The following is a 115,343-nucleotide window of genomic DNA, read 5'->3' as shown; positions in this document are numbered from 1 at the left end:
TTGTCCTCTTGTATCCAATACAATCACTTTGAATTGCTTTGCCAGATCAGGAATCTGGTTATAAAAATCTGATATGCTGCCATTATTCCCATGAAGCAGGACAAGCGGCTCTCCGCTTCCGTATTCTTCATAATATATTTTAGCATTCTTGAGATCAATATATTTCCCGGATTTATTTTTTCCATAAACCGTTTTCTTAGCCTTCTCTTTATTTGTATAATAATCCATCAGCATCTTATCCTCAGGGCTGTTTTCTGTTGGGCTTACAGTATTAGAAACGATTTCCTTTTTATCCTTCATATAATTAATGTCAATATTGGAGATAAAACTCCCTCCGCTGGCTTCCCATTTCCCCTGACTTTGATAACGGAACAACAAGTCATTAGACAATGTTTTTTTTGCAGAGATTCCAAACACAAAATCTACATTATCCTGGGGCACATTTTCAACAAGCTGTAAGGTAATCGCCAGCTGGTCCAGATCATTATAAATGAGTTTATTTTTTTCAAGATCAATGGTTTGCCAGCCGGTAGTATTGGTTTTAAATATTATATTTTCCTGAAGGAGAGATTCATCCGGTAAATTATTCTTTACAGAGTATATATTGAGCTTTAAAGTAATTTCCTTGAATTTAGAGCTCGGAATAATGTAAAAATTATAGCTGTTAAGTTTAGTCCACTTATAAATATTGAATATCTGTCCCTGTTCAATGGTGGGAACATTTTGGTCAAACATTTTAGAAAAAGTGAGCATTGGCCTGCTTTTAGCCCCCAGAACGTCTTTCCTTGTTTTTTTTCCGGTTATATTAATTTCCTGAATAGCATTGTTTTTTTTGCTTAATCTGATATTGGCATCTGTGGTTATTCCTTGTATAGTAACCTTTTTATCTTCATAACCATTGGATTCAAAAATGATAAAATCATTTTTTTTTGCATTTTCAGGGATGTATATTGAATAATTACCATTGATATCAGTAATAGTACTTGTATTTACATTCTCCAAGCTTACTGAGCAGTAAGAAACAACCTCATTATTTTCATTAACAACCTTCCCGGATATTTTTTGTGAATAAATACTTATACTAAGTAAGAGAACACTTAGTACCGATACAATTTTCATGCTTTAGCTTTTTGTAAATATATTATTTTATTTCATATTAATCACCTGATAAGGAAAAAAATGAAATAAAATATTTATTATATTGATTGTTTTTATTTATATTTTATGGTTATTTGTGGTTTATGTCGAAAAATATATATAAAATTTATATTTAATTTAAAGTTTGATAGAACGTTTGTTTTTGGTGTTTTTCACTATATTGTGTTTTAATAACTCTAATTTTTTTAAAAAAATACTATTAAATTTATTTTTTTTGACAAAATACAGTTTTAGCTATGATTTTTTGCATTTTCCAGCCCAAGTTCTCTCATGGAAACCTCCCGCATCTCTACTTTTCTTATCTTTCCGGAAATAGTCATTGGGAATTCATCTACAAATTTCCAGTATTTAGGAACTTTATAATGAGCAATTTTCCCTTTGCAGTATTCCTGCAGTTCTTCTGCGGTGATCGTAAACCCTTTTCTCACTTTTACCCATGCCATCACTTCTTCCCCGAATTTTTCACTCGGAACTCCAATAATCTGGACATCCAGAATGTTCGTATAAGTATATAAAAAATCTTCAATTTCTTTAGGAGAAATGTTTTCTCCACCACGGATGATGAGATCTTTTATCCTTCCTGAAATGGTAATATAGCCGTCTTTGTCCATTACCGCCATATCGCCGGTGTGCATCCAGCGGGCATCATCCAGCACTTTCTTAGTGTTTTCGGGATCATTCCAGTACTTCAGCATGACGGAATAGCCTCTGGTGCAAAGTTCGCCATGTTCTCCTCGTGGTAAGGTTCTTCCATTTTCATCAATGATCTTTATCTCAAGATGGTCCTGAACGGTTCCTACAGTGCTTACCTGTTTTTCCAATGGTGTTCCTATTAAAGTTTGAGTAGATACAGGTGATGTTTCCGTCATTCCGTAGCAGATGCTCATTTCTTTAATATTCATAAGACTTTCCACTTTCTTCATTATTTCCGGAGGACAAACGGAACCTGCCATAACACCGGTTCTTAAGCTTGAAAAATCATGGGTGTCAAAATCTTTCACGGCCAGCTCCGCAATAAACATAGTCGGGACACCATACAAAGAAGTACATTTTTCGTCCGAAACAGCTTTTAACGTAATTTCCGGATCAAAACTGTCATTAGGGATTACCATACAGGCTCCATGAGCGATACAGCATATATTTCCGATTACCATCCCAAAACAATGGTAAAAAGGTACCGGAATGCAGACACGGTCTTTCGCGGTATATTTTAATCTGATACCGATAAAATAACCGTTATTGAGGATATTATGATGGGAAAGTGTAACGCCTTTCGGAAAACCTGTAGTACCGGAAGTATATTGAATATTTACGGGATCATCAAACTGTACATGTTCTTCAAAACTATGAAGCATTTCGTCTGAAATTTCCTGTCCGTTGTTGACAAATTCTTCCCAGTTTTCATCAAAGAATATTTCATGCTCTAATGGGGGGCATACCTCTTTTGCATACTCCACCATTTCTTTATAATTGCTGGTTTTAAAACTTAAAGCAGAAAAAATAAAACGTACTTCAGACTGATTAAGTACATACGTCAGCTCATGAGTCCTGTAAGCCGGATTGATATTCACTAAAATAGTTCCTATTCTCGCCGTGGCATACTGTAAAAGCACCCATTCATAACGGTTTGAAGACCAGACTCCGATTCTGTCACCTGCTTTTGCTCCTAAAAACAATAAAGCTTTCGCAACAGCCGTTGTCTGGTTATAAAATTCCTGGTAAGTAGCTCTGTAATTCTGATGAACGCAGACTAATGCTTCCTGATGGGGGTATTTTTCGACAGTACTTTTAAGATTGGCTCCGATGGTCTGTCCTAATAATGAAACCTCAGAAGTTCCATACACATAAGATAAGGGCATAGTTTAAGATTTGGTGGAATAAAATTAATAATTATATCCCGAACTATGCTTATGTATATTAATTTTCCTGAGCATCTATTTCTTTAAGCTGCTTAAGATTTTTGTCAAGTTTCTTAATAATAGTACCATATACCAGCCTGTAATAAAGCCAGATCATAGAGATTGCAAGCAATGTGCTTACAACGATCCCAACAATAATAATGGTAAGATTGGAGCCGCTGGGCTGTATATTTTGAGAATCTAAAATATAAAATATAAAAGCAATCAGTACAAAAGTGAATATCAGCAGCAATACAATGCTGATCAGGATAAAAGCATTAACTGTTGTTTTGAATTTAATAATCCGGGTGATCAGTCCTTTCAGGTTTTCCTCAATCTTTATTTTTCGGTAGTTCTGATAGAATTTCAGTACAAAATAAGCTGTGATCAGTAAGCTTAAAACTTTTATTGCCAGATAAGCGTAACCGAAGTTGTTTTCTGCTTCAGGAGCTTCCTGGGCACCTAATCTCTCCAGCATTTTACGGAAACTGTCTGATTCCTCTTCCGGGAAAAAATAAAACAATCCAAAGACTGAAAAGAACAGTAATTCTACGACACTGATCCAGAAAATATACTTGATGTAGTTTCGTGACTTTCTATTCAACATCTGGAGGATCTCCTTGTTGTCATATTTAGGCTGAACAGCTTGTTCCTGCCAGGTTTTCTTAAAGCTATCTAAATCAAATTCAGGCATATTTTTCCATCTGTTCTTTAAGGGTTTTCTTTAATCTGTTCATTTTCACGCGTGCATTGACTTCAGTGATTCCGAGGTTTTCTGCAATATCCTTGTAAGGCAGATCGTCAAGGTACATCGTGACAATAGCTCTTTCCACATTAGGAAGAGTCTTGATTACAGTATACAAAAGTGATACCTGCTGCTGTTTTTCATCATCATCTTCTACAAAATCTTTGTGATTGATGTCCAGTTCGTTGGTAGGAAGACTTTTGCTTTTTTTTCTAAAGAGAGTAATGGCTGTATTGAGCGCTACACGGTACATCCATGTGGAAATTTTGGAATTTCCTTTAAAAGAATCATAACTTCTCCAGAGCTGTAACACGATTTCCTGGAAAAGGTCCTCTTCATCCTCCAGAGAATTGGTATAAAGACGCGATACTTTAATAATCAGTCCCTGATTATCCTTGATAAGCTGCGCAAATTCTTTTTCTCTGGAATCCATAGATATATAATGGCACGAAGATAATAATAAAGTAGTAATATGTTGAAAATTATAATACAAAATCGTGAAAAAACTAAGGCTAAGTAGTTCCTGTTTTTCATTAAAAAGCAAAGGAAAGATATTTATCCATCTCTATTATTTGCATAAGGTTAAAAGTATTTAGCCATTTCCTCGTTTGCCTTTTTACCACGAAATTTACGTATCTTTGCCTCCGCGAGAAAATCGGCTTGTTGATTTCCCGTTCTGCGGGAGGTAGGAAAGTCCGGACACCATAGAGCAGCAAAGCGGATAACATCCGTCACCCGTGAGGGTAGGACAAGTGCAACAGAAAGCAGGTACAGTTCGGCTGTAGTGAAACCAGGTAAACTCTTTGCGGTGCAATGGTAAGTATATCGGTTCTTTTCAGCAATGGAAATAGGGGCGGCTCGTCCTGAAAACCGAGGGGTAATCAGCTCAAGTGCTGCAGCAATGTAACACGTAGATAAATAACAGGCGCTTCTTCGGAAGTACAGAATCCGGCTTATAGATTTTCTCGTGATTTTTTTAAAGAAATGGAAATTAGAGGTTTGAAGAGTGAAGTTTTTTAAACGTAATGATGTTAAACCTCCACTCTTCAAGCTTCCATCTTCCAACCCGATTTATTCGCTTTCCAATTGTTTTTTAGACTCCTGTAGCCCCTGTCTGTCTTTAGCAGAAAGAGTAGGGTATTTAAGATTCATTTTTTCAAGAGTATCAATAATGATCTGGATAGCAGCTACTCTTGCAAACCATTTGCTGTCGGCAGGAAGCACATACCATGGAGCATAATCTTTTGCTGTTTCGTTGATGGCTGTTTCGTATGCTTCCATATACTGATCAAATAATGCTCTTTCCGGAAGATCCCCCGCGGAGAACTTCCAGTTTTTTTCCTGCTCATCAATTCTGTCCAAGAGTCTTTTCTTCTGTTCATCTTTAGAAACATTCAAAAAGATTTTTACAATTGTAGTTCCGTTCTGGGCAAGGTGTTTTTCAAAATTCCGGATACTTTCATATCTGTTTTCCCAGAACTTGCTGTCAAAATCTTTTACAGATGACCATGTTTTTTCACTTAAATTATATTCAGGATGCACTTTACAAACCAGAACACTTTCATAATGTGAACGGTTGAAAATCCCGATCATTCCTTTTTGCGGCAGGGCAAGATAATGTCTCCATAAAAAATCATGAGAATACTCCTTAGAACTTGGCGTTTTAAAACTGGTTACATTACATCCCTGAGGATTCACTCCTCCGAAAACATGTTCTATCATACTGTCTTTTCCCGCTGCGTCCATAGCCTGTAACACAACCAGCAGAGATTGGGTTCCGTCAGCATATAATTTTTCCTGCAGTTCACGAAGTTTTTCTTTCTCCTGAATCAGCATCTGCTCTCCTTCTTCTTTGGTGAGCTTTCCTTTATAGGAAGTTGACGCTTTTTTTATTGAAAATTTTCCGTTTACCTTAAAGTCATCTGAGAAATTGGTGTCCATATATTTTTAAGATTAAAAGATTAAAAGATTAAAAGATTAAAAGATGTTGTCCTTTAAAAATTCAATAGGGGTGGGCTTTAGCCCAGCCAGCCATTAAAAGAAAATAAACCAAAGGCTTCAGCCCAACCTAAATACATATGATAAATTTCAACGTATTTCCTGCCGCCTATCACCTATCATCTGCAACCTATTCTAATATAAATGTAATAAAAAAACCGCCTCTTTGGAGACGGTTTCTTTATTTTTTTGAGTAGAGCTTACTTCGCAGCAGCCTTTTTAGCAAGTTTTGCCGCTTTTTTCTCAGCTTTAGCAGCTTCTTTCTGCTCAGCAGGAGTCAATACTTTTGGCTCAGGAGCGTTAGCGTCTACGTTACCTTTGATGTAGATTACGCTTCTGTTGTTTGCAGGGTCATTAGAGAAAACCTCAATCATTTTGTTGAAAGGGCCAGGAATAGCGGTGTTGTATCCTACTTTGATCTTAGCGGATTTACCCGGCATAATAGGATCCTGGCTGAATTCAGGAGTTGTACATCCGCAAGAAGGCTTTACATTTGAAAGGATCAATGGCTTATCACCAGAATTCGTTACAGTAAAGAATCTTGTACCATCAGAGCTAGGTTTAATAGTTCCGTAATCGAAAGTTGTTTTATCAAATGTAATTGTTTGTGCAGATGCCAGAGCAAATGTCCCGAATAATGCAATTCCTGCAATTAATTTTTTCATATTCTTGAATGTTAATACGTTTGTTAGATAAATTTTGTGAAACAAAGTTAAAAATTATTTTAATTCATGCTTAAAAATTTTTTTCTTTAGACTATTTTTGCAAATTGCAAGCCAAAGAAATAGAATTTATGCAGATTTCAGAAAAGTACAATCCACAGGAAACAGAACAGAAATGGTACAATTACTGGCTGGAAAACAAATATTTCCATTCAGAACCTAATGACAAACCACCATATACCATCGTTATTCCTCCGCCAAACGTTACGGGGATATTACACATGGGACATATGTTGAACAATACCATTCAAGATGTTCTGGTCCGTCGTGCAAGAATGCGCGGGTTTAATGCTTGTTGGATTCCGGGAACAGATCACGCTTCCATTGCTACTGAAGCTAAAGTTGTTGCTAAACTGAAGTCTGAAGGGGTCAGTAAGTCAGATATTACCCGTGAAGAGTTTTTAACCCATGCATGGGACTGGACCAATAAATATGGAGGTACCATCCTTGAGCAGCTGAAAAAGCTGGGATGTTCATGCGACTGGGACAGAACCCGCTTCACTATGGAAGATAAACTTTCACAGCAGGTTATCAAAAGCTTCGTAGATCTTTATAATAAAGGGTTGATTTACAGAGGCTACAGAATGGTAAACTGGGATCCTGAAGCGAAAACCAATATTTCTGATGAAGAAGTAATATTTAAAGAACAAAACGGAAAATTATATTTCCTGAAATATAAGATTGAAGGTTCAGAAGAGTTTCTTTCAGTGGCTACTACGCGTCCTGAAACTATTTTTGGAGACACTGCCGTATGTATCAATCCGAATGACGAAAGATATGCTCATCTGAAAGGTAAAAATGTAATCGTACCGATCGTTGACAGAGTGATTCCGATCATTGAAGATGAATATGTGGACATTGAATTCGGGACGGGAGCTTTGAAAATTACTCCTGCTCACGATATCAATGACTACGAAATCGGACAGAAACATCAATTAAAAATGATTGATGCTTTGGATGATGACGGAAATCTGAATGAGCATGGTTTACATTACGCAGGGAAAAACAGATTTGACGTAAGAAAGCAGATCGCAAAAGAACTTGAAGAGAAAGATCTTTTGTTGAAAGCAGAAGATTACGTAAATAAAGTAGGAACTTCCGAGAGAACAGGTGCTGTTATTGAACCTAAAGTTTCAGTACAATGGTTCCTTAAAATGTCTGAAATTGCTAAGCCAGCTTTGGATGTAGTAATGGATGATGAGGTTAAGTTTTATCCTGAAAAATTTAAAAATACCTATAAGCACTGGATGGAAAACATCCGTGACTGGAATATCTCCCGTCAGCTTTGGTGGGGACAGCAGATTCCTGCTTATTATTACGGAGATGGAGAAAATGATTTCGTAGTTGCAGAAACTAAAGAAGAAGCTTTAGAGCTTGCAAAACAAAAAACAGGGAACTCAGGTCTGGCTATGGAAAACCTTAGACAGGACGATGATGCACTGGATACGTGGTTTTCATCATGGTTATGGCCAATGTCTGTATTTGACGGATTGCTAGATCCTGAAAATAAAGATATCAACTATTACTATCCGACATCTGACCTGGTAACAGGTCCGGATATCATTTTCTTCTGGGTTGCCAGAATGATCATGGCCGGATTGGAGTATAGAAAAGAAGTTCCGTTCAAGAATGTTTATTTTACAGGAATTGTAAGAGATAAGCAGAGAAGAAAGATGTCAAAATCTCTTGGAAACTCTCCTGATCCTCTTGAATTAATGGATAAATATGGAGCAGATGGCGTACGTGTAGGTATTCTATTGAGTTCTGCAGCTGGAAATGACCTTCTTTTTGATGAAGATTTAATGCTTCAGGGAAGGAATTTCATGACTAAGATCTGGAACGCATTCCGTCTGATCAATATGTGGAATCATGAGGATAAACCAGCGGGTGCTACAGATAACCAGGCTATTGAATGGTTTGAAAACAAATTGAACAAAACGATTGCTGAAATTAATGATCAGTTTGAGAAGTTCAGAATTTCTGATGCGCTGCATTTGATCTATAAATTAATTTGGGATGATTTTTGCGGGTGGTATCTTGAAGCGATCAAACCTAATTACGGAGAAGGAATTTCTAAAGAAGTGTATAACAAAACCATCTACTTCTTTGAAGAATTGATGAAGCTTCTTCATCCATTCATGCCATTCCAGTCTGAAGAAATCTGGCAGCTGATTTCAGAGAGAAGTATTGATGAAGCTCTTGTAGTTGCTCAGCAGAAGAATGCGGATCACTTTAATGAAGATGTAATTAAAAATTTTGAAATTACGGCAGAATTGATCTCAGGAGTTAGAAATTACCGTCAGACAAAAGGAATTTCGCCAAGAGAAGCCGCTGAGATATATACCAATGCTACTGAATTTGCGAATGAAGCTGTTGTAAGAAAACTGGCCAACGTTTCCGAAATTCATTTCGGACAGAAAACAGATAAGCCAAGCTTTACATTCCTGGTAGGAGCAACCGAAGTATCTATTCCTTTAAGTGAAAACTTAGATTTGGGAGAGGAAAAAGCTAAGACTGAAGAAGAAGTAAAATATTTAAAAGGATTCCTTATCTCAGTGGAAAAGAAGCTTTCCAATGAAAAGTTTGTGGCGAATGCTAAACCAGAAGTTGTAGAGGTGGAGCGTCAAAAACAGAAAGATGCTCAGGATAAGATTGCGATCCTTGAAGAAAAACTGAAAAGTTTATAAAATATTTAATACTCCTTAAAATATGGATGACAATAGGGATATTTTAACATTAGATAGTAGAACGGTTGCTTCAAATCCCGGAGGGGTTAGAGTAATGCCATTTGTATTTATAAAATACATCTATAAACCTATTTATTTGCTAATTGCTTTATTGTTTTCATTAGCTTTTGCATGGGATGTTTCATGGCTATGGGGAGGATTTGCTTTTATTATTCTTTTACTGGTAAATATTTTTTATTGGAGAAGACAAAAAGAATATTTTAAATATGGAGATTCTAACGGAGCAATAGTCATTTCTGAAAAGCCTAAAATGATTGCTGTTACTACCAATCTATCCAAAGGTTTTGGAGGTAAGTTTCCTGTCATAAAGGTTTTGCCTTATAAAGGAAAAGGCAAACTCAATGATAGGATAGGAACAGTTGCTCTTTATGAAAATTCTGAAGAAAAGCCCCACTGGAATGACTTTTTTCCAGTTCCTGTAGAATATGTTAATAATAGTAAAGAGGAATTGAATGCTGTTTTGGAATCATATTCAGAAGAAAGCTGGGAAGTTTTGGAAAGCAGAATAAAGCAGCTAAAGCAACCATATAGAGAAGGATTATTTAAAATATTTGATGAAACAAGCAGTTGGTAAAAAGTATAGATATTTTTATCCTTGAGGAGAAACTGAAAAGTTTGTAAAAATTACCCTACAAATAGGTTAGTTTATCGGGATGTCAGGCTGAGCACAGATGAAAATCTGCGAACGAGTGTTCACGAAGCCTTTTTGAAGATGAAACAATATTTTGTATATATTTTAAAATGTTCCGATAATTCCTATTATACAGGAGTTACCAATGATATTGATTTGAGATTGTCTCAACACCAGTCAGGAAAATTTCCTGAAAGCTATACTTATAAAAGAAGACCGGTTGAGCTGGTCTTCTTTTATCTGTTTAATGATATTATTCAGGCAATTGCGTTTGAAAAACAAGTGAAAGGTTGGAGTCGTAAGAAGAAAGAGCTATTATAAATGATAATTGGGATAAATTGAAAGAATTATCTATTTGCCGGAATGATAGCCATTCTGACAATTGTAAAGATTAAAAATCCCAAAGGCTTCACTCCGCTCAGCCTGATACAGAAAACAAAGAATAAATACAATGACACACATAGAAAATATAAAAAAGCTATTCTCAAAAGACTTTGTGGAAAGCCCGTTGCTGGAAAGTTTTGAAGTAGGGAAAATCTATCTTTCCAGTGGAAAGCTGGTGGCCTGTGACCCTTTGATCACCAATGATATGCTTCCCTTCACTACAGAATTTCCTAAAGGAGATTTTTCTGTAATATTACATAAAGAAAGAGAAAGCAACTGTGTAGCGTATGCTGAAATTATTTTCAGCCATTCTGAGATTAAAGAATGGAAAATGGCCACTACAGCAGGACAGGATATAAAAGATCTTGCGGAAGAAGAAATTTTTGGATATCCTGTAGAAAGTGGGATGGGATGTTTTATGGATGTAGATACCCAAAACAGTCTCAATGAGCTGGAACAGAGATTATATCAGAATAAAGGTGCTGATTTTATGGGAATTTACGAAGGATTTTTCCATGATTACTTCTTTGATGAAAATGGGGCTATAGATCAATATGCCTTTCTGAAGCCGGCAAAAGAACATCCCGGAACTATATTTGCTTTTGAAACAGGATATGGGGAAGGATTTTACGCCAGCTATACAGCATACGATAAAGATCAAGTACCAGTGAAAATAATTACTGAATTTATAGAAATAAGTTAATTTTAAATTAGTTATTTTTGAGACACAATTTTGTCAGTTATAAATTTTAAAGCTAATACAAAACACAATGAATTTCTCATCAGAACAACCCCGTATTATTGTTGTGGGCAGCTCATCAATAGATTTGGTTCTTGAAACCGAAAAACTTCCTATGCCTAATGAAACGGTTCTGGCCGTCAAGTCAGACAGTTATTTTGGTGGTAAAGGGGCAAATCAGGCGGTAGGCACTGCAAGATTGGGAGCAAGCGTTTACTTTATCGGCTGCGTGGGAATGGATCCTCTCGGACAGCAGATTATGAGAAATCTGGTAGGTGAAAATGTGAATGTAGGATTTGTTCATGAAACAGACAGAGAAGCTACAGGAACCGCTTATGTAACAACTTCTCATGGAAATGCCGCTATTGTGGTAGTGCCTGCAGCCAATAAATACCTTAGCAAGTCGCATATAGACGAAGCAGACAAATATTTTCATACTACAGATCTTGTATTGGTACAACTTGAGGTATCTATGGAGGTAGTGGAACATACCGTTAAAAAAGCGAAACAGTATGGGAAAAAGGTAGGGTTATATGCTTCCCCGGCTATGAGAGTCAGCGAAGAAATTTTAGAGATGGTAGACTTTATTGTGGCTAAGAGTAACGAACTGTACGTTATTTTCGGAGAAGAAAAAAGAGAAGAAGTCCTTAAGAAATATTTTAATAAAGTTTTTGTAAGAGATGATACCAACTCTACGATTTATTTTGATGGTACAGAGATGAAATATTACAGAAACGATAAAGATGAAAAAGTGTATAAAATGGGGATGGGTGATGCATTCACTTCAGGATTTGCTATTGCACTCTGCCATGGTAATTCCATTGAAGAATGTGTGAAATTCGGAAATGAAGTTTCATCGAGAGTTTCAGGAGGTAAAGGTTCACAAACCGGCCTGCCGAGAATTTCAGATTTCTTTTCTTAAAGCTATTTACGACATATCAAAAGTCTGAAACTTAACATAAAAATATAAGTAAAATGTCCACTTTTATAGTGGATTTTTTCTTTTATACTATGGAAAAACTAATACTTACCACAGAAGATGCTAGTACCCTGACTGCCCATCTGTTTAAGCCGGAACAAGATAATGGCAAACTACTGCTGATCAATTCGGCAACAGGAGTAAAGCAGCAAGTGTATTTTTCCTTTGCCAGCTATTTTTCTGAACTGGGATTTACAGTAATTACTTATGATTACAGGGGAATCGGACTTTCCAAGCCGAAAAATATGAGAGGTTTTCACGGTTCTATGAGACTTTGGGGATCAAAAGATTATAAAGCTGTAACTCAGTATATCAAAGAAAATTTTAAAGAATATAAAAAATACTGCTTAGGTCATTCCGTAGGCGCATTGATTCTGGGAATGAATAAGGATTCTGAGATATTTGAAGAATTTATGTTCGTAGGAACCCAGAATGCCTTTGTAGGAAATCTTAAAGGAATGACAAAAGTTGAAGCGTATTTAGGCTTTGGAATTGCCCAGCCATTAACTACTTCATTGTTAGGATATTTTCCTGCACATTGGTTTGGGCTTGGAGAAAGTCTTCCAAAAAATTGTGCATATGACTGGAGAACCTTAATTTTAAACAGGAAATCAACCAACAGGCTGTTGGAGAAAATTGAGAACTTCTCTGAAAAATTAACGCAGAAAGTATTTGTAATCCGGGCTGAAGATGACATTTGGCTGACAGAAAAAGGAGTATTAAGCTTATTAAATGATACTTATCCCAATCTGAAACCCACTTACAGGCTGATTGCCGTTTCAGAATCTGATCAAAAAGAAATCGGCCATATCAATTTTTTTAGAAGTTACAACAGCAAACTCTGGGATATTATTTTAAATGAACTGACAGATAAATGAAAAGTACGATTGACAACACAGTAGCATTTGTAAAAGAAAAATTAGAAGGAGCAGAGGCTGGGCACGACTGGTTTCATATTGAAAGAGTATGGAAGCTGGCCGCTCAGATAGCAGAAACAGAAGATTGTGATAAAGAGGTGGTAGAGCTGTCTGCGCTTCTTCATGATATTGCCGATCCTAAATTCCATAACGGTGATGAAACTATTGCCCCTAAAATATCAAGAACATTTCTTGAAGAACAGAAAGTTTCTGAAGAAACCATTCAGAAGGTTTTATTTGTAATCGAAAATATTTCGTTCAAAAACAGAGACCAGGCGCCGGTAAATCCACCCATTGAACTGCAAATTGTGCAGGATGCCGACCGTATTGATGCCATTGGAGCTATCGGAATTGCCAGAACATTCAACTTTGGAGGTTTTAAAAATAACCTGATGTATCACCCGGATATAAAACCCAAACTGGGAATGTCTAAAGAAGAGTATAAAAAATCTGATGGAACCACCATTAATCATTTCTATGAAAAATTATTGCTTCTGAAAGATATGATGAATACCCCAAAAGGAAAAAAAATGGCCGAAGAAAGACACAATTACATGCTGAATTTCCTCGACCAGTTTTATAAAGAATGGAATGTAGATTAGAAAATAAAAATAATTAATTATAATCTGTTTCTATTTTTCCAAAGAATAATTATCCCTGCTTATATTGATAAATATTATCTGTTCGGATAGTTTTTTATTTACAGATGAATTTAATAGATCCAAGGGAGATAAGGATTTGACCTTTTTCATTGTTGGCTAAAATTAAAAAAATAACCTCAGATATAGATAAAATAGAGAGAAAAAGTATCTTTGTAGAATATGACACTCATTATTTTTATAATATTTCTGGCTTCTGTTGTTTCCTTGGTCCTTTTTAAGGTTAAATCAGGAAATATGGCGAAGTGGGCAAAGCTGTTTCGTATTGTAACAGTAGTTTTTTCAATTTCTGTTTTTACATATTGGTTTATCAAAAAAAGTACTGTGGCATTTGTAGATAATTCTGTAGGGCTTCAGGTTGTCAACAAACTTCCCCAGGCATTGGATTTTTATCTTATCAATGTAAATAAAGCTGATAAAAATACATCTCTGGAGCCCAAGCATATCGGGATAATACGTCCGGAATATTACAGAATAGAATACCTTAAAATGGATAAGTCTGACGAGTATTGGATTGTAGGTTATCTTGGCAAGAAAAATCTGGTGTATTTCTCCCAACATTCTGTACCGAATAAAAATATTGACCAGATTGTAGAAGTGCAGAATTATATTAACCAAAGTATGAAGCTTTCTGATGCCGCCAAAAAGCAGGTAGATGCTTATAACTATGAGAATACAAAACAAGGCATCTGGATTGCACTGGATTTCCTGCTTCTGTTTCTCAATCTCGTATTGCTTCTTAGAAAAAATAAATAAAAAAAGGTAATGAGCCGCTAGTGCCCATTACCTTTTTTTAAGGATAATCCAGAATCTGCATAATTCGCTCCTTAAATTCTTCAGGACAGGATTTGATAAGTTTGTCTTTATTTTGTTTACTGATGTCTTTAGGATCAAGCCATTCGCTTTTATTGGAATTCAAACTGTGATTGTCATATACTCTTTTTATGGTATGATTTTCATAAAAAATATAGTCATCACCAAGCCAGCTAGTGGCAATACTGATTGTACAAATTTCCTTTTCCATGACTTATGTTTTAAAGTATAATGATTAACGAAATACATTATATTCTAATTAACGAAATTTTTCATTAGGAAAAAGGAAGCTGCTGCTGTTTAAGAAATAAATTGAAATCAATCCTATTTAATCCCCTGAGCCAGGCAATTCTACTATTTGTTTAAAATAATGTTCCTGTACTTTCTGTTGCCATTTGGGGAATATGGATATCAGTTTTCCATTCCTCATTTACTTTTTTGATGAAATAAGCAGATAATAAAGGAGAGGCTTTCTCAATATTCTGGTGAACAAAAAAGTAAAGATTCTGAAGGCCTTCTTTCTTCCATTTTGTAAGGTGTTTCATCCAGTCATCCAGCCTTTCGTAATCACTTTCTGCATTGGCTCCTACATAACGGATAAACGCATTCGGAGTGGTGAGACGCATATGAAGCATATCTCTTCTTCCTGCAGTATCCACGATAATGTTGGTGATATGATAGGCTTCGAAAAGTTCGCAGGTTGTATTCAGAATTTCCTCATCGGTAAACCATTCTGTATTTCGGAGCTCTATAGCCAAAGGAACCTCTTTAGGCCATTCTTTTACGAATTTCTCCAGTCTGTCATAGTCCTTAGGTTTAAAATTATCATGAAGCTGAAGAAAAGCCATTCCCAGCTTTTCATCAAAATTGATAACGGCAGAAGCAAAATGAGTCACCGGATCTGTCACATCAATCAGTCTTCTGAAATGGGAAACGGTATTGGTGATCTTAGGAAAGAATTTAAAGTCGGCCGGAGTCTTTTCTTTCCATGTTTTTACCTGATCAGGAGTAGGCATTCCGTAGAAAGTAGCATTCAGCTCGATAGAATTAAACTGAGTGGCATAATAGGTCAGCTCATCCTTAGTCCCTTTAGGGTAAAATCCTTTAAGATCTGTTTTATTCCATTTGGCACAACCGATAGAAATGTTTTCCAGTCCTTTTTTATTAAGCGCCAGTATTTCTTTGGTTCTAGGATGGTCTTTAGGTAATGTGAAATCTATTTTTGAAGGGTCTTCTACTTGTCCGAATTTCATATCTGTAGTTTTGGTATTAAACAATAAACACAAATATAAACCAAAAATCTCAGAGCATTCTATGATTTCTCCGGAAAGTAATTAACAGAAGAATCAGCATTCAAACGACAAAAGCACACCTTCCGGTATGCTTTTGTAAATATAGCGTGTTTATTACTTGGTCTTAAGCCTCACAGCTTGAGCATGATACAAAGTTGACCATCATTTCTTTTGAAACCGATGAACTTCTCTGGTAGTAAAGTGTTTTTACTCCTTTTTTCCAAGCTTCAATATAAAGGTAATTAACATCTTTTACAGGCATTGTAGAAGGAATCTGAAGATTCAGAGATTGTGCCTGGTCAATGTATTGCTGTCTCTGTGCAGCCTGAGAAATGATCTCCATTGGGGAAATTTCTTTAAACGTTTTGAATACTGCCTTTTCTTCAGGAGTAAGCTCGTTCAGGTGCTGTACAGATCCATGGTTCAACATGATAGTTCTCCATGTTTCTTCGTTATCCAATCCTTTTTCCTTCAATAATTTTGCCAGGTATTTGTTCTTACGCATAAAGTTTCCTTTCGCAAGACCTGCTTTATAATAGTTAGAAGAGAAAGGCTCAATTCCAGGAGAAGTCTGTCCTAAGATTGCAGAACTTGAAGTGGTAGGAGCAATAGCCATTGTTGTGGTATTTCTTAATCCGTATCCTTTCAATACTTCGGGTTCTCCATAGATGTTGGCAAGCTCTCTTGAAGCCTGCTCAGCCTGGTCTTTGATATGTCTGAATGCTCTGGCATTGAACTGAGTAGCCTCAAAGCTTTCAAACGGAATCATATTTTTCTGTAAATAAGAGTGGTATCCTAAAACTCCTAATCCAAGGGCTCTGTGGCGCATGGCGAAGTTTCTTGCTCCCTGCAGGTAATAGTTGCCTTCAGTTTTGTCAATAAACTCTGATAATACGGCATCAAGGAAATATACTGCTAATTTTACAGCATCGGTATCTTTCCACTCATCGTATAGCTCAAGGTTCATAGAAGACAGACAGCAGATGAAAGATTCCTCCATCGTAGATGGAAGCATGATTTCAGAGCAAAGATTACTTGCATTGACCGTCATTCCCAAGTCTTTGTAAACCTGAGGCTTGTTTCTGTTCACGTTGTCTGTAAAGAAAATATACGGAAGTCCTTTTTGCTGGCGGCTTTCCAGTACTCTTGCCCAAACTTTACGTTTTTCCATATCACCGTCTATCATATCCTGCATCCAGTAATCCGGCACACATACTCCGGTAAACAGGTTCTGAATCGGGCTGCCGATATCTTTAATGGATAAAAATTCTTCAATATCCCCGTGGTCAATATCTAAATACGCTGCAAAAGCTCCTCTTCTTACACCTCCCTGAGAAACAACATCCATAGCCGTATCAAAAAGCTTCATGAATGAAACGGCTCCTGAAGACTTTCCGTTGTCCGTTACAGCGGTTCCTCTGTTTCTCAATTCTCCAAAATATCCCGAAGTTCCTCCTCCGATTTTAGTCTGCATGATGACTTCCCCCATTTTGTGAGTGATCCCTTCGATGCTGTCCGGAATATGAACATTGAAACATGAAATAGGAAGACCTCTTTCTGTTCCCATATTAGCCCATACAGGAGAAGAGAAACTGATCCATCCTTTTGTGATCATTTCTTTAAATGCAGGTTGAAGTTCAGGTTTGTATAACCTTTTTGCAGCGGCAGTGGTAATTCTGTCGATAGCTCCGTCTACCGTTTCACCTTTCAACAGATATCCTCTGTTCAGCATCTGCTCAGACTCTTCATTGAGCCACCATATATTTGAATTTTGCTCTTCCATAGATGTTATATTTTCGAATTCCGAAATGAGAGAATCACTCCGGAATTTTGTTTTTTATAGTATTGATTGTAAAATTTCTACTTTGTGGGAACCGTTCAGCCCGCTTTCATCTCTTAATCTTTGAAATTCTTTAAAAGACGGAACATTCAAAACCTCATGCTGAACTTCTTCATTGATGTAGTTTGAATAATGTACAAAAGTAACACCATCTTCCTTTACAAAAACTTTGTATTCAAAGATGGAAGCATCTAAATTCTTAAAATCTTCCAGAAACTTTTGGATATTAGCTTTATTGTTTGGAACAAATTCGGGATTAACCGTATAGCTTACTATTACATTGATCATTTCTCTGATATTTGTGCTTTATTAATAAACAGCAATTCCATTATTGAGCAGAAAGGTGATCCTGATCCTGATCCTGATCCTGACTGCCTCGACGCTCGCTTCGCTCGCGCCTTTATATTAAAACAAATCGTTTGCTGTAATACTCTTATCGTGCTTCGTGTAGTCTACAGGTCTTTTAGCAAAGAAATCATCCAGTGAATTCGCGAAAACTTCCTCTTCAAACCATACCATTGGCCTGTATTGTTCCGGAGTGATGTTGTATCTTGTTTTCATATTGATTTTCTTCAAGCTGTCATCCACACGGTATTTCATGAAGTTTAACAGGTCTTCTTTAGAAACGTTGTCGATTTCTCCCAATTCGAAGATCCAGCTAAGAATGTCTCCTTCTCTTGCAATAGACTCATCTACCAAAGTATAAATGTCTTCGATATCGCTGTCTGTTAATAAGTCAGGCTGTTCCTCACGGATTTTGTTGATCAGGTAGATTCCTGCGTTGGCGTGAATCTGCTCATCTACCGAAGTCCATGCAATGATATTGGAAACATTTTTCATGAATCCTTTGAATCTTGTGAAAGAAAGGATGATGGCAAACTGCGAGAAAAGAGAAACGTTTTCCACTAAAATACTGAATAATAGTAAAGCAGAAACATACTCTTTCGGAGTTGCAGAATTAGCATGTTTCAGCGCATTTCCAAGGAATTCAATTCTTCCTTTTACCGCAGGAATTTCGATAACGTTAAGGAACTCGTCATTATATCCTAATACCTCTAATAAACGGGAATATGCTTCAGAATGGCGAAATTCGCATTCTGCAAAAGTAGATCCTAATCCATTGAATTCCGGCTTTGGTAGGTGGTTGTATAAATTCCCCCAGAATGTCTTTACAGACACCTCGATCTGTGCAATGGCTAACAGCGCATTTTTCACAGCATGCTTTTCGTGTGGTTCCAACTGCGAATGAAAATCCTGAACATCTGCAGTAAAGTCCACTTCCGAATGCACCCAGAACGACTTGTTGATCGCCTCTACAAATTGAAGAACCTCCGGGTATTCAAATGGCTTATAACTTACTCTTTTATCAAAAATTCCCATATTAAAATATCTTTATAATTAAATAATTTAGATCTCTGTGGATAATGTTCAGGAAATACTTAACTTTTTGTTTATCTGCATATTGTGAATTAAAGTTATCCACTTTTGCAAATCCATATTTCTTGTAAAGAACTAACAGCAAAGTTCGAAAAAAAGAACTGATTTTGAAAGAGGTAAATACTAATAGGCTGACTTTTAGCTGGAAAAGTTTTCCACATTTACATGAAACAGGCTCGAATAATAGGCTGGAAGGCCATCTTGAGGATAAATGCGTATAAATCTATACTTGCAGTTAAACAGCAATATATAAACCGCTATTAATAAAGGATTAATATATTAAACAAAAAAATAATTGAATAAATTTTTATTCTTGTAACAATTTGAAAATATCATCTACTTATTGGGTATAAAACATACATCACTTAATGTTAGTAATTCAGGATTTAAATAAGTCATACGATACAGGGAAAAGCAAGCTTCATGTGCTCAAAGGAATTAATCTGAATATTTCTGAGGGGGAGTTTGTTTCTATTATGGGAAGTTCCGGTTCCGGAAAATCTACGCTGCTTAATATTATTGGAATTCTGGATGAAAAAGATTCAGGAACCTATGAACTGGATGGCGTTCCTATCGAACATTTATCTGAAATAAAAGCTGCAGAATACAGAAGCAGGTTTTTAGGATTTATTTTTCAGTCTTTTAATCTTATTAATTATAAAACAGCTTTGGAAAATGTAGCACTTCCTCTGTACTATCAGAATGTACCGAGAAAAGAGCGAAATCAGAAAGCGATGGGATACCTGGAGAAAGTAGGACTGGCGCAATGGGCAAATCACCTTCCGAGTGAGCTTTCCGGAGGACAGAAACAGAGAGTAGCTATTGCAAGAGCTTTGATTACCGATCCAAAAGTGGTTCTGGCAGATGAGCCTACCGGAGCCTTGGACTCTAAAACCACCCACGATATTATGAAGCTGCTTCAGGATATCAATAATGAAGGGAAAACAATCATCGTCGTAACCCACGAGCCGGATGTCGCTGCACAAACCAAAAGAAATGTAATACTGAAGGACGGGATTATTGAAAGTGATGAATTTATTAAGCAGATAGTATTATAAGTGAATACTGAATGGTCAATTTTGCTTCGCAAGTGAATTTTACAATGAGGAAGGCAAATGGTTTATAAAAACACAAATGAATATGAAAAAAAATAAAAATTTTTTAAATCTGAACCATTATAAACTTGACGTTTATCAATCAGCCAGAGAATTAAGGATAGAATGTTATAAGATTTTATCTAAAATTCCTGATCATGAAAAGTTTAATATAATCGACCAGATACGAAGAGCTTCTACTTCAGTGGTGTTAAATATTACCGAAGGATGTTCAAGAAAATCTCAACTGGAAAGGAAAAGATATTTTGAAATTGCCAGAGGTTCGGTTATTGAGTTAGATTCTTGTTTTGATATCGTTATGGAATGTAATTATATTAAAATAGAGGAATTAACAAAAATTGGAAATTTAATAAAAACAGCATTTATCTTGTTAAGTAAAATGTTGAAAAAAGATTAGAAATGTGAAAATGAATTAGGTTCATAATTAAAGTCTTATGAAGAATAAATTGACAACACAGTTAATTGACTTCAAAGAAAATTGAGAGCGCAGCTAATTGACTTTTTTACAAAGTAAAAAAATAAAAACTATGTTTGACCTAGATCGTTGGCAGGAAATATTCAGTTCTATCCGGAGTAATGTACTTCGGACAGTGCTTTCAGGGTTTACGGTAGCCCTGGGACTGTTTATTTTCATTGTACTTTTTGGAATTGGAAAAGGGCTTCAGAATGCTTTTTCCGAAGGATTTGCCGGAGATGCTAAGAACCTTATTATTATTTCAACAGGAAAAGCCACGTTAGCTTATAAAGGCCTGCAGTCTGATAGAGATGTTTCAATGAATAATGCAGACTATGATTTTTTGATTAATGCAGATAAGAAAAAAGCGGGTCCTTCAAGTCCTAGGTATAGTGCCAATTTAATGGTGAAATATGGGAAGGAGAGCGGCCTTTATCAGATCAATGGTGCTGAGCCGGGGGAGCAGGTGATTGAAAACAGAAAAATTATTGATGGTCGTTATCTGACATCTATGGATTTGACAAGAAAATTAAATGTTGCCGTAATTGGAAGAATGGTTCAGCGGGATTTGATCAAAAATGGAAATCCTATTGGAAAAGAGCTTGATATTAATGGAACGATGTACAAGGTGATTGGTGTCTTTTCAGATGATGGAGGAGACAGGGATGAAAGACATATTACCGTTCCTATTACCACTTTACAGCAGATGAAAAAGGGTTCTGATACGGTGAATATAGCATATATCACATATAATGATAAGCTGACTCCTGATCAGGCCATAAAATACGGTGATGAACTGCAAGATAAATTAAAAGCCAGAAAAAATGTATCTCCTGATGATGAAAACGGAGTGCGTGTCTGGAACAATGCCAAAAATATGAATGATACCTTCACTTTTATGGCGGTACTTACAGCTATTGTAGGATTCATTGGATTAGGAACACTATTGGCCGGAATTATCGGGATCAGTAATATCATGGTGTATATCGTGAAAGAAAGAACCAAAGAAATCGGAGTACGAAAAGCCATTGGAGCAAAACCAAGCGGAATTGTAGGTCTTATCGTTCAGGAAAGCGTTGTGATTACAGTGGTATCCGGACTTATCGGAGTAGGAATAGGGGTTTTGACATTAAGCCTTATTGGTAATAGTCTTGAAGAATTTTTCATTAAAAGCCCAAGCGTTGGTTGGGGAGCTATTATTATGGCTTTCATTGCGCTGATTTTCTCAGGATTGATTGCAGGATTTATACCGGCATACCGGGCTTCAAGAATCAAACCGATCGAAGCATTAAGAACAGAGTAACCTGCTGAGGCAAGGCAAAAAAAAAGCTCAGCAATGCAGCGTATAAAGCAGATTGGCAGCATTCATAACTTATAATATATAACTTATAATTCAGAAAGGTGAATATCATATTTAAAAAAGATACTTGGCAGGAGATCTATTATTCATTGAGGAATAATAAACTCCGGACATTTCTTACCATGATTGGCGTAGGATGGGGAATGTTTTTGTATGTAAGCCTTCTGGGAGCTGCAAAAGGAATGGAAAATGGTTTTGATAAATTATTTTCAGGTTTTGCAACCAATTCAATCTTCCTGTGGGCGCAGAAAACTTCTATCCCATATGAAGGATTTCCTAAAGGAAGAGAGGTTCATCTGAGCCTGACCGATATGGAAATGCTGAAAAGGAAAATTACCGCCATAGATTATATATCGCCGCAAAACGCCAGAGGAAGCTTTACCGGAACACCCGGAGAAGCCATGTCCAGAAACGGAAAGAATGGTACGTATTCGCTTACCGGCGACTACTCTGTAGGAAATAAAATTTCGGAAAAGAAACTGATCTTCGGGCGCTATATTAATGATGCCGATGTTTCTGGAAATAAAAGTGTAGTGGTTATCGGGGAAGAAATTTACAAAAACTTCTTTGACGCTAAGAAAAAAGAAAATCCAATAGGAAAATCGATTAATATTAAAGGGCTGTTTTTTAATGTAATCGGAGTTTTCCGTGTGAAAAAAGGAGGAGGATTTGAAAATGACCGGACAGCATTTATTCCACTTTCCACGTATACGAAAATGTACAATGCCGGAGACCAGATAGACATGTTTGCCATTGTAAGCAAGCCTAATGCTAACGTTAACTCAGTGGAGGAAGATGTAAAACAGGTGTTGAAAACAAAAAATAAAGTTTCCCCTGAAGATACCAATGCTTTCGGAAGTTTCAACCTCGGAAAAGAATTTAAAAAACTGACAGGTTTCCTTACGGGAATGCAGCTGTTAACAATCATTGTAGGTACCCTTACCATTCTTGCAGGAGTAATTGCCATTTCAAATATCCTTTTAATTACTGTAAAAGAAAGAACCAAAGAAATCGGGATCAGAAGAGCATTGGGAGCGAAGCCTGCTGAAGTAAGAAATCAGATTTTGCTGGAAAGTGTTGTCATTACACTCTCCTCGGGATTATTAGGCTTTATGTTTGGAATTTTTGTACTGATGATTCTCAATGCTGTTACCCAGGGACAGGATTCATTTCCATTCTATAATCCGACGGTTAACTATGGAAACGTATTTGCCGCAATGGGGGTAATGGTGGTTCTTGGATTGATTATAGGGATGATCCCTGCACAGAGAGCGGTGAAGATTAGGCCTATTGAAGCATTAAGAACAGAGTAATTAATTTGAAAATAAAAATAATTTGAAAATTTTGTGATCAAGTCGTCAGTATGGCTGATTCGTTTTTAAAATTTTTAAAATCATTCAATCTTTTAATAAAAAATAAACTATACATATGAAAAAGAAATTCACTTGGAAAAAAGCCATTTATATAGTATTGGGGCTTTTATTTGCAGTGGCATTATTCTCAGGGATCAGCTATCTTATAAAATCGAATTCCAAGGAAGGAGAAGCTTTCCTTACCCGTAAGCCTACCGTTCAGAATATGGATGATAAAGTAATGGCAACAGGGAAAATTGTTCCGAAGGAAGAAATTGAAATCAAACCCAATATTGCGGGAATTATAGATAAAATCTTAGTAAAAGAAGGAGATAGGGTAGAAGTAGGACAGCTTATTGCTACCGTAAAAATCGTTCCAAGCATCTCTGAAGTAAACGCTGCTCAGCAGGAAGTTCAGAATGCACAGATCCAGATCAGCAATGCCCAGATGAACGTGGGAAATATGCAGAAGCAGTTTGAAATGCAGGAAAAGCTTTACAAGCAGGGAGTAGCTTCCAAACAGGAGTTTCTTAATTCCCAGCAGCAGTTATTCTCTCAGCAGCAGACTTTGAGAAATGCCCAACAGCAATTGAATACTGCTCAAAAAAGATTACAGATCGCTAAAACAGGAGCAACTCCGGAACTTAAAGGCCAAGGTTTAGCTACTACCGAAATCCGTTCCAAAGCTTCAGGTACCGTACTTGAAGTTCCAGTGAAAGCCGGAAGCCAGGTGATTGAAGCCAATAACTTCAATGCGGGAACTACCATCTGTTCAGTGGCAGACCTCAATGTCCTGATCTTTAAAGGTGAAATTGATGAGGCACAAGCTGGCAAGCTAAGTGAAGGAATGGATATGAACATCGTAATCGGTGCGCTGCAAAATAAAACTTTCCCCGGAAAACTGACCATGATTGCTCCTAAAGGAAAAGATAATGCAGGAACTATTAAATTTCCGGTAGAAGGAAACGTATCTAATCCTAATAATGAGTATATTAGAGCAGGTTTTTCTGCAAATGGTGAAATTGTTTTGAGTTCTCAGAAAAATGCACTATTATTGGATGAATCTTTAGTTCAGTATGAAAAGAAACAAGGAAAAGATGTTCCTTTTGTAGAGGCAAAACAAAAAGATGGCAAATTCAAAAAAGTATATGTGAAACTGGGAGCAAGTGATGGTATCAATGTTCAGATTCTTCCGGGATCAAATATTACAAAAGATACTGAAATAAAAGTTTGGAACCCGTCTGATAAAGACAAAGAAGAGCTGAAAGAAAAAGCGAATAAAAAATAATAAACTACACTATACACTTTTAAACTGTAATCCTGGAGGAATTCTTTTTCTCCGGGATTTTTTTATTATATCGTATATAAAAAGTTAAATATGTAACAATCAGAGCGCTTAAAATGTCTTAATTTTAAATTCCAAACCATACCTCCATGAAAAAAGACTATTGGGTTCTGTTACTTTTTATCATTGCAAAGTTGGCACTTCAATACTCACTGATAAGCCCTGAGTATGAACTTCACCGGGATGAATATCTACATCTTGATCAGGCTAATCATCTGGCATGGGGATACCTTTCTGTTCCTCCGGTTACTTCCTGGCTGGCCTGGATAATCAAAATGTTGGGAAATTCTATATTTTGGGTTAAATTTTTTCCGGCCCTGTTCGGAGCTTTAACCATAGCATTGACCTGGAAAACTGTTGAAGAGCTTAACGGAAGCCTGTTTGCTAAAATACTCGCTTCTACAGGTGTTTTATTTTCGGTACTTCTTAGGGTAAACATGCTGTTTCAGCCAACATCTTTAGAAATTTTGCTATGGCTGTTCCTTTATTATAGTCTGATTAAATATTTTAATTCTCAACAAGTAAAATGGTTATACATAGGAGCAGTCATTTTCGGAATAGGAATATTGAATAAATATAATATTGCTTTTGCAGTACTTGGGCTTATTCCTGCATTGCTGTTGACAGAGCAGAGGAAAATATTTATGCAGTCTCATGTATATTGGGCTGCGCTTTTAACTTTAATCATTATTTTCCCCAATCTTCTCTGGCAGTATCAGAATCATTTTCCAGTCATTCACCACATGAAGGAGCTTTCTGAAAAGCAGCTTGTACATGTAGACCGGATGGATTTTATGAAATCCCAGATTCTCTTTTTCATAGGTGTCGTTTTTGTTATTATTGCAGGTTGGGGAGCATTACTATTCTATAGACCTTTTGAGAAATTCAGATTTTTCTTCTGGAGTTATATCATAACGATTACCCTGTTTCTGTTTTTCAAAGCAAAAGATTACTATGCAATAGGTCTATATCCGGTGTATATTGCTTTTGGGTCCGCGTTCCTTGGTTATTTATTTGAAAAAGGCTGGATGAGATTTTTGAAACCTGTCAGCATACTTATCCCTATACTTTTATTTCTTCCTTTGTATAATGTAGCCTTTCCGAATAAGAGCCCTGCATATATTGAATCCCATCAGGATCAATACAAAAAATTTGGGCTGCTTCGGTGGGAAGATGGAAAAGACCATTCCTTACCACAGGATTTTGCCGATATGCAGGGCTGGAAAGAATTGGCTCAAAAAGTGGATAAAGAATATTCCAGGCTGTCAAAAACCGGAAAGACTATGGTTTTGTGTGATAATTACGGGCAGACCGGAGCTATTAATTATTATTCAAAAGCTGGCGTACATGCTATGTCATTTCATGCGGATTATATCAATTGGATCGATGTAAGCAAAAAATATAAAAATGTTATCAGGGTCAAAGATGCTCCAGAAGCAAGGAAAGAACTTAAAGAATCCGGTTCTTTTTTTGAAGCTGCAAAATTATATGATTCTATTACCAATCCATACGCAAGAGAAAGAGGAACAGCAATTTTCAGTTTACAGGGAGCAAAAATAGATGTTAATAAAAGAATTCAGGACGAAATTGTTGAGGTCAAAAATAAGTGGAAATAGTTTTCTGATAAAGAGGAAAAAGATGATTCGTTTACAGAATTAAGGTAATAGATAGAAAATATTATTGCAACTTTATTGCATTAATTAATTTTGCTTTACCTTTGCACTATCAACTATCAACTATCAACTATCAACTATCAACTATCAACTATCAACTATCAACTATCAATTATCAATTATCAACTGAACTATGGAAAACAAAAACTTTGATGTCATCATAATAGGAGGCAGCTATTCCGGATTATCTGCAGGAATGTCTTTGGGAAGATCTTTAAGAAATGTTCTGATTATCGATAACGGAAAACCCTGTAACAGACAAACTCCTCATTCACACAATTTTGTTACCCATGACGGAAAAACACCTGCAGAAATTGCAAAGCTGGCCAAAGAAGATGTAGAAAAATATGATACCGTCCGGTTTTATAATGGAACAGTCGTAAAAACTAAAAAAACAACCGGAGGCTTTGAGATTGAAACTTCATCAGGTGAAAAATTTTACGCTAAAAAACTGATTCTGGCTTCCGGAGTGAAAGATATAATGCCGGATATTCCCGGATTTGAAGAATGCTGGGGAATTTCTGTTATACATTGCCCATATTGCCATGGCTATGAAGTAAAAAATGAAGTAACAGGTATTCTTTATAACGGAGATATGGCTTACGAATTTTCAAAACTGATTTTTAATCTGACCAAAACTCTTACCTTATTTACCAACGGAAAGGCGTCTCTTTCAAAAGAACAGGTTGAAAAACTGGATCAAAATAAAATCATTCTTAACGAAGATGAGATTGAAAAAATTGAACATGAGAAAGGTTCCATTCAAAAAATTATTTTCAAAAACGGAAAAGAAATTCCTTTGCAGGCTTTATATGCCAAAATCCCTTTTGAACAAAATTTCAATGTACCCGGTGATCTGGGATGTGAACTTACGGAACATGGATTTATTAAGGTGGATACGATGCAGAAAACAACCGTTCCCGGAGTTTTTGCCTGTGGAGATAATGTAACGATGATGCGTTCTGTAGCCAATGCTGTTGCACAGGGGAGTTTTGCCGGCGCGGTGGTGAATAAAGAACTTGCAGATGAAGAATTTTAATAGCTTTTCTGTAATAAAGTTGTTTAAACTTTATAAACCCCAAAAGTCACAAAAGTTTTTATTTTAAAGTAAGTTTAGAATGATTCCGCAGAAAAGCTCACATAAGAGGAAAACCAAAGATTTTTATAAAACTCAGGTGTATTTATAATGCATAAATTTTGGCCCTAAAAAACTTAAGTATTTAAACTTTTGTACCTTTTATGATTAAAATAATCAGTGTAAAAGTTTGTACGGTTTCAATATAAAAGGAAGTGTTTTTCCATTTTTTAGTATTTAAAAATCATTTTTTCAATAGGGAAATCTCGATGAAAATTCCGTACATTTGGGGTGGAAATTTCAAAACTAAAAGTAAAATGGATATTATTTTCGACCTGATTGAAAAAGAAAGACAAAGACAAACCCATGGATTAGAGCTTATTGCATCAGAAAACTTTGTTTCTGAAAACGTGATGAAAGCAATGGGAAGTGTACTGACAAATAAATATGCTGAAGGATATCCCGGAAAAAGATATTACGGAGGATGTGAAGTAGTAGATGAGGTTGAAACATTGGCGATCAACAGAGCTAAAGAACTTTTCGGAGTAGATTATGTGAACGTTCAGCCACATTCCGGTTCTCAGGCGAATGCTGCCATTTATCTTGCAGTTTTGAAACCAGGTGATAAAATTATGGGGATGGATCTTTCAATGGGAGGACACCTTACTCACGGCTCTGCAGTGAACTTTTCAGGGATTCAGTATAATGTAGTTTCTTACGGAGTGCAGCAGGAAACAGGTCTTATTGATTATGACCAGATGAGAGAAGTTGCATTGAGAGAAAAACCAAAAATGCTTATTGCAGGTTTCTCTGCTTATTCAAGAGATTTAGATTATGCTAAATTCAGAGAGGTGGCGGACGAAATTGGAGCTACACTTTGGGCAGACATCGCCCACCCGGCTGGTTTAGTCGCAAAAGGATTATTAAACTCACCATTCGAACACTGTCATGTAGTAACTACCACTACCCACAAAACCCTGAGAGGGCCAAGAGGTGGAATGATCATGATGGGTAAAGATTTTGAAAATACATACGGTCACAAAACTCCAAAAGGAGAAATCAAAATGATGAGCCAGGTATTAGATGGCGCAGTATTTCCAGGAATTCAGGGCGGACCGCTTGAGCATGTGATTGCCGGTAAAGCAGTAGCTTTTGGGGAAGCTTTGGATATTCAGTTCGAAACTTACGCAAAACAGGTTAAAGCAAATGCCCAGGCATTATCAAAAGCGATGATCGACAGAGGGTTTGATATCGTAAGTGGAGGTACAGACAATCACCTGATGCTGGTTGACCTTAGAAACAAAGGCGTAAACGGTAAGGAAACAGAAAAAGCATTAGTGCTTGCTGATATTACATGTAACAAAAACATGGTTCCTTTTGATGATAAGTCACCATTTACAACATCGGGGATCAGATTGGGAACTGCTGCAATTACAACAAGAGGATTGAAAGAAAATGACATGGATACTATTGCAGGATTAATTTCCGAAGTGGTAGATAATATCAAAAATGAAGAAGTTCTTGGATCTGTAAGAAAGAAAGTTAACGAATTAATGGAAGGAAAGGCTTTGTTCAATTACTAACAGGCATTTCAATATTATATTAAGAATGGGCAGGATGCTCATTCTTTTTTTTTCAAATGGAAAAGAAATCTTATACTTTCGAAGAAATCAAACAGAAGCTGGTCAATTACTGTGTTTACCAGGATCGCTGTCATGCCGAAGTGGAACAGAAGATGAGAGAGTTTCTCCTTATTGATGAAGCCAAGGAAGACATATTCCTGTATCTCCTGAAAGAAAATTATCTGAACGAAGAAAGGTTTACACGGAGCTACATCAGAGGTAAATTTTACATCAAGCATTGGGGGAAGACCAAAATTAAAATGAATCTGAAACAAAAACAGATTTCTGAGAGACTGATCAATTCATGCTTTGATGAGATTGATGATGATGACTATGAGAAAACTATCAAAAAGATTTTTGAGGATTATTATTCCAAACAAACTGGCTTCAAGGAATATCAAAAAAAAACCAAAACTATAAGATATTTGATGAGCAGAGGTTTTGAATATGAGAAAATAATTGATATTTTTGACTAAATTTTAATAATTTAAAAATAACTTGACATATGACTTTTAGGAAAAAAAACAATCAGTTTATTGAAAAAGATTGATATATAAAGATTTAATAATTCTTTTAAAGAAAAAACAGCTGAAATAAAGAATTTCTACAGATAAATATCATCTTCATAAAGAGTTTTTATGGTATGGTTTTTGTCTCTGAATTTAGCTGTGTCGTAATGAAACTAACAGTTTCGTAAATATAATATCAAATTTATTTTTGATTACAGCATATTGAAATAAAATATTTTATTTTTGCATGATTGTATCAGAATTATCTTTGATCAGATGATTAGATTATACCTTAATTAAATATGAACACCAAAATAGACAATGTACAATTCTCTTAGAAAAACAATATTTGGAGGGGATAATGTTGTCAATCTCTCAGACGTAAGATATCTTCCTAGATGGATAATTCTTGTAATAGACATTATTATTCTGGTTATATCTTTATTTCTTTCCACTTACATTATCGCAAAAATTACCAAGCAGGAATTTATATATCATGATGATAAAAGTATAATTTTTGCTTTTATTATTCTGGTGAATACTACTTTTATGTATGTATTCAAGACGTATGCCGGGATTATTCGCCATTCAACATTTATAGATTTATTTAAGCTTCTGATATCCTGCTTTTGCACAATGCTGGCTATCGGAACGATAAATATTATTTATTTCTGGACCACAGGAAGTAAGTTTATTCTTACTCCTTATCTGATGCTTTATTTTGTAATTTCTTTTATGGGATTATTTCTTTTCAGATTATATGTGAAAGAGTTTTTCCATATTGTAAGAGAATACAGGAGAAGTGCGTTGAAAAAAAGAATTCTGGTATTGGGAATTGATGAGCAGTCAATTGCTATTGCACGTGCCATTCTGGATAACCCGAGTCTGCCTTATCAGGTCGTAGGCTTTTTGACGCAAAGAACAGATTCTAAACGGGCATCTTTATTAGGAAAGCCTATTTACGAAAAACAAAAAATAGAGGAACATTCAAAAGATGAACTTATTATTGACGGGGTTCTCATTGTTAAAGAAATGATGGCCAGGGATGAGATGAATGCTTGGGTGAATTTATTTTTAGAGAAAGATCTCAATGTCTTCAAGGCACCATCAGTACAAAAACTGAGGGACAGTGATTTAGGCGGATCTATCAGAAGTCTTCAGATTGAAGACCTTTTAAATAGAAAACCTATCAAAATTCAGAATGAAAAAGTTAAAAGCAGACATTTTGAAAAAACGGTATTAGTAACCGGGGGAGCAGGATCCATAGGAAGTGAAATTGTAAGGCAGGTTGCCAACTTCAATCCTTCTTTAATTGTAGTGCTGGATCAGGCAGAAACACCACTTTATGAAATTGAACTCGAAATGATAGAGAAATTCCCTCATATCGCTTTCAAATTTGTTTTAGGGGATGTTTCTAATCACCACAGAATGGAATCTCTGTTCCAGACATATAACTTCTCAATGGTGTATCACGCTGCTGCCTATAAGCATGTACCTTTGGTAGAGGAAAATCCCCATGAAGCAATTTTTGTTAATATATTAGGATCAAAGATTGTTGCGACATTATCCAGCAAGTATAAAGTAAACAGGTTTGTAATGATTTCTACAGATAAAGCTGTAAATCCCACCAATGTAATGGGAGCTTCAAAACGAGCTGCGGAACTTTTTGTACAATCGCTTCAGAATGTAGAAGGTAATGTAACTAAGTTTATTACTACAAGATTCGGGAATGTATTAGGATCCAACGGTTCTGTAATTCCTCATTTTAAAAAGCAAATCGAAGCCGGAGGTCCGGTAACCATTACCCATCCGGAAATTGTAAGATATTTTATGACTATTCCGGAAGCCTGTGAACTTGTACTTCAGGCCGGGACAATGGGAGAAGGAGGTGAGATTTTTGTTTTTGATATGGGGGAGCCCGTTAAAATTATTGATCTTGCGAAAAGGATGATAAAATTATCAGGATTTGAACCCAATATTGATATTAAGATCATTTATACAGGATTAAGACCTGGGGAAAAGCTGTATGAAGAACTTTTGAGTGACGATGCAAAAACACTTCCTACTCATAATGATAAAATTATGATTTCTAAAGACCCTTCTATAGGATTTGAAGAAATAGATGCACTTACTAAACAAATTACCAAAGCTTCCCTTAGAAGAGATAAAGTGGAAGTGGTAAGGATTCTTAAAACAATCGTGCCGGAATTCCGAAGCAATAATTCAATCTATGAGGCCCTGGATAAATAGAAAAAATATAAATGTATATTTGCACAATTTAACAATAGAATGAAAGGAAAAATATTAGCAGCAGTTTTGGCGTCCTCATTAGTGATTTCCTGTAAAGTTAATCCCAATGCGAAGAATGATTTAAATTATATGCAGAATATAGAACAGGTTGCAATCAATGCCTCTGCTAAAAATTCAGCAAATACAATCCAGACAGGGGATCAGTTGGTTATTCTGATCACTGCAAAAGATATGGATGTTGTGAAACCTTTTAATCAGAATTATTCTTCATCAGAACTTATCCAGACAAATGCTATGGCCGGAGGTAATACTCCTAATCAGGGATCTACAATACTTTCAGGACCAACCTATATTGTTGATGCAAATGGAGATATTGACTTTCCAATATTAGGGAAACTGAATACATCAGATAAAAGTTTGACCACATTTAAAGATGAACTAAGGGATAAAATGACAAAATATGTTATCAGTCCAACAGTAAATATAAAACTTGCCAACTTTAAAGTTACAGTATTGGGAGAAGTAAACAGACAAGGAGACTACACCATAGCAAACGGGCAAGCAACTATTTTAAATGTATTAGGAATGGCTGGTGATTTGACTCAGTATGGAAAAAGAGAAGATATATTGATTGTCAGAACAGAAAATGGTGTTGTTTCTCATGGACGTATTAATCTTCAGGATGCTAATTTAATTAATTCTCCATATTATAATCTTAAACAGGGGGATGCCGTTATTGTTTCTTCAAACAATACAAAAGATGTTATAGCAAAACAAAACCCCAACACTGGGCTTTATCTGACCGCTATTTCTATTGCGGTTACAGCAGTTGCCGTAGTAGTAAGTTTATTTAACAAGAAATAACAATTGATGGATAACCAGAAAACTTCACAATTTTCAGAGGAAGAAAACAACTTAATCAAGATTAATATTGGTGAAATTATAAAACCATATATCCGAAAATGGCCTTGGTTTATTATAAGCGCATTTATTGCTCTGGTAATAGGCTACATTTCATTGAAATTTATGGTTCCTGTATATGGTGTACAGTCAACAATTCTTATCAAAGATGCTAAAAACTCATCTTCATCAGTAATGGCAAACGATTTGGGAGTTTTACCTGATTTATCAGGAATTGGAGGTCTTAAAACCAATAGTATAGCCAATGAAATAGAAGTTTTGAAGTCAAAAAAAATGATGAGTGAAGTTATCAGTAGTTTAAGTCTTCAAACTAATATTACAGCAAAAGGAAAAATCAGAACCTTAGAGTTATATAAAGAAACTTCTCCTGTAGAAGTGAGAGTAATTGGAGAGAAGAAAGATAATGGCTCTGTAAATACAATTCAACTTGCAATCCATGGAGAGAAATTAACTTTGAGTGGTGAAAGTCTTAAGAAAAATATTGTAACAACTTATGGTAAGACAATAAGTTTACCATTTGCAAATATTATAATAACAAAAAATCCCAAATTTAACTCTGCAGAAGTTAAAGGCATAAATATAAATAATCTAGTACTTCAGATATCTTCTCTGGAAGCCGCAGTAAATAGTCTTCAAGGACCACTTAATGTTGATCTTGTCAATAGAGAAACTACCGTACTAAAGCTTGGATATCAATACCCTCAGATATCTAAAGCAAAAGATATTATCAATGGTTTGGTGATAGCTTATAATAATGATGCCATTGTAGATAAAAATTCAGAATCAAAAAAAACTTTGGATTTTATTGAAGATAGAATAAAAAAACTGTCAGGAGAATTAGGAGAGGTTGAGAATCAAAAAGAAAGTTTTAAATCTAAAAATAATCTTACTGATTTAGAAACAGAAGCTAAAATTAATTTAGAAAGCTCTGCTGCGGCCAGAGCTAAGCAACTGGATGTTGATGCTCAGCTGGAACTTACAACAGCTCTTATAGGTTATGTTTCTAAACAAGGACAGTATCAGGTTTTGCCTGCAAATGTGGGATTGAATAACCCTGAAGCAATATCAGGAATATCAGCATATAACCAGCTTGTTTTACAGAGAAACAGATTACTTGAATCTGCTACACCGGAAAACCCTACTGTGATAGATGTTACAAAGCAAATTAATGCCATGCGTAGTTCTATTATGCAGACTTTACAAAGAAATAGAGTGGGGCTGGAGCTGGCAAAAAATGAATATTTAGGAGAACAAAATAAGGTTTCTGGCAAAATTTCTAAACTTCCTTCTATAGAAAAAATGTTTAGAAGCATAGAAAGGCAGCAACAAATTAAAGAGAATCTGTACTTGCTTTTACTTCAAAAAAGAGAAGAGACTGCTATTGCACAATCTATTATCGCCCCAAAAGCCAAAATTCTGGATGCTGCATATGCTTCACCAGTAGCAATTTCTCCAAAAACCAATGTTATTCTGACGGTTTATTTAGTAGCTGGTCTGTTAATTCCTTTTATTATTATTTATTTAACAATGCTTTTCAATAATAAGATTATTACTAAACATGATCTTGAGAAGATTGTACACGCTCCTATTATTGCAGAACTACCAAGTCTTGAAAAAGGAGATTCTGAAATAGTAAAAATGAATGATCTTAGTCCTAAGGCGGAAGCATTTAGAATCCTTATTACCAATATGAATTTCATGCTTTCAAAAGAGAAAAAGGGAAAAGTTGTATTTGTTACTTCAACAGTAAAGGGAGAAGGAAAAACGTTTACTTCTGTAAATTTAGCTCTAACACTGGCAAATCCTAAGAAAAAAGCAATTATCATAGGGTCCGATATCAGAAACCCCCAGCTTCAAAGGTACAATCCTGCAAGAAAAGGGCTTACCGGACTTACAGAGTATCTTTATAATGACGAGACTAAACTTGAAAATATTATTCATGTTTCATCCTTTAATCCTTACCTAGATGTAATTTATTCAGGAATGATTCCTCCGAACCCTACAGAACTATTATCCAATGGCCGTTATGAGATTCTTCTAAACGAATTAAAAGATAAATATGAATATATTATCCTGGATACTGCACCATTGCTTCTTGTTACGGATACTTTCCTTATTGCTGAACTTTCTGATATCACTATTTATGTATCCAGATCTAAATACACAGAAAAAGCATTATTAGAATTTGCCAATAGCAATATTGACCAGAAAAAAATCAAAAATGTTGGATTTGTACTTAATGATGTAAGCAGGGAAAATTTAGGATATAGTAACAAATATGGTTATGGTTATAACCAACATGCAGAACAATCATGGTTTCAAAAAATAAAAAATAAGCTTAGTTAATGACAACAACATATAAAATAGCGGTGATAGGCCAGGGTTATGTAGGTCTTCCTCTATCTCTTGAATTTGCAGACCATTATCCTGTTTTTGGATTTGATATCAATAAACAACGTGTTGACCAGCTTAATAACGGAAAGGATATAACGCTTGAAGCAGATGTTGATAAGTTAAATAAAGGGCTGAAAAAATATATTGAATCTAATGGCTCTTTAGGCTACAAAGCAACAAGCCTGTTATCCGATATTTCTGAAGCTAATGTATTTATTGTCACCGTTCCTACTCCTATTGATAAATATAATGCTCCGGATCTAAATCCGTTGATTTCTGCTTCAAAAATGTTGGGCGAAATTATCAAAGAAGGAGATATTGTTATTTATGAATCTACTGTTTTCCCTGGATGTACAGAAGAAGAGTGTGTGCCGGTACTTGAAAAATACTCGGGACTTAAGTTCAACGAAGACTTTTTTGTAGGATATTCTCCGGAGAGAATTAATCCGGGAGATAAAGTAAACACACTTACCAGTGTTAAAAAAGTAACTTCCGGTTCTACGGAAGAGATTGCTGAAGAAGTAGACAAACTATATAAGAAAATTATTACCGCTGGTACCCATAAAGCACCCAGCATTAAAGTAGCGGAAGCTTCAAAAGCTATTGAAAATGCACAAAGAGATGTTAATATTTCTTTTGTTAACGAATTAGCCTTAATTTTTGATAGAGTAGGAATTGATACTAATGATGTGTTGGAAGCTGCTGGCACAAAATATAATTTCCTTAAGTATAAGCCTGGATTGGTGGGAGGACATTGTATTTCAGTAGATCCGTATTACCTGGCACATAAGGCAGAACAGTTGGGATATCATCCGGATGTTATCTTATCTGGAAGACGGGTAAACGATTCTATTGCAAAGTTTGTTGCTGCTAAAGTAGTAAAACTTCTTATTGCAAAAGGTGGAGTGATCAAAAATTCTAATGCTCTGATTTTAGGAGTTACATTCAAAGAAAACTGTCCGGACGTCAGAAATACTAAAGTTGTTGATATTTACAGAGAACTTGCCGATTACGGAATAAATGTGGACATTTATGATCCATGGGCAAGCAAAGAAGAAGTAAAACATGAATATGGAATTGATATTCTGGATGCTCTTCAGGAAGGCAAAAAGTACGATTCTTTAGTTATTGCAGTATCTCACAATGAGTTCCTGGAAATGGATCTGGATCAGCTTAAAAAAGAAAATGCCGTGGTTTTTGATACCAAAGCATGCTTAGACAGAAATCTGGTAGATGCAAGACTGTAACAGATCATGAACTATGATATTATAATCATTGGTGCAGGTTTGGTAGGATTGGCTACCGCTTATCAGACCAAACTGAAAAATCCTGATTCTAAGATTTTAATTTTGGAAAAAGAAAACGATGTGGCATTGCACCAATCGGGACACAATAGTGGCGTAATCCATAGCGGGATTTATTATAAACCAGGAAGTCTTAAAGCAAAAAACTGTATTGAAGGCTATAACTCAGTAATTAATTTTGCTGAGAAATACGGAATACGATATGACCTTTGCGGGAAAATAATTGTAGCCACTTCACAGGAAGAATTACCGCTTTTAGATACTATTTATAAAAGAGGAGTTGAGAACGGACTACAAAATCTAAAATACCTTTCCAGAGAAGAATTTCGTGAAATTGAGCCCCATTGTGAGGGTGTAAAAGCAATCAAAGTTCCACAAACCGGAATTATTGACTACCCGGGAATAGCCAGAAAAATAAAAGAACTTTTTGAAGAATTAGGAGGAGAAGTAAGATTTAATAATGAAGTAAAAAATATTATTGATAAAAAATCTGAAATTATTGTAAACACCAATATCTCCGAATTTAAAGCCCAAAAGCTGATTTCCTGCGCTGGATTGTATTCTGATAAGATTACCAAAATGACCAACGAAAAAAACGATGTGGTCATTATTCCTTTCAGAGGAGAATATTATAAAATTAAGGATGAAAAAAAATATCTGGTAAAACATCTTATTTACCCGGTGCCCGACCCTAATTTCCCATTCCTTGGAGTTCATTTTACCAGAATGATTGACGGGAATATTGAGGCTGGCCCTAATGCCGTGCTGGCTTTCAAAAAAGAAGGATATCATTTTTTCGATTTCAACTTCAATGAAACTATGCAGACCATGCTATGGCCGGGATTCAGGAAAATCGTAGCGAAATATGGGAAAACCGGTATGGGAGAAATGCATCGTTCACTTTCCAAATCTGCCTTTACAAAAGCCCTTCAGAAACTTTTACCCGAAATTCAGGAAAACGATCTTGTTGCAGGTGGTTCAGGGGTAAGAGCCCAAGCCTGTGACAGAAATGGAGGATTGATTGATGATTTTGACATCGTGAAAAACGGAAACATTATTCACGTCAGAAATGCCCCTTCTCCGGCAGCCACTTCCTGCCTTTCTATAGGAAATAAAATAAGTGAGCTTATCATAAATTAAAAATGCACCTGCGTGCACTCAAAAAACTAACAATATGAAAATTCAAATGGTTGACCTTAAAGGTCAATACCTGAAAATAAAAAAAGACGTAGATGCCAGTATTCAGGAATGTATAGACAATACAGCATTTATTAACGGCCCTGCTGTAAAAGAATTCCAACAAGACTTTGAGAAATATCTGGGTGTAAAACATGTCATTCCATGTGCTAACGGAACAGATGCACTTCAAATTGCCATGATGGCCCTTGATCTGCAGCCCGGCGATGAAATAATCTGCCCTGCATTCACTTACGTAGCTACAGCAGAAGTCATTGGTCTTTTAGGATTAAAGCCTGTAATGGTAGACGTAAACGAAGATACTTTTGATATAGAACTAAATGATCTGGAAAAATATCTGACACCTAAAACCAAAGCGATTGTTCCCGTGCATTTATACGGGCAAAGCGCTGATATGGAAAAGATTCTTAAATTTGCGGAAAAAAATAACCTTTTTGTTATAGAAGATAATGCTCAGGCAATTGGTTCGGATTATAATTTCTCAGATGGAACTGTAAAAAAAACCGGAACTATAGGACATATTGGATGTACTTCATTTTTTCCATCCAAAAACCTTGGATGCTATGGTGATGGTGGTGCGTTGATGACAAATGATGATGAATTGGCTTTAAAAATAAGAATGATTGCCAACCATGGTCAGGAAAAAAAATACTACCACAAAGTTTTAGGCTGTAATTCAAGATTGGATACCATTCAGGCTGCTGTATTAAAAGTTAAGCTTAAACATTTGGATGAATATTCAGCTGCCAGAAACAGGATGGCGGATTATTATGATGAAAATCTTGCGGGTATTGCTGAAATTCAGACTCCCAGGAGAGCTGAAAATTCAACCCATGTATTTCATCAGTATACTCTTAGAGTGAAGAATGGTAAAAGAGATCAATTACAACAATATTTGGCAGAAAAGAATATTCCAAGTATGATTTATTATCCTCTGCCTCTTTACAAACAAGAAGCTTTTCTTCAATATGCAGAAGAAGGGTTTAGTCTTCCTGTTACAGAGCAGCTCTGCAAAGAAGTTATCTCTCTTCCTGTACATACAGAATTTGGCCAGGAGGTACTGGATGTTATTATTACGGAAATTAAGAATTATTTTAATTAATATAAAGCAGATATGTCGGATTTTTTTGCACACGAAACAGCCGTTATTGACGAAGGTTGCCAGATAGGGACTGGGACCAAAATTTGGCACTTTTCACATCTTATGACCGGTTGCATTTTAGGCGAAAAATGTAATATTGGCCAGAACGTTGTCATCTCACCCAAAGTAGTTTTAGGAAAGAATGTGAAGGTTCAGAATAATGTTTCTATCTATGAAGGGGTAACATGTGATGATGATGTTTTTTTAGGCCCTTCAATGGTTTTTACCAATGTAATTAATCCAAGAAGTGCGGTAAACAGAAAAAATGAATACCTTAGAACCCATGTGGGAAAAGGAGCATCTATAGGTGCTAATGCAACTATTGTTTGTGGGCATAATATTGGTCAGTATGCTTTTATTGGAGCAGGAGCCGTGGTTACAAAAGAAGTGCCGGATTATGCATTGGTAGTAGGAAATCCTGCCAGACAAATGGGATGGATGAGCGAATTTGGGCAAAGACTTCAATTTGATGCAGAAAATATTGCCGTTTGTGAAGAAAGTGGAGAAAAATACAAAATAGAAAACAATAAAGTTTCAAAAATTTAAAAACATACAAATGAGTGAAAAAATAAAATTTGCAGTAGTGGGCTGCGGGCATATCGGAAAAAGACATGCCGAAATGATCTCAAGAAATGATGAATGTGAATTGGTTGGATTGATCGATGTCAAAGATAAATCATTATTGGGAATTGAAAATTATAAGGTTCCCTTTTTTGCATCACTGGATGATTTTTTAACTTCAGGTGTTGAAGTGGATGTTATAAACATTGCTTCACCAAATGGATTCCATTTTGAGCAATCCTATAAAGTAATTGATGCTGGAAAGCACGTTGTGGTAGAAAAACCAATGGCTCTGAAAAAACAGCATGCAGAAAAACTTATTTTTCAGGCCTTGCACAAACATAAACAGATTTTTGCAGTTATGCAAAACAGATATTCACCACCTTCTGCATGGGTAAAAGAAATGGTAGAGAGCGGAAAACTGGGCGAAATATATATGGTGCAGCTTAATTGCTACTGGAATCGTGACGGCAGATATTATAAGCCGGAATCATGGCATGGTAAGAAAGAACTGGACGGAGGAACCTTATTTACACAGTTTTCTCACTTTATCGATATTATGTACTGGCTGTTCGGTGATATAACCAATATTCAGGCAAAGTTTGCAGATTTTAATCATAAAACTCTTACTGACTTTGAAGACTCAGGTTTCGTCAGCTTTGACTTTGTAGATGGTGGAATGGGTTCATTAAATTATTCTACTTCAGTTTGGAATCAGAACCTTGAAAGTTCTATGACCATTATCGCAGAGAATGGATCTGTGAAGATTGGAGGACAATATATGGACAAAGTAGAAGTTTGTAATATAAAAGACTATGTAATGCCGGAATTGGCTCCAACAAACCCTGGAAATGATTATGGCGCTTATAAAGGATCGGCAGCCAATCACCACTATATTATTGAAAATGTTGTGGATGTATTAAAAGGAAGAGATACCATTACTACTAATGCTTTGGAAGGATTGAAAGTAGTGGATATAATCGAAAAGATTTATAGTTTGAAATAAGCATGATTAAAAGTAGAAAATTCTCCTAATAGTTTTAAAATTTTGGTAACAAGTAATTATTTCTCAGAAATACTTTCAGATAATCTGTTGCAAGATTGGATAGGTAATATTTTTAGAGAAAGATTTGACGTAAATGTTCGGGTTGAGTTTTTAGAGGACCATTTTTGTTTGACCTTTTCGAAAGAAAACCAGTTTGTAACTATTAACTTTACGAATAATGGAAGGCATGCATTTTTTAGTAAAGAAAATATCTTAAGTTATATATCCAGAGAGTCCGTTTCAGAAACAATAGGTTTAGAAATTCCAAATGAAAATCTAGTTTTATTCGGAGTTTCAGAAATAGACTGGTTTATCAGGAAAGAAAAGAATGTTTTTACAATAAATTATGACTTTGCTTCATACATGATATGGGCACTCAATAGAATAGAGGAATATGGAGTGAAATCTGAAGATAAACATTCTCGATTTGAATTGAAAGATTCTCATTTATTCAATGATGGATTATACCTGCGACCAATAGTTGATGAATGGATTTGTTTTATTGGGAATATACTTTTAGCCTCTGATATTGATTGCAGACAAAATAGATTTTCTTATGAAGTAAGTCATGATGTTGATAAAATATCCAGATATATTAGTGTACCAAAAACTAAATTCATTACGCTTTTTCTTATAGATTTAGTGAAAAGACCCAAATTGGCAATTTCTTATTTGACTAATAGGCAATATTTTTTTGATCTTGAGGTTTCTAATACATTTGATTGGCTTATGAATATTTCAGATAAACATGGTATAACCAGTAAGTTTTATTTTATTCCGGACAGTACTTCTTTTAAATTTGATTTTAGATATAATTATACCAGTTTTGTAAAAAGCCTTATAAAAAAAATAGACGATAGAGGTCATGAAGTAGGTATTCATTATAGTTACAATGCATCATCAAAATTCAACATTAAGGCAGAATGGATGAAACTCAGGGAAGTTTTTTCAGAACTGAATATTCCTACAGATCTTGGCGGTAGAATGCATTATTTAAGAATTAATTTTCTTGAAACGCTAAGACAACTTTCCATAGTAGGACAGAAATATGACAATACCTTAACCTTTCACGAAACCGGTGGTTTTAGGTGCGGAACATGTTTCCCATATAAACCGTTTGATATCTATAATAAATCAGTTCTGAATGTAGAAATAAGACCCTTAATTGTAATGGAAGGAAGTGTTTTAGACTATTCTAAAATAAATATAGATGATGGTAAAGCTCTTCAGTATGTTAAAAAAATAGTTCTTCAGTGTTACAAAGTTGGTGGAAGATTTTCATTACTTTGGCATAATGATGAATTTGAGAGTGAAAAAAAGAAAGAATTATACTGTGAGATCCTTGAATTCTGTTCAACCTTGAAAAATACAAAGCAAGTATGAGAATTTTGATAACAGATGCAAATTACAAAAATTCTATAGCGATACAGCGGGAATTGTATAAAGAAAAAGTGCACGAAGTTTTTGCTACAGATAAAGAAACTGCTTTTTTTACTAAAAGATTGGGGTATTGTAAAGATTATATAATAGGGGATTTAGAGGAATCTGTTAAACAAATTAAACCTGATTTTATAATTCCGGTAGGAAGTGAAGCCGTAAAGATATGTTCAGAAAAGTATAGAGAATTTTGTTTAATACCTACAAAAGAAAGTCTTGAAATAGCATTAAATAAAGATAAAATGGTAGTTTTGAATTCTCTTAGAGAAGTAAATTATCCTGAATGTAGATTATTTTCAAATCTTGAAGAATTAAGGCTATACAGTAGAGATAAAAATTGTGTTGTTAAATCAAGTAATGAAAGTTTAGCTAAATTTGACCCGTTATATGTAAAATTAGGCTCTGAATCCGAATTCGAAAGAATAGAAAAATATTTGTCGGGGGGGGTGAAACTATTAATGCAGGAAAAGGTATCTGGGGTTGGCAGAGGCTTTTTTTGTATTGCAAAAGAAGGTAGGATTATTAATTATTATATGCATCAACGTATTAGAGAAATACCAATTACAGGAGGATCTAGTACAGCTGCCAAGTCAATTTTTTGTGAAAAAATGTTTAATATATCTAAACAAATTATTGAGTATTTAAAATGGTCAGGCCCTCTAATGATTGAGTATAAATACGATGAGCCTAATCAAAAATATCATTTGATAGAGTTAAACCCTAAATTTTGGGGTTCGCTGGATTTATCTTATGCATTAGGACTTCACTTTGGTAAAACTTTAATTGACACCTATTCGAATAAAGCAGAAGAACAGACTGAAAAAAGATATGAAGTTGGAAAAAAGTTCTTTTGGGTTTTAGATGGAGATCTTTTGGTTTTATTTAAAACAGGAAAACTTTATAAAATAAAAGAATATTTCTATAAGGATTCTTATACGAATTTGTTTGAAAATTTTTTCGTTGATTCAATGAAATTACTATGGACGATAAAAAAAATGTTCGCAAAGTAAATGGGATGAAAAAAGGGATTTTTCATTTTCATAGTACCTATTCCTATGACGGAATTAATACGCTTGAAAAAATAATTAAAATAATAAAAGAGAAAAAACTTGATTTTGTTGTTTTAACGGATCATGATACCATAAAAGGGAGTGTAGAGCTTCAGAAAAAAGTAAAAGAACACAATCTGAATGTAGAGATTCCTACTGCTGCAGAATATAAAACAGATAGGGGAGATGTTATTGCATTAAATGTAAAGAATGAAATTACAGATATGAAATGGGATGAGTTTTATAAAAATGCAAAAGAACAAAATGCCATACTGGTTCTGCCTCATCCATATGATGGGCACTCTCAAATAGAAGAATTGGCACAATCTGTTGATGTTATAGAAGTATTTAATTCCAGATCATCAGTTGTTAATAATTACAAATCTTATCTATTGGCTCTAAAATATAAAAAGCCTGTAATTTGGAGCTCGGATTCTCATATTCCTCAAACGCTCTTAAATGGTGTAGTAGGATATGAAAAAAAAGATTTAAAATTTCATGAAGCATTAACAAATAGTGAAATTGCACCATTATTTCTTAAAAAAAGCTCAGTATCAGATATTTTTATCTCGCAGCTCAAAAAAGCTTATGTAAACAAAAATTTTAAATTATTTATTTACATTGTATACAAAACTCTTTTTAAGAGAACTAAAGAAGATTATTTAAATTTATGAAAAGAAAAATAATATCTTTTTTAGGTAGCAATATATTATCTCAATTAATATTACTGATTGCAGTTCCACTAACCGGAAGAATTTATTCTGATTACGAAATTGGAATACTGTCATTTATTTTATCTATTTCAGCTCCATTAGCCTATTTTTATACTTTGTCATACAACAAAGCAATTATGTTACCAGCAAAGAGCGAAGAATATAGTATGTTGTATGCCGTATCAATTTTCTTGAGCATTACCATCTCATTAACCTCATTTTTTATTATACTTATTTCAACTTTATTTTTTGATATAGACTCTTATTTTTTACTTGTTCCATTGGTCGCATTTAGCCAATCTTTATATAGTGCATCAAAAGATATTCTTATTAAAAAAGGTTTGTTGAATATTGTTAGTAAATCAATGATACTGAACTCTGTGTTTGCAGTTATCATTATACTTTCCGGTTATTATATAAAACTATCATATGGTATTTTGGTATTGTCTTATGTAATACCTAATTTTTTGGCTACTATATTTATACTGTTTTATCTCAAAATACAAAAAAGGAATTTTGTTTATAAAGATTTTTATAACATTATAATAAAATATAAGTCCTTTCCATTGCATCAGATGCCTGCTTATTTTATTAATACTTTTAACGCAGAGCTACCTAGTTTCTTTATAAAACATTATTTTGGAGAAGCTATTTTGGGTAATTATTTCATGGCTTCTAAAATTGTGAATAAACCATTAAGTTTAATATCTGAAAGTTTAAATGGATTAATATACAAGGATTTGTCAGAAACTAATAAAGCTAAACTTAATAAGAGAATGAATACGTATGTTGGATTATTATTTTTAGTTTCCTTATTATTTGCTATAGTATATTTAATTTTTGGGGAGTATTTTTTCTCTCTATTTTTTGATATTAATAAATGGAGAAAAGCGTTTGATATGAGTAAAATAATAATTTTCACTACTGTTATTTCATCGTCTTTTTCTCATTACTCAAGCGGTGTATTGGTTAAAAGGAAGAATAAAATTTTTCTTGTTTGGGAAGTAATTACTACTTTGGTTTTACTTGTTTCATTTTTTTTAGGAAAAAGCTCTACTATTGATTTATTTATATGGATTTATGTAGGAGTAATTTTATTTAGATATTTATTACTTTCTTTACTATTTAATAAGTCTTGATTTTTTTTGTTGCTATGAAGTATTTTACACTACTAATATTTTTTATTATATATAAATTATCTTTAGATTATCTCTATGTGAACTCAATATCTGTGCATTACGGATATCTTGGTTATGTAAGAGAATTTAGCCATACAATTAATAACCTTTCTTACGTTGCTATAATATTTTATACTTATTTTTTTAAAAAGATTTTAGAGAAAGATACTCCAGCAAGTTTAATTCTTATGGTAATATATCTATTATATTTTTTGCCAAATTTAACTTTTTGCGTATATACCAATAATTTTGAGTTCTTTTTATATAGTGTGATATATTGTGCTCTGCTCTTTTTGTTTTATATAAGATACGGAAAAGTGAAATATTATAAAATTTTTGACAATTCCCAGTCGATGATTTTATTTAAAATTTTGCTATATACAGTAGTGTTAATGATGATTGTTTTTTCCGTTATATATAATGGTTTTAGCATTAAATTTGATTTTGAAGAAGTATATGAAATACGAGCGAAAGTCAGTGAGTTAAATATGCCTTCGTTTATTAATTATCTGCGGCCGATAGCAAGTATGTTTATTACAATTTCTTTCATGTATTACTTGATACAGAAAAATGTTTTTCTAAGCTGTGTATTTTTCTTCTTTGGCTTAATGATGTATTCTTTTGGCGCACATAAGACAGATTTCGTATTATTGATATTGACCCTACTTATTTATTTTTTTTATAAGAAAGAGTATAATAAGTATCTTCTGCATGCATTTATTGGTTTCAATCTTATTTTGATATTTTTTGTCGAATTTGGAAGTGAAAGTGTTCAGATCAGTATTGCCGGGCTTTATTCAAGAACCTATTTTACACCTACGTTGTTAGCCTACTTCCATTATGATTACTTTTCCACTCATGAATTACTTTATCTCAGAGAGCATTTCGGACATTGGTTTGAGACCAATGTAAATCATAAAAATAATTCCCCTTATATAATAGCAGCAACTTATTTTAATGATCCGGACATGTCTTCCAATACAGGATTGATTGGAAGTGATTATGCACAATTTGGGTGGGCTTCCCTACTGGTATTTCCTCTTATAAGAGCTTATTTCTTTAAAGTATTTGATATGTCAAGTTTTAAATTAGATGCAAGAATATATTTAATTTCCAGTTTTTCTTTTGGAGCCCTATTTATCAATGGTGCTTTTTTTACAGCGCTTATTTCAGGTGGGTTTTTAGCCGTTTGCTTTTTACTTTATTTAATGCCCAGATACACTAAAAATAATGAATAAAAAAATACTTCATCTTTCACCCACAGATATCCGATATGATAGTAGGATTTTAAAAGAGTTGAAGGCGGTTCAAAAAATTGAAAATACAACTTTGGCAGCCTATGGAATTGATGACTCTGAAGGACATAAATATGAAACAGAACAGATGCCTTTTATTAAGGTATTCAATATTGCTACAAAAAAAATAAAATTTTTACCAAGACCTGTCAGATATTTTCTTAATCTCATAGAGGCATTTATTAGAATGGTTTTTCCCGGGATCAAATACAAACCGGATATCATTCATTGTCATGACACACTATATTTGCCCATTGCAAAAATGATCAAACTATTTTGTGGATCAAAACTAATCTATGATGCCCATGAACTTGAATCAGATAAGGCAGGACAATCAAAAGTACTTTCAAAATATACTCTTTTCATTGAAAAAATGTTGTGGAGAGATATTGATATCCTGATTAGTGTGAGCCCATCTATTATTGATTGGTATGATAAACATCTTGGGAAAAAGAAGAGTGTATTGATATTAAACTCGCCGTTGCTTGACACTTCCCCAAAAGAAAATATTAAAAATAATTATCTCAGAGAAAAATTTAATATCCCTGAAGGGAAAAAAATATTTTTATACTTGGGAATAATAAGTGAAATCGGAAGAGGAATAAATTTGTATTTGGATGTTTTCCAAAGAAAAGAAGTAGATTCACATATTGTTTTTATTGGCTATGGTGAGTATGTTGATGAAATAAAAAAAATAGCACTCAATAATGATAATATTCATTATCATCCGGCAGTTCCGCATCATCAGGTAGTAGAGGTGTCTACGTCTGCAGATGTAGGGCTATGCCTAGTGGAAGCCGTTTCTTTAAGTGACTATTATTGCTTGCCCAATAAATTATTTGAATATGCTTTTTCAGAATTATATATTTTAGCATCAGATTTTCCAGATATCAGAAAAATTGTTGAGGAATATAGTTTAGGGAAATGTAGTAGCTTAAATGCCGAAAATTTATTTGAAATTGTAAAAGACGTTGAATATTCAGATCTGGATAACAGGGTGAAAAAAGACCTTTATCCACTTAGCTGGAACTTTCAGGAAAGTGAGCTATTAAAAATGTATAATAATATTTTAAAAAATCAAAAATAAATAATAAAGACAAATGTGTGGAATTTTTGGAGTTGTATCAAAGACTCATATCAACAAGCAGAAGTTTCAAACTCTGGTAAAACATTCCGAACAAAGAGGAGTTGATTCCAGTGGTTTGATCTACTATCAAAACAATAACTATAAGGTAAACAGAGCTGATTATAGTATTGAGAAATTACTGAATAAAGTACAGCCGTATAATAATAATATTGTATTAGGGCATAGTAGATTGATTACCAATGGCCTGGGCGATAATCAGCCCGTGGTGAGAGGAAATATATGCGCTATACACAACGGTATTATTGTAAATGAAGAAGAAGTTTGGAGCAAATTATCAGTAAGCAGGCAGCTGAAAATTGATTCCGAAGCTATTGTAGCCATTGCAGAAGAATTCCTTAGCAATAAGGAGAACAAAATTGAAGACCTTCCTAAAGAAATATTTTCTTTATGCAGAGGAGTTATTGCATGTGCTCTTGTATTGCCGGAAAAAGGGAAATTGCTTCTTTTCTCCAATAATGGCAGCTTATATGTGGGATATAATGAAGATAAAACTTATTTTGCTTCAGAAAATTATGGACTTAAAATTATCGGATGTGAGAATATCAGCCAGATAAAAGATGAGGCTATGATTATTGATATTCCTGTTTCTGTAGAAAAACTGACTATCGTAGATGAGAAAAGCAGAGTAGAAAACTTGATTCCTGAATTTAAATTTAATACCATTGAAGAAGGCTTACTGGAATACAAAAAGATAAACATCAAGAGATGTACAAAATGTATTCTGCCGGAAACAATGCCTTTTATAAAATTTGATGAAGCAGGAGTATGTAACTATTGCAAAAATTATAAACCAAGAAATAATCCGAAACCAAAAGAAGAATTATTTAAATTGGTTGAGCCATACAGAAGAAAAGGAAACGAATTAGACTGTATTGTCCCTTTTTCTGGAGGTAGAGATAGCTGCTATGGATTACACCTTATCGTAAAAGAGCTGGAAATGAAACCAGTTACTTATACCTATGACTGGGGAATGGTAACAGATCTTGGCCGAAGAAATATCAGCCGTATGTGTGCAGACCTTGGGGTAGAAAATATTATTGTGGCTGCAGATATTTCACTCAAAAGAAAGAATATCAGAATGAATCTTGAAGCATGGCTGAAATCTCCACATTTAGGAATGATGGCAATGCTTACTGCTGGTGATAAACATTTCTTCAGGTATGTAGAGGATATCAAAAAGCAAACAGGAATCAATCTTAATCTTTGGGGAGTAAATCCATTGGAAGTAACTCACTTTAAAACAGGATTTTTAGATATTGAGCCTGATTTTGAAGAGAAAAGAGTATACAGTCATGGGGCTATGAAACAGCTGAGATATCACTCTAAAAGATTCAGAGCGATGATGCAGAGCCCTGGGTATTTCAATAGCTCACTTTGGGATACCTTGTCTGGTGAATATTATCGTAGCTTCACAGAAAAACAGGATTATTATCATATTTTTGATTATTGGAGATGGGATGAAGAGCAGGTAGATAATACCCTTTTAAATGATTATGACTGGGAAAAAGCAATAGATACCACTACTACCTGGAGAATTGGAGATGGAACAGCAGCATTTTATAACTATGTATATTATACCGTCGCTGGCTTTACAGAACATGATACATTCCGAAGTAATCAGATCAGAGAAGGACAAATGACAAGAAAAAGAGCTTTAGAACTTGTCGAAATAGAGAATGCTCCACGTTATCAGAACATCAGATGGTATCTTGATACTTTAGGACTGGATTTTGAACGTGTGATAAAAATAGTTAACAATATTCCAAAATTGTATAAGCAATAATAGATGCTAATTATAAATGCCTATTTATAGATGAAAAATTTATTAATTTATAAACTGAGGTTTATTTTTATTTATTTGTTTTGTACCATCAGTATTTGCTCGGTGGTACAAGCATCTGTAAGTAAAACATCATTAATGTCAGTTGAGCCTGTGTTCAGACAACAAAATCTGAAAACTACAGAAATCGTTAATCTGATCAATCATTACAATGATATTTTTGCCTCCGAAACAAAAATGGCGAATTGGCCCAATGCCGCTTATGATTGTGCTGCTTTTTTATATATTCCGATACAATATGCTTATGATACGAAAAATCAGGAAATTATAAAAAGACTGCAGGTGCTCTTTACCTATGAAATACTGCTTACCATAAAGAATAGAGCAGATATAGATGATTTAAGCAAAAGAACTTTCTATTTTACAGTTGCCGAATATCTCAGAAGAAGTGGAATACGTGGCGACGCAGAAAAGACAAAAATGTTTAATTTCATCAAACAAGAGATATTAAACTATTGGAATAATGCCTATGCAAATATTTGGGAAGCAGAATCCAGGAAATTCTATGGAGTAAAACAGAGAGTAGAGTTTTTGCTGACTGGTGAATATAATGGAGATATGAGCTATTATAGTGCATTTACTGATCTTGAGCTTTATATTATGGGGATAGGAGTTAGTCTTTCACTTATAGAAAAAGATGCCTCACTTACCGCTACAAGGGATTTAATAAACATTAGAAACTCTTTTTATCAGGTAATGCAGAAAAAAGTAGTATTTCAGGATAATGTATGGTATCTGCAGCCCAATGTCTGGAAAGATCATCCTAATTTCCAGGATGTAGTTCTAAAAAAAAATCAGAGTGTTAATTGGGATGCTTCTCACTTTTCGAGAATGCCGGCTTATCTGCATATTCTAAAACTAGCATTTCAATCTGATAATACAAAATTTAAGTATTTGGACAAACTGAATATCTTACTTTCAAAACAATTGCTGAATAATATTGCAGTATATAATCCTAAAGATGGAACTTATTCTTTCAATAATTTCGTTGATGGGAATAATAGCAACTTTAGAAGTAATCTAAAAAAGGGGGATAAGGGATTATCACCTTCTGAGGATTATACCCATATTTTCTATGGATGGTGGAAGATGCTGGATACAAATGAGGTGAATATGATGTATGAAAAAATTTCACCTAAATATTCATATTATTCTAATCAAAATCCTTATATCAATGATAATAAAGGGTATTTTCAAGAAATTGTAAACTTAAAATAAACACATACCTACTGATGAATATCTGGCTGATTTCAAAATATGCCTCACCACCACAATACGCAAAAGTTCCATCACGTTTGTTTTATTTGGCAAGAGAATTTAAAAGACAGGGAAATAATACCCTCATGATAACTTCAGATGCCAATCATTTTACCCATTGTCCCGAAACTGACAAGATCTATAATGATGAGGAGCAGGATGGGGTAGCCGTAAGATGGATTAAAACAAAGAAATATGCCAAAACTGCATCGATAGACAGAATATTGTCCTGGTTTGATTTTGAAAGAAAGCTTTTCGCCATGAGACTTTCTGCTATGACAAAGCCTGAGATAGTTATCATTTCATCACTTTCTATTTTTACGATAATCTATGGTTATTATCTGAAAAAGAAATTCGGTAGCTTTTTGGTTTTTGAAATCCGTGATATCTGGCCCCTAACGATGACAGAAGAAGCGGGTTTTTCAAAATGGCATCCCCTTGTTTTACTGATTGGATGTATAGAAAAGTTTGGATATAAAAAGGCTGATTTGGTTGCAGGAACAATGCCAAGGCTGGATTTACACGTAGAAGAATTACTGGGATATAAAAAAACTTTTCATTGTTCACCATTAGGATTTGATCCTGAAAATTATTCTGAAGACTTCCTGAAAGAAAAAAATCCGTTTTCAGAAATAATACCGCCAGGAAAAGTAATTATTGGCTATGCCGGAAGTATGGGCGTTACCAATGCATTGGAACCTTTTATTGAAACCATACAGATGATGAAGGACGACAATGATATTCATTTTGTACTTGTCGGAAGTGGTGATCTCAGAGAGTCTTACGAAGAACAACTAAAAAATTGTTCGAATGTTACATTCTTACAAAGAATTCAGCAAAGTGATGTTAAATATTTTCTTCAGGTGTGTGATATTCTGTATTTGTCTACTAAAGATTCAAAAGTTTGGGACTACGGACAATCGATGAATAAAGTCGTAGAATATATGCTTGCAGCAAAACCCATTATTGCTTCTTATACCGGATATCCTTCTATGATTAATGAAGCCGATTGCGGTAAATTTATCAACAGTACCTCTGCGGAGGATATTAAAGGTGCCATCTTACATTATACCCAAATGAGCCCAGAAGAAAGAATTATAATTGGTAATAAAGGCAGAAAATGGATTTTTGAAAACAGAACATATCCGGTATTGGGGAAAAAATACCTGGATGCTATTTTATTTCATTCTGTAAAGCAAAAGAAGTAGCTTTGCACTGGTTGAAATAAAAATAGGTTTTATTTTGAAAATTACTATTAATACTAATTTTATTTATAAACTATTCCTATTATCTGTTGTGGTAGGAAATACTATTGCCATTTCTTTTGCAAAACCATTAGAAATGGATCCCAGGAATTTTTCTGTACCATATCGGATCTTTATCATTATATTTTCTGTATCCATAATTTATAGAGAAAGAAAAAATATTAGTCTTAAAAATATTTCATTCATAAGTCTTGTAGGCTTCTGGGTCTTTTATATCATCAAGCTTATATATTCATTCAATAACTATTCGTTTAATCAGGATGTAATAGTATCGGAGAATGAAGATGTTTTCAGAATCCTGTTTATGGTACTTTTACCAAGTATTGCATTATTATGTATTAATTACAGTAAGGTAGACTTCAAAAGCATCACAAAATATTGTATTACTATTTTATGCGGCCTTCTCGTTGTAAACTATATATATGGTTATATAAAGTTAGATCATATTTTTAGTACATACTATATTATGTATGGTCATATCGGAGCCTCACTGTTTATTATATCGTTATTTTTGCTTTTGTTTTGTAAGAAAGATTATACATCATATTTTTTATTCTTCTGCCTTTTTTTAGGTCTTTTTAATGTGATTCAATCTATGGCAAGAAGCCCGTTAGTCGCTATTTCTGTATGTTCTTTTTACATGGTACTGTTAAAAGGAAATAAAAAATATATGTTATATGCTGTTACATCGGTTCTGCTATTTATTGGATTGATTATTCTGCATGAACAATATGGAAACGGACAAATAACAAGTTTTAACAGAATGTATAAATGGATTGCACATGGAGATACATCAAGCAGAGAACCTTTATATAGCAAGGCAGTTGAAATCTTTAATTCAAATCGTTTTTTAGGAGGAAGAATATTATTTGAAGATGGTGTTCACCCGCATAATATTTTTTTAGAACTTTTAATGGCCACCGGCGTTTTAGGATTAATTATTTATTTTCTAAAGTTTTTACCAGTAGTACAAAATGCTTCGATATTTTGGAACATAAAAAAAAGTAATATATACTATAAATTGATTTTTGCCTTATTTTTGCAATATTTTACACTCGTGCAGACATCTTGTAACCTTTTTAATATACCGGAATTTTTGTACTTTAGTTCAATGATTATAGGTATTAGTTACACAGCAAAATCAGCAGGAATCCGGGTAGAACCCACAATGTATTATGATGAACATATGTAACTTTTAAGAATGTATAAAAATTATTTAAAGAGGATTTTCGACTTTGTATTTTCTCTGATGGGAATTACCTTGCTGCTTCCGGTTTTTCTGATTGTGATGGTAGGCTTATTCCTATCCAATAACGGGAAGCCTTTTTTCTTTCAGCCAAGGCCGGGAAAAAATGGAAAGGTATTTAAAATTATAAAGTTTAAAACAATGAATGATAAAAAGGATTCCAATGGGAACCTTTTATCAGATGCAGAAAGATTAACAGCAATAGGCTCTTTCGTCCGTAAAACATCTTTGGACGAAATTCCACAGTTGATCAATGTCTTAAAGGGAGATATGTCACTGATTGGGCCCAGACCTCTTCTTGTACAATATCTGCCGCTTTATAACGAGCATCAGGCAAGGAGACATGAGGTGAGACCCGGAATTACAGGATGGGCACAGGTAAATGGCAGAAATGCCATATCATGGAACCAAAAATTTGACTATGATGTCTGGTATGTAGAAAACATATCATTTATTTTAGATCTCAAAATCTTTTTTCTTACCGCCAAGAAAGTATTTATAAGAGAGGGCGTGTCCGCTGAAGGACATGTTACCATAGAACCATTTCAAGGAAATTAATTGATAGCTATGTATTTATTTGGAGCAAGTGGACATGGAAAGGTAATTGCAGATATTGCTGCTGCTAATGACATAAAAATTAAAGCATTCATAGATCAGGATATTTCTAAAAACGAATGCTATGGATTTCCCGTACTGAATCATTTACCGGAAGGTAAGGAAAGGCTGGTTATCTCAATTGGAAATAACCTTACCCGTAAGAAGATAGCAGAACAGGTTAAGAACGAAATCGGGACTTTAATACACCCGAAATCAATAATTTCAGATTCTGTGAAAATTGAGGAGGGAACTGTAATCATGGGAGGAGTGGTAACCAATGCAGATACTGCCATCGGAAAACACTGTATCATCAATACCAATGCATCTGTAGATCATGATTGTGTGATTGAAGACTTTGTCCATATTTCACCCAATTCAGCTCTTGCCGGAGGTGTGACAGTAGGAGAAGGATCCCAGATCGGAATCGGAGCCTCGGTAATACAGGGAATAAAAATAGGAAAATGGTGTGTAATAGGTGCCGGAGCGGTAGTTATTAGCGATATTCCGGACTATTCAGTTGTAGTGGGAAATCCCGGAAGAATTATCAAGAAAAATATTATATAAACAAGTTACTAATCAAAAATATGAATACTAAAATCTGGTTGTCCTCACCACATATGGGAGGGAATGAACAAAAATATATCAACGAAGCATTTGCAGAAAACTGGGTAGCCCCACTGGGACCTAACGTTAACGGTTTTGAAAGCGATCTGGAACAGTTTCTGGGTGAAAATGCAAAAGTGGCTGCACTTTCTGCAGGAACTGCTGCTCTGCACCTTGCCCTTATTGAATGCGGAGTTGTACATGGTGATGAGGTAATCTGCCAGTCAATGACTTTCTCAGCATCAGCCAATCCTATTGCTTATTGCGGAGCAACACCTGTTTTTATTGATAGCGAACCGGAAACATGGAATATGTGCCCGAGAGCTCTGAAAGAAGCTATTGAAGATAGAATTAAAAAAGGAACAAAGCCCAAAGCAATCATTGTGGTTCACCTTTACGGTATGCCGGCAAAGATGGACGAAATTACTGCAATTGCTCAGGAATTCCAGATTCCTGTAATAGAAGATGCAGCAGAGGCTCTTGGTTCTACCTACAAAGGACAGGCATGCGGAACATTCGGGCGTTTCGGAGTCTTAAGCTTTAACGGAAATAAAATTATTACCACTTCAGGAGGTGGAGCTTTGGTTTGTCATACTCAGGAAGATAAAGATCAAACGGTTTTCCTTTCTACACAGGCCAGAGACAATGCACCTCACTATCAGCATTCACAGATTGGCTTCAATTATAGAATGAGCAATATTGTAGCAGGAATAGGAAGAGGACAGATGGAAGTGCTTAAGGACAGAGTGGCTGCCCGCAGAGCAATGCACAATTTCTATGTTGACCTTTTCAGCAATATTGAAGGGGTAACTGTATTTTCAGAGTCGAATGATGATTTTTATTCCAACCACTGGTTATCCGCAGTGATCGTTGACCCTGAAATTACAGGAAAAAACAGAGAAGATTTAAGACTTGCATTTTTAGAAGATAATATCGAATCAAGACCGCTTTGGAAGCCAATGCATTTACAGCCGGTTTTTGAAACAGCTTCGTATTACGGAGGAACTATTGCTGAAAAACTTTTTGATAACGGATTGTGTCTTCCTTCAGGTTCCAATTTATCAGATGACGACAGAGAAAGAATAACAAAAGTAGTTCATACGTACTTCGGAATTTAATAACATTCAATTTAATGAATCAGTACAAATATTGGAAAGTGGTTTTTGATTTTATCTTGGCGGTAATATTGATCCTCTTTCTTATGCCGGTATTGATCATTTTATTTGTAATTACAAGCCTGGATACCTCTTCCAATGGAATTTTTTTTCAGAAACGGATCGGGCAGTACGGAAAACCTTTTATTATTTTTAAATTTAAAACCATTCATGAGCAGAAGAGGACATGTTCAAAAACCGGACAGATACTCAGAAAGTTTAAGCTGGATGAATTTCCGCAATTATTTAATATTATAAAAGGGGATATGAGTTTTGTAGGCCCCAGACCTGATATAGAAGGCTACTACGACAAACTTACCGGAGCAGATAGAAAAGTTCTGGAGCTGAAACCCGGACTTACCTCTGAAGCAAGCATCAAATACAGAGATGAAGAGTATCTTCTGAAAAACCAGGAGAATCCTCTGGCGTATAACGATGAAGTATTGTTTCCGAATAAAGTAAAAATGAATTTGGACTATTTTGAAAATATGTCTTTCAAAAACGATGCAAAGATCTTGTTTAAAACATTAATAACCACATTGAAATAGAGTTTTTCACATTATGAAAATTAAAGAAACCCCGCTTAAAGACTGCTACATCATAGAGCCTACTATATTTGAAGACGAAAGAGGCTACTTCTTTGAAAAGTTTAACGAAAAAAAATTCGAGGAACTCACAGGAATGAACGGTCACTTTGTACAGGATAATATTTCCAGATCTTCTTACGGAGTATTAAGAGGACTGCACCTCCAGAAAGGAGAACACGCGCAGGCAAAATTAGTTTCTTGTCTGGAAGGAAGTGTTTGGGATGTGGCTGTAGATCTTAGAGAAGACTCTTCTACATTCGGAAAATGGTTCGGAATAGAACTTACTGCTGAAAATAAATTGCAGCTTTATGTGCCGAGAGGTTTCGGACATGGGTTTTCAGTATTGAGCACTCACGCTGTATTTTCTTATAAATGTGATAATTTTTATAACAAAGAATCGGAAGGCAGTGTAAAATTCAATGATCCGGATCTTAATATCGACTGGAAGGTTGATAAAAAAGATGCGATACTTTCAGAAAAAGACCAGAATGCCCCTGGATTTAAAGAAAAAAACTTTTAAAGTATATTCCTGAAAACCACTTTTATAAAGTGGTTTTTTATTTTTTAATCTTAACTCTCCAATATTTTGTATCTTTGCACACTCAAAATCAAAACGATGCGTACAAAATCTGTAGGGAAGAAGAAAATCAATGTAGTCACTCTTGGATGTTCCAAGAATGTATATGATTCTGAAGTATTAATGAGCCAGCTGAAGGCCAATGGCAAAGAAGTGGTTCACGAAGACCGTGGGGACATTGTTGTAATCAATACCTGCGGATTTATTGATAATGCCAAAGAAGAATCTATCAATACTATTCTTGATTATGTTGAGGCCAAAAACAGAGGTGAGGTTGAGAAAGTATTTGTTACAGGATGTTTATCAGAAAGATATAAACCGGATTTGATAAAAGAAATTCCGGATGTAGATCAATATTTCGGAACAAGAGACCTTCCGGTACTTTTAAAGCATCTTGGAGCAGATTATAAACATGAGTTGGTAGGAGAGAGATTAACGACAACACCAAAGCATTACGCATACCTTAAAATTTCTGAAGGCTGCGACAGACCTTGTTCTTTCTGTGCAATCCCGTTGATGAGAGGAGGGCATATGTCAACCCCTATTGAAAAACTGGTTTCAGAAGCGCAGAAATTAGCAAAAAAAGGCACAAAAGAATTGATTCTTATTGCACAGGACCTTACTTACTACGGCCTTGATCTTTACAAAAAAAGAGCATTGGGTGATCTTTTGAAAGAATTGGTAAAAGTAGAAGGGGTAGAATGGATCCGTCTTCATTACGCTTTCCCAAGCGGTTTCCCGGAAGATGTTCTTGATATTATCCGTGAAGAACCTAAAGTGTGTAATTATATAGATATTCCTCTTCAGCATATCAATTCAGATCTGTTGAAATCTATGAAGAGAGGAACTACCCATGAGAAAACAGATGCCCTTTTAGGGAAATTCAGAGAGAAAGTTCCTGATATGGCCATCAGAACAACGCTTATCGTTGGATATCCTGGAGAAACAGAAGAAAGATTCCAGGAGCTTAAAGACTGGGTAAAAGAACAGAAATTTGACAGATTAGGCTGCTTTACTTATTCACATGAAGAGAATACGACAGCCTATGTGTTGGAAGATGATATTCCCCAGGAGGTAAAAGAGGCAAGAGTAGAAGAAATTATGGAATTGCAGTCTCAGATTTCATGGGAAAAAAATCAGGAAAAAGTAGGTAAAGTATTCAGGTGTATCTTTGACCGTAAAGAAGGAAATTATTTTATCGGAAGAACAGAATATGACTCGCCGGATGTAGACAATACAGTGTTGGTTTCTGCAGAAGATACATACGTTTCTATCGGTGAATTTGCAGATGTAAAAATTACTTCAGCTGAGGAATTTGACCTGTATGGAGAATTGGTATAACTAAGTGCTTGTTAACCAGGAAAAAATATAGTTTATAAAATTAAGCTATTAACTAAAATTAACATAGAATTTTCTCGGTAGTATTTATTTATTCTGTTGATATTCAACATGTTAATTTTTTGCGTAATTAAGATTTTTTAATTTTCTTTTATAATATATATAAATTCAAAAATTATATCTTAAATTTGCCCAAGAAGCAATATTTTTAAATTATGTGCTTTCAACAAGTTAATCATTAAAAAGCCACTAAAACTCAGTTGAAATACTCATTGGGTCTTTTTAGCTTTAATATAATATTCACAAGTTGAGATCTACCTTTTTTAGAAATATTGATGAAAAAAAATGTAATTAAAAATCTTTAAAAACTTATGAAAAAATTTTTATTGACAGCAGTTATGCTTGTTGGCCTTTCGGCCCTTTCTAAGGCTCAACAGGGGCGAGTGGGGATTAACACAACCACACCTGCCGCAACGTTAGACGTAGTAGCAAATACTACAGATAATGCTAGACCTGATGCCTTATTAGTCCCTCGTATGACAAGAGCACAATTATTAGCTAAAGATGCAGCTTATACTGCAGCTCAGAATGGTGCACTTGCTTTCGTTACAACAATTGACGGTACAGCAACTCCTAAAACTACAAACGTTACGGCAGTTGGATTCTATTATTATGATTCTCCATCCGCTACTTGGAAAACATTAGGAGGAGGTGCGGCTCCTGCAACCCCATTCAGAATGAACTTAACACAAGCTGCTTCTACAGCTTATGACTGGACAAACTCTAATTTTGATTATTGGGAATTTACCAGTGGAACACAGCTTACTTTACCGGCTCCTACAGCTTATAACGGAAGAACGATTTATATAAGAAATCAGACTGGAGGTACTTTACAGTTTGCAGGTGCCGATGGAGTTGCCACTCCTAAAGGTATGACTTCTCTTACGGGAATTGCCGCTATACAGATTTATAGTAATGGTACAAATTGGTATCTTGTTTCAGGTAGAAATTAATACATAAAACATAAATTAAAATGAAAAATATTTTCTTAACTATAGCAGGCGGTGTATTATTGTTCCTTGGTGCAAACGTTAATGCTCAAATTATAAGTAACGGGAATGTTACCTCAGCTTTAAATAATACAAACTATTTCATGGATGGTAGTAATTTTGAAGGATTAGCAAACCAAAGCTATGGTAGAGGTTTAGGTTTTCCTAGAACAAATTTAACTACTTTTGCCTTTGATACTTCTCCAATGGATAATACTGTAATTGTTTCTGACTTTGATGGTATGGTTGTATATAACACTGCTACAGGTAATACAGCAGCTGGTCAGGGGGTAACAACTGCTGTTGCTCCGGGTTTCTATTACTTCTCAAATCCAGGTAACCCAGGTAACATTACAAATGGTAGATGGGTGCCAATGGGAGGTGCAGGTAAAGTAAATGTACTTACAACTGAAACTGCTACCAGCACCTTGGTAGATAGCAAACAAGTATACGCAATCAAAGGAACTTTCACTGCAAGTGGTACTTCTACAGCAGTTAATATTCCAGCTCCTACAGGAATGACTGCAATGTATGGAATCACTATTTATAAAGCCGGTACAAATACTGTTTATGATAGAAGCTTATATTCTTATACAGTCGCTACTTCAGCAGGAAATGCGATTACTGGTTCTCCTAGTATGTCTGTTGTTTATCCTTCAGGAACTTATGATTACGTATTAGAATACTTAAAATAAAGAAATTTATTTAATTACATAATAAAAACCAATGAGAAATCATTGGTTTTTTACTTTTATAGAGATAGAGCGTTATTTTATTTTTTTGAGTTAGAATATTGATTCAATTTTTTCATCCATAATATGATTTTATAATAACAATGAATCAGACTTTAAATTTTAACAGAATAGAAAGGTGTTAAAATCGGTTTCAGAAATATAATATTATATAGATAAATAACTTCTGTCAGCGATTTTCTGCAGAATCAGACTTTAAGAATTTTCATTTCAAAAGACAAATTTTTTGACTAGGATCTTAACATTGTTGTTTTTGTAATTTATTGAATATCAGATTGTTTCAGCTTTTGTTTTTTTAAATTATGCATGAATTAGTTAATTATGTTAACTTTTTAGGCGATTTTTTAACGTTTTTTAACAATGTGATCTGAAAGCCCTATCCATAGGAGGTTGCGAGGTTTGTTAATGTTTATTTAAGATTTCATTAACAGTTTTTAACATGTAGAGTAGGGTTTTATAAAGATTCCTGATACTTTTGTCCCGTCAAAACCAATAAAAGTTCAAAATGATGAAAAGATTCATTCTCGTAATCATAATGATGATTTCAACCTTAGGTATTTACTCTTTTACGAGCAATGCCTTAGATGCGAAAAAAACAAGTTATGCATCGTACTACCACGATAGATTTAACGGTAGAAAAACCGCTAGCGGAGAAATCTTTGATAACGCAAAGTTTACTGCAGCAAACAGAACGCTTCCATTTGGAACAAATGTTAAGGTAACGAACCTTAGAAATGGTAAAGAGGTTATAGTGAGAATTAATGACCGAGGCCCTTATGGTGGCCCTTCCTCAAGAGCATTAGACATGTCTAAAGCTGCGTTCGATGAGATTGGAGATATCAATCATGGTACAATTCCGGTCGAATATGAAATTGTCGATTAATTTTATGATTTAAATTAAAAAAAAGCCAGCTGATTCAGCTGGCTTTTTGTATAGATATATACGTTGGTTAAATATCTAATTCTAATAAAGCAGGACAATGGTCAGAATGTACCGCTTCCTTTAAAATTACCGCTCTGCTGAGCTTGTCTTTTAAGCTGTACGAAGTGAAATTATAATCCAGTCTCCAGCCCTTATTCCTTTCTCTTGAATTTTGTCTGTAACTCCACCATGTATAATTATCAGGCTCGTTATTAAAGAACCTGAAACTGTCAATCAGTTCACATTCATTAATGAAATTGGTCATCCATTCTCTTTCCATAGGAAGAAATCCTGAAACGTTCTTTAAACCGACAGGATTATGAATATCGATAGCCTCATGGCATATATTAAAATCACCCGATATAATAAGGTTGGGAATTTCTTTCTTTAAATTCTTGATATATTCCAGGAAATCATGGCAGAACTGCATTTTAAAATCCAGACGCTCAATATTGGACGCAGAAGGAACGTAAACAGAGATTGCAGAAAATCCGTCAAAATCAGCACGGATAATTCTTCCTTCATTATCATAGCTTTCGATGCCACAACCATACTCTACATGATGGGGCTTTATTTTTGAGGCAATTCCGACCCCGCTGTAGCCTTTTCTTACTGCCGAGTGCCAGTAACTGTGATATCCCAATTTTTCCAGGCTCTCGATATCTATCTGGTCGTTTCCGGCCTTGCTCTCCTGAATACAGATGATATCCGGATCTGCAATCTTCAGCCAGCCCAGAAAATCTTTTGTGAAGGCCGCTCTGATGCCATTGACATTGTATGTGATTAATCTCATTATGCTTCTATAAAAAATTTAAAGTTTTCATTGTATTTAGACGGGATAAATTCGGTGATAGCATAGTCTGCTGCTTCATGAATATAAAAAAGGATCTTCAGAGATAATCTCAATCTCCTTTTTAGATTCTGCTTTGGCGATAATAATCCCACCCGTTCTGGGTTCTTTTCTTCCTGAGGCATAAACCTGCCGGATTCATAGTGCTTGTCGAGGAAAACAGCATGCTGCGGAATAAACCGTTCTATGGTTTCAATAGAACGCTTATAAGTAAGCGAAATAATAAACATGATTTATTTTTTACGAAGATATGAACTATAAAAAAGAGGCGGAAAAAATCGAATGATTTTTTCCGCCTTAAACCCAAAATTAAATAAACTATGAAAAAAACTACTTGGGTTCTAAAATACTGATAGGAATAATACACTCTTCCAGTGAAATTCCCCCATGCTGGTAAGTTTCTTTATAGTAATTAACAAAATGATTGTAATTCTTAGGATAAGCCAGGAATATATTGTTTTTGGCAAAAATATACTTCGAGCTCAGGTTTCCTTTTGGAAGGAAAAGCTTTTCCGGGTTGGTAATCGCCCATACATCACTGTCATCATACGTTAAGCTTTTACCTGTTTTATATCTTATATTTGTAGACGTTTCCCGGTCTCCCACAACTTTACTTGGTTTTTTCACATATACGGTTCCATGGTCTGTAGTGATTACCAGTTTATATCCGTTTTCAGCGGCTGTTTTAATGATCTTCAGTAAAGAAGAGTTTTCAAACCAGTTGAAGGTAAGAGAACGGAAAGTCTTATCATCGCGGATCAGCTGGTCTACAATGTGGTTGTCAGTCTTTGCGTGTGAAAGAATATCAATAAAGTTGTATACAATGACCAGCAGGTCATTATTTTTATGCTGGTTAAAATCATCATAGATTTTTCTTTCAAAATCAGCGTTCAGGACTTTAAGATATTTCATTGATTTTGATCCGAGACCAATTCTCTTCATCTGATCTTCGAGAAAGTCACGCTCAAACTCATTCTTGTTCCCTTCTTCATTATCATTGAACCATTTATCAGGAAAACGTTTCTCAATTTCAGATGGCATTAATCCCGCAAAAAAAGAATTTCTTGCATATTGTGTGGCTGTAGGAAGAATACTGTAATAATAATCTTCTGATACTTTATTGTAAAATTTTGTAAATAACGGTTCAATAACTTTCCACTGGTCATAACGAAGGTTGTCAACCATCAGTAAAAGAACTTTTTCTTTTTCAACTTCCGGTTTTACTTTTTCTTTGAAAAGGGTATGGCTCATCATCGGTTTGTCTGAATCTGTAAGCCAGTTTTCATAATTTTTTTCAATAAACTTAGCAAACTGAATGTTGGCTTCCTCTTTCTGCGACTGCAGAAGGTCAGCAAATTCATTGTCTGCCACTTTATCAAACTTGATTTCCCAGCTCAGGATCTTTTTATAATATTCAGCCCATTCCTGATACGTTCTGAGATAAGAAAGCTCCATAGAAAGGTTTCTGAATTCCTGCTGGTACTGCAAAATTGTTTTTTGTTCAACAAGATTATCCTGCTGAAGGTTTTTCTTTAGGGAAAGTAATATCTGGTTAGGATTTACAGGCTTTAATATATAGTCGGCAATCTGGGAACCGATAGCCTCTTCCATAATATGTTCCTCTTCACTTTTGGTAACCATGACGATTTTTAAGGCATTATCTTTTTCCTTGATCATAGGAATGGCTTCCAGACCGGAAATGCCGGGCATATTTTCGTCAATTAACGTTAAAGCAAATTTCTCTGAATCCATAAGTTCCAAAGCTTCATTCACATTATTAACAGGGGTTACCTGGTAACCCTTTTTTTCTAAAAATACGATATGAGGTTTGAGTAAATCTATTTCATCATCGATCCATAATATCTTTTCTGACATAATTTATTTTTTACATGGTTATTGTATCAAAATGTTGACCAATTCCTTTTAAAATCTCACAAAATCGAAATATTAAAAGTTAAATATTAGTTAAATGAAAATACCGCGGTATATTTCACATTTTGGGTTTATTTAATCAGTGGTTTTTATATATTCCAACGCCTTTTCCAGTACTTCATATTTTCCGTTTTTAATCCCTTCTACACTTGGTTTTACAAGGGTATTTCGATAATTTTTGATTTCGGATGCTTTTGCACATCATTGCAGTAGTCTCTGCATGCTCTGAGTATTCTCATCTACTAAAACGATGACATTTCCTTTATAGTATTCAGGGTTTCGTATTCAGGTTTCCTTATCATTACTATATTCAAGTTCACTAATTTTCTGGAAAAGCTGCTTGTCCCAGTTCAGATTTCCTTTTGCAACATGGGGATGGTAATATTTTTAACAATTCAGATCCTGCAGGGAGATCCGAGTTTTTGGGTTTCAGTTACGAGTTGTGCATAAAATTTTAAACCAAAAATAATAAAAAGAAAAGAGGGAAGCGTCTCATTAAGGGATGTCGTGTTTTCTCAAAGATAAACGTTTAATACAACAGCTGCAAAAGGTTTTCAAAAAATATTTGATTGATCATAAGTAGAGAATTTTTAAAATGGATATGACGGTGGTTTTGATAAAAAATGATAAGCGTATGAATGTCTTATCCCAATATATTAATAGTAATTTAATAAAAGGCTCAATTTTAAAATGCCTAACTTTGTTTACTAATATTGACGTTTCAATGCAGAATAAGCTAAAAATTATCAACGATCCTGTTCACGGGTTCATCAAAATTCCACACGAAATTTTATTTGATATTATTGAGCACCCTTATTTTCAGAGATTAAGAAGAATAGGGCAGACCGGTCTTTTGAATCTGATATTTCCCGGTGCTACCCATACCAGGTTTCATCATGCCCTGGGAGCGATGCATTTGATGTTCACAGCCCTGGAAACATTGAAGCAGAAAGGAGTGAAAATTTCTGAAGAAGAAGAAAAAGGAGCGATGCTGGCTATTCTGATGCATGATATTGGTCATGGTCCGTTTTCTCATGCCCTGGAAAGTATGCTGATGGATGACTGGCACCATGAAAATCTCTCTTTACTGCTGATGAACAAGCTGAATGAAAAATTTGAAGGACAATTGTCGATGGCTATTGAAATGTTTCAGGGTAAATATCACAGGAAATTTTTCAATCAGCTGATCTCTTCCCAATTGGATGTGGACCGTTTGGATTATCTGAAAAGAGATAGTTTTTTTACCGGTGTATCAGAAGGAAATATTAATACCCAAAGGATTATTTCCATGATGAATGTCTGTGAAGAAGGCGAGCTGGTGATTGATGCAAAAGGAATTTATTCCATTGAAAATTTTCTGACGGCCAGAATGTTTATGTACTGGCAGGTGTACTATCACAAAACATCAGCCTTGGCTGAGTTTCTTTTGGTTAAAATTCTTGAAAGAGCAAAATATCTGATTTCTCAAGGTGTAGAACTTCCGGCAACGGACCATCTGAAATATTTTTTATACCGGGAAAAAAGCGCTGCAACAGATGAAGATATAGAGAGATTTACCAGCCTTGATGATAATGATGTGATTCAGGCCATGAAAGAATGGCAGAACTCAGATGACTTTGTGCTGTCATATTGGTGCCAATGTGTAATTCAGAGAAATCTGCCTAAAACTATTATTTCATCACATCCTTTTGATCCCCAAATAATTGATGAAAAAATAAAAAAGAGTAATGAATTTTTTGGAATCGATAATGGTGATGAATTGGTTCATGAAATTAAAAGAAAATTACTGCCTTATCATGCAGAGAAACAGCCCATTTACCTATTGCATAAAAATGGCAGAAGGACCAGGCTTCATGAGTCGGAAGACCAGCTTTTATCGGGCTTGATCGTAAATAAGACGACCCGCTATATCCTTATGTTTCCAAGAGATATCTCCATCATGGACTCTTAAAGAATATTAAAATTGACGATCTGAAACTAAAACATGTTTGCAAATTATAGAATTTCTTATCTTTGCAGAATATGGAATTTACAGCTTCGCAAATTGCAAGTTTTATTGACGGAAAAATAATAGGTGACGAGAATGCGCTTATTACGGGAGTTTCACCAATAGAAAATGGAGAATCAGGACATCTTTCTTTTATAGCACAAGATCGGTTTTCTCATTTTTTGGCTAGCTCAAAATGTTCTGTTATCATCGTTTCGGAAAAACTTCTGGAGAAAAATCATTATAACCCTACCTTAATTGTTGTAAAAGATGCCTATCTTTCTTTTCAGGTCCTGATGAATTTATATCAGGAAATGCAGGGAAGAAAAGAAGGTGTTGAAAATGGTTCATCCATTCATGATACAGCTGTTATAGGAGATAAAGCTTACATAGGGGCATTTACTTATGTTTCTGAGAAAGCTAAAATCGGGGAAGGCTCACAAATCTATCCGCATGTATATATAGGAAAAGGAGTAAAAATTGGTAAAAACTGTAAGATAGACAGTGGTGCCAGAATTTATGACTATTGTATTATTGGGGATAACTGTGTGATCCATTCCAATACGGTAATCGGAGGTGACGGGTTTGGTTTCCAGCCAACAGCCGAAGGCTTCAAAAAAATACCCCAGCTTGGAAATGTAATCATTGAAGACGATGTTGAAATCGGTTCAAACTGTAGTATCGACAGAGCTACGATAGGATCTACCATTATAGGAAAAGGAACCAAAATTGATAACCTGATTCAGATTGCACATAATGTGAAAATTGGCCAGAACAACGTAATTGCAGCCCAGGCCGGAATTGCCGGTTCTACTACAATTGGTGACTGGAATCAGATTGGCGGCCAGGTAGGAGTTGTAGGACATATCAAAATAGGAAATCAGGTGAAAATTCAGGCTCAGAGCGGCGTGAATTCCAGTGTTAATGACAGAGAAACATTGTACGGTTCACCGGCCATCAGTTATAATGACTATCTGAGAAGCTATGTTCATTTCAGAAATCTGCCCGGAATAGTAAACAGAATAAATAATCTTGAGAATAACTCAAAAGATCATACTAATGAGTGATATGCAAAAAACACTTCAGCAAGAGGTAACTCTTTCTGGAATTGGCCTTCATACAGGTAAAGAAGTAAAACTGACCATTAAACCTGCCAAAGAAAATACAGGTTTTGTATTTGTAAGAACAGACCTGGAGGGGCATCCTCAGGTAGAAGCGGATGTAAATTATGTTGTAGCAACAGAAAGAGGAACCACATTAGAAAAACTAGGGGTAAAAATTACCACTTGCGAACACCTTTTGGCAGCCCTTGTTGGTTGTGATATTGATAACGCAATGCTAGAAATGGATGCCTCGGAGCCACCTATTATGGATGGATCTTCAAAATACTTTGTGGAAGCCATCGAAAGTGTTGGGATAGTAGAACAAAGCATAGCAAGAGAATATCTTGTTGTCAAAGAAGTTCTTACCTACAGTGATCCGGCTACAGGTTCGGAAATCACAATCATTCCTTCAGATACGTATGAAGTAACAACAATGGTAGATTTTGGGACTAAAGTATTGGGTACTCAAAATGCCACTCTTAAAAATATTTCAGAATTTAAAGACGAAATCTCATCAGCAAGAACATTCAGCTTCCTGCATGAGTTGGAAATGCTTTTAGATCATGGCTTGATCAAAGGTGGAGATATTTCCAATGCGATTGTATATGTAGATAAAGATCTTACCCCTGAAACAACAGAAAAATTAAAGAAAGCCTTTGGAAAAGATAATGTATCCATCAGACCAAACGGTATTCTTGACAATCTTAATTTAAACTATCCTAATGAAGCGGCAAGACACAAATTACTGGATGTAATTGGTGACCTTGCTTTGGCAGGAGTAAAAATAAAAGGTAAAGTTATTGCCAACAAACCGGGACACTTTGTGAATACTCAGTTTGCGAAAAAACTAAACCGCCAGTGGAAATTGCAGAAAAAGAAAAACGTTCCGGATTTTGACCTGACAAAAGAACCAGTATTCGATATCAACGGAATTATGAAGCTTATGCCTCACAGACCCCCGTTCTTATTAATTGATAAAGTTCTTGAACTTTCAGACTCACACGTAGTAGGTTTGAAAAATGTCACCATGAACGAGCCATTCTTCGTTGGCCATTTTCCTAAAGAACCCGTAATGCCTGGAGTTCTTCAGGTGGAAGCACTAGCACAGACAGGAGGTATTCTGGTACTGGCCAGCGTCCCGGATCCTGAAAACTATTCTACCTATTTCATCAAAATTGATAAGGTGAAATTCAAAAGGAAAGTAATTCCTGGAGATACGCTTATATTCAAAATTGAATTGATCGAGCCTATCAGAAGAGGTATTGTTCATATGCAGGGCTACGGATATGTGGGAGACACTGTAGCAGTAGAAGCAGAGCTTATGGCTCAAGTTGCAAAAAATAAAGTTGATTAAATGATTCATCAATTAGCAGCCGTAGATAAACGTGCGAAAATCAGCAAAAATGTAATCGTAGAACCTTTCACTACCATTGCTGGGGACGTAGAAATTGGAGAAGGAACCTGGATTGGTCCCAATGTAACCATCATGGATGGAGCAAGAATTGGGAAAAACTGCAGGATTTTCCCCGGGACAGTAATTTCCGCAATTCCCCAGGATCTGAAATTTGATGGTGAAGATACCCAGGTGATTATCGGTGATGAAACAACAATCAGAGAGTGTGTTACCGTAAACCGAGGTACAAAGGCCCTGGGATTTACTAAAATAGGTGCTAACTGTCTTATTATGGCTACTTCGCATATTGCACATGATTGTATTATCGGAGATCATGTTATTATTGTAAACGGTTGCGGTATTGCAGGACATGTGGAGATCGGAGATTATACGGTAATGGGAGGTTTATCAGCAGTTCACCAATTTGGTAAAATCGGAAAACATGTGATGATTTCCGGAGGTACTTTGGTAAGAAAAGATATTCCACCTTACGTAAAAGTTGCAAGAGAGCCTATGTCTTATGCTGGTATCAACTCTGTTGGTTTAAGAAGAAGAGGATTTACCAATGAAAAAATCTTTGAAATCCAGAAAATCTACAGAGCCATCTTCCAGATGAAGATGAACGTTTCCCAGGCTATTTCCCATATTGAAAAAGAAATGCTTCCAACGGCTGAAAGAGATGAAATCTTGCAGTTTATCCAGAACTCACCAAGAGGTATCGTAAAAGGGTACGGAACCGGAAAGGATAGAGAATAATTTAATTATAATACTATCAGGCAATGAAAAGTTTAATTATACTTACTGCGCTTTCTGCAACATCTTTTGTGTTTGGACAGCAAACAGAAAAGTCTGAAATAGTAAAAAAAGAAAAGCCTTTTACCATAGAAAGAAAGCTTTCTCAGGAATCTAATGATAGTATTGCAAAGAATAATTTAAATGGTATTCTGAAACAGAAAAATACAGGAAGTTCAATTTTTGGAACAACTGATCAGTATAAATCTGATGTTCAGATGAATGTAAACAGGTTGAATAACAATGTGAATACGTTCAATAATAATACATTTAACAGAATGATGCCACAGGGGCAGGGGATACAGTTTAACAAAAGAAAATAAATATTTACAAAATTAATGGCAACAAGTAACGATATCAGAAAAGGTCTTTGCATCGAGTATAGCAATGATATTTTTAAAGTAATCGAGTTCCTTCACGTAAAACCAGGAAAAGGACCTGCTTTCGTAAGAACAAAATTAAAGTCAGTAACTAACGGTAAAGTAATTGATAATACTTTCTCTGCTGGGCACAAAATTGATGAAGTAAAAGTAATCACCAGAAAGTTCCAGTATCTGTATGATGATGAGAACGGATTCCACTTTATGAATAATGATGACTTTTCTCAATTATACATCAATAAAGAAATGATCGAAAACTCTCAGTTTATGAAAGCTGGTGAAGAAGTGACCATCATTTTGAAAGAAGCTGATGAAACTCCACTTTCTGCGGAACTTCCACAGTCAGTATATCTGGATGTTATTGAAGCTGATCCGGGGGTAAAAGGAAACACAGCAACCAATGCTCTTAAAAACGCAATCGTTGAAACAGGAGCAAGAGTAATGGTTCCTTTGTTCATTGAACCGGGAGACAGAATTAAAGTAAGCACTGAAGACGGCAGCTACTTAGAAAGAGTAAAAGAATAAATAAAATTTACATAAATTCGGTTTGCATAAGCACTCCGAATTTTGTTTTATAAGAAAATCTATTGTTATGAGATTCCATTCTCCGCAAAAGCTTAAAACGATTGCAGATTTAATAGGCTCAGCATTTGTAGGGCCGGAAGATTTCGAAGTATTGGGAACCAATGAAATTCACATGGTAAAACCAGGTGATATCGTTTTTGTGAACCACCCTAAATATTATGACAAAGCATTACACTCTGCTGCCACTATTATTTTAATTGATAAAGAAGTAGAGTGTCCGGAAGGTAAAGCGCTTTTGGTTTCTGATGATCCTTTCAGAGACTTTAATAAAATCAATACTCATTTTACCAGAATCTATAATTTCACAGAAGAACTTCATGATGTTGAAATTGGAGAAGGAACAAGAATCCATTCTTCTGCCGTGATCGGAAACAATGTGAAGATCGGAAAAAATACCCTTATCTTTCCTAATGTAGTGATTGGTGACCGTACGGAAATAGGAGATAATGTCATTATCCAGTCTAATACAGTTTTAGGAGGTGATGCATTTTATTACAGAAAATTAAACGGAAACTTTGACCGTCTCATTTCTGTAGGAAATGTTATCATCGGAAACAATGTAGAGATCGGAAACGGATGTACCATTGATCGGGGAGTTACAGACTCTACCATCATTGGAGAAGGCTCTGTTTTGGATAACCAGATTCAGATCGGACATGATACCGTTATCGGTAAAAATTGTCTGATAGCATCTCAGGTAGGAATTGCAGGATGCTGTATCATCGGAGATGAGGTGACCTTATGGGGCCAGGTTGGTATCGCTTCCGGTAATAAAATAGAAAGCGGATCTGTAATTTTAGGAAAAACAGGCGTGAACAGAGATCTTGAAAAAGGAACCTATATCGGGATGTTTGCAGAAGATTTCAAAACTTATCTGAAAAAAGAGGTAAAACTGAGAAATCTCAAATAAACAATTCCAAAGGTTTTATCCAAAATCAAAGAAATTTGAGTAAATTTGTGAGCATTAATAAAATAATAAATAAATTAAAACAACAATAAAATGTCAATTTTAGTAAACAAAGATTCTAAAGTAATTGTACAAGGATTTACAGGGAACGAAGGAACTTTCCACGCTGGCCAGATGATTGAATACGGAACCAATGTAGTAGGTGGTGTTACTCCGGGAAAAGGAGGTAGCGAGCACTTAGGAAAGCCGGTATTTAACACTGTAGCTGATGCTGTTTCAAAAGCAGGAGCAAACGTAAGTATCATTTTCGTACCACCGGCATTCGCAGCAGATGCTATCATGGAAGCTGCTGAAGCAGGTATCAAAGTAATCGTATGTATTACTGAAGGTATTCCTGTAGCTGATATGGTAAAAGTAAAATCTTATATTGCTGACAGAGACTGCAGATTAATCGGACCAAACTGCCCTGGAATCATTACTTCTGAAGAAGCTAAAATTGGTATTATGCCAGGTTTCGTTTTCAAAAAAGGTAAAGTAGGTATCGTTTCAAAATCAGGTACCCTTACTTATGAAGCTGCTGACCAGGTAGTAAGAGCAGGTTACGGTATTTCTACTGCTATCGGTATCGGTGGTGACCCAATCATCGGAACAACTACAAGAGAAGCATTAGAGCTATTCATCAACGATCCTGAAACTGAAGCAGTGGTAATGATCGGTGAAATTGGTGGTGGTCTTGAAGCTGAAGCGGCAAGATGGTACAAAGCTAGCGGATCTACTAAACCGGTTGTAGGATTCATCGCCGGACAAACAGCTCCAAAAGGAAGAACTATGGGGCACGCAGGTGCTATCGTAGGAGGTGCTGAAGATACAGCTCAGGCAAAGATGGAAATCATGAGAGAAAACGGTATCAACGTTGTAGATTCTCCTGCTGATATCGGTGCTACAGTAGCAAAAATTCTAGGATAATACAAAACCAAAATATATGAAAAAACTTTTATTAGCCTCAGCATTGACTCTTTCTGCTTTATCTTTTGCACAAGTGCAGTGGGGAAGCACAAGATTTGGTGTTACAGGCGGCCTAAACTACTCCAGAGTATCCAATGCCCATAATCCTTCGGGCCCAAGATACACTTTTCAAGCTGGAGCATTGGCATTGATTCCCGTAGGTAAGGCAAACCAGTTTTTTATTCAACCTGAGGTTGAGTACTATGGTGCAGGAGAAACAGGAAAAGATAAAGATGCTAAAGGGGTAAGCGGTTATGATGCAGTATATGCTAATAACTATCTGAGTGTGCCTCTTTATTTCAAAGGATATTTTTCTGAAGCAGAATCAGAATTCTTTGGATTAATAGGACCCAGATTTAACTTTTTGCTAAGTCAAAATGTTAAAGATGTTCCTGTAAGCAGACCTTATTATGATCCGGATGTTACCGATCCCAACCAGCCGGCTGGCGTAAATGGAAAGGCTAAGAGCTTTAACTGGGGACTGGGACTGGGAGTAGGATATAGCTACAAAAGACAACTTGAAGTAGCTTTAAAATACGACTTAGGTCTTGGTGATACTTACCCTGGTCTTGCAAAAGAAACCAAGGGTACTGATAAGAAAAAGTCAGAACAGGTAATTGCCCTTACTTTAAGCTATATATTCAAATAGAATATTTCAAAATAAAAATCCCGGAAACTTAGTTTTCGGGGTTTTTATTTGTAATAATGTCCCGTCCTGAAATAGCGATACACAAAAAAACAATCGTTATGGAAGAAAACTTAGAAACGCGCTATGTCAAGCGTACCCAGAAAGATTACAGTTTGAATTTGAAACTTCAAATTGTAAGAGAAATAGAAACGGGAAAATCAGGAATTACAGACAGTCGGAAAAAATATGGTATACAAGCACGCTCAACAATTGTTAGTTGGTTGAGAAAATATGGTACCTTTGATTGGGAATACCAAACACCATTTACCATGAAAAAGACTCCTGAACAGCGTATCATGGAATTAGAGGCAGAAGTTAAAGTGCTTGAAAAACAGAAAGCATTTTTAGAGAAACAGGCTTACATTGCTGATAAAAAAGCTATATTTTTTGATATGATGATAAATCTTGCTGAGAAAGAATATGATATTGATATCAGAAAAAACTCATCACCCGAACAATCACCAACTTCCGCAGTGAAGAAAAAGAAACCATAGTTTTTACCTGCGAATTGTTCGGGTTGGATAGACAAGTCTATTACAGAAGTATCCGAGGATATAAACGCTCACAAAGCAAAGCATTAAAAGTAATAACCCTCGTAGAAGATATCCGCATAAAAATGCCAAAATTAGGAGGTCGAAAGCTATATTTTATTTTGAGGGAACCTTTAAGATCTCTGAAAATAGGAAGGGATAAGTTCTTTGATATTTTGAGAGCTAATCATTTATTGATCACATCAAAGAGAAGCTATCATATCACAACCAATTCTCATCATAGATTCAGAAAACATAAAAATCTGATTTTGGAGTACTGTATCAACAAACCCAACCAGGTGTGGGTAGCAGATATTACCTATATTGGAAACAGGAAAAAACCGAGTTACTTAAGTCTGATAACTGATGCTTATTCTAAGAAAATTGTAGGTCACTATGTTGCAGATAATCTCAATACGGAAAGTAGCCTGATGGCATTGAAAAAGGCATTAAAGAACAATAAAACTGATAAAGAATCATTGATTCATCACTCTGACAGGGGATTGCAATATTGCTCAAATGAGTATCAGAAAATATTGATAAAGCATAAGATAAAATGCAGTATGACACAGAACTCTGATCCTTATGAAAATGCTATTGCAGAGAGAGTAAATGGTATTTTAAAACAGGAATTCGATATTGATAAATATGATATTGAGACTTCAATGAGAAGAAAAATTGTGGAGCAATCCATTAGCATCTATAATGAGTTCAGACCACATTTTTCAAATCATTATTTAACACCAAATCAAATGCATGAACAGTCCAAATTAAAAATGAAAACTTATAAAACAAAAAACCAAAGCAAAAGTAAATTTACTCTGGTTTAATTATTTATTTTTATCCTTTAATTTGTATCATTATTTCAGGACTAGTCATAAACAGGCTAAATCTGTCATCTTACAGCCTTTACATTTATTATCCTTTAATCCACTTCCAAAGCTCTTTTAAAGTCGCTTTATTCCCATACATCAGAATACCCACACGATAAATTTTTCCGGCCAGGAAGATCATAAAAACCGTCGTTCCCAACAACAATACAATAGACAACGCAATTTGCCATGCAGGAACTCCAAACGGAATCCTGGCAATCATAGCAACGGGTGATGTAAATGGAATAATTGAGAGCCAGAAACCTAACGGTCCGTCAGGATTATTCATCAGGCTGAAGCTTCCATACATTCCTAATGTTAATGGTAAAATCGCAAATAAAGTAAATTGTTGCGTCTCTGTTTCGTTATCCACTGCAGAACCGATTGCTGCATAAATAGAACTATAAAAGATATATCCTAAAAGAAAGAAAACAATGAATACAAAGATAATTAATGGAAAATTGAGTTCCAGCAGACTGTGAGAAATCTGGGTAGCAAGCTGTCCTATATCAAGCTTATTGGCAAGCTCTTCATTCCCTCCCGGAATATTTTTCTGAAGAGGAGAGAAGCCTGTATTTAATACCAGCGCACCAATCACAGACATGGTAATCCAGATCAGAAACTGGGTCAGGGCAACCATTGTTACCCCCAGGATCTTACCCATCATCAGCTCAAAAGGCTTAACAGAGGAAATAATGATTTCCACCACACGATTGTTCTTTTCTTCAAGCACACTTCTCATGACCCTTACGCCATAAATAATAATAAACATAAAGGTAACATACATCAGAACCATACTCAATCCGGACTTAACGCCAAAGGCAAGATCAGAATCCTCCTTATTGTTATCTGTAACATTAATGGTTTTTAATGTAAAGTTTTTATCCAGATCATTTAACTGAGTTTCCTGGATGCCCAGTTGCTTTATTTTTTCTTTTCTGACAACATTGCTGATATCAGAGACGATTCTCTGCTTCGTATCAAATCCTATTTTGCTGTTAATGACCAATCTGGCGTCCTTTTCAAGCTCGTCAAAATTCTGATTTTTGAGCGCAGGAAGAATCAGGATGCCATCCAGAGATTCATTTCCTTTTAAATTATTAATCTTGGATTTTTCGTCGGCAGCGGAAACAAAAACATAATTTAATTTGTCATTGGATTTCAGTTCGTTTGTAAAAAGTCCGCTCTTATCAACCACTTCTATGATACTGTGTGACTCATTCGCCTTAAACATTAACCCGATCACAGCTCCAAAAGCAATGACCATAATGGGAGCGAGCAGAGTCAGTATGATAAAAGATTTTTTCTTAACCTGCGTAAGAAATTCTCTCTTGGTAATTAAAAAAATATTATTCATAAAATTAAGGATGGTTACTTACAGCATTAATAAACACTTCATTCATACTGGGAATTCTTTCGTCAAATGATCTCACTTTACCTACATGTACCAGGTCCAGAAGAACATTATTCTGGCTTTCCTCATTTTTCAGATCAAAAGAAATAAGATTATTCTCATTGGATAAATTGAAGATTTCATACTTGTTTTTGAAATTCTCAAACTGATCGCTGCTGACTTCAGAAAGAGTAACTCCAAAAATGTTTTTCTTGAATTTCTCTCTCACGTCAAAAACCCTTCCGTCAATAATTTTCTTGGAATTGTTGATCAAGGCAACATAATCGCACATTTCCTCCACACTTTCCATTCTGTGGGTGGAAAGAATGATGGTAGTTCCGTTATTTTTAAGATCAATGATCTGATCTTTAATTAAATTGGCGTTTACCGGGTCAAAACCTGAAAATGGCTCATCAAGAATCAAAAGATGCGGCCTGTGAAGAACAGTAACTACAAACTGGATTTTTTGTGCCATTCCCTTAGAAAGTTCAGAAAGTTTCTTCTTCCACCATTGATCGATATTCAGCTTTTCAAACCATTTTTTGGCTTCACTCAAAGCATCACTTTTGGTCATTCCTTTCAGTTCCCCGAAATACAGGATCTGGTCACCCACAGTCATATTTTTATACAATCCTCTTTCTTCGGGCATATAGCCGATGTCTCTAATATGATTGGGATTCAGTTTTTCTCCATTGATAAAGATATCGCCTGAGTCTGCCTGGGTAATTTGGTTAATAATACGGATAAACGAAGTTTTTCCGGCTCCGTTGGGACCTAAAAGGCCGTAAATACTGCCTTTTGGAACATGGATGCTAAAATCATCCAGGGCGACCTTTTTTCCGGCATTATAGGTCTTTTTAATATGTTCAGCTTTTAGCATTAAAATGGTTCTTTTTACTATTAGTATTAAAAAGTCCCGAAAGTTACGGAAATATTAAAACAGAATTAATGTAAAAGAAAAAATCCTGATGATTATCAGGATTTTAATTTATTGTTTCACGATTTGAGTAACTTTCTGTGTGTTGTCACTTAAAATATAGCGAATCATATATTTTCCGGGCTTCAGTTTTTCAATATTGATCTCTCCGGAATTCATATTCACTGTATAATTAGCAACCTGCATACCCAAAATTGAATAAAAAGTCACGCTTTTGATCCTTAAAGAAGAATCTTTTGCCTTAATAATAAGGAAATCCTTTGCAGGATTCGGATAGGCAAGCAATACGCCATCATCCGCCTTTTGAGTGATGGAACCCGGCTCTCTAAGCTGAGCTTTTAAATTGTTGGAAAATCCAACAAAAGTGCCTGCAAATAGAAATAAAAGTAAAAGTTTTTTCATCAAATTTATAATTTCTCGAATATATGTAACAAATGTAATATATTCTACAATCCCATACAATAGTTTTTTGTAGAACTTATATTAAATTTGTAGAAACTTATTCAAAAAGTATTCCAAAATGATACATTCAAGAAATAGAAGACTTAGAGTTAATGAATCTATCAGAAGTCTGGTAAGAGAAAATGTGCTTACAACTGATGATTTTGTAATGCCGATCTTCGTAATGGAGGGCGAAAACAAGCAGGAAGCAATCCCGTCTATGCCGGGAATTTTTAGGCGGAGTATAGATTTAACCGTGAAGGAATGTAAGGAATTATTTTCTTTGGGAGTAAAAGCTGTCAATCTGTACATGAAAGTGTCAGAACATCTGAAAGACAATACAGGAAAAGAAGCCTGGAACAAAGACGGATTAATGCAGAATACCATCAAAGCAATCAAAGACGCCGTTCCGGGAATGATTGTTATGCCGGATGTAGCCTTAGATCCTTATTCAATCTACGGACACGACGGAATCATTGAAAACGGAAAGGTTTTGAATGATGCTACCAATGATGCACTGGCAAGAATGTCAGTATCTCATGCTGAAGCAGGAGCAGATCTTGTGGCTCCAAGTGATATGATGGACGGAAGAGTAATGGTTATTCGTGAAGCGCTGGAAGAAAGCGGTTTTACAGACGTAGGAATTGTAAGCTATGCTGCCAAATATGCAAGCTCTTTTTATGGGCCTTTCAGAAGCGCTTTAGACAGTGCCCCGAAAGATGACATGGAAATTCCGAAAGATAAAAAAACATATCAGATGGATTTCCACAATACACGTGAAGCATTGAATGAAGTATTTAAAGATATTGAAGAAGGAGCAGATGTGATCATGATCAAACCGGGACTTCCTTATCTGGATATTGTTTCCAAAGTACGTGAAGCCATTGATCTTCCGATTGCAGTATACAATGTAAGCGGAGAGTATGCAATGGTAAAAGCCGCTGCTCAGAATGGATGGCTGGATAATGACAAAACAATCATTGAAAGCTTAACATGTTTCAAAAGAGCAGGCGCAGATATGATCTTTACTTATTTTGCAAAAGAAGCTGCTATTCTTTTAAATAAATAATGATTAAATTCATCCAAATAAAAAAGAGACTACTCAACAGGTAGTCTCTTTTTTATTTCTAATGAGTTCGTAATAAATTCTTATAACCAGCCCTTCTTCCCATACACATAGGTATCATCAAATTGCTTGTCACTCATGAAGAGATATAAAATACCTTCAATAAAAGGGATAACAGAAGCTGCTCCTAAAGTGACAATATTCAGAACCAGCTGAATGATTCCCTCCTTTATATAGCCCAGGTAAAATTTATTTAAAGCCAGCCATCCCACAAGAATTCCCAACAGAGCGGCAGGAATTTTCTTTTCCGAACGGTAAGGAACATTGTTTTGCTGGTTTTGTACATTTTCTGTTTTTGTGTAACCGTAATTTTCCATTTCTTAATGATTGTAATTGATTGTGATGTTTTACGATAAGTAGCTTAAAATGATGAAAAGTTACAGTGATTTGGAAGTGTATAAGTTTACATTTAAATAACAAGTTGATATTAACATATAAGTGAAGTTTATATTTTTGATATATTTGCCCTATGATTTTACGAGGAGAAAACTTAATCAAGGAATACGGTCCTAAAAAAGTTGTAAAAGGCGTTTCTGTACAGGTTCAACAGGGAGAAATTGTTGGTTTGCTGGGTCCTAACGGAGCAGGAAAAACCACATCGTTTTATATGATCGTTGGGTTGGTTAAGCCTACTTCAGGAAAAATTTTCCTGGATAAACAGGAGATTACTACTGATGCGATGTACCGAAGAGCTCAAAAGGGAATCGGATACCTGGCACAGGAAGCTTCTGTTTTCAGAAAACTTTCCGTAGAGGAAAACATTATGGGAGTATTGCAGCTGACCAAGCTTTCAAAACGTGAACAGCAGATCAAATGTGATGAACTGATCGAAGAGTTTTCTTTACAGCACGTTCGTAAAAACAGAGGAGATCTTCTTTCCGGAGGAGAAAGACGTAGAACCGAAATTGCACGCTGTCTTGCTACAAGCCCGAATTTTATTCTTCTGGATGAGCCTTTTGCCGGGGTAGACCCGATTGCCGTAGAAGATATCCAGAAAATTGTAAGAAGTTTGGTGGATAAAAATATCGGAATCCTGATTACTGACCACAACGTACAGCAAACTCTTGCCATTACCAATAAAACCTATATCATGTTTGAAGGAAAGATTCTGAAAGAAGGACTTCCGGAAGATCTGGCGAATGATCCACAGGTAAGAGAAGCTTATCTGGGTGAAAACTTCGTGTATCAAAGTATTTTAGATAAACCTAAAAAGAAAAAATACGCTTACAATATCTGGGCAGGTAACTTTGATTCAAAAGCACAGCTGCAGGGATTTGTAGATGAAAATTTTAAACAATTTGATGACCTGAGACTGATGTATGGTTTTGAAGATATCAGCTTTGCTTCGTTAGCAAATTCTGAAATTGAGCATATCTTTAATGATGTAGTAGATAAAAATGCCAACAACTCATTTGTTTTCCAGAAAAAGGAAATTAATTCCCAATATCCTCTGGAACAGGCTGAAGCAGAATCTAAAGAGGCCGGCAGAAAAGAACTGCATTACCTTACGACTTATCTGTTTGAGGGATAAAATTATAAAGCATTTACTTGCTGAACATGATAATAAAACGTACCTTTTTCTTTTGAAAGCGGTACGTTTTTTATTTAAAATGACTTCTATCTATGGCTAAACCTTTTAACAGAACTGTAACCTTATTCGGAATTTATAAGCAGCTTGTCCCATTCATCAGACCTTACCGACCAATGATTTACGGGACCTTGTTTCTCACCTTTCTCGGAGCTCTTGCTGCACAGGTAAACCCAATTGTTTTAAAATATACAGTGGATGAGGTTACCAAACTCACCCATCTTCCGCATCCTATGTCAGAGGGAATTCATATTCTCATTGTCATATCTGTAATTTTACTGGGAAAAGAACTCTTAAATATCTTTATCAACTTTGGGCAGAAATTTTATGGCGAAAAAATCAGGATCAATGTCAGCTCGGTGTTGGCACAATCAGCTATTGATAAAATTTTAACATACAGGGTTGCTTATTTTAACGATGAAAACCATGAGTCCGGAAAATTACAGATCAGGATTGACCGTGGAATAGAAAGTCTGACAAGACTGGTTCAAAATTTTTTTATTGATATTCTGCCTCTTTTTTCCAATGCCATCATCGCACTGATCATTATGTACATGCAGAATGTATATGTAGGACTTGTCTCTACGATCATTGTTCCGATTTATTTTTATATCAGTTCCCTGCAGGCAAAAAAACTGAATGGAGTTCGCCGCCAGCTTAGGAATCAGAGAGAAAAAAAAACCTCCGGACTTTTGAATCTGATCAATTCCATTATGGTCATTAAAAGTTTTGTCCGGGAAAAATTTGAAGGAAAAAAACAATATGATCTTCAGATGGAGTTGATGGAAAGCCAGATGATCACAAGAAGAACCAATTTTATTTATGATGGTTTAAAAACGTTTATAGAACAGTTCGGAGTCGTTTTAATCATTCTTTTGACCGTTTATCTTGTGCTTGACCAGCAGATGACAATCGGTGCCATCATGCTTCATATCATGCTTTTCAATAATGTCTCAGCACCCATCCGCCAGCTGCACAGAATTTATGATGATATGAATGATGCCATGATCTATGCTGAAGGCTATTTTGATATTCTGAATGCAGATAACGAAACCGAGTCGAACGGAGATTTTGTGGAAAAAGAAATCAAAGGAACCTTTGAATTAAAAAATGTTGATTTTACGTATCCCAACGGTACAAAAGCTTTACATGATGTTTCCATGAAAATTGAAAACGGAAAAACGACAGCTTTGGTAGGATTAAGCGGTGCCGGAAAGTCAACAGTCATCAATCTTTTGTGTAAATTTTACCTTCCGGATTCCGGAGAAATTCTTCTGGATGGAGTGGATCTTAATGAATTTGACAATACTTTTCTGAGAAGTGATCTGGGGCTGGTACTTCAGAGAAATCATATCTTTCAGGGAAGTATTGAAGATAATATCCGGTATGGAGATATGAATGCAGGTTTTGAAGAAATTGAAGAAGCCGCAAAAAAAGCGTATCTGCACGACCAGATTGTAGATCTCCCCGACCAATATCAGCATGATGCTACCCAGCTTTCCGGAGGCCAGCAGCAGAGAATTGCCATTGCAAGATTATTCCTTAAAAATCCGCCGATTATCTTTCTGGATGAACCTACAGCCAGTCTGGACGCCATTGCTACAGAACAGATCAAGAATTCTCTGGATGCCATAAAAGAAGGAAGAACTGTTGTCATCATTTCCCATTCGCTGTCACAGATTCTGGATTCCAATATCATTTATGTGATGAAAAAAGGAAGAGTAGTAGAAAATGGAACCCATGATGAATTGTACAGTAAAGAAGGTACTTACCGTGAGATCTTTGATGCTTCAGCCCGAAGTTTAAATCTCGATAAGCTGGTGAATACTTATAAAGAAAACTAAATAAAAACTCAGCAATCATGCTGAGTTTTTATTTAATAATGATTGTTTACTGCGCTTTTTCAGCAATCTGATATGCTCCTACATCGGCCCCGAAGGCAATATTAATTCTGTTATAGCTGTTAATGGCAATCACAGCCATGGTTAAATCTACCATTTCAGTTTCAGAAAAGTGATGACTTACCTTTGAATAAATTTCATCGTTCACTTCTTTACCATTTAAAGCTGTTAAAGTCTCAGCCCATAATAAGCCGGCTTTTTCTTTATCCGTATAAAATGAGCATTCTCTCCAGGCGCTTACCAGAAATATTCTCTGTTCGGTTTCTCCTTTCGCTCTTAATTCTTTGGAATGCATATCGAGGCAAAAAGCACATCCGTTCATCTGTGAAACGCGGAAATACATCAGTTCCAGAAATGAATTGTCCAGTGATGAGTTCTGTACCTGAAATCCCATGTTGTGAAGTGCATTTACAGCCTTGTTTCCGATCGCAAATGCGTTGATTCTTTGTGACATAATATTTGTTTTTGTGATTAATTATGTGACAAATGTATAAGGTAATTTTCCTGATTTTTTTTACAAATGATAAATTTTATAAGGAAAGATTTTAAAAGCTGGATGCTAGAAGTTAGAAGCTGGAAGTTACTATTAGGTAGATGATATATATCCGGTCTTCAATAACTTCCCTCTTCCAGCCTCCAGCTTCCTTTCTCCTAAAACTTCTGTGCTCTTATTCTGCTTAAAGAAACCTGAGTGATTCCGATATAGTCTGCAAGATCTCCAAGGCTGATGCGCTGGATAAGATCAGGTCTTTGTTTCAGAAAATTATGATAGCGCTTTTTTCCGTCGTCTTCCAGCATCTCACTGATCCGTCCCATCATATTGACCGGAGCTTTTGAGTAGAGCTTGCTGAAAAGTGTTTCCGCCGTGTGATACTTTTTACACAATCCTTCGATAACATCTTTGTGTACGCGAAGAACTTCAGTAGGTTCCAGGGCAACGATCATGTATTTTGACGGCTGTCCGGTAATAAAACCGCTCAGCTCAGCGAAAAAAGCATTTTCTGCAAAAAATGTCATGATAAAATCTTTATCACCATTGTCGAAAAATAGCTTTACAAGGCCTTTCTCAATAAAATAAAAATATCTGCAGGTTTCATCCGCTTTCAGCAGAAAATCTCCTTTCCTGTAAGTTTTGGTTTCCAGATGCGAAACAAGCCCGTCTATGACTGCCTGTTCCGGTTTTAAAATTTTTTCAATAGACTGAACAAAATGAGTATGAAGCATAAAGAAAGAATCTGTTTTTGTAGAAAATAAATTTAATAAAAAAGCTGCCATATTTATAAGCCATACCTCAAAAAAGAATTTTAGTTTTGTTACATAATGAATGATCACTACCTTAAAAAGCTTGATCGGGTAACGGCTATCCTTACCCAGTTACAGTCGAAACCTGTTGTGCGGGCACAGGATCTGGCTGAAAAGTTCGATGTAAGTATCAGAACCATTTACCGTGATGTAAAAACCCTGGAAAATGCAGGTATTCCTATTATTGGAGAGGCGGGTAACGGATATTCTTTAATGGATGGCTACAAACTTCCTCCGATTATGTTTACCAAGGAAGAAGTTTTAAGTTTCATTACTGCGGAAAAGCTGATGCAGAAATTTTCCCACCAAAGCTTAGGAAACCATTATCAGGCTGCCATGGAAAAAGTACGTTCGGTGTTGAAATATTCTGATAAAAATCTGATTAAAAATATTGAAAAGCAGATTGATGTTTTCAGCTTTCATACGGATTCGGGAGACTCTCTGAAAAATGTAATTCCCATTATTCTCGAAAGTATAGCAGAGAAAACCCAGCTGGCTATAAAATATCAGACGGTAGACGGAAGAGTGAACCACAGAACGATTGAAACCGTCGGGATGTTTTTTGAATTTAATTTCTGGTACATCATGGCATTCTGTACTTTGAGAAAAGATTTCAGGCAGTTTCGTATAGACAGGATTCTGGAAATTTCAAAAACACAGAATCCTTTCCTGCAGGAGTACGGACAGGTGAACGATTACCGTAAAAAATCAAATGGAAATAAAGTAAAGGTCAGACTTCTGGTAGACAAAAAAATAATGTCCCACCTTGTGAATTCTAAAAAGTATTACGGACTGATAGATGAGGTAGAAACCGAACAAGGAGTAGAACTCACTTTTGAAACAGAATGGATCAGTGACGGATTTCCCCGCTGGCTCATTACTTTTGCAGATTATGCCACTGTCCTTGAACCGGAAAGTCTCCGCACACGGTTGAAAGATCTGCTCGTTAAAATGGCAGAAAGACATCAATAAAACCTCAACAGAATAGCTGTTGAGGTTTAAAGACTTAATATGGCAATAAATGAAATGGTTTAAAACAAAAAGCAGAATTGCAAAAAGCAAATTTATTGGTCGCAAAAAAGATATGCGTCTTATTTTAACTTGTATGCAATTTTTGCCTTCATTTTATTAGAATCTCTCCCAGAAGAAAGGCGGTTCAATCCCTAAAGCTCTTAAATAAACATATCCCTGTCCGCGGTGGTGGATTTCGTTATCGATGAAATAGAGGATATTTTCATATACCGGGAATTCATACTGTCCGAAAAGATTAAATACTTCCTGGAAACGTTCTTCAGAAATCTGATTGAAATAATGGTTAATCACTTCTGTTTCTTCGTCCCATTTTTTTAATAGTTCTTCTTTAGTAGAAGGATTGAAGCCTTCTTCATGATAACCCTCCATATTTCCTTCAAGGATTCCTTTCAAAGCAGGACCTGCAATGCTGATCATTTCTACTGCCAGTTTTGCAAAAGGTCTCATACCTCCCACGGAAAATTCGAATAATTCTTTCTCAGGAAAAGCTTCAATCACTCTTCTTGTAAGATTTCTGTGTCCCTGCCAATCTTTTAATAACTGATCTGTAGTCATGAATTGCTTAGTGGCTGTTGCTGTAGTTGTCATAATGTATTGTTTTTGTTTGTTGTTGATACAAAGGTAAGAGAGGGTGATGGCAACAGTTTGTCAGTAGGATTTTAATATTAAAAAAATATTTTTTCTTTCTTAAAATATTGATCCCTACTTTTGCGTTAGAAGAAAGGATATTAATAAAAAACGCTATTATTAGAATTATGAAGAAGTATATTTTGCCAGTAATCACTGCTGTTTTATTAGTATCATGCAATAAGATTGAAGAAAAAATTGACCAGACTGTTCAGAAAACCACTGAAACCGTACAGCAAAAAGCTCAGCAGGCTGTAGAAGAAACGGTAAAAAAAACAGTTAACAAATCTATAAATTCTTTAACTCATTCCGAAGACGTTAAGTTTAATACCGTTTTCCCGGGTACAGGAGCATCTGTTGTTTCTGAAGAAAAAGGGAAGAAAATTAAAATTCCGGGAAGACCTGAAGGTTATATTTTTAAATACAAAGCAGATATTGCCGTATTACTTCCGTTTCTGGAAGGGCAGCCTGTTTCTGATGAAAGTAAATCTGATACAACGGCCCGCAAAATCGATGGACAAAGTATTGTAGATAAAATAAGTTTTCTGTCGAAATTCCTTCCTGATAATACATTTGACACCAGTATTCTCGAAGATATTAAATCAGACAAAAATATTCAGTATTATAAGCTCAAAAGGTTTCCCAACAGTAGTACCATTATCTACAACCCAAAAAATCAGACCATCATACAATACGTAGAGGTAAATAAATAATTTGGATATGGCCGTTTCAACGGCCATTTTTTATTCCCATCCATTGCAAGCCATAAGCGAAGCAATCTCAACCCGTGGAAAACTACTTATCAGAATAAATAAATCATATTTATTTCTGATGCTAACTATTTATTTTTTTATGCAAATATGATGTTATTGATTTATTTTTTTCATGTTATTAATAAATTACTTTGCGTTTTGGGGATTAATTCTTGTTTTTTGTTAAATGGCATAGTTTTCGCAAATATGAAATAGAATTGTTATAATATTTTTTATTTTTATGTTTAATGTTGATTTTTTTACTAGATTTATTGAATAATTAACAATCAAAATGGAGAAAAGTTTATTTAATAGAAAAATCTATGCTTTAGTATTAAGCGGAGCTGGTGCTATGGGATATGCTCAGGACAGCATAAAACAAAATAAAATAGACGAAGTTGTGGTTACCACGGGTAGAACTAAACCCAGAACCATCATTACCTCAGCAATTCCTATAGACAATATTTCGGCAGCACAGCTAAAATCTACGGGGCAGGTAACTTTTGATAAAGCTCTAACTTATGCCGTTCCATCTTTTAATTCATCACAGCAAACTGTTTCTGATGCAACAGCTCACTTTGATCCGGCAGACTTAAGAGGTTTGGGGCCTTCCAGAACATTAGTTTTAGTCAATAATAAAAGAAAAAATCAAAGTGCTCTTATTTATGTAAATGATACACCGGGAAAAGGTGAAGTAGGTACAGATCTTAAAAGTATTCCTTCAGCAGCCTTACAAAACGTAGAGGTCTTGAGGGATGGTGCATCCGCACAATACGGATCTGATGCTATTGCAGGGGTAATCAATATTATTCTTAAGAACGGTGTTGGAAAAAGTACGGTGAATCTCTTTTCCGGAATTACTTCAAAAGGAGACGGTTTTAATATCGGAGCAGACTTTAATACAGGAATCAGAGTTGCTAAAAATGGCAGTCTGAATCTTACCTTGGGGTATTCTTCCCAAAATAAAACAAACCGCGCGGGTACTGTTACAAAAGATGAACTTTTTGGGGTGGATAATGCCTGGACTCAGGCCAATCCCGGTTTAGGAATGATTATTGGGCAGCCGGAGACAAAAGTGGGCAATATGTTTGTCAATTTTGAGTTGCCAACAAGTGAAACAGGCAAATTTTATGCTTTTGGGGGTACAACTTACAGAAGTGGGACCAGTTTTGCTTTATATAGAACTCCCTATTGGGTAGCTTCAGATTTTGGTTTATTAACTCCACAAGGACAACCTTACAATGGATTTCAACCGCAATTTAAAACAGATGTTTACGATTATAATTTAACCTCCGGGTGGAAAGGGATGTTTGGAAAATGGAATTTTGATGGGAGTGCAACCTTTGGCTCTAATGCCGTAGATTATGCTGTAGCAAATACCATTAATACATCTTTGGGAGCCAATTCACCAACCCGTTTTAAAGCAGGTGGTCATCAGTTTAGTAATATTATAGGAAACATAGATGTCAGCCGGGATTTTGGTGCGCTTGTTTTAGGAGCGGGAGCTGAAGTGCGCAATGAAAACTATAAAGCAAGAGCAGGAGAAGAAGCCTCTTATATAGGAAGTGGTGCAGAATCATTTCCAGGACTGCAGCCTCAAAATGAAGTTAATAAAAACCGTCAGAATATCGGAGCATATTTGAATGCTGAATGGGATGTTACAAAAAACTTATTAGTTGGAGGAACGGTGAGATATGAAAACTTCAGTGATTTTGGAAATAATATTTCCTGGAAAGGAAATGCAAGATATAAATTGTTAGATGATAAATTGGTTTTCCGTGGATCTGTTTCTACAGGATTCCGTGCACCATCGTTGCACCAGATATATTATTCCAATGTTCAGACCAAAATTACAGGGAATACTGTCGCTAATCAGGGTACCTTTAATAATGACTCTCCAATTGTAAAGTCTGATCTTGGGGTACCCAAATTAAATGCTGAAAAAGCCTTTAACATTACCGGAGGGTTGGCTGTAAAACCTTTTAAAAACCTTACTATTACAGCAGATTATTATAGAATAAAAATTGAAGACCGTGTACTTTTTTCAGGTGATATTGGTTACAAAACCGGTGCTCCTGGGAGTCCGGATCTGTCAAATCCTGTGGAAGTCATATTAAACAATAATAAAATAACTTCCCTGAAGTTTTTCACCAATGCTGTCAATACAGTTACTCAGGGAGTAGATTTCGTTGCGAATTATTATACTTCCGCTATTGGAAAAGGAAGATTGGGGGTTATTGCTGCTTTCAATTATAACGAAACTAAAATAGTCGATAATATTGCTGTTCCGCCTATTTTGGCACAAAATGGCTATTCAGAAAACTTTTTTGACAGAAAGGAGCAATCCAGAATTATCTCTGCAAGGCCAAAAACGAAAACTATTCTAAGTCTTTCGTATGACATTACAAAGTTTAATTTTAACCTTAATAATACTTACTTTGGTTCTGTTACATGGCAGCACGCCACTGATCCTGCCAAAGATCAGACGTTTTCCGGTAAAGTAGTTACAGACATCGTTTTAACCTATAAAATCACGAATGACCTTAAAGTTTCCGGAGTTGTAAATAACTTATTTAATATTTATCCGGATGTCATAGACAGCAAAGGAGATGTAGTGACAGATCTTGGAGGAAGGTTCAAATATCCGTGGGAGGTCAACCAGTTTGGATTTAACGGAACCACTTTTCAGCTCAATGTTAATTATACTTTTTAATCTTAAAATAAAGAAATTAGCATTGCTTTGCCATGCTTAACAAAGTGAAAGCAATTTCAAAGATATAAAACCAACTTATGCAAACATTCCCTGACATTATTTTTAATGTCAGGGAATATTTTTTCAGATAGGATAGACGTTATTACTGCATTTTACTTTTTACATTGTTCAAAAAAAAGTATTTTAGTAGTATGAAAATTTATACGAAAACAGGAGATAAAGGTCAGACGGCATTATACGGCGGAACAAGAGTTTCTAAGGCCAGTGCCAGAGTAGACAGTTATGGAAATATAGACGAGCTGAATTCATTCATCGGAATTGCAAAAAGCCACATCGAAGATGAAGAAGTTTTGAAACAGCTAAAAAAAATACAGTTTGATTTATTCACCGTAGGTTCAGAAGCGGCAACCCCTGTGGATAAGCTGATGCTGGCCAACGGGAAATCCCGCCTTCCGATCATCATTTCAGAAACAGAAATTGAAGAATTGGAACAGTGGATGGATGCTTTTGATGAAAAGCTGGAACCGCTTCAGTATTTTATTCTTCCCGGTGGCGGAAAGTCTGCAACTTTTTTACATGCGGCAAGAACCATCTGCAGAAGAGCAGAGCGTTCATTGGTATTTCTGAATGAATCGGAGGAAGTGCGCCCGGAATTGATTAAATATTTAAACAGACTTTCAGATTATCTTTTTGTGTTGGCAAGATATATTTCCAAACTGAACAACGAACCGGAAGAATACTGGAACCCGAATGAAAGATAAAGCTTTACTTTTCATCAACGGAGATGCTCCAAAATCGTTACCCAATCCTGATCATTATGCTTTGATTGCCTGTACGGACGGTGCTTTTCATTATTTAAAAAGAATGGAATTTCATTTGGATAAGCTGGATTTCATATCCGGCGATTTTGATTCTCATTCCGGGTCAGATGAAGATATGTATCAGGAAAAGTTTATCCTCACATTGGATCAGGAAAAAACAGATTTTCACAAAGCGTTGGAAATTATTCTGGAAAGAGGCTTTTCGGAGGTTGATGTTTTCGGAGGAAGCGGAGGAGAACAGGATCATTTTCTTGGAAATCTTACGGTTGCTTATACTTTTAAAAATCGGATGAAGATTAAATTTTATGATGAATTTTCAGAATATTACTTTATTCCCAATTATTTTAAATTGAAAGGAGCAAAAAACAGAATGATTTCTATCTATCCATTTCCATCGGTGAATAATATAACAACTAAGGGACTGAACTGGCCCTTGACCAATGAAAGTCTTAGCATTACCTCAAGAATAGGAACCCGGAATTTCACCATTGACGATGAATTTTCTGTGGAATATGAATCAGGTGATGTCTTGTTGTTTGTAGGAATCAAGGAGATTGAATATCCGGCAATTTATTAGAGTGATTAATATCAATAGGAACGGGCTTTAGCCCGTTTTAAACAAAAAAATAAAATCAACTGGCTTCAGCCAAAACTTATTAAAAACCATTGAATAAACTAATCAAAATATCAGTTTTCACCATTTCATTATGCAGTATTGTTTCATGCAAAACACAGCATTTTGAAACACCCGAATATGGAAAAAATGAAACTGAAAGAGTGATTCAGATCAAGAAAGTAACCAACTTCCGGACGGTAGGAAATATTAAAAATACAGAAGGAAGAACTTTAACACAGGGAAGGTTCTACAGAAGTGCCCATCTTCATAAGCTTAAAAAGAAATCTTTTGATGATATTGATAAGCTGGGAATAAAAGAAATAATTGATCTTAGAAATTCTAAAGAAATCTCTAAGAAGCCGGATCAGCTTCCTGCATCGGTGACCTATAAAAAATATTCAGCGTTTGAAGATGAAGGAGATCAGTTGGCACAGGCCAAAAAACTGGTTCTTAAAGGAGGTAAATGCTTCTGATGCAGACAAAAGAATGATCGATTTCTACCGTGAATACGTTACAGAAAATCCGGAAACGATAAAGAGAATTATTACAGAAATTCTGGAATCCAAAGATCCGATCCTTTATCACTGTACAGCGGGAAAAGACAGAACAGGAATTACAACAGCATTAATTCTTACGATCCTGAAATTTGATAAAGAGACTATCTACAACGAATACCTTTTATCCAACAATTACAGAAAAAACCTTGTGCAAAAGAGACTTTGCCTTGCCAATACGCTCCATTTCCTATATCCGAAGATGGATTTGCAGGTGCTGGAAAAACTGAGCTGGGTAGAAAAAAGGTATCTTGATGCTGCTTTTGAGGAAATCAACAAAAAGTATGGGTCTACAGATGCTTATATTCAGCAGGTATTGGGGATTTCAGAGGCCAAAAGAAGTGAATATATTCAAAAGTTTACCTATTGATTATCAGCAGTCAATTTTAAAAAGATATGATATTGGACCTTTATTTAAAATTATAATAATTTTAACACCTAAAAATGAAACTTTTTTAGCAATTTTGCATTTCTTAATTCACTTGTTTAGAAATGAAAATAAAGTACTCGGAACTTATTGATCAGACATTATATTTTCCTACAGAGGAATTTAATGTTTCTGAGAACAATTTGTTGTTTCACGATGTTCCTCTGATGGACGTTGTAGAGCAATTTGGCACTCCGCTAAAGATTAGCTACTTGCCGAGAATTTCCCAAAATATTCAGAAAGCTAAAAGCTGGTTTAAAGAAGCTTTTGAAAAAACCGAATATAAAAAGAATTATACCTACTGTTACTGTACAAAATCCAGTCATTTCAATTTTGTATTGGAAGAAGCCCTGAAGAATGATATCTCAATAGAAACATCTTCTGCCTATGATATGGATATTGTAAAATCTCTTTATGAAAATCAGAAAGTAGATAAAAACATTGAAGTCATCTGTAATGGTTTTAAAACTGATGATTATCTGACAAAAATTTCAGATATGATCAACAGCGGTTTTGAAAATATTACTCCGATTCTTGATAACTACAGAGAATTGGATAAACTTACAGAAAGCATCGATTCTACCTTTAATATCGGAATCAGAATCGCATCAGAAGAAGAACCGAAGTTCGAATTCTATACCTCAAGATTAGGAATAGGATATAAAGATATTATTCCATACTACAGCCAGAAAATTGCTGAACACCCGAATGCAAGATTGAAAATGCTTCATTTCTTCATCAATACCGGGATTAAAGATACTTCATACTACTGGAACGAATTATATAAATGTCTTCGTGTATATGCACGTTTGAAAAAAATTGCTCCTGAAGTGGATTCACTGAACATTGGAGGTGGTTTCCCAATCAAAACTTCCCTGAACTTTGATTATGACTATCAGTATATGGTAGAAGAGATTGTGTCTCAGATCAAGAAATTCTGTGAAGAAGAAGGAGTAGAGGAACCGAATATCTACACTGAGTTCGGAAGCTTTACTGTTGGAGAAAGTGGAGCGAACCTTTACAAAATCATTTCTCAGAAACGTCAGAATGACAGAGAAAAGTGGAATATGATTGATTCTTCTTTCATGACCACTCTTCCTGATACATGGGCCATTTCAAGACACTTTATCATGCTTCCGCTAAACCGTTGGGAAGACACGTATGAAAGAGTATTCTTAGGAGGGCTGACTTGTGATTCAGATGATTATTATAACTCGGAACAACATACCAACGCAATTTATTTACCTGTTTTCAGTGATACAAAACCTTTGTATATCGGTTTCTTCCACACCGGAGCTTATCAGGAAACCATCGGAGGATATGGTGGGGTACATCACTGTCTGATGCCTCAGCCGAGACACGTCCTGATCCAGAAAGATGAAAACGGGGAACTGCAATACGAAATTTTCCGCGAAAAACAGGAGCCGGAAGATATCCTGAAACTTCTTGGTTATAAATAAGGCTTTAATCAATAGGAACGGGCTTTAGCCCGTTTAATCAAGAAAAAAAAATCAACTGGCTTTAGCCAAAACGTATACAAAACAAAAGCTCTCAGATTTTTCTGAGAGCTTTGTTACTTAAAAATATTTTGAAACTTTATCCAGTTCTAATTCTTCATAATCAGTGATTACGGTGTCTGCCAATGTATAATCCTGATTTTTTGAATGCGGACTTCTATACGCAGCGCAGAAAATTTTGGCCCGGTGTGCAGCCAGAATTCCGTTGGTAGAATCTTCAATCACCATACAGTTTTCAACGGGTTCTCCTGCCATTTCAGCGGCCAGTAAAAAAACTTCAGGATGAGGTTTTGATTCTTTTAAGTCCGCACCGCTGATCTTTCCGCTGAAATATTGCTCCAAGCCGAATTTTTCAAAAACCATATTGATCGTTACCATGGTAGCAGATGAAGCAAGGATGAGTTTTATTCCGTTTTCGTGATAATGCTCAATCAGTTGTCTTACTCCCGGAATTAAATCAAACTCATCATCATTATAAAAATAATCTTTGAAATGAGACCTTTTGATTCCTGCAATGGATTCGTAAGTCTGATTTAAATTAAATTCCTTAATCAGAGTTTCAGAAACTCTTTTGGTGGATGCTCCGGTAAAAGAAGTGTACAGCTCTTCAGAAACAGCAATTTCCAGTTCATCAAACATTTTGAAATAAGCTTTTCTGTGCAATGGCTCTGTATCTACAATCACACCATCCATATCGAAAAGAACAGCTTTTAAAGGCATATAATGAGTTTTGTACAAAAGTAACTTTTAAAATTTAAACATTAAAAGATTTAAAAATTTAAAAATCAGAATGAAGGTTAAAAATTGATAACAAACCTTTCTTTACTTATAACTCAAGTACTATTTTGTATCTTTGTGGAATCATTTAATCTTTGAATCATTTAATTTTTTAATTAATAATTATATATGAAGACATACGCAGGAATTCCCGAAGAAAACGCAACGTTAGAGAATTCGAAAGTAATGTTGGTAACTGTTCCTTACGATGGAACTTCAACATGGGGTAAAGGAGCTGATAAAGGTCCGGAATTATTCTTAAACGCTTCTGAAAACATGGAGCTTTATGATATTGAAACTCAAACAGAGCCTTATTTACAGGGAGTTTACCTGGCGGGAGAAGTTTCTGAGAATTCTACTCCTGAAGCAATGACAGAAGCTGTTTATCAGAAAACAAAAGAGCTTTTGAACAATGAAGGGAAATTATTTACCCTATTTGGTGGGGAACACTCTGTTTCTATCGGTTCTATCCGTGCTGTAGGAGAGAAATTTGAAAACCTTACCGTTCTTCAGTTAGATGCCCACACAGACTTACGTCCTGAGTTCCACGGCTCTACTTCAAACCATGCGTGTGCAGTTTTTGAAGCGAATCAAAAGCATAACCTGGTACAGGTGGGAATCCGTTCTATGGATGCTGAGGAAGTGGAATATTTACCGGAAGGAAGAGTATTCTTTGCTCACGAAATCGCAAACAACGAAAACTGGATCAATGATGTACTGGAGAAAGTATCAGGAAATGTGTACATTACTATAGATCTGGATGCATTCGATCCTTCTATTGCTCCATCTACAGGAACTCCTGAGCCGGGTGGGTTACAATGGTATCCGACCCTGGAATTATTAAGAAAAGTATTCGAAAAATGTAATGTAGTAGCATTCGATATTGTAGAATTAATGGATTCTCCAATGGCTAAGCCCACCGCTTTCTTATCTGCGAAGTTATATTACAAAATGCTTGCTTACTACGATATTTATAACAACAACTAATATTTCGCAAGAATCGGATTTTTTCTGCCGTATATTCTTTGGAAATTTGTGAGGTAAAATAACAATACTATGTCCACACAAAGTCAGATAGATTATAACAGGATTGCTAAAGCGATAGCGTATATCCGGAGCAATTTCAGGCTTCAGCCAAGTTTGGAGGAAGTGGCAGAGAATATTCACTTGAGTCCGGCCCATTTTCAGAAGATATTTACAGATTGGGCAGGAACAAGTCCGAAAAAATTTTTACAGTTCATCAGTCTTGAACATGCTAAAAATTTATTGAAAGAAGAAAAAGCAAGTTTGTTTGATACCGCTTATGAGACAGGACTTTCCAGTACGAGCAGGCTTCATGATCTGTTTGTAAAGATAGAAGGGATGTCTCCGGCAGAATATAAAAACGGTGGAAAAAGCCTCAGTATTTATTACAGTTTTTCCGAAAGCCCGTTCGGAAATATACAGGTAGCTTCCACAGAAAAAGGAATCTGCTATATGGCTTTTGAAGACGATAAAGAAAAAGCATTCGGGGAGCTGAAACAGAAGTTTCCCAATGCTTCTTTTATTGAAAAACAGGATGCTCTTCAAAAGAATGCACTATCCATATTCGATAAAGACTGGACAAAACTCAATACGATAAAATTACACTTAAAAGGAACCGATTTTCAGCTGAAAGTATGGGAAAGTCTGTTGACCATTCCGATGGGGAAATTGTCAACTTATGGCAGCCTGGCGGAAAAAATTGGAAACCCTAAAGCATCCAGAGCTGTTGGGACGGCTATTGGAAGTAATCCTGTGGCATTTCTTATCCCTTGCCACCGTGTTATTCAGTCTACCGGACATCTCGGCGATTACCGCTGGGGAAGTGACAGGAAGCAGCTGATAGTAGGCTGGGAAGGCTCGCGTATTTATTCATAACCTTTTTACCACAAAAGACACAGAAGATTTTATAAAAGATCAGATTAAAATTATCCGTTAAACTTAAGTTTGGCTAAAGCCAATGGATTGTTGAATTATTTAATAAACGGACTAAAGTCCGTTCCTATTGATATAAAAATTCGTGTCATTTGTGAAAAACATTGGTGTTATTTGTGTTTAAATATAAAAGCATTTAATTAAAAAAACTATGATGAGTCTCTTCGAAGAAATATCCGATTATCCACTCAATATCCTTCCTCACGACGGAACCGTTCATTATTACGGCAAGGTTTTCTCCAAAGAAAAATCAGATTTTTACTATGACTATCTGCTCAACCAGATTCCATGGGAGAATGATGAAGCACTAATTTTTGGAAAGCTTATTTTAACCAAAAGGAAAGTCGCCTGGTTTGGAGAAAAAGCTTTTGAATACACCTATTCGAAAAGAACAAAATATGCCAAATTCTGGACTCCGGAATTATTGGAACTCAAGAAAAAATGTGAAGAAGTTTCAGGCGAAACCTATAATTCATGTCTGCTCAATTTATATCACGACGGAAGCGAAGGCATGGCTTACCACAGTGATGGTGAAACGGATCTGAAAAAACACGGAGCAATTGCTTCCCTGACCTTTGGAGCGGAAAGAAAATTTTTATTTAAACATAAAACTACCAAAGAAAAGGTCGAAATATTCCTGGAAAACGGCAGTCTGTTGGTTATGAAAGGAACCACTCAGGACAACTGGCTTCACAGGCTTCCTCCCACTACAAAAGTGAAAACTCCAAGGGTAAACCTGACCTTCAGAACCATTGAAGAATAGAGAAATCTAGAATATTAAGCCATTCATACAGTCTTCACTCCTGTCATCTGTGAAAATCTGTGTGATCAGTGGGAGGTGAATTTTCTTTTTAACCTGATCATCTCCATCAATAGAAGTGGACTTTAGCCCACTTGAATAAAAGAACCAATTCATTCGGCTTTAGCCAAAACCTAAAATAAACTTCAAGTTCTCAAAAACAAAAAAAGCTGTTCAAACGAACAGCTTTTTCAATTTATTTTAAAACTTCAGCTTCAATAGAGCTGTCATCATATATTTTAATAAATGCTTTGGTATAATCTTCTTTATTGGCAAAATTCGGATTATCCATGAATTTCTGCGGATTGACAGCGAAAAGCGGGAACCACGTACTGCTGATCTGGATCTGGATTTTATGTCCTTTTTTAAAGGTATGAACTACATCCTGAAGTCTGAAATTAACGGCTGTTTTCTGGTTAGGAACTAAAGCTTCTCCCTTTTCTCTCGTATTTCTGAATCTTGCAGGCATAATATCACTTCTTACCATCTGGTGATAGTTGCCATAGATAACGCCATCTTTCTTTTCTGCGGGCTTGAAATCTTCCGGATAAACATCAATTAGTTTAACGGCAAAATCAGCATCGGTGGAAGTGGAAGCAATATTCAGTTTGGCCATGATTTCTCCGGCAAACGTAATATCATCAGTCAGTACATCCGTTGTGAACGTTAATACATCAGGTCTTCCCACCGCAAACCTCTGGTCTTCCGACATATAATTTTTCGGGGTGAAACCATTAAAATCTTTCAAATGATCAGAACTTAAAACAGGATTGTTTGGATCACTGTAATATTCAGAATATCCTTGTCCTGATGCTTTTTTTAAGGTTTTATCTGCTAAATAGAAATTCACTTTCTGAGCGTTTTTAGGGGGATAAGAAGCAAATTCTTTCCATTCTTTAGCGCCTGTATCATACATTAGCGCTTCAGGAAGTCCTGCGTCTTCTTTGGTGTTGCCTTTCAGATAGTGGTTGAAGAATTTTGTTTCAATATTTTTCTGATAATAGGTTGCAATACTGTCCCCAAAATAGGTTTCACTGTGGAAATGTTTTCCCTGCTCCTGGGACCAGCCACCATGAGAGAATGGCCCCATTACAATTGTATTTTTGGCTTTCGGGCTTGTTTTTTCGATGGTTTTATAAATATTCAAGGGTCCGGAAAGGTCTTCTGCATCAAACCATCCGCCGACAGTCATTACAGCATGGCTGATGTTCTTCAGGTGAGGAAGAAGACCTCTTTTTTGCCAGAATTCATCATAGTTGGGATGATTCATAATTTCTGTCATGAAGAAATTATTCTTATAATATTTTTCGTAGCCATCTTTCAGTGTACCAAGATCTCTGTAAAACTTTAATCCATCTTCGGAAGTTTGTTTGATGAAAGAATCCATATACCAGGCTTTATCTTCCGGTTTTGTTTTCTGAACCCCGAAAACGGGAAATGTTCTGAAATAGGCCAGCATAAATCTTCCGTTGTGAAGGAAGTCATCATTCCAGAAATCAGAAATAGGGGCCTGAGGTGAAGAAGCCACCAAAGCCGGATGCTGCGATAAGGTTCCTACAGCGGTGTAGAATCCAGGATATGATGTTCCGAACTGACCTACTTTACCATTGTTGTCTTTGACATTTTTCAACAGCCATTCAATAGTATCATAGGTATCTGTACTTTCATCAACATCTTTTTTTGTTTTACGCTCCACCTGCGGCGTCATATTGGTAAAAGTACCTTCACTCATATATCTTCCGCGTACATCCTGATAGACGAAAATATATTTGTCTTTCATAAGATAAGTGTTGGGACCTATCTTTGTTTTATATTCATTTTCTCCGTAAGGTGCAACGCTGTAGCAGGTTCTCTGCATCAGAAACGGATATTTGTTTTTGTTGGATATATCTTTCGGGATATATACCGCTGTGAAAAGCTTCACTCCATCACGCATGGGAATATAAAATTCTTTCTTGGTGAAATTGTCTTTAACGAAAGTACCTTTCGGTTCCGTTTTCTGAGCTTTTCCAAGAATGAAAAAAAGAATACATAATACTGAAATATGGATTTTCATAAAAAAAATTTACGGCTAATTTAAAAATAAAAATAGGTTTATTGATACATCTTGTTTAAAAGGTTGTTGTAAAAAACCACCCCGTCAAAAATTCTTTGAATTTTCGACACCCCTCCAAAGGAGGGGAATGTTACGTCCAGTGGTAATGGAGTTCAGGGTTGAACTTCAGGTTATTCATAGAAATAGCCGGAAAGATCCGGCCATTATCAAAAATATATATATAAAAGTATGGTGTTGATTTATTGCATCTTTTTTCCTGCGAACTTATTCAGTTTCATGCTGATGGAGAACATGATGTATCGTTTCAGGATCAGGTCTTCACGGTCTTCGAAATAAGAATCGGTGATGGTTCTTCTCACGCTTTGATTTTGATTTAAAACGTCGTAGATCTTCACCTTTGCCGTAAACTGCTTTTTATAGAATGAATATCCAAAGCTGGTATTCCAGAAGTAAAAATCCTTTTTAAAGCCCGGAGCAATATTGGAATTGGTATTGTATTCAAAATCGTTTCCAAATACAAATCTGCCCTGCAGCATATAATTGGTCAGTTCCAGTTTTAAGGATTGATTGGCTGTATTTACATTTGTTACATTGTAATTGGTATAATTTGAAAACCTGTATCCAAGTCTGTAAGAGGGCTTAATCGTCATTTTATCCTTGATTTCATAAGTGAGATTTAGACCTGGGTTCAGACTATATGAGTTGCTGGTAAAAGCCTGTCCGTCAATAAAACCATTGTTGTAAGCATAATTCATGGTGAATGTTGGGTTAATAGTAAGTTTATTATTCTTCCATTTTAATATTTTACTGAAACCTCCGCCGGCATTGATGCTTTTATTTCCGCTTATGTTATCATAAGTGATCACCTGTTTCCCTGCATTATCATAGGTAGAAAAATTGATGATGTCATTATTTCTGTACGTAAAACCAATATTGAAATAGTAACTGAGGTCTTTTACTTTATTATAATTATTGAAATACAGATAAAGATTATTGATCCAGGTATTTTTCAAATCAGGGTTTCCCTGATAGGTAATCAAAGGGTTTGATTCATCTTTATAGGGAGTAAGCTGTTCTGCGGTGGGAATGGTGAAATTGGAGTAGTTGTAAAAACTCAAGTATTTTCCTTCTCCCAGCTGATAGTTAAGATTGACATTATATTGGGGCAGTACAAAATTTTTCTGTAAATCATATTGCTGTCCGTTATAGATAGAGCTTACTTTCATGTCTGAGATGTCAAGATTCATGGAAGCCCAGAAATTCAGTTTCTTTTTATTGAGCTGGTAGGTGAACTCAGGAGAGATCTGATTGATTCTCTGCTTCATATTGTTGGATAACAGCTGATTGAATTTAGTGTAATCTCCGGTCGTATGATCAAAATCGTTTACATTTCTTAAATCTCTGACAGATCTGGTTCCATATTTTAGTTCAAAACTTACACTTGAAGAATCGGAAACAGGTTCTGTATATCCGGCAGTGAAATTAAAACTGCTGTTCTGATTTTTATTCCGGGCTAATTGGTCCCTGTTGTCTGTTGTTGTTTCATTAGTTTGATAGAATGTGTTTTGAGACTGGTTCAGGTTATCCCTTTTAGATTCTGAAATGGAGCTGTTCATATTGGCTGAAATCGAACGGCCTTTTTTCTTGAACTTTCTTGAAAAATAGAGATAAGGATTAAATGAATTGCTTTCCGAGTCATTACTTGAATAAGCATTACTTTTATTCAGAAGACTGTCATTCCTTAAAGAAGAGGATCTTGAGTTATTGAAACTAAAGCTGCTGTTTTTAGTAAATCTTGGAGAAAGGTAGATACTCGTCATAGAATCCAGTTTAATTTTAGCCGAAGTATCAAAGCTGTATTGTTTGGATTCATTTTCTCCATTACTTTCAGAATTGGTCTGAAGGGTGTATTTGGGGAGAAGGGTAGATTTTGAAACTTTGGATCTTGTTTCCGTATTGGAATCAGAATGCATCAGACTGAAGGAATCCAGATCGGCATCTTTTCCCAGCTTGTCACTGTAGTTTAACCCAATTGTTGTAGACCTTTGAATTCCTTTCGTGCCACCTCCCTGGTTAAAGTAAGTCACGTTTCCTACTGTTGAGAAAGTCCCCCCCTGCATCATCCAGGCATTTCGTCCGTTCCCCATACTGTCAAAAACCTCATCTCTGGAAAATCCCTGTGAATTGATGTTATTGGAAGAAGCTAACAGACTTATTTTCGTATCACCTTTAAAATAACTCGCCAGTCCGCTTGCTTCATACCGTTTGTCTGATCCATAGCCAACGGTAATTCTGGTCAGTAAACCTTTATTTTTCTTTTCATCAATAGTAAAGTTGATGGTGGTATTCTGAGATTTAGCTGCTTTTCCGCTGAGCTCTTCCTCTTTTGTTTTGGTGGTGGTAAACTGAATATTCTTGATAATATCTGCGGGTAAATTCTGAAGAGCAATTTTACCGTCTTTATCAAAGAAAGGTTTTCCGTTGATCATGATTTGATCTACATCTTTCCCGTTAACTGTAATTTTTCCTTCATTGCTGATTTCCACGCCGGGGATCTGCTTCAGAAGTTCCTCAATTTTACTGTCAGGACGCACTTTGATAGCGGCTGCATTAAATTCAATAGTGTCTTTTTTGATTTTTACCGGAGAAACCGTAATTTTTACCTCATCAATATTATTCACAATGCTCTGTTTCTCAAGCTGAATATCTCCCAGAGATAATGACTGATCTATTTTCTCAAATTTTTTCGAATAAGAAGATAATTTATCAGCGTCAATCTTAAGGATGGAAGGTTCTTTCATGTCATCAATTTTCAGAGAAAATTTACCTTCTTTATTGGTTGCCGTATAGTTGATAATCGAAGAATCTTTTTCTTTCAAAAGATAAACGGTGGCATTTTCTATCGCTTTCTTTTCAGAATCGGATATTTTTCCGTCAATGTGTAGTTTTTGGGCGTGCAGAGTAATGACTGTGAACATCAAAGTCAATAGCAGCAGAGTTTTCTTCATTAGTTTTTTTTCAGAGCCGTAAAAATATAAAAACATCCCAAAATTGGGATGTTTCTATGCTTTTTTTGTGAAATTTTATTATTTTTTAATAAAATTTATGCTCTTAAATATCTTGAATAAGCATATCCTTCCTGGCCGTCAGCATTTTTCACTTTCCACCAGTCATCAGAAGTCTGCTCAATCAGTGTTACAGAAGAACCTTTTGCAGCTTTGCCTACAACGGCAGCTTCAGTGGAAGGTTCCTGTCTGATGTTAAGATTAGATTCTTCAGTGGCAACCGTTAAAGAAGCTCCCGAAGTAAGACCTGCAACCTGTACATCAATATTGATATCTGACGCAGAATAAGTAGAATCAATAGCTCCCAGAGCATTCCATATAGCATCTTTAGCCGCAGTATTAGAAGCATTTCCGGAAACATAAAGAATACCATCCTGCTCCTGAACCTGAAGATTTGAGATCCCCGCAGACTGTGCCGCTGAAACTACACTTGAATATTTATCTTGTAATTCGCTCATCTTAAATTATTTTACGATTAGGTTGTTATTATACTTTCCGATTTTCAAAGCATCTACAGATTCTTTGATTTTTCTTGCCTGTAAGCTGGAAACATTTCCTGTAAGCGTAAGCTGTCCGTTTACAACTTCTACTTTTACAGATGGGAAATCCTTCACCGCATCCTGAACTTTTTTCTGAACAGCAGGATCTACAGCAGATGTTGTTTCAACAGGGGCTGCAGGTGCAGGAGCAGCTGCTATAGTAGACATATCCATTACGTCTTTTACTCCGCTGATTGCTTTTAATTGTGCAATCATCGCATCTTTAGACTGTTGATCTGCGAAAGTACCGCTTAAGTGAGCTACACCATCTTTTACTTCAACAGAAGCATTGGGATTAGAAGTTACTATAGTTGTAGCCTGAGTCTGAAGATCGGCATCAGAAACTTTCTTCTTACAAGAAATAGCACCGAAAGATACAGCTACAGCTAATGCAGCCATTGCAATAGTTTTTTTCATATTGTATATTTATTAATGTTGTTATACACTCAAATGTAATAATAAAATTTGTACCAAAGGAATAAAAATTCAATAAATGTTTTTAAATTTTTTTACAATATTTTCTAAACCAGGATTTTAATTTTCAGAGATTAAAAAATTAATGTAAAAATCATCTCTATTGAAGAAAATCTTCTGCCAATTGAAAAACCATTATATTTGCGCAAATTGAACTATATATATGAAAGGACAGAATAAACTTTTTATAGCAATTATCATTGCACTTCTTCTGGGAGTAGGAATCGGAGGTATTGTACACGTGAATTATCCAGAAAGTGCGGAACCTTTTTCCAAGAATATAAAACTGTTGGGAACGGTTTTTATCAGGTTGGTACAGATGATTATTGCACCTTTGGTTTTTACAACATTGGTAGTGGGGATAGCTAAAATGAGCGATATCAAAATGATCGGAAGAGTAGGTACAAAAGCGATGCTGTGGTTTGTTTCAGCTTCTCTGATTTCCCTTTTCATCGGGTTAATCCTTGTTAACTGGCTTGAGCCGGGGCATGTCACAAAATTACCTATCCAGGATGTAGCTACTGCTGATGAGCTTCTTAAAAACAGTAAAAGTTTTTCCATGGAAGACTTTGTAAAGCATATGATTCCTAAAAGTTTATTTGAGGCCTTCGCCACCAACGAAGTATTGCAGATTGTTGTATTTGCAGTGATGTTCGGCGTTGCACTGGCTAATTTAGGAGAAGAATATTCAAAACCTGTAGTGAAGCTGTTTGATATCATTGCTCATGCGATTCTTAAAATGGTAGGGTATATCATGTGGTTTGCTCCGCTTGGAGTATTGGGAGCTATTGCAGCCGTAGTGGCAACCAATGGTTTTGAAATCTTTAAAGTATATGCTATTTATCTGAGAGACTTCTTCTTTGCTATAGGAGTTCTCTGGCTGGTCCTGTTATTGGTGGGATATTTTATCTTAGGAAACCGACTTTTTGACCTTTTAAAAAGAATTAAAGAGCCATTACTGATCGCTTTTTCTACCACGAGCTCGGAAGCCGTATTCCCGAAACTGGTTGAAGAATTAGAGAAATTCGGGTGTAACAGCAGGGTAGTATCTTTTATCTTGCCTTTAGGATATTCATTCAACCTGGATGGAAGTATGATGTATATGACCTTTGCTTCCATCTTTATTGCACAGATCTACGGAATTGAAATGACCTTGGGACAACAGATCACAATGCTTTTGGTATTGATGCTGACATCAAAAGGAATCGCAGGGGTTCCGAGAGCTTCTCTGGTTATTATTGTAGCTACCTGCTCAATGTTCGGAATTCCACCGGAAGGTATCGCTTTGATTTTACCAATTGACCATTTCTGCGATATGGGTAGAAGTATGACCAACGTCCTTGGAAATACGCTGGCCACTACAGCAGTTTCAAAATGGGAAGGACAGCTTACTGAACCATTAGACAAAATTTAAATCTGAATGAGTTTAAATAACTTAGAAAATTATAAAAGCCATATCCTTGAATATGGCTTTGCTGTTATCAATAACGTGTTCTCACAGAAAGAGCTTGAAGATATAAACCTTGTTCTGCAAAATATAGATACTTCAAAAGAGAACTTCCGGAAGTCTGAAGATCTGTTTGCTATACGGCAGTTTTTAAAAGAAGTCCCGGAAATTAAGGATTTGGTATTTAATGAAAACATCCGGCAGGTGGTGAAGGAGATCTTCGGAGAGAAATACTTTGTGGTTAAAAGTATTTATTTTGATAAGCCTGAAACCTCCAACTGGTATGTAGCCTATCATCAGGATCTTACTATTTCTGTGGATAAAAAGCTGGGTCTGCCTGATTTTGGTCCATGGACAACCAAGCAGAATCAGTTTGCAGTACAGCCTCCGTTGAATATTTTGGAAAACATCTATACCATCAGAATTCATCTGGATGACACTGATGAAAATAACGGTGCACTGAAAATAATTCCAAGATCTCACACAAAAGGCATTTACAGACCGGAAACCATCGACTGGACTATAGAAACGGAAGAAATCTGCAACGTAGAAAAAGGCGGAATTATGCTGATGAAACCGTTAACGCTTCACGGTTCCAACCGAACCACCAACGGAAAGAAAAGAAGAGTCATCCACATCGAGTTTTCTGATACGGAACTTCCGGAAGCTTTACAATGGTCTGAAAGAATGAATTAAAAAAACGCCTTCGAATTTTTACGAAGGCGATTTTTTTGTAGGAAGCCGGATGCTGGAAGATGGAAGTTTCTAAAAGTTTATGGATTAATATCAGTCTGTTTTATTATTTTTTTAAATCTATAATTTTTACAAGCCGGCTTTAAGAAGTAATCGGTCAAATAGTAACTTCCATCTTCCTTCTCCCATCTTCCTTACTTCGCAGAAATCTCATCAATAAAAATGTAAGCGTCACCTCCTGCTCCCTGGTGCCATTCCGGAAGCTTTCCAAAGTAATAAGCTTTTACTTTGACGTATCGGGCTTCAGTAGGAAGGGTTTTAACTGAAAAATCCTTGATCTGTACCTTCTCATCTTTAGGATCAATGTCATTATCAATGGTTTTCAGAAGAACAAAATCTTTTCCGTTCATGGAAGCGTAATATTCCACTTTTTTAGGCATCATAATCCATGCCCTGCTGTCCTGGAGGTAGGTGGAAGAAAGGGTGGTGATTTGCTGTGGTGATTTGAGATCAATAATTGCTTCAAAATTTTGTCCCTGATAGCCATGCCATTCTCCTTTTCTCCAGTTAACATCCCCTCTGATTCCGTCAATAAGAGCAAGATTTCCGGTAGCGCTATACTGTGGAGTCACTTTTGACAGAATAGTAATATCCCAATAATTGGGTCTTCTGTTGAAATTAGCGGTTGTCACAGAGCTTTTTTCGCCGTTTCTTTCGGCGTAAGCCATTACCTGAGTAGTTTTGATGATGGAGAAAGGTCCTTTATAAGTAGAGAATGTTTTCCTTTTGTTGCTGTCATTCTCATCCATGGTCATATAATATACTTTGTCATTCGGATTCAATGGGGTGATCTCAACTTTGGTAGAAAAATCAAAGATTCTGTCGGCAGCAATTACGGGTGAAGCTGTCTGTTCTGTAGATTTAAAATCTTTAGCCGGTTTCACATTTTCGAAGCCTAATTTTTTGAGTTCTGCTCTGCCTGTAGTTTTTGTAATTGTTTTTGTGGTTCCGTCTTCAAGATGAATTTTAATTTCATCAAAATAAGGCGTGGTAGTTTGCCATTCCGGCAGTCCAGGGGTTACAGAATAAATTCCCATAGAGCTTAGAATATACCAGGCACTCATCTGGCCGCAGTCTTCATTTCCGATCAGCCCGTCAGGCGTATTTTTATAGAAATTATCAAGGATGTATTTAATTTTTGCATCTGTTTTTTCTGGCTTATCTACGAAATTATACAGATAAGCAATGTGGTGGCTCGGCTCATTTCCCTGAGCATATTGTCCCATTAATCCTGTGATATCTACCTGTTCTCTTCCTGTTGTTTTATCGGGAGCAGTAAAAATGGCATCAATGAACTGTTCAAATTTTTCTTTCCCTCCGTGAGCAGCAATTAATCCTGGAATGTCCTGCTGTACAGAATATGAATAATGCCAGGAATTTCCTTCCGTATAATTGTTATTGACTTCTCTCGGATCAAATGGCTCATACCAGTTTCCATTTTTTCTTGGCTGCATAAAACCGGTTTTAGGATTGTACAGGTTTTTCCAGTTCTGAGAACGCTTCATGAAATACTGATACTCTTCTTTTTTGCCTAAAACTTTGGCCATTTGAGCAATACACCAGTCGTCATAAGCATATTCTACGGTTTTGGAAACACTTTCATGCTCGTCATCAATGCTGATATAATTATTCTGTTTGTAAGCATTTAATCCGAAAATATCCTGCATGGCAGAAGCTTTGGCAGCCTGAAATGCCTTTTCATAATCAAACCCCTGAATTCCTTTGGCCATAGCATCTGCAATTACAGAAACGGAGTGGTAACCGATCATACATTCTGTTTCATTGGAAGCCAGTTCCCATACCGGAAGTTTTCCTCCCTGCTCGTATTGTTTGATGAAGGTATTGATAAAATCGGCGGTTCTTTTTCTGTCAATTAAAGTCATCAGCGGATGAGCTCCTCTGAAGGTATCCCAAAGTGAGAATACAGTATAATAATCAAAACCATTGGCGGTATACAGCTTATTGTCCCTGCCTCTGTATTTTCCGTCAACATCCATATTGATGTTCGGTTGTGTGAAAACGTGATAAAGAGCGGTGTAAAAAACGGCTAATTTGTTTTTATCCCCGGATTTTACTTCAATTTTTGAAAGCTCTTTGTCCCAATCAATTTCTGCCTGTTTTCTTACAGTTTCAAAATCTTTTGCTTGCCCTTCTGCCAGCATATTTTTTTCAGCTCCTTCATATCCGGTTGGAGAAATGGAAACTTTTACACCGATCTTTTCTCCTTTTTTAACATTAGCTGAAAAAGCCACTGCAAGCTTTGTTCCGGTAAAAAGATTGTTTTCCTGTTTGCCGTTAACCTCTTTTTTTGAAATTTTCATCGGTTTTGAAAACTCAATTCTGGCATAAATATATTGGTTGGTCGCCCAGGCCTCACTTCTTCTGAAAACCTCAATGGTTTTATCATCAATAATCTTTACTTCACCTTCCAGAAGCTTGTCTCTGTGGTTGAGATCCAAAATGATATTGGCATTACCCGCATTGTTGAAGGTATATTCATGATAACCGACTCTTTTTGTTGTGGTAAGGCGCACTCCGATATTATTTTTGTCTAATCTGACAGCATAGAATCCTGCTGCGGCTTTTTCATTTTTATGCGAAAATTTTGAAGAATACTCTTTGCTGCTCAGACTTGGATTTCCCATAGTGGGCATCAGCATGATATCTCCGTAATCTGAAACTCCCGTTCCGTTGAGGTGAGTATGAGAAAAACCATAGATCACGGAATCTGAATAATGATATCCGCTGCATCCGTCCCAGCTGCCGTCAACTCTCGTATCGGGAGAAAGCTGTACCATTCCGAAAGGGACGATTGCCCCCGGAAAAGTGTGGCCGTGACCTCCGGTTCCTATAAACGGATTGACATATTGAGAATAATTCTGTGCGGAAATGATCTGAGTAATATATATAGAAAATGCTATAAGCCCTTTTTTCATGTTCTGATTTTAAAAAGCGAAGATATTGAAAAACAGTAAAAGTGATGTAATAAAAGTCCATTACGGTTTGTCTTATTAAAAACGATATAATTCATGAAGAAGATAGTATTTGCTGTGATCATGCTGTTGCCCGTGGCTGCATTTGCCCAAAGTATAACAGGAAAGATCACCCAAACCGGAAATGCTGTTCCTTACGTTGAGGTGATTGCAGTAAAAAATCAGAAGCAGCAGACTGCTATTTCGGACGAAAAAGGAAATTACTCCCTGAAACTTTTAGAAAACGGAAACTATAATATCAGACTTATCCAGGATGGTATTGAAATATCCAATAAAGATATTGTTATTAATGGAACAGTGAAACAGGACTTTTTTATTGAAAAAAAGAATGAAAAACAGATTGAAGGAGTAACGCTTTCTGCCAGAAAAAAACTGATTGAGAGAAAAGCAGACAGGCTCGTATTTAATGTTTCTAATTCTGTTGCCTCACAAGGAATGGATGCAGCCGAAGCTCTTGCTACAACACCATTAGTAAAAGTAGATGATAATACAGGAGTTTCCATTGTTGGGAAGAGTGGAGTTGCAGTAATGATCAACGACAGAATTCTGAATTTGTCAGATGCAGAACTGGTTACCTATCTGAAAAGTCTCAGATCCGAAAACATAGAAAAAATTGAAGTTATTACAGCACCTCCTGCCAAATATGAAGCGCAGGGAAATAGTGGATTAATTAATATTGTTTTAAAGAAAAATCAAAACCTGGGATGGAATGGAAGTTTTACCAGCAGTCTTCAGCAGCAGACGTATACAGGAAATTCAAACAGTGTAACAGTCAACTATCAGCATGAAAAACTGCGTTCCTCGTTAAAGTTGAGACAGAATAAAAATGAAAAGCATTCTTATGAAAACTATTGGATAGAGGGAGCGGATGGCCTTAAAAGTAATGACAACAGAAGGGATTTCGGGGACGGGCTTGGAGCGAATTTAAGTCTGGATTATCAGCTGGATAAGAAGTCCAATATCGGATTTATTTATGATTTCGGATTCGGCCATTCCAATATGGATATCATCAATACTTCGAACTATTTCCAGAATGGAATTTATACCAATACACTTCTTACCGATGCACAGCACAGAGCTACAGGAAGACAGCATACGGGCAGCGCTTATTATGATCTGAAATTCGGGAAGCAGGATAATAAACTGAGTATCACAGGAAATTATTTTTCCAATACTCCGGAAACAACTATTGATTTTACCACTACAGAGAATTCGGGTGATAGGTTTGTGGTAAAATCACCTTCTATGGTGGATTATAAAATTTATTCCGGGCAGGCGGATCTTATATTGCCTTATCAGTTTGCAAAGACAGAAGCGGGGGTGAAATTCACCAATTTTAGTAATAATTCCAGTATATTTTATCAGAATCTGACAAATGGAGAATATATTACAGATCCTCTGAAAAGCAATGAATTTGAATATAACGAGAAAAATTATGCTGCTTATATCAGTTTTGAAAGATCGTTCAACGAAAAATGGTCGGCAAAAGCAGGTTTGCGTTACGAATATTCTATGGTCAATGGAAATTCTTTAACTTCCGGACAGCAGACTGAAAATTCTTACGGGAAATTTTTTCCTACGGCTTATATCAGCTATAAAAGAAATGAAAATAACACTTTCAATCTGAATTATTCCAAAAGGATCAACAGACCGGGATTCCGTGCGATCAATCCATACCGCTGGTACATCAATATCAATTCTTATTTTACCGGAAACCCTTTCCTGAAGCCTTCTATCAATCATAATTTTGAACTTTCCTATGTATACAGAGGAAAATTATCGGCTTCAGCTTATTTTCAGAGAACCGTGGAAGCATTTGGTCAGTTGGCCAATCTGAAAGGAGAAAACAGGGTAAGTACGTTTGAAAATTATTACAACCAGAACAGTATGGGAGTTTCACTTAATTACTCTGATACTTTTTTCAAAAAATGGGAAGCCAATTACTCTGCCAATTATTCTTATATGAATACGGATGTTTTTACAACTGATGCTCTTACCAGAAAAGGGAACAGTTATGATTTCGATATTCAGAATAATTTATCGCTCAACTCCGGTAAAACGGTACAGTTGATCTTAAATTACTGGTTTCGTTTGCCTTCCAATTCCGGAAATTCCTATATGAAGTTTGCAGGAAATCTTACCTCAGGTGTGAAACTGAATCTTATGGAAAAGAGTCTTCAGTTGAACATATTTGTTTCCGATATCTTAAAGCAGGGTAAAAGCCTGGGTGAAATCTACTATACCACAGGAACTCATTCTTATAACAATTATTACGATGCCAGAAGGCTTACCGTATCCGCAACTTATACTTTTGGCAATAAAAAAGTAAAAGGAATGGATCGTAATGTAAGGTTTGATGAGAAAAACAGAGCGAATTAATAATCTGGATTTAAATTTTTTTTTATGCTCATGTCCTTCTGAATGAAACGGAGTGGAATAAAGAATCTCTTCTTTTTATGAGATTCTTCATTCGTCAGACGAAGCAAATATTTACACTTCTCCCTCAAAAAAATCATTGAGGTAGATCTCTTTATCCTTTTCCTCTCTACCGGAACCCAGATATCTTTTCCAGGACTGAGATTCATAATAGACAATTTCCATTTCCCAGACACAATAAGTCGGCAGGTGGGTTTTGTTCCTGTCCCATACTTCGAATTTTCCAAAACCATCATAGTAGACGCTTTCCCACAATTCGTTTTCATTTTGCCATGTACAGACTAACAGAAGATAATTTTCTCCGCAACGGTGCATGATGACGAATCCGAGATCATCAATATTCTGAAACTTTTCTTCAGCACTTTCAATACACCTCCGGGCATTATTAAGATCCTGTGAAGAAATTTCTGCGGGATCATTCGCCAGGTCATACCATTTGAATTTTGTTTTTCCAATGGTAAAAATTCCTTTTGGCAGAGCATATTTGGAAGGATAAGAAGTGATTTTCATATAAGTTGTTTTTCTGTAGTCGGGTATGGTGTCAGGATAAAAAAACAGAAATGATGGGTTTTTAACGATCTGATTTATCACCTGATATTATAGATTTTATTGATTCTAAATTACCGAAAAAATGCGTAAATTTGTAAACAATTTATATTTATATGTTGACGAAAGAAAAGGTTCAGGATTTCCTTAAAGAAATAGAAGTAGACGATTTGGTGAATAATCTTCAGATTATGGGTGACGATGTTTATATTGACATGACAGCTCATTCGCCTGCAATGCACGAAAAGAAAAAACTGGAGGCTGCCATGAAACAGGCTTTTGCCAGTGAGTTTGGAGAAAACGTTCATTTAAAACTTAAAATCGTTTCTCCGGAACCTAGTGAAATTCAGCAAAGTCAGATCAAAGGAAAACAAATTCCGGGAATTCAAAATATTATTGCTATTGCTTCCGGTAAAGGAGGAGTAGGAAAATCTACAGTTTCTGCAAATATGGCAGTAACGCTTGCTAAAATGGGTTTCAAAGTAGGATTATTGGATGCCGATATCTATGGCCCTTCAGTTCCTACCATGTTTGATACAGAAGGGCAAAAACCGATTTCTGTAGAAGTGAACGGAAAGAACATGATGAAACCTGTTGAGAATTATGGTGTAAAAATGCTTTCAATAGGATATTTTTCAGGCGCAAACCAGGCTGTGGTATGGAGAGGCCCTATGGCATCAAAAGCTTTGAACCAGATGATCAGAGATGCTGCATGGGGTGAGCTGGATTTCTTATTAATTGATCTTCCTCCGGGAACAGGTGACATTCACCTGTCAATTATCCAGGAAGTACCGGTAACAGGTGCGGTAATTGTAAGTACACCTCAGCATGTTGCACTGGCAGATGTAAGAAAAGGTATTGCGATGTTCCAGATGGAAAGCATCAATATTCCTGTTCTTGGACTAATCGAAAATATGGCATATTTTACACCGGAAGAACTTCCTGACAATAAATATTATATCTTTGGAAACCAGGGAGCACAATATCTGGCTGAAGACCTTGGAATTCCTGTATTGGGAGAAATTCCGTTGATCCAAAGCATCAGAGAGGCGGGAGATGTTGGAAGGCCGGCTGCGCTTCAGGAAGGATCTAAAATTGCAGATATCTATACAGAAACGGCCAGAAAAATGGTAGAAAGCTTAGTGGAAAGAAATAAAAATCTTCCTCCTACTGAAGCGGTGAAGATTTCAACAATGGCAGGATGCTCACCAAAAGCAAAATAATAATAATTTCAATAAAATTTGAAAAAACCGAATTGAACTGAAAAAATATGGAAACAAACATAACGCACGAAGATACAGTAACAAGAGTAATGGAAGCTTTGGAAAGCATCAGGCCGTTTTTGAATAAAGACGGAGGTGATATTGAGCTTATTGATGTGAAAGATAATCAGGTGTTTGTGAAACTTTTAGGTAACTGTTCCGGGTGTTCATTGAACTTTTCAACTTTAAAATTAGGCGTTGAAAATACAATCAAACAACATGCACCGGAAATCGAAAAGGTAATCAACGTAGAGTAATTATATCTGAGATATTTTTAAAAGACAGGCTTTTTTAAGGCCTGTCTTTTTATTTGTTTGATAACAATAAGTTTAATCTATTAACCAAACCTGACGGGTTTTTAAAACCCGTCAGGTTTCCGATGATAAAATCAGTTCAGGAGAACTTTAACATTATGATCTTCAAAAATCTCAACGATTTGTGTAAATTTTGTTTTCAGTATTGTTTTACTTCTTTTATGATTGATCCAATTGAGTTCTGAGATGGATTCTACTCCGAAATCTCCACGGAGACAATCATATAATGCATATAAATTACGTCCGAAGTATCCCAAAATTCCGTGAATTTCTTCTCCCAGAGTGCAAAAAAAACCATCTAAGCTGTGAAATTCATTTCCATCAATTTGAATGTTGATTTTTTCCCTGTTTATTTCAGGTTTACAAGAATGTAAAGCATAAACAAGCCATCCCTGTAGTTCATCTTTTCTGAACCTTTTCCAGATATTCTTTTTATTAATTTCATTATTGAGTTTCATATCCAGAGCTTTTTGATACCCTTTTGGACTTGTCCACGCAAAACCCGTTAGAATAATATTTTTTTTGGACTTGCTTATTTTAATGCTGGTTATAAAAGTACTTGATATAATATTGTTTTGTGGATCAAGTTTACAAATAAGACCATTATTCTGGTAAATTTTAGAGGCTTTTTCTATAGCAGAAATCAGGTTAGAAATGTTATGAACATTCACCAGCCTGATTTTTTTATAAACAATAGGATTAGATCCTTCAATATTCTTGACTTGATCTATTAATGTAATAATCTCAGGATCATCTCCAGTATCTAATGCAAATCCAAACATGTAACTAATCTTTCTAAATATGTTTACTGCTTTACAACTTTATTTCCCACTCCTGTAATAGAAACATCCGGCTTCCCTGATTTTGTATCTGAAGTTCGGTAATAAACGGTATTATCACCCCCTTCAATAGTTATTTTATCCACCTTATCAATGTACACTTTGTTGCCCGTCCCGGAAACATCGATCTTTTTTGCGCTTCCTTTAATCGTTAGGGTATTATCGCCGCCTTCTACTTCTGCAACTCCTCCGTTGAGCGTATAGGTGAGTTTGTGGCCTACACCTTCTACGTGTACCATCTTATTATTATCTGTTTTTTCTACGCCTTTTTCAGATTCTGTTTTTCTGGATTGTGAAAAAGCGGTTCCTGTTGCTAGTAAAAGAATCGCTAAAATTCCTGCTATTTTAATATTTTTCACTGTGAAATGGGTTTTTGTTAAGGGTAAATATAAACATTTCATCTTAAAAGTTAAATCATCTTAAATCATCTTAATCATGAAAGTTTTATGAAGCCATTTTAAATGATTTACCTATACTTAAATAGCTCCGGATCTTCCGAACTATAAATTAATGGGCAATTTATTTTACAACAACTCTTTTGATCTGTTCTTCCGAAGTTTTTATGAGATAAACACCGGTAAAAAGATTGGACGTGTTTATTGTTAATGTGTTCTTCTCCTTTTCCGATCAGTTTTCCGGATACATCACCATTTCTGGCATTTAAATTTTGCAAACTAAAATTCTGTCCGGTACCACCCGCAAAATCGACAATGCTTGCACCTCTGCTATAGCTGTAAGAGAACCATTCACCAAGGTAGAAGAAGGTGAAGTATTATTGTTGAAATTCCAGTAATGAAATAAATAAGTGTCTGCCCGAAAGACCGCTCTGAAAAAAGAATGTGGCAATCACAGGCCCTTTAAACAGGTAGTTATTGATTTTATTAGATAAATACAAAAATGAACTTTATGTTTTGCAATTATTTTAATGGAGTTTTAAGAAATGTTTAAAAAATAGGTTTGTTTTCAATAAAAAATAAAATTATGTTCGAAAGAAAAATATCAGAATAAAATTATTTGCCGGATTTTCCTGAAAAGTTTAAAATCGTTCCGGATTTATTGCCTTCCAAAGGATGTTTCTGCATATAAAAATAACCTGAAACGGCAGTAACAAGCAAGAGTACAAAAATAACCAGAATAATTCTTCTTAACATGTCTCTCATATCGCTAAATTTTTAATATCTCTAATTTCTAAAGTAGACGTAGGGTATCCTTTTTGTGTCACATTGATCATTGCTCTACCCACTTCCTGTAAAGTTAAGGATTTTGACTGAAAAAAAACAGGAAAAATCCAAATAAAAGGTTTGAAAAACCATTTTACATTCGTTTGACCTTCAACGGGTTTCATAAATCCGGGACGGAAATTATAGGCTCCTTTGAAATTCATTCTTTTCAGATCATTTTCTGTTCTGCCTTTCACACGCGCCCACATCATTTTTCCACTCTCAGTGCTGTCTGTACCCGCTCCGGAAACATAGCTGAACACCATTTCGGGATTTTGATTCAGCAAGGCTTTGGCAAAGTGCAGGGTGGTGTCGTAAGTGATTTTGGTGTAGTCTTCCTCATTCATGCCAATGCTGCTGATTCCTGCACAGAAAAAACAGGCGTCATATCCTTCCAGTTTTTCATCATTCAGGTCTATTGACAGAAAATCAGGAATAAGATATTCTTTCAGCTTAGGATGGGCTTTTCCGGAGGGCTTTCTGCTTATGCTCAGGATTTCAGAAACATTTGGATTCTCAAGACATTCCATTAAAACACCTTCGCCTACCATTCCTGTCGCTCCTGTAAGAATTATTTTGATTGGATTCATTGTTTTGCTATTGATATGAGTAAGACGAATGGGAGAGTGGTTTTACTTTAAAACTTTAGATAAAAGATAAAGATAAAAGATAAAGATAAAAGATGTAGTTATTAAAATTCAATAGAGGTGGGTTTTAGCCCGTCTTAAAAAATGAGCCGCCTTCTATTGGCTTTAGCTAAATTTAAACTGACAATTATATATACTTATACAAAAAAAGATTAAAAATTGCTTTGTCACCTATGAACCATGTTCGCAATGACAATTGGGCGGAAAAATTTTAAAAATAAAAGCCAGCTCAATGGCTGGCTTTCAATACTATTATTTGCTGTTATTTTTTATGCTCTAACTGACTGTAAATATTATGGATCAGACCATCCGCTACTGATATTTTTGGCACAAAAATTCTGCTGATATCAGACCATGACATCACATTGTTGAAAATGCTGAGAGCATGTACCAATACATCGGCACGGTCTTCTCTAAGGTTGTAATTGGTCATTCTTTCTTCCACAGACAGCTCATTAAGCTCCTTATAAACCTTTTTCAGGTGAGATAAAGACATAGGTTTTCCGTCTTTGGTTTTGCTCATAGAGAATACTTTGTTGATGTTTCCTCCTGATCCGATGGCAACAATTGGCTTTTTGCTGACAATATTTTCTTTGATCTCATCCTTCATTTCTTTCCAGTTGTCCATAGTCACAAGGTTGTTGAGAAGACGGATTGTTCCGATATTGAAAGATTTTTCGTAAACCATTTTACCGTTTTCATAGAAGGTAAGTTCGGTAGAACCGCCGCCTACATCGATATATAAATAGGCAAATTCTTTGTCAAGACCCTCTGCAACATGATTTTCATAGATCAGGGTAGCTTCTTCATCTCCGGAAATGATCTCGATATTAATACCTGATGTTTCTTTTACCTGGCTGATTATTTCATTCCCATTGGCGGCATCACGCATGGCACTGGTAGCGCAGGCTCTGTAATGTTCTACTTTGTATATTTTCATCAGATCACTGAAAATTTTCATAGAATCAATGACCATTTTTTCTCTTTCCGGGCCTATTTTTCCGATAGTAAAGACATCCATTCCCAGTCTCAGTGGGATTCTGAGAAGGTTCAGCTTGATGAATTCAGGCTTTCTGTTATTGATCTTTACTTCATTGATAAGAAGGCGGGCTGCATTACTCCCTATGTCTATCGCTGCTATCTTCATTTCTTGTTTGTTTTAGCTTTTAAATATTTATAGGTTTCTATTTGTGAGCGGCATTCATTTTTATCATTTCTTATGTATTCATTGCTTAGCTTTTTGTCTAAAATCCTTGCTTTTACATTATCCCTAAGCTGAATATCAAGAATATCTTTTAGTTCCTTCTTCAGGTTCTTATCAGTGATTTTAGCGGCGGCTTCAATTCTGTAATCCAGGTTTCTTGTCATCCAGTCTGCAGAAGAAATGTACATATCTTCAGCTCCTTTATTGTAAAAATACATCACTCTGGCATGTTCCAGGTATTCGTCTACAATGCTGATGGCTTTTATCTTTTCTTTGAATTCCTTTTGATTTACGGCACAATAGATTCCTCTTACGATCATTCTGGTTACCACTCCGGCTTTGGCAGCTTCATATATTTTTTCAATCAGAGAACGGTCACTCATTGAGTTTACTTTGACGATGATCTCTGCTTTTCTTCCTGCTTTAGCTTCCTCGATTTCTTTATCGATATGGTGAACGATTTTTTCACGCATAAACTGAGGGCAAACTAATAAATTTTTACAGGTTTTCAAAACAGGAATATAGTCATCTTTCGGTTTTTTCAGTACATTGAATACTTTATTGATATCTGCCATGATACCGCGGTCGGCTGTTAACAATAAGTGGTCACCGTATATTCTTGCTGTTTTTTCGTTAAAATTCCCTGTACTTACAAATCCATATTGAATGGTTTTATTATGAGCTCTTTTCTTGATTATACAAAGCTTGGCGTGTACCTTTTTGTTTGGAATCCCGACAAGAACGGTGATCCCTTCAGGTTCCAGCATGTCTTTCCATTCCAGGTTGGATTCTTCATCAAACCTGGCCTGAAGTTCCAGCATTACGGTTACTTCCTTACCGTTTCTTGCGGCATAGATCAGGGCATTGATGATCTTTGAGCTGCTTGCCAGACGGTAAGCGGTAATCTGTATTGATTTTACATCCGGATCCATAGCGGCTTCACGCAGAAGGTCGATCACCGG

Annotated in this window: 107 protein-coding genes, 1 other RNA gene and 1 pseudogene (2 of these 109 running past the window's edge); 75 read left to right on the top strand and 34 right to left on the bottom strand. The window is 35.7% G+C overall.

Annotated elements, in window-relative coordinates; all coding sequences use genetic code 11:
- The 4 genes from ACP3T3_RS10070 to ACP3T3_RS10055 form a co-directional block, all read right to left on the bottom strand.
- Positions 1-1,119, bottom strand: partial view of an alpha/beta fold hydrolase gene (locus ACP3T3_RS10070; protein ID WP_426479739.1) — the 5' portion only. The gene continues 510 nt to the left of window position 1, outside the view; only the first 1,119 of its 1,629 coding nucleotides appear in the window; the start codon lies at positions 1,117-1,119; the stop codon falls past the left edge of the window.
- Between the two features lie 269 nt (positions 1,120-1,388).
- On the bottom strand, positions 1,389-3,017 hold the full coding sequence (locus ACP3T3_RS10065; RefSeq protein ID WP_426479738.1) for an AMP-binding protein: 1,629 nt from the start codon (positions 3,015-3,017) through the stop codon (positions 1,389-1,391).
- A 58-nt stretch (positions 3,018-3,075) separates the two neighbouring features.
- Positions 3,076-3,750: a beta-carotene 15,15'-monooxygenase gene (locus ACP3T3_RS10060; protein WP_426479737.1), complete on the bottom strand. Its 675-nt coding sequence runs from the start codon at positions 3,748-3,750 to the stop codon at positions 3,076-3,078.
- Positions 3,743-4,234 (bottom strand): RNA polymerase sigma factor, encoded by a 492-nt coding sequence (locus tag ACP3T3_RS10055; protein WP_103231657.1) that lies wholly within the window; start codon positions 4,232-4,234, stop codon positions 3,743-3,745. Before ACP3T3_RS10055 ends, ACP3T3_RS10060 begins: the two co-directional genes overlap by 8 nt.
- Positions 4,235-4,448: 214 nt before the next feature.
- Between ACP3T3_RS10055 and rnpB the strand changes: the two genes are divergently transcribed.
- Positions 4,449-4,773, top strand: an RNA gene (rnpB, locus tag ACP3T3_RS10050) — RNase P RNA component class A.
- Between the two features lie 99 nt (positions 4,774-4,872).
- Here the strand turns inward: rnpB and ACP3T3_RS10045 are convergent.
- Positions 4,873-5,742 carry a polyphosphate kinase 2 family protein gene (locus ACP3T3_RS10045; RefSeq protein WP_426479736.1) on the bottom strand — a complete coding sequence of 290 codons (870 nt, stop codon included), beginning with the start codon at positions 5,740-5,742 and terminating at the stop codon, positions 4,873-4,875.
- 257 nt (positions 5,743-5,999) lie between these two features.
- Positions 6,000-6,464: a DUF1573 domain-containing protein gene (locus tag ACP3T3_RS10040; RefSeq protein WP_089689938.1), complete on the bottom strand. Its 465-nt coding sequence runs from the start codon at positions 6,462-6,464 to the stop codon at positions 6,000-6,002.
- Positions 6,465-6,592: 128 nt separating this feature from the next.
- Between ACP3T3_RS10040 and ACP3T3_RS10035 the strand changes: the two genes are divergently transcribed.
- The 8 genes from ACP3T3_RS10035 (at position 6,593) to ACP3T3_RS10000 (ending at position 14,333) form a co-directional block, all read left to right on the top strand.
- Positions 6,593-9,208: a valine--tRNA ligase gene (locus ACP3T3_RS10035; protein WP_426479735.1), complete on the top strand. Its 2,616-nt coding sequence runs from the start codon at positions 6,593-6,595 to the stop codon at positions 9,206-9,208.
- A 22-nt stretch (positions 9,209-9,230) separates the two neighbouring features.
- Complete coding sequence (locus ACP3T3_RS10030) at positions 9,231-9,842, top strand: hypothetical protein (RefSeq protein ID WP_426479734.1); 612 nt, start codon at positions 9,231-9,233, stop codon at positions 9,840-9,842.
- A gap of 138 nt (positions 9,843-9,980) precedes the next feature.
- On the top strand, positions 9,981-10,220 hold the full coding sequence (locus ACP3T3_RS10025) for a GIY-YIG nuclease family protein (protein WP_426479733.1): 240 nt from the start codon (positions 9,981-9,983) through the stop codon (positions 10,218-10,220).
- 130 nt (positions 10,221-10,350) lie between these two features.
- Positions 10,351-10,986, top strand: coding sequence for a DUF4241 domain-containing protein (locus tag ACP3T3_RS10020; RefSeq protein ID WP_426479732.1), 636 nt, complete (start codon positions 10,351-10,353; stop codon positions 10,984-10,986).
- 67 nt (positions 10,987-11,053) lie between these two features.
- The gene (locus ACP3T3_RS10015; RefSeq protein ID WP_426479731.1) at positions 11,054-11,944 is read left to right on the top strand and encodes a ribokinase; all 891 of its coding nucleotides are present in this window, start codon (positions 11,054-11,056) and stop codon (positions 11,942-11,944) included.
- A gap of 89 nt (positions 11,945-12,033) precedes the next feature.
- Positions 12,034-12,879 carry a serine aminopeptidase domain-containing protein gene (locus tag ACP3T3_RS10010; protein ID WP_426479730.1) on the top strand — a complete coding sequence of 282 codons (846 nt, stop codon included), beginning with the start codon at positions 12,034-12,036 and terminating at the stop codon, positions 12,877-12,879.
- The gene (locus ACP3T3_RS10005; protein ID WP_426479729.1) at positions 12,876-13,520 is read left to right on the top strand and encodes an HD domain-containing protein; all 645 of its coding nucleotides are present in this window, start codon (positions 12,876-12,878) and stop codon (positions 13,518-13,520) included. The genes ACP3T3_RS10010 and ACP3T3_RS10005 overlap by 4 nt, the downstream gene beginning before the upstream one ends.
- A 294-nt stretch (positions 13,521-13,814) precedes the next feature.
- Positions 13,815-14,333, top strand: coding sequence for a hypothetical protein (locus tag ACP3T3_RS10000; protein ID WP_426479728.1), 519 nt, complete (start codon positions 13,815-13,817; stop codon positions 14,331-14,333).
- Positions 14,334-14,370: 37 nt separating this feature from the next.
- On the opposite strand, the gene ACP3T3_RS09995 is transcribed toward ACP3T3_RS10000, so the two are convergent.
- From ACP3T3_RS09995 to ACP3T3_RS09975, 5 genes are all read right to left on the bottom strand, one after another.
- On the bottom strand, positions 14,371-14,601 hold the full coding sequence (locus ACP3T3_RS09995; RefSeq protein WP_426479727.1) for a hypothetical protein: 231 nt from the start codon (positions 14,599-14,601) through the stop codon (positions 14,371-14,373).
- 151 nt (positions 14,602-14,752) lie between these two features.
- Positions 14,753-15,643, bottom strand: coding sequence for a DUF72 domain-containing protein (locus tag ACP3T3_RS09990; RefSeq protein WP_426479726.1), 891 nt, complete (start codon positions 15,641-15,643; stop codon positions 14,753-14,755).
- Positions 15,644-15,806: 163 nt separating this feature from the next.
- Entirely contained in the window at positions 15,807-17,465 is a 1,659-nt protein-coding gene (locus ACP3T3_RS09985) for a ribonucleoside-diphosphate reductase subunit alpha (RefSeq protein ID WP_047434618.1), read from the bottom strand.
- Positions 17,466-17,519: 54 nt separating this feature from the next.
- Positions 17,520-17,810, bottom strand: coding sequence for a hypothetical protein (locus tag ACP3T3_RS09980; protein WP_426479725.1), 291 nt, complete (start codon positions 17,808-17,810; stop codon positions 17,520-17,522).
- Between the two features lie 117 nt (positions 17,811-17,927).
- Complete coding sequence (locus tag ACP3T3_RS09975; RefSeq protein ID WP_041461620.1) at positions 17,928-18,902, bottom strand: ribonucleotide-diphosphate reductase subunit beta; 975 nt, start codon at positions 18,900-18,902, stop codon at positions 17,928-17,930.
- A gap of 425 nt (positions 18,903-19,327) precedes the next feature.
- Here ACP3T3_RS09975 and ACP3T3_RS09970 point away from each other — a divergent pair, with 425 nt between their 5' ends.
- The 36 genes from ACP3T3_RS09970 (at position 19,328) to ACP3T3_RS09795 (ending at position 60,244) form a co-directional block, all read left to right on the top strand.
- The gene (locus tag ACP3T3_RS09970; protein WP_426479724.1) at positions 19,328-20,017 is read left to right on the top strand and encodes an ABC transporter ATP-binding protein; all 690 of its coding nucleotides are present in this window, start codon (positions 19,328-19,330) and stop codon (positions 20,015-20,017) included.
- Positions 20,018-20,099: 82 nt separating this feature from the next.
- Entirely contained in the window at positions 20,100-20,471 is a 372-nt protein-coding gene (locus tag ACP3T3_RS09965) for a four helix bundle protein (protein WP_426479723.1), read from the top strand.
- A 130-nt stretch (positions 20,472-20,601) separates the two neighbouring features.
- Positions 20,602-21,831, top strand: a complete 1,230-nt coding sequence (locus ACP3T3_RS09960; RefSeq protein ID WP_426479722.1) for an ABC transporter permease — start codon at positions 20,602-20,604, stop codon at positions 21,829-21,831.
- 98 nt (positions 21,832-21,929) lie between these two features.
- Complete coding sequence (locus ACP3T3_RS09955; protein ID WP_426479721.1) at positions 21,930-23,201, top strand: ABC transporter permease; 1,272 nt, start codon at positions 21,930-21,932, stop codon at positions 23,199-23,201.
- A 115-nt stretch (positions 23,202-23,316) separates the two neighbouring features.
- A complete protein-coding gene (locus ACP3T3_RS09950; protein ID WP_426479720.1) occupies positions 23,317-24,528 on the top strand; it encodes an efflux RND transporter periplasmic adaptor subunit in 1,212 nt (403 codons plus the stop codon).
- Positions 24,529-24,674: 146 nt separating this feature from the next.
- Positions 24,675-26,201: a glycosyltransferase family 39 protein gene (locus tag ACP3T3_RS09945; protein WP_426479719.1), complete on the top strand. Its 1,527-nt coding sequence runs from the start codon at positions 24,675-24,677 to the stop codon at positions 26,199-26,201.
- A 190-nt stretch (positions 26,202-26,391) separates the two neighbouring features.
- Positions 26,392-27,297 (top strand): NAD(P)/FAD-dependent oxidoreductase, encoded by a 906-nt coding sequence (locus ACP3T3_RS09940; RefSeq protein ID WP_426479718.1) that lies wholly within the window; start codon positions 26,392-26,394, stop codon positions 27,295-27,297.
- A 353-nt stretch (positions 27,298-27,650) separates the two neighbouring features.
- Complete coding sequence (gene glyA / locus ACP3T3_RS09935) at positions 27,651-28,916, top strand: serine hydroxymethyltransferase (protein ID WP_426479717.1); 1,266 nt, start codon at positions 27,651-27,653, stop codon at positions 28,914-28,916.
- Between the two features lie 56 nt (positions 28,917-28,972).
- Complete coding sequence (locus ACP3T3_RS09930; protein ID WP_426479716.1) at positions 28,973-29,431, top strand: regulatory protein RecX; 459 nt, start codon at positions 28,973-28,975, stop codon at positions 29,429-29,431.
- 354 nt (positions 29,432-29,785) lie between these two features.
- Positions 29,786-31,714: a polysaccharide biosynthesis protein gene (locus ACP3T3_RS09925; RefSeq protein WP_426479715.1), complete on the top strand. Its 1,929-nt coding sequence runs from the start codon at positions 29,786-29,788 to the stop codon at positions 31,712-31,714.
- Between the two features lie 39 nt (positions 31,715-31,753).
- The gene (locus ACP3T3_RS09920; RefSeq protein ID WP_426479714.1) at positions 31,754-32,578 is read left to right on the top strand and encodes a polysaccharide biosynthesis/export family protein; all 825 of its coding nucleotides are present in this window, start codon (positions 31,754-31,756) and stop codon (positions 32,576-32,578) included.
- A gap of 6 nt (positions 32,579-32,584) precedes the next feature.
- Positions 32,585-34,981 carry a GumC family protein gene (locus tag ACP3T3_RS09915; RefSeq protein ID WP_426479713.1) on the top strand — a complete coding sequence of 799 codons (2,397 nt, stop codon included), beginning with the start codon at positions 32,585-32,587 and terminating at the stop codon, positions 34,979-34,981.
- Positions 34,981-36,276: a nucleotide sugar dehydrogenase gene (locus tag ACP3T3_RS09910; protein WP_426479712.1), complete on the top strand. Its 1,296-nt coding sequence runs from the start codon at positions 34,981-34,983 to the stop codon at positions 36,274-36,276. Before ACP3T3_RS09915 ends, ACP3T3_RS09910 begins: the two co-directional genes overlap by 1 nt.
- Before the next feature lie 6 nt (positions 36,277-36,282).
- On the top strand, positions 36,283-37,473 hold the full coding sequence (gene lhgO, locus ACP3T3_RS09905) for an L-2-hydroxyglutarate oxidase (RefSeq protein WP_426479711.1): 1,191 nt from the start codon (positions 36,283-36,285) through the stop codon (positions 37,471-37,473).
- A gap of 34 nt (positions 37,474-37,507) precedes the next feature.
- Positions 37,508-38,632 carry a DegT/DnrJ/EryC1/StrS family aminotransferase gene (locus ACP3T3_RS09900; protein WP_426479710.1) on the top strand — a complete coding sequence of 375 codons (1,125 nt, stop codon included), beginning with the start codon at positions 37,508-37,510 and terminating at the stop codon, positions 38,630-38,632.
- Positions 38,633-38,644: 12 nt separating this feature from the next.
- On the top strand, positions 38,645-39,217 hold the full coding sequence (locus tag ACP3T3_RS09895) for a DapH/DapD/GlmU-related protein (protein WP_426479709.1): 573 nt from the start codon (positions 38,645-38,647) through the stop codon (positions 39,215-39,217).
- 10 nt (positions 39,218-39,227) lie between these two features.
- Entirely contained in the window at positions 39,228-40,238 is a 1,011-nt protein-coding gene (locus ACP3T3_RS09890) for a Gfo/Idh/MocA family protein (RefSeq protein WP_426479708.1), read from the top strand.
- A 42-nt stretch (positions 40,239-40,280) separates the two neighbouring features.
- Positions 40,281-41,660, top strand: a complete 1,380-nt coding sequence (locus ACP3T3_RS09885; protein ID WP_426479707.1) for a polysaccharide deacetylase family protein — start codon at positions 40,281-40,283, stop codon at positions 41,658-41,660.
- Complete coding sequence (locus tag ACP3T3_RS09880; protein ID WP_426479706.1) at positions 41,657-42,724, top strand: hypothetical protein; 1,068 nt, start codon at positions 41,657-41,659, stop codon at positions 42,722-42,724. Before ACP3T3_RS09885 ends, ACP3T3_RS09880 begins: the two co-directional genes overlap by 4 nt.
- Complete coding sequence (locus ACP3T3_RS09875; RefSeq protein ID WP_426479705.1) at positions 42,694-43,437, top strand: PHP domain-containing protein; 744 nt, start codon at positions 42,694-42,696, stop codon at positions 43,435-43,437. Before ACP3T3_RS09880 ends, ACP3T3_RS09875 begins: the two co-directional genes overlap by 31 nt.
- Complete coding sequence (locus tag ACP3T3_RS09870) at positions 43,434-44,615, top strand: lipopolysaccharide biosynthesis protein (protein ID WP_426479704.1); 1,182 nt, start codon at positions 43,434-43,436, stop codon at positions 44,613-44,615. The genes ACP3T3_RS09875 and ACP3T3_RS09870 overlap by 4 nt, the downstream gene beginning before the upstream one ends.
- Positions 44,616-44,692: 77 nt before the next feature.
- Complete coding sequence (locus ACP3T3_RS09865; RefSeq protein WP_426479703.1) at positions 44,693-45,892, top strand: O-antigen polymerase; 1,200 nt, start codon at positions 44,693-44,695, stop codon at positions 45,890-45,892.
- Positions 45,885-47,036: a glycosyltransferase gene (locus tag ACP3T3_RS09860; protein ID WP_426479702.1), complete on the top strand. Its 1,152-nt coding sequence runs from the start codon at positions 45,885-45,887 to the stop codon at positions 47,034-47,036. The genes ACP3T3_RS09865 and ACP3T3_RS09860 overlap by 8 nt, the downstream gene beginning before the upstream one ends.
- 13 nt (positions 47,037-47,049) lie before the next feature.
- On the top strand, positions 47,050-48,879 hold the full coding sequence (locus ACP3T3_RS09855; RefSeq protein WP_426479701.1) for a hypothetical protein: 1,830 nt from the start codon (positions 47,050-47,052) through the stop codon (positions 48,877-48,879).
- 135 nt (positions 48,880-49,014) lie between these two features.
- The gene (locus ACP3T3_RS09850) at positions 49,015-50,154 is read left to right on the top strand and encodes a hypothetical protein (protein ID WP_426479700.1); all 1,140 of its coding nucleotides are present in this window, start codon (positions 49,015-49,017) and stop codon (positions 50,152-50,154) included.
- 14 nt (positions 50,155-50,168) lie between these two features.
- Positions 50,169-51,401 carry a glycosyltransferase family 4 protein gene (locus ACP3T3_RS09845; RefSeq protein WP_426479699.1) on the top strand — a complete coding sequence of 411 codons (1,233 nt, stop codon included), beginning with the start codon at positions 50,169-50,171 and terminating at the stop codon, positions 51,399-51,401.
- Positions 51,402-51,924: 523 nt separating this feature from the next.
- A complete protein-coding gene (locus ACP3T3_RS09840) occupies positions 51,925-52,650 on the top strand; it encodes an O-antigen ligase family protein (protein ID WP_426479698.1) in 726 nt (241 codons plus the stop codon).
- Between the two features lie 9 nt (positions 52,651-52,659).
- Positions 52,660-53,262 (top strand): sugar transferase, encoded by a 603-nt coding sequence (locus ACP3T3_RS09835; RefSeq protein ID WP_426479697.1) that lies wholly within the window; start codon positions 52,660-52,662, stop codon positions 53,260-53,262.
- A gap of 9 nt (positions 53,263-53,271) precedes the next feature.
- Complete coding sequence (locus tag ACP3T3_RS09830; RefSeq protein ID WP_426479696.1) at positions 53,272-53,865, top strand: acetyltransferase; 594 nt, start codon at positions 53,272-53,274, stop codon at positions 53,863-53,865.
- A 20-nt stretch (positions 53,866-53,885) separates the two neighbouring features.
- A complete protein-coding gene (locus ACP3T3_RS09825; RefSeq protein WP_426479695.1) occupies positions 53,886-55,022 on the top strand; it encodes an aminotransferase class I/II-fold pyridoxal phosphate-dependent enzyme in 1,137 nt (378 codons plus the stop codon).
- Positions 55,023-55,036: 14 nt separating this feature from the next.
- Complete coding sequence (locus ACP3T3_RS09820) at positions 55,037-55,606, top strand: sugar transferase (protein ID WP_426479694.1); 570 nt, start codon at positions 55,037-55,039, stop codon at positions 55,604-55,606.
- Positions 55,607-55,619: 13 nt separating this feature from the next.
- Positions 55,620-56,165, top strand: coding sequence for a dTDP-4-dehydrorhamnose 3,5-epimerase (rfbC, locus tag ACP3T3_RS09815; protein WP_426479693.1), 546 nt, complete (start codon positions 55,620-55,622; stop codon positions 56,163-56,165).
- Positions 56,166-56,261: 96 nt separating this feature from the next.
- On the top strand, positions 56,262-57,563 hold the full coding sequence (gene rimO / locus ACP3T3_RS09810; RefSeq protein WP_426479692.1) for a 30S ribosomal protein S12 methylthiotransferase RimO: 1,302 nt from the start codon (positions 56,262-56,264) through the stop codon (positions 57,561-57,563).
- A gap of 368 nt (positions 57,564-57,931) precedes the next feature.
- Positions 57,932-58,573: a hypothetical protein gene (locus tag ACP3T3_RS09805; RefSeq protein ID WP_426479691.1), complete on the top strand. Its 642-nt coding sequence runs from the start codon at positions 57,932-57,934 to the stop codon at positions 58,571-58,573.
- A 20-nt stretch (positions 58,574-58,593) separates the two neighbouring features.
- A complete protein-coding gene (locus ACP3T3_RS09800) occupies positions 58,594-59,304 on the top strand; it encodes a hypothetical protein (protein ID WP_426479690.1) in 711 nt (236 codons plus the stop codon).
- A gap of 562 nt (positions 59,305-59,866) precedes the next feature.
- Positions 59,867-60,244, top strand: a complete 378-nt coding sequence (locus tag ACP3T3_RS09795; protein ID WP_426479689.1) for a septal ring lytic transglycosylase RlpA family protein — start codon at positions 59,867-59,869, stop codon at positions 60,242-60,244.
- Between the two features lie 67 nt (positions 60,245-60,311).
- Here the strand turns inward: ACP3T3_RS09795 and ACP3T3_RS09790 are convergent, their stop codons facing one another.
- The 3 genes from ACP3T3_RS09790 to ACP3T3_RS09780 form a co-directional block, all read right to left on the bottom strand.
- Positions 60,312-61,076 (bottom strand): exodeoxyribonuclease III, encoded by a 765-nt coding sequence (locus tag ACP3T3_RS09790; protein WP_426479688.1) that lies wholly within the window; start codon positions 61,074-61,076, stop codon positions 60,312-60,314.
- Positions 61,076-61,363, bottom strand: a complete 288-nt coding sequence (locus ACP3T3_RS09785) for a YciI family protein (RefSeq protein ID WP_426479687.1) — start codon at positions 61,361-61,363, stop codon at positions 61,076-61,078. The genes ACP3T3_RS09790 and ACP3T3_RS09785 overlap by 1 nt, the downstream gene beginning before the upstream one ends.
- A 100-nt stretch (positions 61,364-61,463) precedes the next feature.
- A complete protein-coding gene (locus ACP3T3_RS09780; protein ID WP_426479686.1) occupies positions 61,464-63,008 on the bottom strand; it encodes a PglZ domain-containing protein in 1,545 nt (514 codons plus the stop codon).
- Positions 63,009-63,789: 781 nt separating this feature from the next.
- Here ACP3T3_RS09780 and ACP3T3_RS09775 point away from each other — a divergent pair.
- The 11 genes from ACP3T3_RS09775 (at position 63,790) to ACP3T3_RS09725 (ending at position 73,265) form a co-directional block, all read left to right on the top strand.
- Positions 63,790-65,016, top strand: a complete 1,227-nt coding sequence (locus tag ACP3T3_RS09775; protein WP_426479962.1) for an HD domain-containing protein — start codon at positions 63,790-63,792, stop codon at positions 65,014-65,016.
- Between the two features lie 71 nt (positions 65,017-65,087).
- Entirely contained in the window at positions 65,088-66,119 is a 1,032-nt protein-coding gene (gene lpxD, locus ACP3T3_RS09770; RefSeq protein WP_426479685.1) for a UDP-3-O-(3-hydroxymyristoyl)glucosamine N-acyltransferase, read from the top strand.
- The gene (locus ACP3T3_RS09765; RefSeq protein WP_426479684.1) at positions 66,112-67,509 is read left to right on the top strand and encodes a bifunctional UDP-3-O-[3-hydroxymyristoyl] N-acetylglucosamine deacetylase/3-hydroxyacyl-ACP dehydratase; all 1,398 of its coding nucleotides are present in this window, start codon (positions 66,112-66,114) and stop codon (positions 67,507-67,509) included. The genes lpxD and ACP3T3_RS09765 overlap by 8 nt, the downstream gene beginning before the upstream one ends.
- Entirely contained in the window at positions 67,510-68,304 is a 795-nt protein-coding gene (gene lpxA, locus ACP3T3_RS09760; RefSeq protein ID WP_426479683.1) for an acyl-ACP--UDP-N-acetylglucosamine O-acyltransferase, read from the top strand.
- 23 nt (positions 68,305-68,327) lie between these two features.
- Positions 68,328-68,663 (top strand): hypothetical protein, encoded by a 336-nt coding sequence (locus ACP3T3_RS09755; RefSeq protein ID WP_426479682.1) that lies wholly within the window; start codon positions 68,328-68,330, stop codon positions 68,661-68,663.
- A 15-nt stretch (positions 68,664-68,678) separates the two neighbouring features.
- Positions 68,679-69,245, top strand: a complete 567-nt coding sequence (gene efp, locus ACP3T3_RS09750) for an elongation factor P (RefSeq protein ID WP_076596574.1) — start codon at positions 68,679-68,681, stop codon at positions 69,243-69,245.
- A gap of 67 nt (positions 69,246-69,312) precedes the next feature.
- A complete protein-coding gene (locus tag ACP3T3_RS09745) occupies positions 69,313-70,215 on the top strand; it encodes a UDP-3-O-(3-hydroxymyristoyl)glucosamine N-acyltransferase (protein WP_426479681.1) in 903 nt (300 codons plus the stop codon).
- A gap of 90 nt (positions 70,216-70,305) precedes the next feature.
- The gene (gene sucD, locus ACP3T3_RS09740; RefSeq protein WP_034699171.1) at positions 70,306-71,178 is read left to right on the top strand and encodes a succinate--CoA ligase subunit alpha; all 873 of its coding nucleotides are present in this window, start codon (positions 70,306-70,308) and stop codon (positions 71,176-71,178) included.
- Positions 71,179-71,194: 16 nt separating this feature from the next.
- Positions 71,195-71,866 carry a porin family protein gene (locus tag ACP3T3_RS09735; protein ID WP_426479680.1) on the top strand — a complete coding sequence of 224 codons (672 nt, stop codon included), beginning with the start codon at positions 71,195-71,197 and terminating at the stop codon, positions 71,864-71,866.
- Between the two features lie 98 nt (positions 71,867-71,964).
- Positions 71,965-72,399, top strand: coding sequence for a transposase (locus tag ACP3T3_RS09730; RefSeq protein ID WP_426476642.1), 435 nt, complete (start codon positions 71,965-71,967; stop codon positions 72,397-72,399).
- 14 nt (positions 72,400-72,413) lie between these two features.
- Positions 72,414-73,265: an IS3 family transposase gene (locus ACP3T3_RS09725; protein ID WP_426477442.1), complete on the top strand. Its 852-nt coding sequence runs from the start codon at positions 72,414-72,416 to the stop codon at positions 73,263-73,265.
- Positions 73,266-73,353: 88 nt separating this feature from the next.
- On the opposite strand, the gene ACP3T3_RS09720 is transcribed toward ACP3T3_RS09725, so the two are convergent.
- From ACP3T3_RS09720 to ACP3T3_RS09710, 3 genes are all read right to left on the bottom strand, one after another.
- A complete protein-coding gene (locus ACP3T3_RS09720) occupies positions 73,354-74,664 on the bottom strand; it encodes an ABC transporter permease (protein WP_426479679.1) in 1,311 nt (436 codons plus the stop codon).
- Between the two features lie 4 nt (positions 74,665-74,668).
- Complete coding sequence (locus ACP3T3_RS09715) at positions 74,669-75,580, bottom strand: ABC transporter ATP-binding protein (RefSeq protein ID WP_426479678.1); 912 nt, start codon at positions 75,578-75,580, stop codon at positions 74,669-74,671.
- A 108-nt stretch (positions 75,581-75,688) separates the two neighbouring features.
- Positions 75,689-76,039, bottom strand: coding sequence for a T9SS type A sorting domain-containing protein (locus ACP3T3_RS09710; protein WP_047434475.1), 351 nt, complete (start codon positions 76,037-76,039; stop codon positions 75,689-75,691).
- Positions 76,040-76,157: 118 nt separating this feature from the next.
- On the opposite strand from ACP3T3_RS09710, the gene hemB reads away from it, so the two are divergent.
- The gene (gene hemB, locus ACP3T3_RS09705; protein ID WP_426479677.1) at positions 76,158-77,147 is read left to right on the top strand and encodes a porphobilinogen synthase; all 990 of its coding nucleotides are present in this window, start codon (positions 76,158-76,160) and stop codon (positions 77,145-77,147) included.
- Positions 77,148-77,227: 80 nt separating this feature from the next.
- On the opposite strand, the gene ACP3T3_RS09700 is transcribed toward hemB, so the two are convergent.
- Positions 77,228-77,521, bottom strand: coding sequence for a TM2 domain-containing protein (locus ACP3T3_RS09700; protein WP_426479676.1), 294 nt, complete (start codon positions 77,519-77,521; stop codon positions 77,228-77,230).
- 152 nt (positions 77,522-77,673) lie between these two features.
- Between ACP3T3_RS09700 and lptB the strand changes: the two are divergent.
- Positions 77,674-78,399, top strand: a pseudogene (gene lptB / locus ACP3T3_RS09695) (LPS export ABC transporter ATP-binding protein); the annotation flags it as partial.
- A gap of 509 nt (positions 78,400-78,908) precedes the next feature.
- On the top strand, positions 78,909-80,636 hold the full coding sequence (locus ACP3T3_RS09690; protein ID WP_426479961.1) for an ABC transporter ATP-binding protein: 1,728 nt from the start codon (positions 78,909-78,911) through the stop codon (positions 80,634-80,636).
- 46 nt (positions 80,637-80,682) lie between these two features.
- Here the strand turns inward: ACP3T3_RS09690 and ACP3T3_RS09685 are convergent, their stop codons facing one another.
- Positions 80,683-81,147 (bottom strand): carboxymuconolactone decarboxylase family protein, encoded by a 465-nt coding sequence (locus tag ACP3T3_RS09685; RefSeq protein ID WP_426479675.1) that lies wholly within the window; start codon positions 81,145-81,147, stop codon positions 80,683-80,685.
- Between the two features lie 197 nt (positions 81,148-81,344).
- The gene (locus ACP3T3_RS09680; RefSeq protein WP_426479674.1) at positions 81,345-81,968 is read right to left on the bottom strand and encodes a Crp/Fnr family transcriptional regulator; all 624 of its coding nucleotides are present in this window, start codon (positions 81,966-81,968) and stop codon (positions 81,345-81,347) included.
- Positions 81,969-82,013: 45 nt separating this feature from the next.
- Here ACP3T3_RS09680 and ACP3T3_RS09675 point away from each other — a divergent pair, with 45 nt between their 5' ends.
- On the top strand, positions 82,014-82,967 hold the full coding sequence (locus tag ACP3T3_RS09675; protein WP_426479673.1) for a helix-turn-helix transcriptional regulator: 954 nt from the start codon (positions 82,014-82,016) through the stop codon (positions 82,965-82,967).
- Positions 82,968-83,123: 156 nt separating this feature from the next.
- Here the strand turns inward: ACP3T3_RS09675 and ACP3T3_RS09670 are convergent, their stop codons facing one another.
- Complete coding sequence (locus ACP3T3_RS09670; RefSeq protein ID WP_426479672.1) at positions 83,124-83,615, bottom strand: DinB family protein; 492 nt, start codon at positions 83,613-83,615, stop codon at positions 83,124-83,126.
- 167 nt (positions 83,616-83,782) lie between these two features.
- On the opposite strand from ACP3T3_RS09670, the gene ACP3T3_RS09665 reads away from it, so the two are divergent.
- The 7 genes from ACP3T3_RS09665 to ACP3T3_RS09635 all read left to right on the top strand — a co-directional run bounded on the left by ACP3T3_RS09665 (position 83,783) and on the right by ACP3T3_RS09635 (position 90,997).
- A complete protein-coding gene (locus tag ACP3T3_RS09665; RefSeq protein ID WP_426479671.1) occupies positions 83,783-84,367 on the top strand; it encodes a hypothetical protein in 585 nt (194 codons plus the stop codon).
- A 331-nt stretch (positions 84,368-84,698) separates the two neighbouring features.
- Entirely contained in the window at positions 84,699-87,119 is a 2,421-nt protein-coding gene (locus ACP3T3_RS09660) for a TonB-dependent receptor plug domain-containing protein (protein WP_426479670.1), read from the top strand.
- A gap of 191 nt (positions 87,120-87,310) precedes the next feature.
- The gene (locus ACP3T3_RS09655; protein WP_123900340.1) at positions 87,311-87,880 is read left to right on the top strand and encodes a cob(I)yrinic acid a,c-diamide adenosyltransferase; all 570 of its coding nucleotides are present in this window, start codon (positions 87,311-87,313) and stop codon (positions 87,878-87,880) included.
- Entirely contained in the window at positions 87,870-88,517 is a 648-nt protein-coding gene (locus ACP3T3_RS09650) for a thiamine diphosphokinase (RefSeq protein WP_426479669.1), read from the top strand. Before ACP3T3_RS09655 ends, ACP3T3_RS09650 begins: the two co-directional genes overlap by 11 nt.
- Before the next feature lie 89 nt (positions 88,518-88,606).
- Positions 88,607-89,029: a tyrosine-protein phosphatase gene (locus ACP3T3_RS09645; protein WP_426479668.1), complete on the top strand. Its 423-nt coding sequence runs from the start codon at positions 88,607-88,609 to the stop codon at positions 89,027-89,029.
- On the top strand, positions 88,968-89,480 hold the full coding sequence (locus ACP3T3_RS09640) for a tyrosine-protein phosphatase (protein WP_426479667.1): 513 nt from the start codon (positions 88,968-88,970) through the stop codon (positions 89,478-89,480). Before ACP3T3_RS09645 ends, ACP3T3_RS09640 begins: the two co-directional genes overlap by 62 nt.
- A 122-nt stretch (positions 89,481-89,602) precedes the next feature.
- Positions 89,603-90,997 (top strand): arginine decarboxylase, encoded by a 1,395-nt coding sequence (locus tag ACP3T3_RS09635; protein WP_426479666.1) that lies wholly within the window; start codon positions 89,603-89,605, stop codon positions 90,995-90,997.
- Positions 90,998-91,114: 117 nt separating this feature from the next.
- On the opposite strand, the gene ACP3T3_RS09630 is transcribed toward ACP3T3_RS09635, so the two are convergent.
- The gene (locus tag ACP3T3_RS09630) at positions 91,115-91,774 is read right to left on the bottom strand and encodes an HAD family hydrolase (RefSeq protein ID WP_426479665.1); all 660 of its coding nucleotides are present in this window, start codon (positions 91,772-91,774) and stop codon (positions 91,115-91,117) included.
- Positions 91,775-91,960: 186 nt separating this feature from the next.
- On the opposite strand from ACP3T3_RS09630, the gene speB reads away from it, so the two are divergent.
- From speB to ACP3T3_RS09615, 3 genes are all read left to right on the top strand, one after another.
- Positions 91,961-92,818, top strand: a complete 858-nt coding sequence (gene speB, locus ACP3T3_RS09625) for an agmatinase (protein WP_426479664.1) — start codon at positions 91,961-91,963, stop codon at positions 92,816-92,818.
- Positions 92,819-92,887: 69 nt separating this feature from the next.
- On the top strand, positions 92,888-93,730 hold the full coding sequence (locus ACP3T3_RS09620) for a bifunctional helix-turn-helix domain-containing protein/methylated-DNA--[protein]-cysteine S-methyltransferase (RefSeq protein WP_426479663.1): 843 nt from the start codon (positions 92,888-92,890) through the stop codon (positions 93,728-93,730).
- A gap of 211 nt (positions 93,731-93,941) precedes the next feature.
- Positions 93,942-94,550, top strand: a complete 609-nt coding sequence (locus ACP3T3_RS09615; protein WP_426479960.1) for an alpha-ketoglutarate-dependent dioxygenase AlkB family protein — start codon at positions 93,942-93,944, stop codon at positions 94,548-94,550.
- Between the two features lie 232 nt (positions 94,551-94,782).
- On the opposite strand, the gene ACP3T3_RS09610 is transcribed toward ACP3T3_RS09615, so the two are convergent.
- The 4 genes from ACP3T3_RS09610 to ACP3T3_RS09595 all read right to left on the bottom strand — a co-directional run bounded on the left by ACP3T3_RS09610 (position 94,783) and on the right by ACP3T3_RS09595 (position 100,663).
- Positions 94,783-96,642, bottom strand: coding sequence for a CocE/NonD family hydrolase (locus ACP3T3_RS09610; protein ID WP_426479662.1), 1,860 nt, complete (start codon positions 96,640-96,642; stop codon positions 94,783-94,785).
- A 239-nt stretch (positions 96,643-96,881) separates the two neighbouring features.
- Positions 96,882-99,650 (bottom strand): outer membrane beta-barrel protein, encoded by a 2,769-nt coding sequence (locus tag ACP3T3_RS09605; RefSeq protein WP_426479661.1) that lies wholly within the window; start codon positions 99,648-99,650, stop codon positions 96,882-96,884.
- A 95-nt stretch (positions 99,651-99,745) separates the two neighbouring features.
- Positions 99,746-100,165, bottom strand: coding sequence for an SH3 domain-containing protein (locus ACP3T3_RS09600; RefSeq protein ID WP_426479660.1), 420 nt, complete (start codon positions 100,163-100,165; stop codon positions 99,746-99,748).
- A gap of 6 nt (positions 100,166-100,171) precedes the next feature.
- Positions 100,172-100,663, bottom strand: coding sequence for a BON domain-containing protein (locus ACP3T3_RS09595; RefSeq protein WP_426479659.1), 492 nt, complete (start codon positions 100,661-100,663; stop codon positions 100,172-100,174).
- 220 nt (positions 100,664-100,883) lie between these two features.
- On the opposite strand from ACP3T3_RS09595, the gene ACP3T3_RS09590 reads away from it, so the two are divergent.
- Positions 100,884-102,134, top strand: coding sequence for a dicarboxylate/amino acid:cation symporter (locus ACP3T3_RS09590; RefSeq protein WP_426479658.1), 1,251 nt, complete (start codon positions 100,884-100,886; stop codon positions 102,132-102,134).
- 6 nt (positions 102,135-102,140) lie between these two features.
- Positions 102,141-102,863 carry a phytanoyl-CoA dioxygenase family protein gene (locus tag ACP3T3_RS09585; RefSeq protein WP_426479657.1) on the top strand — a complete coding sequence of 241 codons (723 nt, stop codon included), beginning with the start codon at positions 102,141-102,143 and terminating at the stop codon, positions 102,861-102,863.
- 191 nt (positions 102,864-103,054) lie between these two features.
- On the opposite strand, the gene ACP3T3_RS09580 is transcribed toward ACP3T3_RS09585, so the two are convergent.
- Positions 103,055-105,856 carry a GH92 family glycosyl hydrolase gene (locus tag ACP3T3_RS09580; RefSeq protein WP_426479656.1) on the bottom strand — a complete coding sequence of 934 codons (2,802 nt, stop codon included), beginning with the start codon at positions 105,854-105,856 and terminating at the stop codon, positions 103,055-103,057.
- A 93-nt stretch (positions 105,857-105,949) separates the two neighbouring features.
- On the opposite strand from ACP3T3_RS09580, the gene ACP3T3_RS09575 reads away from it, so the two are divergent.
- Positions 105,950-108,292 (top strand): TonB-dependent receptor domain-containing protein, encoded by a 2,343-nt coding sequence (locus tag ACP3T3_RS09575; protein ID WP_426479655.1) that lies wholly within the window; start codon positions 105,950-105,952, stop codon positions 108,290-108,292.
- 111 nt (positions 108,293-108,403) lie between these two features.
- Here ACP3T3_RS09575 and ACP3T3_RS09570 read toward each other — a convergent pair whose 3' ends face one another.
- Positions 108,404-108,859 carry a hypothetical protein gene (locus tag ACP3T3_RS09570; RefSeq protein WP_426479654.1) on the bottom strand — a complete coding sequence of 152 codons (456 nt, stop codon included), beginning with the start codon at positions 108,857-108,859 and terminating at the stop codon, positions 108,404-108,406.
- Between the two features lie 152 nt (positions 108,860-109,011).
- Here ACP3T3_RS09570 and ACP3T3_RS09565 point away from each other — a divergent pair, with 152 nt between their 5' ends.
- The gene (locus ACP3T3_RS09565) at positions 109,012-110,118 is read left to right on the top strand and encodes an Mrp/NBP35 family ATP-binding protein (protein ID WP_426479653.1); all 1,107 of its coding nucleotides are present in this window, start codon (positions 109,012-109,014) and stop codon (positions 110,116-110,118) included.
- Positions 110,119-110,165: 47 nt separating this feature from the next.
- Positions 110,166-110,414 (top strand): NifU family protein, encoded by a 249-nt coding sequence (locus ACP3T3_RS09560; RefSeq protein WP_002977212.1) that lies wholly within the window; start codon positions 110,166-110,168, stop codon positions 110,412-110,414.
- Positions 110,415-110,545: 131 nt separating this feature from the next.
- On the opposite strand, the gene ACP3T3_RS09555 is transcribed toward ACP3T3_RS09560, so the two are convergent.
- The 6 genes from ACP3T3_RS09555 to ppk1 form a co-directional block, all read right to left on the bottom strand.
- A complete protein-coding gene (locus ACP3T3_RS09555; RefSeq protein ID WP_426479652.1) occupies positions 110,546-111,253 on the bottom strand; it encodes a barstar family protein in 708 nt (235 codons plus the stop codon).
- A 23-nt stretch (positions 111,254-111,276) separates the two neighbouring features.
- A complete protein-coding gene (locus ACP3T3_RS09550) occupies positions 111,277-111,669 on the bottom strand; it encodes a DUF3060 domain-containing protein (RefSeq protein WP_426479651.1) in 393 nt (130 codons plus the stop codon).
- A gap of 651 nt (positions 111,670-112,320) precedes the next feature.
- On the bottom strand, positions 112,321-112,470 hold the full coding sequence (locus ACP3T3_RS09545; RefSeq protein ID WP_156118480.1) for a hypothetical protein: 150 nt from the start codon (positions 112,468-112,470) through the stop codon (positions 112,321-112,323).
- Positions 112,467-113,120 carry an NAD-dependent epimerase/dehydratase family protein gene (locus ACP3T3_RS09540; RefSeq protein ID WP_426479650.1) on the bottom strand — a complete coding sequence of 218 codons (654 nt, stop codon included), beginning with the start codon at positions 113,118-113,120 and terminating at the stop codon, positions 112,467-112,469. Before ACP3T3_RS09540 ends, ACP3T3_RS09545 begins: the two co-directional genes overlap by 4 nt.
- Before the next feature lie 319 nt (positions 113,121-113,439).
- Positions 113,440-114,324 carry an exopolyphosphatase gene (locus ACP3T3_RS09535; RefSeq protein WP_426479649.1) on the bottom strand — a complete coding sequence of 295 codons (885 nt, stop codon included), beginning with the start codon at positions 114,322-114,324 and terminating at the stop codon, positions 113,440-113,442.
- On the bottom strand, positions 114,321-115,343 hold the 3' end of the coding sequence (ppk1, locus tag ACP3T3_RS09530) for a polyphosphate kinase 1 (protein ID WP_426479648.1). The gene runs 1,050 nt beyond the window's last position; only the last 1,023 of its 2,073 coding nucleotides appear in the window; its start codon lies beyond the right edge, outside the window; the stop codon is at positions 114,321-114,323. Before ppk1 ends, ACP3T3_RS09535 begins: the two co-directional genes overlap by 4 nt.

Source organism: Chryseobacterium sp. CBSDS_008 (assembly GCF_049959325.1).
Classification (GTDB): Bacteria; Bacteroidota; Bacteroidia; order Flavobacteriales; family Weeksellaceae; genus Chryseobacterium.
This window is presented reverse-complemented; position numbering and strand designations above follow the sequence as displayed.

What these genes read in the sequence shown, in the direction of transcription:
- ACP3T3_RS10065 (WP_426479738.1), bottom strand. Translation starts at nt 3,017, where the DNA reads ATGCCCTTATCTTATGTGTATGGAACTTCTGAGGTTTCATTATTAGGA.
- ACP3T3_RS10060 (WP_426479737.1), bottom strand. Translation starts at nt 3,750, where the DNA reads ATGCCTGAATTTGATTTAGATAGCTTTAAGAAAACCTGGCAGGAACAA.
- ACP3T3_RS10055 (WP_103231657.1), bottom strand. Translation starts at nt 4,234, where the DNA reads ATGGATTCCAGAGAAAAAGAATTTGCGCAGCTTATCAAGGATAATCAG.
- ACP3T3_RS10045 (WP_426479736.1), bottom strand. Translation starts at nt 5,742, where the DNA reads ATGGACACCAATTTCTCAGATGACTTTAAGGTAAACGGAAAATTTTCA.
- ACP3T3_RS10040 (WP_089689938.1), bottom strand. Translation starts at nt 6,464, where the DNA reads ATGAAAAAATTAATTGCAGGAATTGCATTATTCGGGACATTTGCTCTG.
- ACP3T3_RS10035 (WP_426479735.1), top strand. Translation starts at nt 6,593, where the DNA reads ATGCAGATTTCAGAAAAGTACAATCCACAGGAAACAGAACAGAAATGG.
- ACP3T3_RS10030 (WP_426479734.1), top strand. Translation starts at nt 9,231, where the DNA reads ATGGATGACAATAGGGATATTTTAACATTAGATAGTAGAACGGTTGCT.
- ACP3T3_RS10025 (WP_426479733.1), top strand. Translation starts at nt 9,981, where the DNA reads ATGAAACAATATTTTGTATATATTTTAAAATGTTCCGATAATTCCTAT.
- ACP3T3_RS10020 (WP_426479732.1), top strand. Translation starts at nt 10,351, where the DNA reads ATGACACACATAGAAAATATAAAAAAGCTATTCTCAAAAGACTTTGTG.
- ACP3T3_RS10015 (WP_426479731.1), top strand. Translation starts at nt 11,054, where the DNA reads ATGAATTTCTCATCAGAACAACCCCGTATTATTGTTGTGGGCAGCTCA.
- ACP3T3_RS10010 (WP_426479730.1), top strand. Translation starts at nt 12,034, where the DNA reads ATGGAAAAACTAATACTTACCACAGAAGATGCTAGTACCCTGACTGCC.
- ACP3T3_RS10005 (WP_426479729.1), top strand. Translation starts at nt 12,876, where the DNA reads ATGAAAAGTACGATTGACAACACAGTAGCATTTGTAAAAGAAAAATTA.
- ACP3T3_RS10000 (WP_426479728.1), top strand. Translation starts at nt 13,815, where the DNA reads ATGGCGAAGTGGGCAAAGCTGTTTCGTATTGTAACAGTAGTTTTTTCA.
- ACP3T3_RS09995 (WP_426479727.1), bottom strand. Translation starts at nt 14,601, where the DNA reads ATGGAAAAGGAAATTTGTACAATCAGTATTGCCACTAGCTGGCTTGGT.
- ACP3T3_RS09990 (WP_426479726.1), bottom strand. Translation starts at nt 15,643, where the DNA reads ATGAAATTCGGACAAGTAGAAGACCCTTCAAAAATAGATTTCACATTA.
- ACP3T3_RS09985 (WP_047434618.1), bottom strand. Translation starts at nt 17,465, where the DNA reads ATGGAAGAGCAAAATTCAAATATATGGTGGCTCAATGAAGAGTCTGAG.
- ACP3T3_RS09980 (WP_426479725.1), bottom strand. Translation starts at nt 17,810, where the DNA reads ATGATCAATGTAATAGTAAGCTATACGGTTAATCCCGAATTTGTTCCA.
- ACP3T3_RS09975 (WP_041461620.1), bottom strand. Translation starts at nt 18,902, where the DNA reads ATGGGAATTTTTGATAAAAGAGTAAGTTATAAGCCATTTGAATACCCG.
- ACP3T3_RS09970 (WP_426479724.1), top strand. Translation starts at nt 19,328, where the DNA reads ATGTTAGTAATTCAGGATTTAAATAAGTCATACGATACAGGGAAAAGC.
- ACP3T3_RS09965 (WP_426479723.1), top strand. Translation starts at nt 20,100, where the DNA reads ATGAAAAAAAATAAAAATTTTTTAAATCTGAACCATTATAAACTTGAC.
- ACP3T3_RS09960 (WP_426479722.1), top strand. Translation starts at nt 20,602, where the DNA reads ATGTTTGACCTAGATCGTTGGCAGGAAATATTCAGTTCTATCCGGAGT.
- ACP3T3_RS09950 (WP_426479720.1), top strand. Translation starts at nt 23,317, where the DNA reads ATGAAAAAGAAATTCACTTGGAAAAAAGCCATTTATATAGTATTGGGG.
- ACP3T3_RS09945 (WP_426479719.1), top strand. Translation starts at nt 24,675, where the DNA reads ATGAAAAAAGACTATTGGGTTCTGTTACTTTTTATCATTGCAAAGTTG.
- ACP3T3_RS09940 (WP_426479718.1), top strand. Translation starts at nt 26,392, where the DNA reads ATGGAAAACAAAAACTTTGATGTCATCATAATAGGAGGCAGCTATTCC.
- glyA (WP_426479717.1), top strand. Translation starts at nt 27,651, where the DNA reads ATGGATATTATTTTCGACCTGATTGAAAAAGAAAGACAAAGACAAACC.
- ACP3T3_RS09930 (WP_426479716.1), top strand. Translation starts at nt 28,973, where the DNA reads ATGGAAAAGAAATCTTATACTTTCGAAGAAATCAAACAGAAGCTGGTC.
- ACP3T3_RS09925 (WP_426479715.1), top strand. Translation starts at nt 29,786, where the DNA reads ATGTACAATTCTCTTAGAAAAACAATATTTGGAGGGGATAATGTTGTC.
- ACP3T3_RS09920 (WP_426479714.1), top strand. Translation starts at nt 31,754, where the DNA reads ATGAAAGGAAAAATATTAGCAGCAGTTTTGGCGTCCTCATTAGTGATT.
- ACP3T3_RS09915 (WP_426479713.1), top strand. Translation starts at nt 32,585, where the DNA reads ATGGATAACCAGAAAACTTCACAATTTTCAGAGGAAGAAAACAACTTA.
- ACP3T3_RS09910 (WP_426479712.1), top strand. Translation starts at nt 34,981, where the DNA reads ATGACAACAACATATAAAATAGCGGTGATAGGCCAGGGTTATGTAGGT.
- lhgO (WP_426479711.1), top strand. Translation starts at nt 36,283, where the DNA reads ATGAACTATGATATTATAATCATTGGTGCAGGTTTGGTAGGATTGGCT.
- ACP3T3_RS09900 (WP_426479710.1), top strand. Translation starts at nt 37,508, where the DNA reads ATGAAAATTCAAATGGTTGACCTTAAAGGTCAATACCTGAAAATAAAA.
- ACP3T3_RS09895 (WP_426479709.1), top strand. Translation starts at nt 38,645, where the DNA reads ATGTCGGATTTTTTTGCACACGAAACAGCCGTTATTGACGAAGGTTGC.
- ACP3T3_RS09890 (WP_426479708.1), top strand. Translation starts at nt 39,228, where the DNA reads ATGAGTGAAAAAATAAAATTTGCAGTAGTGGGCTGCGGGCATATCGGA.
- ACP3T3_RS09880 (WP_426479706.1), top strand. Translation starts at nt 41,657, where the DNA reads ATGAGAATTTTGATAACAGATGCAAATTACAAAAATTCTATAGCGATA.
- ACP3T3_RS09875 (WP_426479705.1), top strand. Translation starts at nt 42,694, where the DNA reads ATGGACGATAAAAAAAATGTTCGCAAAGTAAATGGGATGAAAAAAGGG.
- ACP3T3_RS09870 (WP_426479704.1), top strand. Translation starts at nt 43,434, where the DNA reads ATGAAAAGAAAAATAATATCTTTTTTAGGTAGCAATATATTATCTCAA.
- ACP3T3_RS09860 (WP_426479702.1), top strand. Translation starts at nt 45,885, where the DNA reads ATGAATAAAAAAATACTTCATCTTTCACCCACAGATATCCGATATGAT.
- ACP3T3_RS09855 (WP_426479701.1), top strand. Translation starts at nt 47,050, where the DNA reads ATGTGTGGAATTTTTGGAGTTGTATCAAAGACTCATATCAACAAGCAG.
- ACP3T3_RS09850 (WP_426479700.1), top strand. Translation starts at nt 49,015, where the DNA reads ATGTCAGTTGAGCCTGTGTTCAGACAACAAAATCTGAAAACTACAGAA.
- ACP3T3_RS09845 (WP_426479699.1), top strand. Translation starts at nt 50,169, where the DNA reads ATGAATATCTGGCTGATTTCAAAATATGCCTCACCACCACAATACGCA.
- ACP3T3_RS09840 (WP_426479698.1), top strand. Translation starts at nt 51,925, where the DNA reads ATGTATGGTCATATCGGAGCCTCACTGTTTATTATATCGTTATTTTTG.
- ACP3T3_RS09835 (WP_426479697.1), top strand. Translation starts at nt 52,660, where the DNA reads ATGTATAAAAATTATTTAAAGAGGATTTTCGACTTTGTATTTTCTCTG.
- ACP3T3_RS09830 (WP_426479696.1), top strand. Translation starts at nt 53,272, where the DNA reads ATGTATTTATTTGGAGCAAGTGGACATGGAAAGGTAATTGCAGATATT.
- ACP3T3_RS09825 (WP_426479695.1), top strand. Translation starts at nt 53,886, where the DNA reads ATGAATACTAAAATCTGGTTGTCCTCACCACATATGGGAGGGAATGAA.
- ACP3T3_RS09820 (WP_426479694.1), top strand. Translation starts at nt 55,037, where the DNA reads ATGAATCAGTACAAATATTGGAAAGTGGTTTTTGATTTTATCTTGGCG.
- rfbC (WP_426479693.1), top strand. Translation starts at nt 55,620, where the DNA reads ATGAAAATTAAAGAAACCCCGCTTAAAGACTGCTACATCATAGAGCCT.
- rimO (WP_426479692.1), top strand. Translation starts at nt 56,262, where the DNA reads ATGCGTACAAAATCTGTAGGGAAGAAGAAAATCAATGTAGTCACTCTT.
- ACP3T3_RS09805 (WP_426479691.1), top strand. Translation starts at nt 57,932, where the DNA reads ATGAAAAAATTTTTATTGACAGCAGTTATGCTTGTTGGCCTTTCGGCC.
- ACP3T3_RS09800 (WP_426479690.1), top strand. Translation starts at nt 58,594, where the DNA reads ATGAAAAATATTTTCTTAACTATAGCAGGCGGTGTATTATTGTTCCTT.
- ACP3T3_RS09795 (WP_426479689.1), top strand. Translation starts at nt 59,867, where the DNA reads ATGATGAAAAGATTCATTCTCGTAATCATAATGATGATTTCAACCTTA.
- ACP3T3_RS09790 (WP_426479688.1), bottom strand. Translation starts at nt 61,076, where the DNA reads ATGAGATTAATCACATACAATGTCAATGGCATCAGAGCGGCCTTCACA.
- ACP3T3_RS09785 (WP_426479687.1), bottom strand. Translation starts at nt 61,363, where the DNA reads ATGTTTATTATTTCGCTTACTTATAAGCGTTCTATTGAAACCATAGAA.
- ACP3T3_RS09780 (WP_426479686.1), bottom strand. Translation starts at nt 63,008, where the DNA reads ATGTCAGAAAAGATATTATGGATCGATGATGAAATAGATTTACTCAAA.
- ACP3T3_RS09775 (WP_426479962.1), top strand. Translation starts at nt 63,790, where the DNA reads ATGCAGAATAAGCTAAAAATTATCAACGATCCTGTTCACGGGTTCATC.
- lpxD (WP_426479685.1), top strand. Translation starts at nt 65,088, where the DNA reads ATGGAATTTACAGCTTCGCAAATTGCAAGTTTTATTGACGGAAAAATA.
- ACP3T3_RS09765 (WP_426479684.1), top strand. Translation starts at nt 66,112, where the DNA reads ATGAGTGATATGCAAAAAACACTTCAGCAAGAGGTAACTCTTTCTGGA.
- lpxA (WP_426479683.1), top strand. Translation starts at nt 67,510, where the DNA reads ATGATTCATCAATTAGCAGCCGTAGATAAACGTGCGAAAATCAGCAAA.
- ACP3T3_RS09755 (WP_426479682.1), top strand. Translation starts at nt 68,328, where the DNA reads ATGAAAAGTTTAATTATACTTACTGCGCTTTCTGCAACATCTTTTGTG.
- efp (WP_076596574.1), top strand. Translation starts at nt 68,679, where the DNA reads ATGGCAACAAGTAACGATATCAGAAAAGGTCTTTGCATCGAGTATAGC.
- ACP3T3_RS09745 (WP_426479681.1), top strand. Translation starts at nt 69,313, where the DNA reads ATGAGATTCCATTCTCCGCAAAAGCTTAAAACGATTGCAGATTTAATA.
- sucD (WP_034699171.1), top strand. Translation starts at nt 70,306, where the DNA reads ATGTCAATTTTAGTAAACAAAGATTCTAAAGTAATTGTACAAGGATTT.
- ACP3T3_RS09735 (WP_426479680.1), top strand. Translation starts at nt 71,195, where the DNA reads ATGAAAAAACTTTTATTAGCCTCAGCATTGACTCTTTCTGCTTTATCT.
- ACP3T3_RS09730 (WP_426476642.1), top strand. Translation starts at nt 71,965, where the DNA reads ATGGAAGAAAACTTAGAAACGCGCTATGTCAAGCGTACCCAGAAAGAT.
- ACP3T3_RS09720 (WP_426479679.1), bottom strand. Translation starts at nt 74,664, where the DNA reads ATGAATAATATTTTTTTAATTACCAAGAGAGAATTTCTTACGCAGGTT.
- ACP3T3_RS09715 (WP_426479678.1), bottom strand. Translation starts at nt 75,580, where the DNA reads ATGCTAAAAGCTGAACATATTAAAAAGACCTATAATGCCGGAAAAAAG.
- ACP3T3_RS09710 (WP_047434475.1), bottom strand. Translation starts at nt 76,039, where the DNA reads ATGAAAAAACTTTTACTTTTATTTCTATTTGCAGGCACTTTTGTTGGA.
- hemB (WP_426479677.1), top strand. Translation starts at nt 76,158, where the DNA reads ATGATACATTCAAGAAATAGAAGACTTAGAGTTAATGAATCTATCAGA.
- ACP3T3_RS09700 (WP_426479676.1), bottom strand. Translation starts at nt 77,521, where the DNA reads ATGGAAAATTACGGTTACACAAAAACAGAAAATGTACAAAACCAGCAA.
- ACP3T3_RS09690 (WP_426479961.1), top strand. Translation starts at nt 78,909, where the DNA reads ATGATTTACGGGACCTTGTTTCTCACCTTTCTCGGAGCTCTTGCTGCA.
- ACP3T3_RS09685 (WP_426479675.1), bottom strand. Translation starts at nt 81,147, where the DNA reads ATGTCACAAAGAATCAACGCATTTGCGATCGGAAACAAGGCTGTAAAT.
- ACP3T3_RS09680 (WP_426479674.1), bottom strand. Translation starts at nt 81,968, where the DNA reads ATGGCAGCTTTTTTATTAAATTTATTTTCTACAAAAACAGATTCTTTC.
- ACP3T3_RS09675 (WP_426479673.1), top strand. Translation starts at nt 82,014, where the DNA reads ATGAATGATCACTACCTTAAAAAGCTTGATCGGGTAACGGCTATCCTT.
- ACP3T3_RS09670 (WP_426479672.1), bottom strand. Translation starts at nt 83,615, where the DNA reads ATGACAACTACAGCAACAGCCACTAAGCAATTCATGACTACAGATCAG.
- ACP3T3_RS09665 (WP_426479671.1), top strand. Translation starts at nt 83,783, where the DNA reads ATGAAGAAGTATATTTTGCCAGTAATCACTGCTGTTTTATTAGTATCA.
- ACP3T3_RS09660 (WP_426479670.1), top strand. Translation starts at nt 84,699, where the DNA reads ATGGAGAAAAGTTTATTTAATAGAAAAATCTATGCTTTAGTATTAAGC.
- ACP3T3_RS09655 (WP_123900340.1), top strand. Translation starts at nt 87,311, where the DNA reads ATGAAAATTTATACGAAAACAGGAGATAAAGGTCAGACGGCATTATAC.
- ACP3T3_RS09650 (WP_426479669.1), top strand. Translation starts at nt 87,870, where the DNA reads ATGAAAGATAAAGCTTTACTTTTCATCAACGGAGATGCTCCAAAATCG.
- ACP3T3_RS09640 (WP_426479667.1), top strand. Translation starts at nt 88,968, where the DNA reads ATGAAGGAGATCAGTTGGCACAGGCCAAAAAACTGGTTCTTAAAGGAG.
- ACP3T3_RS09635 (WP_426479666.1), top strand. Translation starts at nt 89,603, where the DNA reads ATGAAAATAAAGTACTCGGAACTTATTGATCAGACATTATATTTTCCT.
- ACP3T3_RS09630 (WP_426479665.1), bottom strand. Translation starts at nt 91,774, where the DNA reads ATGCCTTTAAAAGCTGTTCTTTTCGATATGGATGGTGTGATTGTAGAT.
- speB (WP_426479664.1), top strand. Translation starts at nt 91,961, where the DNA reads ATGAAGACATACGCAGGAATTCCCGAAGAAAACGCAACGTTAGAGAAT.
- ACP3T3_RS09620 (WP_426479663.1), top strand. Translation starts at nt 92,888, where the DNA reads ATGTCCACACAAAGTCAGATAGATTATAACAGGATTGCTAAAGCGATA.
- ACP3T3_RS09615 (WP_426479960.1), top strand. Translation starts at nt 93,942, where the DNA reads ATGAGTCTCTTCGAAGAAATATCCGATTATCCACTCAATATCCTTCCT.
- ACP3T3_RS09610 (WP_426479662.1), bottom strand. Translation starts at nt 96,642, where the DNA reads ATGAAAATCCATATTTCAGTATTATGTATTCTTTTTTTCATTCTTGGA.
- ACP3T3_RS09605 (WP_426479661.1), bottom strand. Translation starts at nt 99,650, where the DNA reads ATGAAGAAAACTCTGCTGCTATTGACTTTGATGTTCACAGTCATTACT.
- ACP3T3_RS09600 (WP_426479660.1), bottom strand. Translation starts at nt 100,165, where the DNA reads ATGAGCGAATTACAAGATAAATATTCAAGTGTAGTTTCAGCGGCACAG.
- ACP3T3_RS09595 (WP_426479659.1), bottom strand. Translation starts at nt 100,663, where the DNA reads ATGAAAAAAACTATTGCAATGGCTGCATTAGCTGTAGCTGTATCTTTC.
- ACP3T3_RS09590 (WP_426479658.1), top strand. Translation starts at nt 100,884, where the DNA reads ATGAAAGGACAGAATAAACTTTTTATAGCAATTATCATTGCACTTCTT.
- ACP3T3_RS09585 (WP_426479657.1), top strand. Translation starts at nt 102,141, where the DNA reads ATGAGTTTAAATAACTTAGAAAATTATAAAAGCCATATCCTTGAATAT.
- ACP3T3_RS09580 (WP_426479656.1), bottom strand. Translation starts at nt 105,856, where the DNA reads ATGAAAAAAGGGCTTATAGCATTTTCTATATATATTACTCAGATCATT.
- ACP3T3_RS09575 (WP_426479655.1), top strand. Translation starts at nt 105,950, where the DNA reads ATGAAGAAGATAGTATTTGCTGTGATCATGCTGTTGCCCGTGGCTGCA.
- ACP3T3_RS09570 (WP_426479654.1), bottom strand. Translation starts at nt 108,859, where the DNA reads ATGAAAATCACTTCTTATCCTTCCAAATATGCTCTGCCAAAAGGAATT.
- ACP3T3_RS09565 (WP_426479653.1), top strand. Translation starts at nt 109,012, where the DNA reads ATGTTGACGAAAGAAAAGGTTCAGGATTTCCTTAAAGAAATAGAAGTA.
- ACP3T3_RS09560 (WP_002977212.1), top strand. Translation starts at nt 110,166, where the DNA reads ATGGAAACAAACATAACGCACGAAGATACAGTAACAAGAGTAATGGAA.
- ACP3T3_RS09555 (WP_426479652.1), bottom strand. Translation starts at nt 111,253, where the DNA reads ATGTTTGGATTTGCATTAGATACTGGAGATGATCCTGAGATTATTACA.
- ACP3T3_RS09545 (WP_156118480.1), bottom strand. Translation starts at nt 112,470, where the DNA reads ATGAGAGACATGTTAAGAAGAATTATTCTGGTTATTTTTGTACTCTTG.
- ACP3T3_RS09540 (WP_426479650.1), bottom strand. Translation starts at nt 113,120, where the DNA reads ATGAATCCAATCAAAATAATTCTTACAGGAGCGACAGGAATGGTAGGC.
- ACP3T3_RS09535 (WP_426479649.1), bottom strand. Translation starts at nt 114,324, where the DNA reads ATGAAGATAGCAGCGATAGACATAGGGAGTAATGCAGCCCGCCTTCTT.